Below are 112,758 nucleotides of genomic sequence, written 5' to 3' on the forward strand. Positions count from 1 at the left end.
GACGAGGGGTGCGCGCATCGGACATCGTGTAGCCATGCATCGCAGTGGGATCCTCGTAGTACTTCGCAGGCGCGCGGCCTGACGAAGCACTCGGTCCTGCGCGCGCCCCAGATCCGCCTTGGCGGTCGGGGCATTTTTTATGCCAGCAGACAGACAGCTCAGCCACAAGGAACGAGCCGATGACCGAACAGATGACAGGTGCTCAGGCCCTCGTGCGGGCGCTGGAGCACCTCGGGGTCGACACGGTGTTCGGGATCCCGGGCGGCACCATTCTCCCCGCCTACGATCCCCTCTACGACTCTGCCAAGGTCCGGCACGTGCTTGTACGGCACGAGCAGGGCGCCGGCCACGCGGCCGAGGGGTACGCGCAGGCCACCGGCAAGGTCGGGGTCTGCATGGCGACCAGCGGTCCGGGCGCGACCAACCTGGTGACCGCGATCGCCGACGCGTACATGGACTCGGTGCCGATCGTGGCGATCACCGGCCAGGTCGCGACGCCGCTGATCGGCACGGACGCCTTCCAGGAGGCGGACATCTCCGGCATCACGATGCCGATCACGAAGCACAACTTCCTGGTCACCGAGGCGGCCGACATTCCGAGGGCGCTCGCCGAGGCGTTCCACATCGCCTCGACCGGCCGTCCCGGGCCCGTCCTGGTCGACATCGCCAAGGACGCCCAGCAGAAGATGATGACGTTCTCGTGGCCCCCGGTGCTGCAACTCCCGGGGTACCGCCCGGTCACCCGTCCGCACTCCAAGCAGATCCGCGAGGCGGCCCGGCTGATCGTCGAGGCGAAGCGGCCCGTGCTGTACGTCGGCGGCGGCGTCCACAAGGCCAAGGCGTCTCCCGAGCTGCTGCGGCTGGCCGAGCTGACCGGCATCCCGGTCGTCACCACGCTGACGGCGCGCGGCACCTTCCCGGACAGCCACCGCCAGCACCTGGGCATGCCGGGCATGCACGGCAGCGTCTCGGCCGTCGGGGGGCTCCAGCGCAGCGACCTGCTGATCGCGCTGGGCACCCGCTTCGACGACCGGGTGACCGGTGAACTGTCCAGCTTCGCACCGAACGCCAAGGTGGTCCACGCCGACATCGACCCGGCGGAGATCTCCAAGAACCGGCACGCGGACGTCCCGATCGTGGGCGACTGCCGCGAGGTCATCACCGACCTGATCGCGGCCATCGAGCACGAGTACGCCGAGGGCCGCAAGGGCGACTACGACGAGTGGTGGACCCTGCTGGACGGCTACCGCACCACCTACCCGCTTGGGTACGAGGAGTTCGCCGACGGCTCGCTGGCCCCGCAGTACGTGATGGAGCGGCTGAGCGCGGTCGTCGGCCCGGACGCGATCTACACCGCGGGCGTCGGGCAGCACCAGATGTGGGCGGCGCAGTTCATCGGCTACGAGAAGCCGGGGACGTTCATCAACTCCGGCGGCGCGGGCACGATGGGCTTCGCGGTCCCCGCGGCGATGGGCGCCAAGATGGGCCGCCCCGACTCCACGGTGTGGGCGATCGACGGCGACGGCTGCTTCCAGATGACGAACCAGGAGCTGGCCACCTGCGCCATCGAAGGTGTGCCGATCAAGGTGGCCGTCATCAACAACGGTAACCTCGGCATGGTTCGCCAATGGCAGACCCTCTTCTACAACCAGCGGTACTCCAACACCAACCTGCAGACCGTCCGGCGGATCCCGGACTTCGTCAAGCTGGCCGAGGCGTACGGTTGTGTGGGTCTGCGCTGCGAGCGGCCGGAGGACGTCGACGCCACCATCCGCAAGGCCATGGAGATCAACGATGTTCCCGTCGTGGTCGACTTCGTCGTCCACCAGGACGCGATGGTCTGGCCGATGGTCGCCGCGGGCACCAGCAACGACGACATCAAGTACGCCCGAGACATGGCGCCGAAGTGGGAGATCGAGGACTGATGAGCAAGCACACGCTGTCGGTGCTGGTCGAGAACAAGCCCGGCGTGCTGGCCAGGGTCGCCAGTCTCTTCTCCCGGCGAGGCTTCAACATCGACTCGCTGGCCGTCGGGCCGACAGAGCACGACGACATCTCCCGGATGACCATCGTGGTCAGCGTGGAAGAACTCCCGCTGGAGCAGGTCACCAAGCAGCTCAACAAGCTGGTGAACGTCCTCAAGATCGTGGAGCTGGACACCGCGCAGTCGGTGCAGCGTGAGCTGATGCTGATCAAGGTGCGGACCGACGCGGACAGCCGGTCCCACGTCCTGGAACTGGTCAACCTGTTCCGCGCCCGCTGCGTCGACGTGGCGCCGGACGCGGTGACCATCGAGGTCACCGGCACGATGGACAAGCTGGAGGCCTTCGTGCGGGTCCTTGAGCCGTACGGCATCAAGGAGCTCGTGCAGTCCGGCATGGTGGCCATCGGCCGCGGTGCCCGTTCCATCACCGATCGCTCGCTCCGTGCGCTGGACCGCACCGCGTAGCCGAGAAAATTCACTGAAAGGCAATCAAGTGACTGAGATCTTCTACGATGACGACGCCGACCTGTCGATCATCCAGGGTCGGCACGTGGCCGTCCTCGGGTACGGCAGCCAGGGTCACGCGCACGCGCTGAGCCTGCGCGACTCCGGTGTGGACGTGCGCGTCGGCCTGCTCGAGGGCTCCAAGAGCCGGGAGAAGGCCGAGGCCGACGGTCTGCGCGTGCTCACGCCGTCGGAGGCCGTGGAAGAGGCCGACCTCACCATGATCCTGGCGCCGGACCACGTCCAGCGTGACCTTTACGCCCAGCACGTGAAGCCGAACCTGGTCGCGGGCGACGCGCTGTTCTTCGGTCACGGCTTCAACATCCGCTACGGCCTGATCGAGGCGCCCGAGGGCGTCGACGTGGCCATGGTCGCTCCGAAGGGCCCGGGCCACCTGGTCCGCCGCCAGTTCTCGGCCGGGCGCGGCGTGCCGTGCCTCGTCGCCGTCGAGAAGGACGCGACCGGCAACGCCTGGCCGCTCGTCCTGTCGTACGCCAAGGGCATCGGCGGCACCCGCGCCGGCGCGCTGAAGACGACCTTCACCGAGGAGACCGAGACCGACCTGTTCGGCGAGCAGGCCGTCCTGTGCGGTGGCGTCTCCGAGCTGATCAAGGCGGGCTTCGAGACCCTGATCGAGGCGGGCTACCAGCCCGAGGTCGCGTACTTCGAGTGCCTGCACGAGATGAAGCTGATCGTCGACCTCATGTACGAGGGCGGCATCTCGAAGATGTACTGGTCGGTCTCCGACAACGCCGAGTACGGCGGCTACACCCGCGGCCCGCGCGTGGTCAACCAGGAGACCAAGCAGGAGATGCGCCGCATCCTGGACGAGATCCAGAACGGCCAGTACGCCCGCGAGCTGGTCGAGGAGTTCGACTCCGGCCAGGCCAACTTCAACAAGTACCGCGAGGAGCTCTCCGGCCACCCGATCGAGGAGACCGGCGCCAAGCTCCGCCCGATGATGAGCTGGCTCAAGTCCCAGTAGTCCCGCGCACGCGAGTCGGCGCCGTCCCCGGTCAGCGGGGACGGCGCCGATGCGTTTCTCACCGGGTCACCGGGCTCGCGGTCGCCCTTGTGGAGCCGGTGAGGTCGGCGGGGTCAGCACTGGACGGGCTTGCGCCAGGAGCATTCGAGGCCGTCGTCGTCCTGGGCGGTCTCCGCGCGCAGCGTCGAGGCGGCCGCCGCGTCCACGGGGGCGGACCGGGTGAACTGGGCGAGCCTGACCGCGATCCGGTCCTCCAGGTCCCGCGGCGCCCCGGAGAGGTAGCCGTTCGTCATGATCGAGAAGACCAGCGGCTCGCCCTCCGCGCTCGTCACGTAGCCCGACAACGACGTCACGCTGGTCAGCGAGCCCGTCTTCGCGTGCACGTTGCCTTCGGCGGGCGTGCCGCGCATGCGGCTGCGCAGCGTCCCGCCGACCATCCGCTCCGCCGCCCCGGCCACCGGCAACGAGTCGTACCAGACGGGGAACCACGGCTTGCCCCTGACCGAGGCGAGCAGTGACGCGAGGCCCGACGGCGTGAGACCGTCCATCCGCGACAGGCCGGAGCCGTCCCGCAGACGCAGCGTCTCCACGCCGTTCGCCTTGGCGAACGCCTCCGTCACCGCGAGGCCGGCGGACCAGCTGCCCGCGTCGGAGGCCTTGCGGCCCATCGCCTTGGTCAGGATCTCGGCGTGCATGTTGTTGCTGAGCTTCATGAACGGCGTCAGCAACTGGCTGAGCGGCATGGACTCGCGCGCGGCCACGGCCTTGGCCCCCGCCGGGGTCGCCCCGCGTACGGTCTGGCCGATCACGCGCACGCCGTGGGCGGCCAGCCCCTTCCGGAAGAGGGAGGCGGCGTAGAGGGCCGGGTCCCACACCGCGACCCACTCGTCGTACTGCTCGGCCACGGTGCCGGTCACCACGACCGTGTTCCCGCCGTGCTCCCGCTCCACGAGGATGTCCGTCTCGGCCCCGGTCGTCGCCCTGTTGACGATCTTCACGTAGTCGGTCTCGGGGGTCGTCGTCACCTTGGCCGGCTTGCCGGGGCGGTCACCGGGGGCGACCGACACGACGACCGACCCCGCGTCGTAGTCCGTGTCGGGCGACGCCGTCAGCGCCGAGATCTGCGCCGCGTAGTAGTACGGCTCGTCGTCCCAGGCCCAGTCGGTGCCGAGCCGTACGTCGTCGAACCAGGTGTCGTCCACGACCAGGCGGCCCGTGACGACCTTGACGCCGGACGCGGCGACCTTGGCGGCCAGCGCGTCGTAGTCGGCGGCGAGCACGGTGGGGTCGCCGGTCCCCTTCAGGTAGAGGTCCCTGCCCTTGGACAGGACCTGCGTGCTGAACCGGTAGTCCGGGCCGAGCGTCTCCATCGCCGCGGCGGACGTGAGCAGCTTGGTGTTGGAGGCGGGGGCGAACAGCTTGCCCGAGTCGAGGGTGTACAGGTTCTCGCCGGTGGCGGCGCTCCGGACGACCACGCCGGCGCGGGCCATCGTGAGCCGGGAGTCGTTGAGGAGCTCGTCGATGTCGTGGACCAGGTCGGCGACGCCGGGGTCGGGGTCGAGCGCGTCGGCGGGGATTCCCGAGCCCGCGACACCGCCGACCAGGACCAGCGAGGCCAGCATGATCGAAGTTCGTCGTGATAAGCGCACGGTCACTCCAGACTGAGTGGGGCTTTCCGCGATCATGTGGAACGGCCGCAGCCGCATCAATACGGAAATGTGCGTATATGTGGGGACGGCCAGGAGAGACGGTCAGGCGGGGCTGGCGACCAGGAACACGCAGTCGCCGAACGCGACCTCGTCACCGGGACGCACCCGCGCCGGGCCGACCAGCCGCCAGCCGTTCAGCCGGGTGCCGTTGAGCGAGCCCAGATCCACCAGGAGCCACGCGTCGTCCTCGCGGCGCAGCTCGGCGTGTACGCGGGAGACCGTCACGTCGGACAGCACCAGGTCGCAGGCCGAGCCCCGGCCGACGAGGTAGCGGACCCGGCTGTCGGCGGGGAGGGCGAGCCGGGGCAACCGGGGGCGCCGCCAGGCCGCCTCGATCCTGGTGGTGAGGTCGGAAACCGAGGAGACCGCCTCGGTGATGCGCCGGCGCCAGCGGCCCCGCTGGGGCAGGTCGGAGATGAGATCGTCCAGCTCGCCCCTGTTGCGGGCCCGCAGCGCCATGTCGACGCGTCCGACGAAGGTCTCCATGGAGAGCCGCCCCTCGGCGGCGCGGTCGCGGAGCTCGTTGAGCGCGCGCTCACGGTCCCCGTCGGACGCGCGAACCGGAGGGTGCGACGAGCTCATGTCAGGAGTATCCGTCGGAGGATCACAGGGTGTCCAGCAGACCCCCACATTCCTCGCCTTTTGGGTCGCGCGTGCGATCGGCCGCGGGGGTGTGGGGGAGGCCGGGTCCGTCAACCGCGCGCGAAGTCCTGCGTCCAGTACGGTCCGCCCGCCGCCGCGTGGCCGACGCCGATGTGGGTGTAGGAGCAGTTCAGCATGTTCTTGCGGTGTCCCGGGCTGTCCATCCAGCCCTTCACCACGGCGGCGGCGGTCGAGTAGCCCTTGGCGATGTTCTCCGCCGCCGCGCTGAACGCGAAGCCGGACGCCTTGATGCGCTGCGCGAAGTCGCGGCCGTCCTGCGAGGTGTGGCTGAAGTACTCCTTGGCGGACATGTCGCCCGAGTGCCCGTAGGCGGCGGCGCGCAGCCGGGCGTCGTGGACCAGGGCGCCGCAACCGGCCTTGGCGCGCTCGGCGTTGGTCAGCCGTACGACCTCGTTCTCGATGTCGGTCCCGACGGCCGAGCCCGAACCGGTCCCAGTCCCTGTCCCCGTGCCGGTGCCCGAACCGCCGGGGCGGGCGGGGGAGCAGGTCAGGCGGGCCTTCGCGGACTTCGCGAGGTGCCCCCGGCCGTCCGTGACGACCGTGACGAAGGTGCCGGGGCTGCAGCGCAGGCTCACCGCGAGCCGCCCGTTGCGTACGACGGCGGAGCCGCTCTTCACCGTACGGTCGGGGCCGGGCAGCACCTTGACGATCCGGACGCGGACCCGTGCGCGGTCGGCGCAGCCGGTGCGCGCCACGGCGGCGCGGATCTGCCCGCTCGGCGTGGTCCGCGGCTTCGACGCGACGACGCGGCAGTCGGGCCGGGCGGCGGCCGCATTGGCGGGTACGGCGGGCAGGCCGATCGCCGCCACGCTGCCGAGACCCAGGATGGCCAGGGCGGTCTTTCGCACGGTTCCTCCAGTGTGCGGGGGTTTCGTACTGGATGGAATCAGCATTATGGACGCTCTTGAGGGTGCTATGACCGCTAAACCACTCTTTTCTTGGTATCTGACCTAGTGCGAAGCTAGTCGCTTTGGTCCGAATTTCTGCTGGTCAGCGGGGTATGGAGCGATCCCGGATCTGCGGGGAATCCGACTTGGCAAGAGCATACCGAGTATGCATACTCGGTATACATGACGATCCGGCATGGCCTGCTGGCGTTGCTCACCCAGGGCCCTCGGTACGGGTACCAGCTCCGCGCGGAGTTCGAAGCGTCCACAGGGGCGACCTGGCCGCTGAACATCGGCCAGGTCTACACGACGCTGTCGCGGATGGAACGGGATGGACTGGTCGCCCCCGGCGAGCAGGACGAGCAGGGCCGCGTGGTCTACGACATCACCGAGAAGGGCCGGGCCGAGCTGGACCTGTGGTTCGCCACACCGGTCCGCCAGGCCGACCGGCCACGTGACGAGCTGGTCATCAAGCTCGCCATGGCGATGACCGCTCCGGGGGTCGACGTCGCGCGGGTCGTGCAGGCCCAGCGCTCCGCCACCATGCGGACCCTGCAGGAGCTCACCCGGGCCAAGCGCGGCGCGGGCGTCGCGCAGCGGCTCGTCCTCGACTCAATGATCTTCCAGGCGGAGGCCGAGCAGCGCTGGCTCGCGCACTGCGAGGCCGTCCTCGCCGCATCCCCCAAGGAGGGCGCATGACATCACCCGATCCAGAGCCCGGCACGCCCGCGGCCGTCGTGGTGCGGCTCGCCGAGGTCGGCCGCAGGCACGGCGACGGGGCGGGAGCCGTACACGCGTTGAAGGGGGTGAGCCTCGACGTCGCGGCGGGAGAGCTGGTCGCGGTGATGGGACCGTCCGGATCCGGCAAGTCCACGCTGCTCAACCTCGCCGGCGGGCTCGACCGGCCGACGTCCGGCGACGTCGAGGTCGAGGGCGTCGCGCTGGCCGGGCTGCCGGCCGCCGACCTGGCCGCGCTACGCAGACGCAACGTCGGCTACGTGTTCCAGGACCTCAATCTCATCCCGTCGCTGACCGCCGCGGAGAACGTGATGCTTCCCCGCGAGCTGGACGGCGTCCGTACGGCGCGGGCCCGCGAGGAGGCGCGCGCCGCGCTGGAGGAGGTCGGGGCGGACGACCTGGCGGACCGTTTCCCGGAGGAGATGTCCGGCGGCCAGCGGCAGCGGGTGGCGATCGCCCGGGCGCTGGTGGGGGAGCGGCGGCTGCTCCTCGCCGACGAGCCGACCGGGGCGGTGGACACGCTCGTGGGCGACGAGATCCTGGGCATCCTCCGGGGCCGGGCGGAGGCGGGGGCCGCCGTCCTCGTCGTCACCCACGAGCCCAGGTATGCCGCCTGGGCCGACCGGGTGGTGTTCCTGAAAGACGGGCGGCTCGTCGACTCGGCCGCCGCGGGCCTGGTGAGCGCCCGATGAGCCGGCCGATCAGCCTCTTGCGGCGCGTGGCGCCCGATCACGCGCTTTCGACACGACCGGCCCGCGGGCCGCTGGGCCGGGAGGTGCCATGAGTTCCGTACGTGCCGCGTTACGGATCGCCCGACGCGACGCCTGGCGGGCGAAGGGCCGCAGCCTGCTCGTCATGATCATGATCGGCCTGCCGGTGCTCGCCTTCACCGTCGCCGCCACGTACACAGCGACGCGGGAGCTCGACCCGCGCGAGCGGATCGCCTGGGATCTGGGCTCCGCCGCCGCGATGGTCACGGACACCGAGATGATCGGCCCGATCCGGCAGAACGCCACGCGGGCGGAGCTGTTCATGACGGTCGGGAGCGACACCCGGCCTCCGCTCGCGGAGGCCGAGATCGCGGCGTTGTTCGGCCCGGACACCCGGGTGGTGCGGTCCGTCCAGGGGCACGGCGAGTACCAGGAGCGCGACGGCTACCAGGATGCGGTGGTCCGTGAGGTGGACGCCCGCGATCCCGTCACCCAGAGTGTGTTCCACCTGATCGCCGGGCGGTTTCCCCAGGCGGAGGACGAGGTCGCGGTGAGCGACGCCGTCGGGGTGCCGGTGGGGAGCGTCCTGCGCGTCACCAGGGCCGACCTCGCCAGGCGGGTGGTGGGCGTCGTGGCGGCCCCGCCCGTGTCCGGCTACGTCGTCCGGCAGATCATCACGCCGCCCGGCGCGCTGCTGGGCCGCGTGGAGGGGCTCCGCCCCGAAAGCCGCTGGCTCGTCGACGCGCGGGGGCCGATCACCTGGGAGCTGGTGCGGCAGGCGAACCTGAAGGGGCTCACCGTGTTGTCGCGGGCCGTCCTCGACGATCCGCCTCCGATCGGAGACGGTCCGGACGAGGCGCTGGGGGATCGTCCCTTCCTCTGGAACGACGCGCAGACGGTGGCGCTGGTCACCGCGATCCTCGTCATCGAGGTCGTGCTGCTCGCCGGACCGGCCTTCGCGGTGGGGCTCCGGCGGCGGCGCCGGGAGCTGGCGCTGATCGCCGCCCAGGGCGGCTCGGCCCGCCACCTGAAGATCATCGTGATCGCCGAGGGCCTCACCCTCGGCGCGGGTGCCTCCGTGCTCGGGGCCGTCCTGGGTGTGGGCGTCGCCCGTGTCGTGGTCGGCGTCGTCGGTCTGTGGCCCGCCGGTGAGCTGGGGCCGTTCGACGTGCCCGTCGGCCAGGTCGCCCTCGTCGTCGCGCTCGGCACGCTGAGCGGCCTGGTCGCCGCGATCGTGCCCGCCGTACAGGCGGCCCGCTGGGACGTGCCCGCGGCCCTCGCGGGGCGGCGCGACGCACGCCGGGACCGCGCCGGACGCCCCCTGCTGGGTGCGCTTCTCGTCGTGCTGGGCCTCGCGGCGCTCGCGTACGGCGTCTGGAGCGGGCGGAACGCCGTCCTCGGGGGGGTGTTGCTCGGCCAGCTCGGCCTCGTCCTGGTCATGCCGTGGCTGATCGGCCGGATTGGTGCGCTCGCGGGACGGCTTCCCCTGCCGCTCCGGCTGGCCGTCCGCGACGGCGCCCGCAACCGCGGTCGTACGGCGCCCGCTGTCGCGGCGGTCATGGCGGCGACCGCCGCGTTCAGCACGATCTCGATCGTGGTGGCGAGCGAGACGGCGCTCAGGACGCAGACGCCGCGCAGCCTCTTCGTGCCGGGCACGACCGCCGTCTACGGCACCGAGGTCACCGAGGAGTCGTGGCGCGAGATCCGGCCGATCGTGGAGAAGACGCTGCCGGGAGTGCCGCTGGTCGAGGGACTCGTGCCCGTGAACGGCAAGGGGCAGCCGCTGTCGATCCAGGTGCGCGACCACGGGTGCGCGGAATGCATGCGGCTGGGAGGCCCGCTGGGCGAGCTGCCCCTGGGCGGCCCCGACCTGCTGCGCTACGTCCTCGGCCGTACGGATCCCGGCGCCGAGGCCGCGCTGGCCGCGGGCCGCGCCGTCGTGTTCGACCCCGGCGCGGTCCGGAACGGCGAGCTGCGGCTGACGCTCTCCCCGTACCCCTTCCAGGACGAGCAGACGGCCGTGTCCCTGCCCACGACGCTCGTGCGGGTCGAGGGCCCCACGGTGGTCCTGGGTGTCGCTCCGGCGTCCGCGTTCACCTCGCGCGGATACGGGGTCAAGCTCGCGCACCTCCTCGTCGATCCCCAGGTCAGACGGGTGACGGTGGCCGAGGAAGCGCGACTGCAGGATCCCATCCAAGCGGTGACGTCCCGGGTGGCGGTCATGGTGGCGTGGGAGCGCGACGGGCAACGGGGGTCGCTGGTGTTCGCGATCGCGATGGCCGTGATCGTGCTGGGCGCCACCTTCACCGCGACGGCCCTCGCGGCGGCGGACACGCGCAAGGACCTGGACATCCTCTCCGCGACCGGCGCGCGGCCGCGGACCCGCCGGGCGGTGGTGGCCGGGCAGGCGGCCTTCATCGCCGGGATCGGCGTACCGGCCGGTGTGGTGGCGGGCCTGGCGCCCGGCGCCGCGCTCGCCGCGCGGGCCCTCGTCCAGGCGGAGGACTTCCCCGCGGCGGCGCTCAACAGTTATCGCTTCGCGTCGCCGGGATTCGTGTTCGCCGTGCCGTGGCCGCAGCTCGCCGCGATGGCGGTGGGCCTTCCCCTGCTGGCGGCCCTGGTGGCGGGGGTGTTCGCCCGTACGCGGGTAAGGCTTTCGCGCCGGGTGGCATAAGTCCCCGTCCGGCAGGGCCGGCCGCGCTCACGCCGCCGGAGTCGTGTTCACCCGGGCTGACCGTTTCCGGGCCCGCCGAGGTCAGCGGTCACCCGGGTGGACGTGGCCGTTCCGGCCGGGCAGGGTGATCCGGATCTTGGACTGCTTGGGCGGAAGCCGCTCCCAGTCCTCCATGAACGTCGCCACGAGGCCGTGCTTCGCGGCCAGATCCACCAGCGTCCCGGTGCGGTAGTAGAAGTCCTCGTGCAGCACCTGGTGCTCCTTGCCCTCGGTGCGGTCGAAGGTGAAGTCGAACCAGCCGTCCGCCTTGAGGACGCGCCCCACGTGCGCGAAGCACTCCTCGATCACGTGCAGCGGCGAGTGGGAGAACACGCTGTGCGCGTGGACCACGTCGAAGTGCCGGTCCGGGAGGAAGGCGAACGTCAGGTCCCTGACCGGCGTGAGGTGCGGCAACTTCTCCCGCAGGTCGTACTCCACGATCGTGTTCTGGGCGGCGATCAGGATGTCGGGGGAGATGTCGATCCCGAAATAGTGCCCCGTGTCCAGATAGTCGATGAGCAGCCGCCCGGCCCGCAGGTTCCCGCAGCCGATCTCCAGGACGCGGTGCCGCGGTCGCAACCCGTGCCTGATCAGGTAGTCGAACTGCGTCCGGCCCATCTTGATCCAGCGCTCGCGTGACTTGCTGCCCACCGCCGAGTACGGGCTGCGCGCGGTGTCCGACCTCATCACGGCTCGGTAGTAGCTGGTGTGGTCGGGACTGCGCAGGCGCAGCCAGGTGTCCCTCGCCAGGCGGCGGACGTGGCGCGGGACCCGGCCCGGGTGGCGGACGGCGTAGACGGCCTGGCGGACGAGACTCGAACGATCCTTGTTGTGCACGGCGGCTTCCGTTTGGCTCGGCGTGACGGCTGTCCTGTCGAGGATGCCAGTGAACGGCCCGTCACGCACGGTCACCGATCGGGACGGATCGGACCACCTGAGCGGCCTCCCCGCACGTCGCCGCGCGACCGGGGGTCAGGTGGCCGTGGGAGCTTGGGCGCGGGCCATGCGCTCGGCGGTCAGGTCGTACTTCAGGGTCATGAGCACGCCGGACAGGGCGATCACCGCCGGGACGACGGTCAGGCCGACGATCACCGCCGTGTGCGCGCTGCCCGGCTGGGTGACCGGGTTCGCCGGGTCGGAGGAGACGAAGCCGCCGACCGCCAACACCGCGCCGTAGATCGTCACCCCGAACGCCTGCACCGCGCTCTCCACGGCCGTCCACAGCCCGGTGAAGACGCCGCCGCGGCGCTTCCCGCTCACCGCTCCGTCGTACGCGATGACGTCGGCGAGCATCGAGAAGCCCAGGAGCTGCAACCCCGCGTACCCCACGCCGACCACCACCACGCACAGATGCGCGTACAGCGAGCCGAGCAGCGGGGTGGCGACGACCAGCAGGGCGCCGACGGCGAACAGCGCGCCGGAGAGGATCATCGCGCCCCGCTTGTCGAACCTGCGGGCGAGCCACACCCACAGCGGCATCGTGACCAGCATCGGGCCGACGAGCGCGGCGAACAGCGTGCTGGTCGCCCCCGTGTCACCCAGTGTGTACGCGGCGAAGTAGGGCGCGCCCGCGAGCATCACACCCGCCCCGAGGGTCTGCGCGCTGCACAGCCCGAGCAGCCACAGGAAGGGCTTCGACGTGCGGGCGGCGGCGAGCTGGGCGCGCAGCGTGCCCTCCGCCTCCTGCGGGCCCGTGAAGGGGGCGCGGGCGGTGCCGAAGAACGAGCCGAACATGGACACCAGCAGGACGGCCGCGAAGATCAGGCCCATCTGGCGGTAGCCCTCGATCGACTTCCCCGCGATGGCGGGCGCGAGGATCCCGCTCATGGCGATCCCGACCGCGACGAAGATCATCCGCCACTGCAGCAGCGACGTGCGCTCGTGGTAGTCGCCGGTCATCTCGGCCGGCATGGCCTTGTACGGCACCTCGTACAGGGCGTATCCGGTGGCGGCCACCAGGAACATCCCACCGACGAACAGCGCGGCCGGGAGGCCGGTCAGCGGCGGCCCGGCGAACATCAGCCCGAAGGACAGGGGCAGGACGACCGAACCGGCGAGCATCCACGGGCGGCGCGGCCCCCAGCGCGAGACGGTGCGGTCCGACCACTGGCCGACCAGGGTGTTGACGACCAGGTCCCACGCCTTGGGCAGGAAGACGATGAACCCCGCGAGCAGCGGGGGGACCGCCAGCACGTCGGTCATGTAGATGAGCAGGAGCAGGCCCGGGATCGCGGAGAAGTTCGCGGTGCAGAACGACCCGACGGCATAGCCGAGCCGAACGCCACGGGACACGGTCATGGGGGTGGGCGTCACCGCCGGGGAGACCATGGCGACATTCAAGCCGAGCAAGCGTCCGGCCGGAAGACATGAGCCCGAATCGGAATCGTGCCGGGCTCCGCGAGCACGCGGCGGTAAACCGTCCCGTCAACCACCGGAGGCGGTGAAGAACGCGCGATCGGGCTCGGCACGGGCGCGGACGCCGAGCTCCTCGTGCGGACCGCAGGGCGCGTCCGCGACACGCCCGGCGGCCGGGTCCCGGAAAGGCGGGACCCGGTTCGGCGCGGGTGGCGCCCCTCCCGGCGAGACCTCCGCCGGTCGGGGCGCTAGCCGCGGACGTCCGCGCAGACGACGTGCGCGCCGACCTCGATCATCCGGCGTTCCGTGTGGGCGTCGGCGACCCGGGCCATGAGCACCGGCGCTCCGCTGGCCGCGAGTTGGGGCAGCCGGGCGCGCGCGCCGCGGTGGATGTCCCGCACGATGTCCTCGGCCGCCGACGCGTGCACCTTGACGTGCAGCATCAGTCCGGTCGAGCCGGACACGGTCCGCGCCTCGGATATCCACACGTGGTGGACGAGCGGCAGGTCGCGCAGGATCTCCGCGAGCGCCACCCGCAGCGCGGGCAGGATCGGGTGGTTCGTCCGGCGATAGCCGGGGTCGACCACCTGCATCGCGCCGGACAGATGTTGACGCGGCGCGGGGATCCAGGCCGGCGAAAGCGGGCCGGGCGACGGGGCGGCCACCGGGGTGGGCGCCGGAGCGGGGGCCGGGGCGGGAGGCGCCTGGGTCACCTGCGCCCGGGCCACCGTCGCCATCGCGCCCGTGGCGTACGCGGTGGGCGTCGAGGTGGATCTCGAAGCGGACAGGGCGTGGGCGGCTCCGCTGCGCGCCGAGGCCAGGTAGCGCTGGAGATCCTCGATGGGCACGGCGGCGGCGTTGGGGCCGGCCGCGTCGATCACGATCTCGCGCACACCGGTGACGCGCTGGATGTCGAGGATGGTTTCGGCGTCGCAGGCCGAAAGGGAGTGGCCGCCCCGATGCCGGGCGTAGGTCGCGGGTGCGGTGTAACCGAGCAGCACACGCTCCCCGCTCTGCGTCGTGCCGAGCACGACGGAACGGTCAGGCCGGACGGCCACCAGGATTCCCCGTTCGGCAAGAGCCGCGAGCAGGCGTTGCGGGCTTCCGTGCTGCGCGAGCACGTCGCCGAGAGAAGGGTTCCCGATGCTCATAGGCTGAACGATAGGTAGCGAACCATGGCTTATCAGGCTAATCGTGAAGAATGCGTGCGATCAATACCAAGATAGAGCCTGTCTGGATGGGACCGGTCCATCTTGGGTAAAGCTCACAGTTAACGAACATGTGAGTGAATCTCACGATCTCCGATGAGTGCCGCGAGCTGCCCCGTCTCGTATGGCGGTCGCTCGTGAGAGCTTTCACAAGCCCGGATAGACTCACGCGTGTCCGTGCAGCCGCACTTTCCTAAGGATCGCCAGTGAACAAGCCCGTCGTCCTTGTCGCAGAGGAGCTGTCCGAAGCCGGTCTGGCCGTGCTCGGCGCGGACTTCGAGGTCCGTCACACCGACGGCGCCGACCGATCCCAGCTGCTGCCCGCGCTCGCCGACGTCGACGCGCTGATCATCCGCAGCGCCACCCAGGTGGACGCCGAGGCGATCGCGCACGCGTCCAAGCTGCGCGTCGTGGCCCGCGCCGGGGTCGGCCTGGACAACGTCGACGTCGAGGCCGCCACGAAGGCCGGCGTCATGGTCGTCAACGCTCCCACCTCCAACATCACCAGCGCCGCCGAGCACACCGTCGCGCTCATCCTGGCCAGCGCCCGCAACGTCGCCCAGGGGCACTCCGCTCTCAAGGGCGGCGAGTGGAAGCGTTCCAAGTACACCGGCGTCGAGCTCGACGAGAAGGTCGTCGGCATCCTCGGCCTCGGCAAGATCGGCCAGCTCGTCGCCCAGCGCCTGCAGCCGTTCGGCGTCGAGCTGATCGCCTACGACCCGTACCTGCAGCCGGCCCGCGCCGCCCAGATGGGCGTCAAGCTGCTGTCGCTGGAAGAGGTGCTCCAGCAGGCCGACTTCATCACCGTGCACCTGCCCAAGTCAAAGGAGACCCTCGGCCTCATCGGCGACCGCGAGCTGCACATGGTCAAGCCGTCGGTCCGCCTGATCAACGTCGCCCGCGGCGGCATCATCGACGAGAACGCGCTGTACTCCGCCCTCAAGGAGGGCCGCGTCGCCGGCGCCGGCATCGACGTCTTCGCCAAGGAGCCCTGCACGGACAGCCCGCTGTTCGAGTTCGACCAGGTCGTGGTCACTCCGCACCTCGGCGCGTCCACGCACGAGGCCCAGGAGAAGGCCGGCACCCAGGTCGCCCGCAGCGTCAAGCTGGCCCTGGCCGGCGAGTTCGTGCCGGACGCCGTCAACGTCCAGGGCGGCGCCGTCGCCGAGGACGTCAAGCCCGGCCTCCCGCTCACCGAGAAGCTCGGCCGCATCTTCACCGCCCTGGCCGGCGAGGTCGCCGCCAAGCTCGACGTCGAGGTACGCGGCGAGATCGCGGCGCAGGACGTGCGTGTCCTCGAACTGGCCGCCCTCAAGGGCGTCTTCACCGACGTCGTCGAGGACACGGTGACCTACGTCAACGCCCCGCTGCTCGCGAAGGACCGCGGCACCGTGGTCGAGCTGGTCACCAGCGGCGAGAGCCCCGACTGGCGCAACGTCATCACCGTGCGCGGCGTCCTCGCCGACGGCCGCACCGTCTCGGTCTCCGGCACGCTGTCCGGCCCCCGGCAGATCACCAAGATCGTCGAGGTCAACGGCTTCGCCATGGAGATCGAGCCCACCGACCACCTGGCGTTCTTCACCTACACCGACCGTCCCGGCATCGTCGGCATCGTCGGCCGGGTGCTCGGCGAGCACGGCGTCAACATCGCCTCCATGCAGGTCGCCCGCGGCGAGAAGGGCGGCAAGGCCCTGATCGCCCTCACCGTCGACTCGGCCATCCCGGGCGACGTCATCGACCAGATCGTGAACGAGGTCGGAGCCGACAGCGGCCGCACCGTCGACCTGGAGGACTGACCGCCCTCCCGCGACCACACCGCACAGACCCGCTCCGCCACCCCGGTGGAGCGGGTTTGTGTTTATTGGCGCTCGCTGTGTTTATGGCGCTCGCTTCGCTCGCGCGGGCTCGGGGCGCCTACAGTCGGTGTCTTCCCTCGTCACGTCCTCACTCCTTCGTCGCTCCGGGCGTTCCTCAGTCCAGACACCGCCGCGCCCCTCGCGTGATGTCTGGGCGCCGTAACGATCGATTGGCGCTCGCGCGGGCTCGGGGCGCCTACAGTCGGTGTCTTCCCTCGTCGCTCGGAGTCGCTCGTTCCTCGCTCCCCGCTCGCTTCTCAGTCCAGACACCGCCGCGCCCCTCGCGTGATGTCTGGGCGCCGTAATGATCATTGGGCGCTCGCGCGGGTTCGGGGGCTGGGAGAGTGTCTCGAATATTGAGATACTAGGTCGTCCTACGAGATTCTGGGGTAGTCTTGCCCACATGACGCGCCAGGTGTCCGTACTCATCACCTGCCGCGGCGGGGCCTGACCAAGGGCGGCCGGCCGACCCGCCGCGGTGTGCGGCGCCGTGCCGGCCACGACTTCCCATCTCCGTCCAGAGGCGTGTGATCCGCGCCCTCGGCGGCGCCCTGATTCCGGATCCGTGACCGGATCCCGCCCCATTCCTTTTCCACGCGTACGAATGAGATCGTCATGTACGACATGTATCCCTGGAACAGCCCTGAAGACGTCCGAGACGAGGCCGCCGACGCGCTGCAGACCGCGCTCGACCGCCGTGACAACGGGGGAGCGCCGGAGCGCTGACCCCGCCCGGCACCTCCGCGCGTACGATCGCGTCCGGTGTGTGATGTGACACCCTTGGACGGTGGTCAGCATCGGCGGAACCGCCAGCACGACGAGCCTGTTGCGCGTGATGAACGAGCGCGCCGTGCTGGCCGAGATCTACCGCAGGGGCAAGGCGTCCCGTCCTGAGCTCGCGCAGGCGACCGGCCTGTCCAAGCCGACCATCTCGGTCGCGCTGGCGGACCTGGAACGGGCGCGGCTGGTCCGGCCCGTGGGACTGCGCACCGGCAATGCCGGCCGGGCCGCCCTGCTGTACGAGGTGCGGCCGCAGGCCGGATGGGTGCTCGCCGTCGACGTGGGCCGCGCCTACGTACGGCTCGCGCTGGCCGACCTCGTGGGCGACATCGCCGTCCGCAAGGACGAGCCGTCGCGCGCGGGAAGTCACGCCGAGCTGGTCGTCCAGCTCACGGAGCTGGCGGCGGCGGTCGTCACCGAGGCGGGCCTGACCGCCGGAGACGTCACGCTCGCCGTGTTCGGCACCCCCGGCGTCCACGACAAGGAGACCGGGGCGCTGCGGCTGGCTCCCAACCTGCCCGGATGGGAGCTGCCCGGCGCGGTCGAGCGCCTCGCCGACGTCACCGGCTCCCCGTACATCCTGGAGAACGACGTGGACCTCGCCGCGGTGGGGGAGGGCGCGTACGGTCTGGGCGAGGGCGTGCCGCATTTCGTCTACGTTTCCGTGGGCACCGGCATCGGCATGGGCGTCGTGATCGACGGCCGGCTCTACCGGGGCGCCCGCGGAGCGGCCGGCGAGATCGCCTACCTGCCCGTCGGCGAGGGCGATCCGTCGGCCGACCTCCGGCGCGGCATGTTCGAGTCGGTGGCCTCGGCCGACGGTGTGACCGCGGCCGCCGCCCGCCTGGGCATGGTGGCGGAGACGGCCAAGGACGTCTTCGACGCGGCCAGGCAGGGCGATGCGACCGCGCTCAAGGTCGTCTCCGCGGAGGCCGACCACATCGCGCACGCGCTGGCCGGTGTCGTCGCCGTGCTCGATCCCGAGCTGGTGGTGCTGGGCGGAGGCATCGGCGCGCAGGCCGCGGACCTGCTCGTCGGGCCCGTGACGGAGCGCCTCGCCGACCTGGTGGCGTTGCGGCCGCCCCGCATCGAGCCGACCACGCTGGGCGCGGACGCCGTACTGCTCGGCGCGCTCGCGTTCGGGCTGGCGACGGCGCGCGACCTCGTGTTCGAGCGCGCGGTCGCCGTGTCGCCGCCCGGATAGTGAGACCCCGCGTTCGATCTACGAGACAGACCGGTAAGGTACAGACATGGATTCCAGCAACATCCGTCTGGCAGTTATCCCGGGAGACGGGATCGGCACCGAAGTCGTCGCCGAGGGGCTCAAGGTCCTCAACGCGGCGGGTGTCAAGGTCGAGACCACCGAGTACGACCTGGGAGCGAAGCGCTACCACGCGACCGGCGAGGTCCTTCCCGACGCCGTGCTGGACGAGTTGCGCGGCTACGACGCCATCGTGCTCGGCGCCGTCGGCGACCCCAGCGTCCCCCCGGGCATCCTGGAGCGTGATCTGCTGCTCAGGCTGCGTTTCGAGCTCGACCACTACGTGAACCTGCGCCCGGTCAAGCTCTTCCCCGGCGTGGAGACCCCGCTGGGCAAGGCCCGCCCCGAGGACATCGACATGGTCGTCATTCGTGAGGGCACCGAGGGGCTGTACGCGGGAGCCGGCGGCACGCTGCGCCGCGGCACGCCGCACGAGATCGCGACCCAGGAGTCGCTCAACACGGCGTACGGCGTCGAGCGGGTCGTCCGCTACGCGTTCGAGAAGGCGGCCCAGCGCCCGCGCAAGAAGCTCACCCTGGTCCACAAGACCAACGTCCTCACCTACGCCGGTGACCTGTGGGCCCGCACGGTCGCCCGGGTCAGCCTGGACTACCCCCAGGTCGAGACCGACTACTGCCACATCGACGCCGCCTCGATGTTCTTCATCACGCAGCCCGAGCGGTTCGACGTGATCGTCACCGACAACCTCTTCGGCGACATCATCACCGACATCGGCGCGGCGGTCGCCGGCGGCATCGGCCTGGCCGCCAGCGGCAACATCAACCCGGACCGGACCGCTCCGTCCATGTTCGAGCCGGTCCACGGCAGCGCCCCCGACATCGCGGGCCAGGGCAAGGCCGACCCGACGGCCACCATCCTGTCCATCGCCATGCTCCTCGACCACATCGGCCTCACCGACGCCGCGCAGAAGGTCGAGCAGGCGGTCGCCGACGACCTCGTCGAGCGCCAGGGCGGCGCGACCGCCCGGAAGACCCGTGAAATCGGCGACCACATCGCCTCCCGAGTAGCCGGCTGAGCCGGGCCGCTCACCCCGTCTTTGCGCATGGCGGCCCAGTCAGGGCCGCCATGCGCTTTTTCATACCCTCTTGCATGCCTTAGGTTTCCCGTAGGTCGCACAATGAATGTGACGACGTAGAGAGAAGGATCGCGGCAAATGACCAGCCAGCTCAGCTTCGACGTGCAGCTCAACCAGCAGGCCCGCACCCCGGCCGAGCGTGAGCGGGTACTGGTGAACCCCGGCTTCGGGCAGATCTTCACCGACCACATGATCTCCATCGACTACACCGAGGGCAGTGGCTGGCACGACGCGCGGCTGGAGCCGTACGGGCCGCTGGTCCTGGACCCGGCGACGGCCGTGTTCCACTACGCCCAGGAGCTGTTCGAAGGGCTCAAGGCGTACCGGCAGGCGAGCGGGTCCATCGTGGCGTTCCGGCCGGACGCGAACGCGGTCAGGTTCAACAAGTCCGCGCAGCGCATGGCGATGCCCGAGCTCCCCGAGGAGACGTTCGTCGAGGCGCTCGAACTGCTCGTCCAGACGGACAAGGAGTGGGTGCCGACGACGGAGGGGCACAGCCTCTACCTGCGGCCGTTCATCATCGCGACCCAGGTCGGCCTCGGGGTGAACTACCCGTCCAAGGCGTACCGCTTCATGGTGATCGCCTCGCCTGCGGGGTCGTACTTCTCCGGCGGGATCAAGCCGGTCTCGGTCTGGCTGTCCACGGAGTACACGCGGGCCGCTCCCGGAGGCACCGGCTTCGCCAAGTGCGGCGGCAACTACGCGGCGGCGTTCGTCGCCCAGCGTCAGGCCGTCGAGCAGGGCTGCGACCAGGTCGTCTGGCTCGACGCGCACGAGCACCGCTACGTCGAGGAGATGGGCGGGATGAACATGTTCTTCGTGTTCGGCGACCGGCTGGTCACACCCGCGCTCACCGGGACGCTCCTGCCCGGCATCACCCGCGACTCCATCCTCACATTCGCCGCCGACCTGGGCCTGAAGGCCGAGGAGGGTCGGATCTCGATCGAGGAGTGGCAGGCCGGGTGCGAGTCGGGCGAGCTGACCGAGGCGTTCGCCTGCGGCACCGCCGCCGTGGTCACCCCCATCGGCAGCGTCAAGGGCGCCGACCGCTCCTGGACGATCGGTGACGGCACCCCCGGCCCGGTCACGCAGAAGATCCGCGAGGAACTGATCGGCATCCAGTACGGCACCCGCCCCGACACCCACAGCTGGGTCCACAAGATCTGCTGATTTCCCATCAGGCGGCCCGGCCGGGGACGACGACCGGCCCCGCCCGACCGGCGCCCGCCCGGAGGCGGGCGCCCGCCAGTGGTTCTGGCCGGAACCGCGACGCCACGCCCGTCAGCGTTCCGGCCCGGACGTGACAGGAGCCCGGCGACCTCGCCCTCGCCGGGCTCCCGCTTCGTCAGCGCTACCGGTCCGTACGGCTCACGCCTCGACCAGAGTGGCGGTGTCGATCGCGAGATCCCACGGCTCGGGCAGCGGCCCTCCAGGTGGACGGCGCAACGTGATTGAAGCGACACGTAATGTAATCGCAAAGGTGGCCGTATAGCTGGAGTTCCGGAAGTCAGCGCTTGCGGATGAGAGTGAGGCCGTCGGCGACGGGGAGCAGGACGGAGGTCACCCGCCCGTCACTCGCGACGAGGTCGTTGAACTCCCGCATCACCGGCACGTTGCCACCCGCATCGGGGTCGGTGATCCTGCCGCTCTGCAGGGTGTTGTCCACGCAGATCAACCCGCCGGGGACGAGCCGCGCCAGGATCTCCTCGTAGTAGACGCGATATCCCGGCTTGTCCGCGTCGATGAACGCGAAGTCGACGCACTCCTCCCTCGGCATCGCGCGGAGCGTCTCCGCCGCCGGGCCGAGACGCAGCTCGATCTTGTGCGCGACCCCCGTCCTCTCCCAGTAGCGGCGCGCGACCGACGTCCAGTCCTCGCTCACGTCGCAGGCGATCAGCCGGCCGTCCTCGGGCAGTCCCCGCGCGATGCAGATCGACGAGTAGCCGGTGAACGTTCCGACCTCCACCGCGCGCCGGGCGCCGCTGATCTGGACGAGCATGGTGAGCAGGGTCCCCTGCTCGGGGCAGATCTGCATGCCGGCGGCGTCACCGGTCAGCCGCGCCGTCTCCTCGGCGAGGTCGAGCAGCGCCTCGTCGGGCGGGCTGGTGTGCGCGAGGGCGTACGCGGCGATCGACGCGTCGACGAAGTTCACGGCTTTCATGGCATCACCTTAGTTCCGCGTTCCCTCCGACGGCCGGGACTCCGGCAGCCTTCGCATCGACGCAGGCCACATAGGGTGGAAGCCGTACCACAAGATTGACGTCTCGGATCGTGAGACTGTGTACCGGGCGGGTCACGGTATGTGGCAGACTTCAGGACACCATGTTCTACGGTCTGCTCATTATCGGCAGGCGCGCTGGCTGACATCAGGACAACGCCAGCGCGCAGACCTCTCACGTCCGTGAGGGGTCTTTTGTGTTTTCCGGCACAGAAATCGAGCGGATGACCGCGCGCGGCGAGGAACACCCCGCTAAGGAGATAGCAAGAAATGGCCGATGACCGCTTCCATGTCTACGACACGACACTGCGTGACGGAGCCCAGCAGGAAGGCTTGAACCTCACGGTCGCCGACAAGCTGGCCATCGCCCGTCACCTGGACGGCCTCGGCGTCGGCTTCATCGAGGGCGGCTGGCCGGGCGCCAACCCCAAGGACACCGAATTCTTCCGGCGGGCTCGAACAGAGCTCGACCTGAAGCACGCGCAACTCGCCGCGTTCGGCGCGACCCGCCGGGCCGGGGTGAAGGCCGCCGACGACCCTCTGGTGGCCGCGCTGCGCGAATCCGGCGCGCCCGTCGTGACACTCGTCGCGAAGAGTCACGACAGGCACGTTGAGCTGGCCCTCCGCACCACGCTCAAGGAGAACCTCGCGATGATCCGCGACACCGTCTCCCACCTGCGTGCGGAGGGCCAGCGCGTCTTCCTCGACGCCGAGCACTTCTTCGACGGCTACGCGTCCAACCCGGACTACGCCCTCGAAGTCCTCCGTACGGCGGCCGAGGCGGGGGCGTCCGTCATCGCGCTCTGCGACACCAACGGCGGGATGCTCCCCGACGAGCTGGCCGACGTCGTCCACGCCGCCGTCTCCACGGGCGCGCGCGTCGGCATCCACTGCCACGACGACACCGGCTGCGCCGTCGCCAACACCCTCGCCGCAGTCAAGGCCGGCGCCACCCACGTGCAGGGCTGCGCCAACGGGTACGGCGAGCGCTCGGGCAACGCCAACCTGTTCACCGTCGTGGCGAACCTCCAGCTCAAGAAGGGGTTCGACCTGGTGCCCACGCAGTCGCTGCGGGAGATGACCCGCATCGCGCACGCGATCACCGAGGTCACCAACGTGACGCCCAACTCGCACCAGCCGTACGTCGGGACGTCCGCCTTCGCGCACAAGGCGGGGCTGCACGCGTCGGCCATCAAGATCGACCCGAACCTCTACCAGCACATCGACCCCGCCGACGTCGGCAACGACATGCGCATGCTCGTCTCGGACATGGCCGGCCGGGCCTCCGTCGAGCTCAAGGGCAGGGAACTGGGCTACGACCTGACCTCGGACCAGTCCCGCCAGCTCGTCGAGCGCGTCAAGGAGCTGGAGTCGCGCGGCCACACCTTCGAAGCCGCCGACGCGTCCTTCGAGCTGCTGCTGCGCGACACCGTCTCCGGAGAGCGGAGGCGCCACTTCTCCGTCGAGTCCTGGCGGGTCATCGTCGAGCGGCGCCCGTCCGGCGAGGTCGCGAGCGAGGCCACCGTCAAGCTGCACGCCAAGGGCGAGCGCATCATCGCCACCGGCGAGGGCAACGGCCCCGTCAACGCCCTCGACAAGGCCGTACGGCTCGCGCTGGAGAAGCTCTACCCCGAGCTCGCCGCCGTGGAGCTCATCGACTTCAAGGTCCGCATCCTGGAGGGCACGCACGGCACCGACGCCGTGACCCGCGTGCTCATCACCTCCAGCGACGCCACCGGCGACTGGTCCACCGTGGGCGTCGCCGAGAACATCGTCGAGGCGTCCTGGCAGGCCCTGGAGCAGGCCGTCACCTACGGACTCCTCCGCGCCGGCCACAGTGTTTAATGGCGCTCGCTTCGCTCGCGCGGGCTCGGGGCGCCCGAAGGCGATGTCTTCCCTCGTCGCTCGGAGTCGCTCGTTCCTCAGTCCAGACACCGCCGCGCCTCTCGCGGGCGCGGCGGTGAAGGCGGAGGTCAGACGAGGTCGGAGCCGGAGATCTTGAAGCTGGTCGGGCCGTCGGAGGTGTGCACGATCACCGTACGGCCCGAGCAGCTCACCTCGGGCTTCGCCGTACCGGGCACGACGATCGTGAGCAGCGACGAGGCCGCGGGTGAGACCACCGCCGGGGCGGCGACCTTCTTCATGTAGGCGGGGGAGATCCACCCCTGGTAGGGGTTGGTCCGGCCGCGCACGACCTTCTGGCCGCCGATCGGCTTGCACGAGGGCATGGAGAGCTGCACGAGCGTCGCCCGCCACGATCCCTCGCCGACGACGACCTGGCCCCCGGCGTTGGAGTAGACCTTCATCGACGGGTCGAAGTGCCACAGGTTGCGCACCTTGCCGCCGCGGGTCGCGTCGAGCACCGCCATGACGTCCTGGTCGTGGTTCACCAGCACCGCCCTCGTACGGCTGACGCCGTACGCCTTGTCGGTCAGCGTGAACGACTGGCGGTCCTTGCCGACGGAGCGGCGGACCAGTGAGGACGGCGTGCGACCGCGGAACTTCTTCCCGACGACCACGGGGACGTTGTGCGCCTCGGGCGTCATGGTCCAGCGCCGGTACGAGGTGTTCTCGTAGGAGTGGAAGCCCGCCTCGGTCAGCACGTTGCGCCCCTGGGCGTAGTAGGTCACGCCCAGGTGGTCCTCGTGGCCGTGGAACTTCATGCCCGGCCCGAACCTGATCGAGTAGTAGGCCGACTGCGGGTCGCCCCAGGCCGTCCGGCCGAAGACGTAACCGGCCTTGAACACCTGCACGGTCTCGGAGGAGTGCGCGAACCCGGCCGGCTGGATGTTCGGCGGGCCGTCGCCGAGCGGCACCATGTACCCGTTGGGCTGGGTGGCGGCGCTGATGTGCTTGGGCAGGCCGTCCCAGCGCTTGGCGAGGTCGTCGGGCACCTTGAGGCCGCAGTCCTTGATGGTGTCCGTCGCGACCCTGAGCCGGTCGTGCACGTAGATCGCGTACCGCGGAGCCTGCTCTCGCAGCGCTCCCTCGGAGTCGATGTCGAGCTTCATCGACTTGACCATGCGGTCGAGGGCGAGGTCCTTCCAGCCCTTCTGGTTGTATCGGCAGCCGATGCGCAGGAGGCCGATGTCCTGGTCGAGCCCGTGGTTGTGCCCGGCCTTATAGAAGCGCGGGTCGGCCAGCAGCTTCGCGTGCACGGCCAGGCTGTTCTTGAGCCAGGCGTCGGAGACGTACCGGCTCAGGCAGACCAGCGCCGGGGCGCGCAGCGCGGTCGGGTGGTCCTGCCAGGCGTACTTGTTCGTGGTCCGGCCGCCGTAGGGGTTCTTCTCGACCCAGTCCTTGGCGATCTCGGTCGCGCGGTTGAGGTACGCCTGCTTGCCGGTGGCCTCGTAGTCGGCGACCAGCCGTCCCATCCAGCGCAGCGACTGGAACACCATCTGCCAGGACCGGCTCTTGTACGGGTCGAGCGACCAGTCGACCTTCGTCCCGATCTTGACGGCGGGCCGGTCGAGGAACGACAGCTCGCCGTTCATGACGTCCTCGGAGGTCGGCGTCGCCGGGAGCCAGTCTCCCTGGCACTCGGGCGTACGCGCGGGCAGCCGGGCGGCGTCGGCGGGCGCGGCGAGCCCGGCGCCGGTGACGGTCAGCACGGCTATGAGGCCAAGAGCGTGAGTGCGGGGGCGCACGCCAGTTCCTTCCGACCATGAGCGAGGGGATTGATCATGCTGGCCGAATAGTAATGATCCGGTCAAGCGACAGGTGACATCGTTAGCAGGTTTTGACGTCCCGCGCTCGGGGTAACGGCCGCCACGCCTGTGCGGCCCGGATCGGCGGACGTGCCCGACGCCTCGGCCGTCCGCGCCGCAGGAACGCGAGCCGGACGGCGCGCCGGAGACGGCCAGGGCCGGGATGGCGGAGACGGTCAGGGAGGGGATGGCGGAGACGGTCAGGACCGGGATGGCAGGGCGAATTGCCGCGAACCCGCTCGGCGCTTGACCCGCTCGGGGGAATGACTGGAGGAAAGGAGGCAGCGATGATCAAAGGCGCGCATTGGCTCATGTACAGCCGCGATCCGGACGCCGACCGGGCCTTCCTCCGCGACGTGCTGGGCCTGCCGAACGTGGACGCGGGCAGCGGGTGGCTCGTCTTCCGGCTGCCGCCCGCCGAGCTGGGAGTCCATCCCACGGACGGGCGGCCGATGTTCGACCTCTACCTGATGTGCGACCGCATCGAGGAGACGGTCAAGGAGCTGGGCGCGAAGGGGGTGGCGTTCACCCGGGAGGTCGGCGACGAGGGCTACGGCCTGGTCACCGGGTTCCGCCTCCCGGGTGGCGCCGAGGTCGGCCTCTACCAGCCCCGCCATCCCACCGCCATCTGAGCCCCGGGGGACGCGGCGAGGCGACCGGCGAGCCGGGCGATCAGGCGCCGGGCTTGGGGGTGGCGCTCTGGACCACCTCGAACGACCACAGCTCGGCGCCGGCGGCGGCGGGCCCCTGGCCGTGCCCGTGTCCCTGCGGTGCCGCCTGCCCGTGCCCGTGCCCCTGGCCGGCCTCGGCGGCGGCCTGGGCGTGGCCCGCCTGGAAGGCGCGGCTCTCCTGCCAGCGCTGGAAGTCCTCCTCGCTGCGCCAGCGCGTGTAGACCATGTACCGGTCCGTGCCCTCGACCGGCCGGAGCAGTTCGAACCATTCGAACCCGTCGGCCGTCTCGACCATCCCCGCGCGGTTGGCGAAGCGCTTCTCCAGTTCCTCGCGCATCTCCGCGCTCACCGTCAACACGTTGATCTTCACGACCGACATCGCCGGCTCCTTCCGTGAACGATTTCCGACATGGCCACACTACGAGCCGCCTCGCCCGCTCCCCGGACGCGCCACGGCCTCGCTCCTCCGCCTTGCGATGCACCCCCCCGGACACCGGTCCGTCCGGGCGAACCTTGCCGGTCAGGGCACTAGCCTTGTGACCGTGCGTATCGCGAGGTTCTCCAAAGGCGACGGGGTCGCCTTCGGTGTGGTTGAAGAGGGCGGGCAGGTCGTCGCCAGGATCGACGGGCATCCCTTCGGCGGAGTCGAGCTCACCGGGGAGAGATATCCGGTCGCCGAGGTCAGGATCGTCGCGCCGATGTTGCCGAGCAAGATCGTGGCGATCGGCAAGAACTACTCCGACCACGCGCGCGAGATGGGCGGCGAGGCCCCCGAGGAGCCGCTGATCTTCCTCAAGCCGAGCACCTCGGTGATCGGGCCGGGGGAGGCGATCGCGTACCCGTCGAAGCTGTCGCAGCGGGTCGACTACGAGGGCGAGCTGGCCGTCGTCATCGGGCGGCTCTGCCGGGACGTGCCGGTCGAGCGCGCCCACGAGGTGATCTTCGGGTACACCTGCGCGAACGACGTGACCGCCCGCGACCTGCAGCAGCGGGACGGCCAGTGGAGCAGGGCCAAGGGCTTCGACACGTTCTGCCCGATCGGCCCGTGGATCGAGACCGACCTCGACCCGGGCGACCTCGCCCTTACGACCAGCGTGAACGGCGAGCTCAGGCAGAGCGCCCGCACGTCGCTCCTGCTGCACGACATCCCGGCGCTCATCGCGTACGTGAGCGCCGTCATGACGCTGCTCCCCGGCGACGTGATCCTCACCGGCACGCCCGCCGGCGTGGGACCCATGTCCGTCGGTGACGAGGTCAGCGTCGGCATCGAAGGAATCGGAACTCTCACCAACCGGGTGATCTCTCGTGACTGACCTGCGTGTCCGCTTCGCGCCCTCGCCGACCGGCATGTTCCATGTCGGCGGTGCCCGTTCCGCGCTCTACAACTGGGCGCTCGCCGAGCAGTCCGGCGGCACGTTCGTGCTCCGCATCGAGGACACCGACGCCGCCCGCAACCGGCCGGAGTGGACCGAGGGCATCATCTCGGCGCTCGCCTGGATCGGCATCAACGGCGACTCGCCGCACTTCGAGGGCCCCTACTTCCAGTCCGCGTACGAGGCGCAGCACCGCGAGGCGGCGGCGAAGCTGCTCAAGGACGGCAAGGCCTACCACTGCACCTGTACGCGTGACGACGTGAAGGCCAGGACGGGCTCCGAGCACCAGGGGTACGACGGCTTCTGCCGCGACCGCGGTCTCACGGAGGGCGCGGTGCGGTTCCGCACGCCGGACGAGGGCGTGACCGTGGTGGACGACCTGGTCCGGGGGCGGGTCGAGTTCCCGAACGCCGCCATGGAGGACTTCGTGATCGTGCGCGGCGACGGGTCGCCGCTGTTCATCCTCGCCAACGTGATCGACGACATCGAGATGCGGATCTCCCACGTCGTGCGCGCGGAGGAGCACCTGTCGAACACACCCAAGCAGCAGCTTCTGTGGGAGGCGCTGGGCGTCACGCCGCCGATCTGGGCGCACGTGCCGGTCATCGTGAACGAGAAGCGGCAGAAGTTGTCCAAGCGGCGCGACAAGGTGGCCCTGGAGTCCTACCGGGACGAGGGATACCTCGCCGAGGCGATGGTCAACTACCTCATGCTGCTCGGCTGGGGGCCCGGCGACGACCGCGAGATCATGCCGTGGTCGGAGATGATGCCGATGTTCCGGCTGGAGGACGTGAACCCCTCGCCGGCGTTCTTCGACGAGAAGAAGCTGCGCGCCTTCAACGGCGAGTACATCCGGGCGCTGCCCCTCGACGTCTTCGTCCAGCGGTGCGACCCCTGGCTCGACCCGAGCTGGGATCGGGCCACCTTCACCCGGGTGGCCGGGCTCGCGCAGACGCGTGTGGCCGTGCTGTCCGAGATCACCGCGAACGTGGACTTCCTCTTCCTGGAGGTCCCCGTCCACGACCAGGCGTCGTGGGACAAGGCGATGAAGCCGGGCGCCGCCGAGATCCTCGCCGGCTACGCCGAGCGGCTGCAGGACGTGAACTGGGATCCCGAGTCGCTCAAGACGGCGCTGGAGGAGGTCGGGGCCGCGCACGGGCTGAAGCTGGGCAAGGCTCAGGCGCCGGTCCGGGTCGCGATCACCGGCCGCACCGTCGGTCTCCCGCTGTTCGAGTCGATCGAGGTCCTGGGCCGCGAGCGCTCCCTCGAGAGGCTGCGTACGGCTCTCGCCAAGCTGGCCTGACGTCCGATGCCGCCTCGCCGGTCCCGTTCCGACGGCGACCGGCGAGGCGGTGTCTTCTGAGACGGCTTCGATCAGAGGAGGCCGCGGCGGGTGAGGAGGGGCTCGATCCGCGGGTCGCGGCCCCGGAAGTCGCGGAACGCCGTCAGCGCGTCCACGCTGCCGCCCTTGGACAGCAGCCGCTGCCGGAAGCGGTCGCCGTTCTCCCTGCGCAGGCCGCCGTTCTCCTTGAACCACTCGACCGTGTCGGCGTCGAGGACCTCGCTCCAGATGTAGGAGTAGTAGCCCGCGCTGTAGCCGCTCGACCAGATGTGCGCGAAGTACGTGCTCCGGTAACGCGGCGGCACCGCGGCCAGGTCCACGCCCGCGTTCCGCAGGGCCTCGGCCTCGAAGGTCTCCGCGTCGCCGCCCGTGTACGAGGTGTGCCAGGCCCAGTCCAGCAGCGTCGCGGCGAGGTACTCGACCGTCGCGAAACCCTGGTTGAACTTCTGCGACTCCAGCATCCGGTCCACGAGCTCCCGCGGCATGGGCTCGCCGGTCTCGTAGTGCTTGGCATAGTTCGCGAGGATCTCCGGGTCGGTCGCCCACATCTCGTTGACCTGCGAGGGGAACTCCACGAAGTCCCTGGGCACCGCCGTACCGGAGAACCGGGGGAAGCGGACGTCGGAGAACAGGCCGTGCAGGGCGTGGCCGAACTCGTGGAACATCGTGTTGACCTCGTCGAAGGTCAGCAGGGTCGGCTCGCCCTTGACGATGTTGAGGTTGTTGACCACGACCGGGAGGGTGCCGTCGAGGGCCGACTGCTTGACCAGTTCGTTCATCCAGGCCCCGCCGCGCTTGGAGGCGCGGGCGAAGAAGTCGCCGAGGAACAGGCCGAGCGGCGAGCCGTCCTCGTTGAACACCTCGAAGACCCGGACGTCCGGGTGGTACCCGTTCAGGTCCGCGCGCTCGCGGAAGGTGATGCCGTACAGCCGCTGGGCCGCGTAGAAGACGCCGCGCTCCAGCACGCTGTTCAGCTCGAAGTACGGCCGCATCACGGCGCTGTCGATGTCGTACCGGGCCTTGCGCACCTTCTCGGCGTAGAACGCCCAGTCCCACGGCTGGATCGGGTGCCCGGCGATCTCCTCCAGGTCCGACTGCTCCTTGCGGGCGTTGGCCACTGCGGGCGGCACGAGCCGGCCCAGCATCTCGGTGACCGCCTGCGTGGACCCGGCCGTCTGGTCCGCGACGACGTACTCGGCGTGGTCGGCGTACCCGAGCAGCCTGGCCCGCTCCTCGCGCAGCCGCGCGATCCGGGTGATCAGCTCCGCGTTGTCCGCGCCGCGCCCGACGGACGCCCGGTGGATCCGCTCGCGCAGCCCGCGGTGGGTGAGCTCGGACAGCGCGGGCTGCCCGGTGGGCAGCACGAGGGTGACGAGGTATCCGGCGTCCAGACCACGCTCCTTGGCGGTCTCCTGGAGGCCCTGTACGGCGTCGGGGGAGAGCCCGTCGAGCTCGGCGACGTCCTCGACCGCGACCGCGCGCGCGTTGGTGTCGGCCAGCAGGTTCTGCTGGAAGGTGGTCGCCAGCGTGGACAGTTCCTCGTTGAGCTCCCGGAGGCGCGCCTGCTCCTCCTCGCCCAGCATGGCTCCCGCGCGGGTGAAGTCGGTGAGATAGCGGTCGAGGAGCCACTGCTGCTCCTCGTCCGCCGCCTTCACGGCTCGGATCCGGGCGAACAGCCGCGCGTTCAGGTGGATGGCGTCGCCGTGCTTGGACAGCTTGGGCGTGACGTCCTTCTGGATCTCCTGCACGCCCGGGGTGGCGTCCGAGGACACCTGGTTGAAGAAGACCGTGGAGACCCGGTCGAGCAGCCGGCCGGACCGCTCCAGGGCCTCGATGGTGTTCTCGAAGGTCGGCGGCGCGGGATCGCCGGCGATCGCCGCGATCTCGGCGAGCTGCTCGGCCATGCCCTGCTCGAACGCCGGAGCGTAGTGCTCCTCCCTGATCTCGTGGAACGGAGGCAGTTGGTACGGCAGGGAGCTGGGGCTCAGAAACGGGTTCGCCGCCTGGGACATAGGGGGCTGCTCCTAACTGCGGTTTCGGGTGCTTGTCGGCTCTTCTCAGCCTCGCACAGCCGTGGCGCTGAGCACGGATGAGGAGCCACGCCGCAATCGTTTTGGCGGTGGGCCCCAAGCTGGGCTATTCTTTCGGAGTCGCCAGCGAGCCCTGAGGGGCGAGCGAAACGATGGGGTATAGTGCAATTGGCAGCACGACTGATTCTGGTTCAGTTAGTCTAGGTTCGAGTCCTGGTACCCCAGCTGCATCCCTCCTTCGGGAGATGCTACGGATTCGGGTTCCCCCCGACTCCGATCACAGTGTGTACGGTCCCGTCGTCTAGTGGCCCAGGACGCCGCCCTCTCAAGGCGGTAGCGGCGGTTCGAATCCGCTCGGGACTACCACACGCTGCGAGGTCCCGTCGTCTAGTGGCCTAGGACGCCGCCCTCTCAAGGCGGTAACGGCGGTTCGAATCCGCTCGGGACTACTTTCTTCTCCACCCTCGGAACGTTCGTTCCGGGGGTTTTTCGTTTTCGTGGCGCCGCCTCCGGCTCTCGTCGCCGTTAACTGGACAGTGTCGCTATCCAATAATTGGAGAGCTGGACTATCTAAACGGAGGAGTGCGGATGTTCACACTGCTGGCGGACGGCCGCGAGGAGGTCGTTCCGGGTCTGACCGTTCCGGCCGGAGAGAAGGTCCTCGGTTGGGAGCGCAAGCCGCACGGCTGGTGCCAGGGTGACGCGTGCATACCGGCCTTCCGGGCGGCGGCCGCCGAGACGGCCGTCGGCACCGACCTGGTGGCGTGGCCCGGCTGCATGCGCGCCTCGCCGCCTGGCTGTTCCGCCGCGGCCGCGCGGACGCCGCCCGCCGGCACGCCCGCCGGGCGGCCGAGCTGGCGCCGCACGACGTCGCCATCCGCCGCGGGCTGATGCCGCTCGACGGAGTGGATCCGTTCGGGGACGAGTACTTCCGGCTTCGCGCCGAGCTCGAGTCCAACGGGACGCCGATCTACCGGCCGCTGCCCGACTGGGCGGGGGAGCGGTGACATGACGAGGGATGTCCGGGTTGCGCCGCACGGCACCTGAGTTCCAAAATCATACTCATGACTGCCACCACACTGCGCTCGCGCACGCACAGCTGGGCCCCGTCGACGCTGCCCGCCGAGGTCGCGGAGCTGAGCGGCCTCGAGTTCCTCCAGGCCATGCTCGACGGCGTGATCGCCGCTCCGCCGATCGCCGGCACGCTGGGCTTCACGCTGCTGAAGGTCGAGCCCGGAGTGGCGATCTTCGAGGGCGAGACGGGTGAGCACCAGTACAACCCGATGGGCTCCGTGCACGGCGGCTACTTCGCCACACTGCTCGACTCGGCTCTCGGCTGCGCCGTCATGACCATGCTCCCGGCCGGCACGGCCTACACGACCACCCAGCTGAACGTGCACATGGTCCGCCCGGCCTTCGCGCACACCGGGGCCCTCCGATGCGAGGCGAAAGCCGTACACGTGGGGCGGACGGTCGCGACCGCCGAGGCGCGGCTGGTCGGCTCGGACGACGGCAAGCTGTACGCGCACGGCACGACGACGTGCGCCGTGTTCTCGATGCGTTAGCGGTGCGTCCGCCCCGCCCGGCCGCCGTACGGGCCGGAGGGGCGGCGAGGAGAGGCCGGACATGGAACAGGGGACACGCCGTCGGGTCGTGTCCCCTGTCGGGTTTCCGAGCCTCGGCCCGGCCGTGGAGCGGTGACTAGCGGCGTGACCGGGCCTTGAAGAGCGCCCGCTTGGCGGCCTTGCCCACCTGCTTGTCCGGGTGGGCGTCGCCGACGGCTTCGAGCAGCTCCTCCAGGTGCGGGTGGGGCACCTTCCAGATCACGTCGAGCAGGCCGATGATCTGCTGGGCGGGGCCGATGTCGTGCAGGCTGCTGATGAACTCCGCCCGGCCGAGCCCCGCGGAGATCGTCCACATGTCGAGGATGAGCCAGTGCGTGTCGGTCTGGGTGGGCTCCGGCGCGTCCTCGACGTCGAGCTGGGTGAGGTGCGTCGCGGCGTACGGGCGGAGCGAGGGCTCCTTGAGCGCCTCGGTCCAGGCGGGAACGGCCACCTCGCCGAGGGAGCCGACCAGGCTGGCGGCCTGGACCCGGACCAGGGCGTCCGCCTCGTCCTCCGCGGCGGCTTCGAGCAGCTCCGCGGCGGCCCGGGCGGGGTCGCGCAGGCCGAGCCACGCGGCGAACTCCGCGTCCGCCTCCTCCTCGGGCAGGTCGGCGCTCAGCGACAGCAGGTCGAGCGCGGTCATCCCGTCGATCGCGGGCCGGGCGTCGATGTCGATGTCGGCGTCGTCCACCAGGTGGACCACACCCTCGACGCCGAGAGGCGTGAGGCGGACCTCGTCGCCCTCGACGACGACCATGCCGTAGCCGGTCAGCCAGGCGAGCACCGGCGCGAGCGGGTCGCCGGCGGCGGCCCAGGCGTCGGGGCCGAGGTCGTCGTACTCGGCGACCGCCTCGGCCAGCTCGCCGCGCAGCTCGCCGACGGAGCGCGAGCCGCCGTTCACCAGCACGCGGACCAGCAGCGCACGGGTGAGCCCCGACAGGGCCAGGGTCAGGTCGTCGTCGTCCAGCTCGGGGTCGCCGTAGTCGATCGAGTGGAGGCCGAGCAGCCAGGCTTCCAGCGCGTCCTCGTCGTCCTCGAACGGCCAGGCGGCGGTGTCGGCGTCGACGCTGACCGTGTCGTCGCCGTCGGGGGCGAGGAACTCCAGGTCGATGGCGAGGTTCCACAGGTTCCACAGCGCCTGGGCGTCGCTAAGGCCGACGCTGCGCACCGCTTCCTTGACCTCTTCCTCGGTGAGCAGGGTCTCCTCGCCGACCTTGCGGCCGGAGCCGACCCACAGCGCGAGATCGCGGGCCTGGGCGATGAGCGTGACCTCGCGAGCGGCCGCCGCCAGCTCGGAGTCGGGGCGCAGCCGGATCGTGGGCAGCTCGGCGATCTCGTCGGCGAAGGGGTCGAAGTCGCCGAGGCTCTCGTCCTCGTCGTCCTCGAACTCGTCCTCCTCCTCGTCCCAGTCGCGCTCGGCGAGCACGTCCTCCATCGCCTCGACGAAGTCGTCCTCGATCTCGTCGAGCTCCGCGAGAAGGGTGTCGAGCGAGGCCGATCCCTTCGCCAGGCGTCCCGTCTCGGACAGGAACGTCAGATAGGACCGCAGAGCGGGGATCATGCCGTCGGCGGCCTCGTCGGGGTCCTCGACGACCTGCGGCATGCGCTCGAGGAGGACGGCGCGCGGGTCGCCCGCCTTCCACAGCCCCGCGTCGTCGCGGGCATCCAGGCGATGCCAGAGAACGGCCGGTCCGACCAGGTCGGTATCGGTGCCCGGAGCGTTGGCGGGAGTCCAGAGGATGAACTCCTGCAGCAGTGGACGCAGTTCAGCGGCGGCTGCCTCAATGCGGTCTGTCACCCCGCCAGCCTAGGGCTAACCGGGCATGCTCTCTAATCAGTTAGCGCGCCGCATCGCCTCGGTGATCCGTTCCGCGGCCGCCACGACGGGGGCGGCGTGCATGCGTCCCGGCGTGCGGGTGAGCCGCTCGATCGGTCCGGACACGGACACCGCCGCGATCACCTTGCCGCCCGCGCCCCGGATGGGAGCCGACACGCTCGCCACGCCCTGCTCCCGCTCGCCGACGCTGTGCGCCCAGCCCCTTCTGCGTACGCTCGCGAGCGTCGCGGCGGTGAACTTCGCGCCGCGCAGACCGCGGTGCAGCCGGTCGGGCTCCTCCCAGGCGAGCAGGATCTGCGCGGCCGAGCCCGCGATCATCGGCAACGCCGAGCCGACGGGCACGGTGTCACGCAGACCGCTGGCGCGCTCGGCGGCGGCCACGCACACGCGCTCGTCCCCCTGCCGACGGTAAAGCTGGGCGCTCTCCCCGGTCAGGTCGCGCAGATGGGTGAGAACGGGCCCGGCGACGGCGAGCAGCCGGTCCTCGCCGGCGGCCGTGGACAACTCCGAGAGCCGGGGGCCCAGGACGAAACGCCCCTGCGTGTCACGGGAGACGATGCGGTGGTGCTCAAGCGCGACGGCGAGTCGGTGCGCCGTCGGCCGGGCCAGGCCGGTGGCCTGGACGAGCTGCGCCAGGGAAGCAGGCCCCGCTTCCAGGGCGTTGAGAACGAGAACGGCCTTGTCGAGAACTCCGACTCCGCTAGAGTTGTCCATACCCCGATACTGCCGTCTCGCGATCCGAGACGCAAACACAATGGTCCGGATTACCCGATAGGCTTGTCCATATCCCGATATTTCCGTCTCATGATGAGAGACGTCGGGAGGTCGAACGCAAGGAGGCGTCACAACCATGGGTCGCACACTGGCCGAGAAAGTCTGGGAGCAGCACGTCGTACGGCGTGCCGAAGGCGAGCCGGACCTGCTGTACATCGATCTCCACCTCATCCACGAGGTGACCAGCCCGCAGGCGTTCGACGGCCTGCGCATGGCCGGTCGGACGGTGCGGCGGCCCGATCTCACCATCGCCACCGAGGACCACAACGTCCCGACCGTGCTCGGCCCGATCTCCGACCCGGTGTCGCGCACCCAGGTCGAGACGCTGCGCAAGAACGCCGCCGAGTTCGGCATCCGGCTGCACCCCATGGGTGACGCCGGCCAGGGCGTGGTCCACATCATCGGCCCGCAGTTCGGCCTGACCCAGCCCGGCATGACCATCGTCTGCGGCGACTCGCACACGTCCACGCACGGCGCATTCGGCGGCATCGCCTTCGGCATCGGCACCTCCGAGGTGGAGCACGTGCTGGCCACCCAGACGCTGCCCGCGTACCGGCCGAAGACCATGGCCATCGAGGTCAAGGGCGAGCTGCCCGTCGGCGTCACCGCCAAGGACCTGATCCTCGCCATCATCGCCAAGATCGGCACCGGCGGCGGCCAGGGCTACATCGTCGAGTACCGCGGCGAGGCCATCCGCAAGCTCTCCATGGAGGGCCGGATGACCGTGTGCAACATGTCGATCGAGGCGGGCGCCCGGGCCGGCATGATCGCTCCGGACGAGACCACGTTCGCCTATCTCAAGGGGCGGCCGCACGCGCCGTCCGGCGACGCCTGGGACCAGGCCGTCGAGTACTGGAAGAGCCTGCGCACCGACGACGACGCGGTCTTCGACAAGGTCGTGGAGATCGACGCCTCCACGCTGACGCCGTTCGTGACCTGGGGCACGAACCCGGGCCAGGGCGCTCCGCTGGGCGCGGCCGTCCCGTCGCCCGAGGAGTTCGGCGACCCGATCGAGCGGGCGGCCGCCGAGCGCGCCCTGGAGTACATGGGCCTGACCGCCGGGACGCCGCTGCGCGAGATCGAGGTCGACACCGTCTTCGTCGGCTCCTGCACCAACGGCCGGCTGGAGGACCTGCGCGCCGCCGCCGACATCCTGCGCGGCCGCGCCGTCGTCACCCGTACGCTGATCGTGCCCGGGTCGATGCAGGTCAAGAAGGCCGCCGAGGAGGAGGGCCTGGACCAGGTGTTCAAGGACGCCGGAGCCGAGTGGCGCGAGGCCGGCTGCTCGATGTGTCTCGGCATGAACCCCGACACGCTGAAGCCGGGTGAGCGCAGCGCCTCCACCTCCAACCGCAACTTCGAGGGCCGTCAGGGCAAGGGTGGCCGTACCCACCTGGTGTCCCCGCAGGTCGCCGCCGCGACCGCCGTCACCGGCAAGCTGACCGCTCCCGCAGACCTGGCCCAGGGCCGTTAAGGAAGACCACCGATGGAAGCCTTCACCACGCACACCGGCAGGGCCGTGCCCCTGCGCCGCAGCAACGTCGACACCGACCAGATCATCCCGGCCGTCTGGCTCAAGCAGGTCAGCCGCACCGGCTTCGAGAACGGGCTGTTCGCCGCCTGGCGCGAGGACCCGTCGTTCGTCCTCAACAACCCGGTCTACCAGGGCGCCTCGATCCTGCTCTCCGGCCCGGACTTCGGCACCGGCTCCTCCCGTGAGCACGCCGTATGGGCCCTGCAGCAGTACGGCTTCCGCGTCGTGATCGCGGCCCGTTTCGGCGACATCTTCCGCAACAACTCGACGAAGATGGGCCTGCTCCCGGTCGTCCTGCCGTCGGACGTCGTCGAGAAGCTGCAGGAGGCCGCCGAGGCCGACCCCGCCGTCGAGATCACCGTGGACCTGGCCGAGCGCGAGGTCAGGCTCGGCTCGGAGTCGTGGTCGTTCGAGATCGACGACTACACGCGCTGGCGCCTGATGGAGGGCCTGGACGACATCGGCCTGACCCTGCGTCACGCCGACGACGTCGCCGTGTACGAGAATGGACGGCAGCCATGGCTGCCGACGACTGTCTGAACGAGTTTCAGCTAGAGGACGACTACCTGGCGCGGGGGCTGCGCGATGCGCACCGCCGCGTCCGGGCGTTGGATGTTCCCCTGGAAGAGCGGACCCGGCTGACGCATAGGTTGCTTGCTATCTGTAACGTGGCAAAGCAGGACATAGAGCATGCAATCGCCCGGCTTGATGCCTTCATCGCCTATCTGGACGGCGCGTGCGACACGCCGAGTGGGCGAAACGCGTCGCACGGTGATTGAGTCCCATGCACGCGTCCCCTAATTTCAAGCGCGTAAGGGGGAGGAACCAATGAACAAGAAGGAACTCGTCGACGCGATCACGGACCGCGTCGGTGACAAGAAGACGGCCACCGAGGCGGTCAACGCGATTCTCGACGCCATCCAGAACGCCGTCGCCAACGGGGACAAGGTCTCCATCACCGGGTTCGGCGCGTTTGAGATGGTCCACAAGCCTGCCCGCACGGCTCGGAACCCTTCGACCGGCGCGCCCATCAAGGTCGAGGAGAGCTGGGGGCCCAAGTTCCGCCCCGGAAACGACTTCAAGGAGCTCGTCAACGCGGGCGGAAAGAAGTCGGCCAAGAAGTAGCGGTGGCTTCGGCCGAGGACGGCGTCCGGATCATCCGGACGCCGTTCTTCTTTTCCCCCGGCTTCCCTCCCCGCCCCGAGCCATCAATGATCACTGCGCCCGGCCGGCCCGCCGAGCGCCTTCGATCATTACGGTGGCCGGCCATCACGCTCGGGGCGCGGCGGTGTCTGGACTGTGGAACGAGCGGGCGAGGAACGTGAGGGGCGCGGCGGTGTCTGGACTGAGGAACGCCCGGAGCGACGAAGGAGTGAGGACGTGACGAGGGAAGACATCGCCTGAAGGCGCCCCGAGCCCGCCGAGCGAAGCGAGGCAAATCAACAGGGCAGCGGGAACGTGGAGAGGGTCACGTAGGTGATGCGGCCGGCGTCGAGGAGGATGTTCACCCGCTGACCGGTACGCAGTAGCCGTAGTGGTCCCGCGTCGAAGGCGGCGGTGTCGAACGGCAGCTCCGTGCCGTCGTCCAGGAACACCGATCCGGACCGGGTCGCGTCGTCGAAGGTCTTCACCGTGGCCTGCACCTGATCAGCGTACTCGTCGCCTCGGCGGACGCCGATGACGTGTCGCCGCGGGCCGCCACGGGTCAGCTCTCGCCGGCTGCGGGCCCGGTATCCGGTCCGGTCGGGGGACGGGTGTCGAGCCCGGTGGGCGGTGGGGTGGGCTCGGCGTACGACGCGAGGCCGCGTACGAGGATGTCGAGTCCGAGCTCGAAGCGGTAGTCGTTGGACTCGTCCACCATCAGGTTCGCTATCGCGAGCATGTTGGGGAACCGGTCGGGCGGGAGCGAGGCGAAATAGTCCCGGATATCGTCTCGGATCTCCGTCCATGACTTGGTGTCCGCGCCCTGGTACCGGCTCTGCCAGATGGACTCCTCCGCGACGAAGCCGTCGATGTACGTCGAGAGCAGATCTCCGGCGATGGCCGTGACGCGGTCGGGGAGCCCGCCGGCGCGCAACAGCGCGAGCAGCTTCTCGACGTGCGGCAGGAGCTCGGGGCTGAACGGCATCTGCCCCATGGAGATCCGCGCCATGTCGCGGTGGCTGAGGAGCCGGACGCGGCTTTGGCGGGCGTACTCCTTGAGCTGGTCCTGCCACCGCTCGGGGTCGGGCTCCGGCAGGTGGAGGCCGTCGAAGAACCGCCGGTACATCAGCTCGAGCAGCTCGTCCTTGTTGTCGACGTGCGCGTACAGGGCCGAGACCGCGACGTCGAGTTCGGCGGCGACCCGGCGCATGCTGAGCCCGTCGAGCCCTTCGCGGTCGAGTACGGCGAAGGCGGCGTCGACGATGCGCTCCCGCGTCAGGGGGACGCGTGCGGGGGCGGGACGCCTGCGCGCTCGCTCCCAGGGCGGTGTGGGCATGTCCGGCTCTGTCATGGGGCCTCCCGCGCTCATCGTAGTGAACGTCGCTCGCCACGAACGAACAGCGATCAGCGACGAGATATATCTTGTGAACTTCTAAGAGGCGATATATCTTGAGAACACCGCACGTTCTATGCGAACGCCGTTCGATGATAGAACAGCGATCTGCATTGGTGAACGCTGTTCTACGACACGCCCTTTGGAGGAGCACATGTCCGCAACCCACGAGGCGGTGGCATCCGCGCCGCCGGCCGGCGAGCCCGCGCCGTACAGGTGGCGCTGGGCCGCACTCTTCGTGATCCTCGCCGCGGAGGTCATGGACCTCCTCGACGCGATGGTCACCAACATCGCCGGACCGACGATCAAAGCCGAGATCGGCGGCAGCGAGAGCACGCTCCAGTGGCTCGGCGCGGCGTACACGCTGGCCATGACGACCGGCCTGCTCACCGGCGGCCGGCTGGGCGACATCTTCGGGCGCAAGAAGATGTTCGTCATCGGCGCCGGGGGGTTCGTCCTCGGGTCGCTGCTGTGCGCCGTCGCCCAGTCGCCCGAGACGCTCATCGCGGCGCGCGTGGTCCAGGGTCTGTTCGGCGCCGTCATGTTGCCGCAGGGGCTCGGCATGATCAAGGAGATGTTCCCGCCGAAGGAGATGCAGTCGGCGTTCATGCTGTTCGGCCCGGTCATGGGCCTGGCCTCGGTCGGCGGCCCCATCCTCGCCGGCTGGCTGGTGGACGCGGACTTCTTCGGCACCGGCTGGCGCATGATCTTCATCATCAACCTGCCGTTCGGCCTGGCCGCGCTCATCGGCGCGCTCCGGTTCCTGCCCGAGTCGCGCTCGCCGCACCCGCCGAAGCTGGACATCCCCGGCGTCGTCATCGCGTCGCTGGCGGCGATCCTGATAGTCTTCCCGCTGGTCCAGGGCCGGGAGAACGACTGGCCCGCCTGGTCGTTCGTCATGATCGGCGCGTCCGTCGTGGTCTTCGCGATCTTCGGATGGTTCGAGGCGCGCAAGAGCCGGGGCGGGGGCGACCCGCTGGTCGTGCCGAGCCTGTTCCGCAAGCGCGCCTTCACCGGCGGCCTGCTGACCGGCATCGTCTTCTTCTCCGGCATGGCCGGGTTCATGCTGGTCTTCAACCTGTACACGCAGATCGGGCTGGGCTACTCCCCGATCAAGGCCGGTCTCGCCGGGGTGCCCTGGTCGGTCGGCATGATCCTCGGAATGGGCATCATGCAGGCGGTCAAGCGGTTCGGCCGCAAGGTCCTGCACGGCGGAGCGCTTGTCATGGCGCTCGGCGCCGCCGGTGTCTACCTGACCATCGACCTGGCCGGGATCGGCGTCACGCCGTGGCAGCTCGCGCCCGCCCTGATCGTGACCGGGATCGGCATGGGCCTGCTGATGGGCCCGTTCTTCGACATCGTGCTCGCCGGGGTCGAGCAGCACGAGACCGGATCGGCCTCCGGCACGCTGACCGCCGTGCAGCAGCTCGGCAACGCGTTCGGCGTGGCCCTGCTCGGGACGATCTTCTTCGACCTGCTCGGCCCGGTCCCCACCGGCACGAGCTTCGACCACGCGATGAAGATCACGCTGTGGGTCGTGGTGGGCATGCTGCTGCTGACGTTCGTCGTCGCCTTCCTCCTGCCCAAGTACGCCCGCGAGGAGGACGCCCTCGAAGGTGAGGCACCGAAGGAGGCCGTGAACGCCTGATCCGAGATGCCCGTCCCATCGCGTCCCGACCTGTTCGTCCCGCCTGGCCGCGCCGTCGCCTCTCCGACCGCGCGGCCAGGCCCGTCTCCCGCCTCCGCGGAACCGGTGTGGAACGCCTCGCGTACGGCCCGGGGAACCGCGGTCAGCCCATGAGGCCGGGGGCGATCGGGGGCCGGATGCGCGTGATCACGTCCAGAGTGGTGGCGGGCAGCCCCAGGGCGAGCGCCTCCCGCAGGTCCTCCACCGTGTCGACGTCCCTGCGGACGGAGGCGATGCCGTCCAGGGTGATCTCCTTCGCCCCGCCCGACAGGTGCTTGGCCTTGGACTCGCCCCCGAATCTCGGCCGGAACGACACGCCCGGCCGCACGCCGTAGAAGGTGGTCCCGACGTCCGCCGCGTCGGGGACGAACGCCTGGTCGAACTCCTCGGCGGCCGCGAGCACCCGATCCAGCTCCGCCGGGCGCAACGCGGGCAGATCCGCCTGGAGCGCGCCGACCGCGTCGCCGGGCGCGAGCCGTACGGCCTCGGCGGCCCCGAAGCGCAGCGCGGTGTTGAGCCCCTGGTCGGGGTCGGTCACGACGTGGGCGCCCAGCGCGGCCAGCCGCTCCGCCGGCACCGGGTCGGCGGTGACCACGATCACACGGCCGACACGGGGACAGCTCAGCGCCGCGGACACCGTGTCGCACGCCAGCGCGACCGCCAGGTCGGCGCGGTACGGCCCCGCCGCGCCCGCGAGACGGGTCTTCGCCCTGATGATGGTCTTCACCGGCACCACGAGGGTCCATCGCGTGAGCTGCATAACGTTAAGCATCCCGCCTCGACAGTCCCCGGAGCCAACCGGGAGACTTGTGGGCACCCGTCGCCGGGGGCGGCGGATCAGCACGTGGAGGAGCGAGTGAGCGGACGACGAGGCGCGATGACGCGCGCCCGGATGGCCGCCGGGACGGGCACGCTGAGCCGGCGCGGCGCGTCATGGTTCCCCGTCCGGCCGGCACACGAGGAGTCGAAATGAAACGGCGCAGCCGTCCCACCCGGTTCTGGGAGTCCCTGGCCGTCCTGATCGTGAAGCCGCTGTCGCTTCTGCTGATCAAGCACATCTGGCGTGGAGGGGACTTCGTGCCCCGCGCGGGCGGTGTGATCATCGCGGCCAACCACATGTCGTGGACGGACCCGGTCCTGCTGTCCCACTACCTCTACAACAACGGGCGCTGGCCGGTGATCCTCGCCAAGTCGGGAATCTTCAAGGTGCCGGTGCTCGGGCACATCGTCGCCCAGTTGCTGGCCATCCCGGTGCACCGGGGCAGCACGGAGGCCACCCAGTCCCTGAAGACCGCCGAGCAGCGCCTCAGGGACGGCGGGTGCGTCATCTTCTACCCCGAGGGCACGATCACCCGCGATCCCGATCTATGGCCGATGGTAGGCAAGACCGGTGTCGCGCGGCTCGCCCTCTCGACCGGCGCGCCCGTGATCCCGGTCGCCCACTGGGGCGCCCACGAGCTCCTGCCGTACGGGGAGAAGAAGCCGCGGATGTTCCCCCGCAAGACCTTCCGGGTGCTGGCCGGCCCGCCCGTCGATCTGTCGAAGTACCAGGGACAGCCGATGCGCGCCACGGTCCTGCGTGAGGCGACCGCCGACATCATGGCCGCCATCACCGCCCAGCTCGCGGAGATCCGCAAGGAGGAAGCCCCCGGGTCGCCATATGACCCGAAAAACACGGCTCAGTCGGAATGACCGCGTACGGTGAGAGGGACGACGCGCGGGGAACGGGCGCGACCGGCGAGCGAGCAGCGGGGCCGGCGCGGCGGACGGAACGGCCGGCCGGGAGGCGAAGCCGTCCCGCCGGATGACGAGGAGTGGTGAGCGACCGGTGAGCAGGGCTGTCGTTTTCGGAACTGGCTCGTGGGGGACCACGTTCGCGATGATCCTCTCGGAGGCGGGCACCAGGACGACGCTGTGGGGGAGACGGGCCTCGGTCGTCGACGCGATCAACGAGAGGCATGAGAACCCCGAGTACCTGCCGGGGCTGCGCCTGCCCGAGAGCCTGCGCGCGACCACGGATCCCGCCGAGGCGATGCGGGACGCCGACTTCGTGGTCCTCGCCGTGCCGGCCCAGACGCTCCGCGACAACCTCGCCGCCTGGAAGCCGCACATCCCCCCGGACGCCGTGCTGGTCAGCCTGATGAAAGGCGTCGAGCGGGGCACCCGCAAACGGATGAGCGAGGTCATCTGCGAGGTCGCGGGCGTCCCTCTGGACCGGGTCGCGGTGGTCTCCGGGCCGAACCTGGTCCCCGAGCTGGCCCGGCGGCAGCCCGCCGCCGCCGTGGTGGCCTGCTCTGACGAGGAGGTCGCGCGGCGGCTCCAGGACGCCTGCCACCTGCCGTGGTTCCGCACCTACACCAACCCGGACGTCGTCGGCGTCGAGCTCGGCGGCGCGGTGAAGAACGTCATCGCCCTGGCGGTGGGCGTCGCCGTCGGCATGGGGCTGGGCGACAACGTGGCCGCCACGCTCATGACCCGCGGCCTCGCCGAGATCGCCCGGCTGGGCGCGGCGCTCGGAGCCGACCAGCACACGTTCGCCGGTCTCGCCGGGATGGGCGATCTGGTGGCGACCTGCAGCTCCCCGTTGTCCCGAAACCGTACCTTCGGTGAGAATCTGGGACGTGGGATGACCTTGGCCGAGGTCGTCGCCGTGACGAAGCAGACCGCCGAGGGAGTCAAATCGTGCGAGTCGGTTCTCGAGCTGGCGAGGAAACACGACGTGGAGATGCCGATCACCGAGGTCGTGGTCGGTGTGGTCCACGACGGGATGGCCCCGGACGAGGCGGCGATGCTCCTGATGTCGCGCACCCCGAAGCCGGAGCGTTACGGCGTGTAGCCCCATGAGGCGCGGGCGCAGGAGGCTCGGGGAGAACTCCCGTGCCGTCCATCTGCCGCCGCCTCCGCTGCCGCGCGAGGCCCCGACGGGCCTGCCCGTGTGGCGGACCTCCGGCTGGAGCCCGGCCCCGCCGGGCTTCTCCTGGCCCGCCGGCCCGGCGCCCGGCCGCTCGTCCGGGCTCATGGAGAACCGGGCCGACAACCCGACCGTCGCCGCCTTCGCGGCGGCGATGGCCGCGATGGAGGGCGCGGCGGCCCCCGAGGACGTCGCCGGCCAGGCGTTCTCCTCAGGGACGGCCGCCACCACCGCCGTCTTCCTGACCCTCCTGCGCGCCGGGGCGCACGTCCTCGCGCCCGCGACCGCCCGCGGCGGCGCCCGCTCCCTGCTCGCGAACGTGTTGTCCCGGTTCGGCGTCGCGGCCGACTTCGTGGACTATTCGGACCTGCGCCGGGTCCAGGCCGCGATCCGCTCCACAACGAAGATCATCTACGCCGAGACGCTGGCCGACCCCACCATGGCCGTGGCCGACATCCGGGGGCTGTACCGCATCGCCAAGGACGCCGGAGCGCTGCTGGTGGTCGACTCGACGCTCGCCACGCCCGTCGTGTGCCGCCCGCTGGAGCACGGCGCCGACCTGGTCGTCCACTCGGCCACGGGGTACGTCGGCGGCCACGACGACTGCGCCGGCGGCGTGGTGGTCGGGCGGCCCGACCTGATCAACCTGATCCGGGAGGTCCGGATCGACACCGGCGGCTCGTTGTCCCCCGACGAGGCGTTCCTGCTGCGCCGCGGCATGGAGACGATGACCCTGCGGGTCCGCCGGATCTGCTCGACCGCGATGGTGTTCGCCGCCTCGCTGGCCAAACATCCGGTCGTACGCCGGGTGGACTATCCCGGCCTGCCCGGCCATCCCGGCCACCGGCTCGCCCGGCACCTGTTCGACTCCGGGCCCGAGGGCACCCGGTTCGGCGGTTGCGTCACGGTGACCGTCCACGGCGGGTACGACGCGGGGGCGGAGCTGGCCGACGCCCTCCGGCTCGCCAGGGTCGCGAACTCGTACGGCGGGACGAGGACCACGGCCGTGCATCTCGCCGCGGCGGCCCGCCCCGACGAGGCGCTCTCCGGCGTGGACGCGGGAGCCGTACGGTTCTCGATCGGCCTGGAGGACGCGGAAGACCTGATCATGGATGTGACGCAGGCGCTCGACGCCATGCGACCGAACGGCCACACGCGGGCCTGACAAGCGGGTTCCACGTCCGGAAGCGGTACATTCGAGCATCATGAACGAGCAGCGCGAGGTGCCTTCCCGGCCGATTCGAGTCGCCGTCGTCTTCGGCGGTCGCAATTCCGAGCACGCGGTGTCGCTGATGGGCGCGGGCAGCGTGCTCAGCGCGATCGACCGGTCGAAGTACGAGGTCATCCCTGTCGGCATCGCTCCCGACGGGCGCTGGGTGCTGGTGGCCGACGGGCAGAGCTACGCGATCGAGGACGGCGAGCTGCCGGTCGTCGGCGACACCGGCACGGCGCTCGCCCTGCCGTCCGACTCCGGGTCGCTGGTGGCGCTCGATCCGGGGCGGATCCCGCGCTCCCTCGGTGACGTGGACGTCGTCTTCCCGATGCTGCACGGGCCCTTCGGCGAGGACGGCACCATCCAGGGCCTCCTGGAGATGGCCGGGGTGCGCTACGTGGGCTCCGGCGTGCTGGCGAGCGCGGTCGGCATGGACAAGGCGTACATGAAGCTCGTGCTCAAGGCGGCGGGGCTCCCGGTCGGGCCGTTCGTCGTCGTCCGCGACCGCGACTGGTGCACCGACCGCGCCAGGGTGCTCAAGGAGGTCGAGGAGCTCGGCTGGCCGGTGTTCGTCAAGCCGGCCCGCGCCGGGTCGTCGCAGGGCATCTCGAAGGCGCACGACCCCGAGTCGCTGGAGGCCGCGATCGAGCTCGCCCGCGCCCACGACCCCAAGGTGCTGGTCGAGGCGGCGATCGTCGGCCGCGAGATCGAGTGCGCTGTGCTGGAGTCCCTCGGCGACGCGCCCCCGGAGGCGAGCGTCCCCGGCGAGGTGCTCGTGCGCGGTGAGCGCGAGTTCTTCGACTTCGAGGCGAAGTACTACCCCGACCAGATGGCGCTCGACGCGCCCGCCGACATCCCGGCGGAGACCGCCGAGGCTGTGCGCTCGATGGCCGTCCAGGCGTTCGAGGCGCTGTCGTGCGAGGGGCTGTCCCGGGTGGACTTCTTCTACACGACCTCGGGCGAGCTCATCATCAACGAGATCAACACGATGCCCGGTTTCACGTCGCTCTCGGTCGCGCCGCAGCTCTGGGCCGCGACCGGACTGTCGTACGCCGAGCTCGTCGACCACCTGATCCGGCTCGCGCTCGACCGTCCGGCCGGGCTGCGCTGAGCCCGCGCGTCACCCGGGGACGGACGACTTGATCGGGCCCGCCAGATCCACCATCACCTCTCCGGGGACGTGCTTTCCGGAGATCGTCACCTCGACGTACGCCTCGCGGTTGATCGCGGTGAACAGCGTCGGGAGCTTCGGATCCTGGTACCAGGTGACGCCGTCGAGGTCGGTCGCCTGGTCCGTGGCGTTCATCGAGGCGGGCCGGTCGACGCCGCACCGCAGGGCGATCTCGCCCGCTCCCCACACGGCGACGTACGGCGAGGGCGGGTCGCTCTCCACCCGTTCCGCGCCGTCGAGCCGGGCGGGCAGCGCGGTGGCGAGCTTCTGGCACGCCGCCGCCGCGGCCCCCTCCGGCTTCGGCGGCTCCACCCGCACGGCGCCGGAGCACGCGGACACGGTCAGTACGGCGAGCAGCCCGGCCGCGGCCGGGGTGACCAGTCTTCGCATCTCATCCCAGGTCAGATGTGCACGATCGGACATGTAAGAGTACGCGTGATGCCCTCGACCGCCTGAATCTGGGCCACCACCAGCTTGCCCAGCTCGTCCACGTTGCGGGCCTCGGCCCGGACGATCACATCGTAGGGACCGGTGACATCCTCCGCCTGGGTGACGCCGGTGATCCCGGCGATCTGGCCGGCCACATTGGCCGCCTTGCCGACCTCGGTCTGGATAAGGATGTAGGCCTGCACCATAACGCCCTCCGGATAGAGATCAGTGCCGGAGCGTACCGTACCTCGAATGCACTAGGGGTGTGCCATCACAGTCGGAGATCTTGGCGAATTCGGTGTAATTGGACGTATCGCTGGGCGATTGCCGCAGGGTGCGGCTGTACTGCTCGGACCTGGGGACGACGCCGCCGTTCTGAGCGCGCCGGACGGGCGGGTCGTCGTGAGTACGGATCTCCTAATCGAGGGTAGGCACTTCCGCCGCAATTGGTCCAGTGGGTATGACATCGGCCGTAAAGCGGCAGCTCAGAATCTTTCCGATATAGCGGCAATGGGGGCCGACCCGACGGCCATCTTCGTCGGCCTCGGGCTGCCCCCCGACGTGACCACGGACTGGCTGGACGCCCTGACCGACGGTTTCCGGGACGAGTGCGCGCTCGTCGGCGCGAGTGTGGCGGGCGGGGACATCTCGCGTTCCGACACCGTCGTACTGGGCGTGACCGCGCTCGGCGACCTCGGCGGGCGCGGGCCGGTGACCAGGGCGGGCGCGCGTCCCGGGCAGGTCGTCGCGATCGCGGGCCGTCTCGGTCACGCCGCTGCGGGGCTCGCGCTGCTCCAGGCCGGCCGGGCCGCGCCTGTCGCGGGGCCGATCCCCGGGGAGCGGAACGGGCGGAGCGGCGGGCCGCTGGACGAGCTGGTGGACGCCCACCGCCGGCCCCGCCCGCTGTACGCCTGCGGACCCGCGGCGGCCCGGCTCGGCGCCACGGCCATGCTCGACGTGAGCGACGGCCTCCTGCAGGACCTCGGCCACATCGCGGAGGCGAGCGGCGTCCGCGTCGAGCTGGACCCGGCCGCCTTCCCGGTCGGCCCGGCGCTCGCCGCCGCCGCGCGCGAGCTGGGAGCCGACCCGCTGGAGTGGATCCTGACAGGAGGGGACGACCACGCCTTCGCCGCCGTCTTCCCCCCGAATGTGGAGCTTCCAGACCCGTGGCTGGTGGTGGGCCGGGTCACCGAGGGGGAGGGAGTCCACGTCACCGGACGCGCCGACGCCTCGGGCGGCTGGGACCACTTCCGGGACTCGCGCGTCTGACCGAGTGGAGCGGGCCGCCCGGCGGCGCACGACTGACGACCAGGAGACCGGCGACAAGGGCCCCGGCGCACCGTACGGCGAGGTCGGCGACATGGCCTGGTTTGATAGGGCCATGACTGCCACACCTCCACGCGTGCTCACCATCGCCGGCTCGGACTCGGGCGGCGGCGCCGGGATCCAGGCCGATCTCAAGACGATGCTGGCCCTCGGGGTGCACGGCATGAGCGTCATCGCCGCCGTGACCGCGCAGAACTCGCTCGGCGTCCAGGGCTACTGGGAGCTGCCGGAGGAGGCGGTCCGGGCGCAGCTCGACTCCGTGCTCGGCGACATCGGCGTCCAGGCCGTCAAAACGGGGATGCTGGCCTCCCCGGTGCTGGTGGAGACGGTCGCCCGAGCGCTCGCCGGCGTGGCGGCCCCCGTCGTGGTCGACCCGGTCGGCGTCTCCAAGCACGGGGACTCGCTGCTCGCGCCCGAGGCGGTCGCGACCGTCAAGGAACTGCTGCTGCCGGTCGCCACCGTGGTCACGCCGAACCTCTGGGAGGTCGAGCAGCTCACCTCGGTCAAGGTCGAGGACGAGGACGACCTGCCGCGCGCGGCGGAGGCGGTGCTCGCCCTGGGGCCGCGCTGGGCGCTCATCAAGGGCGGCCACCTTCCCGGCGAGCCGGTGGACCTGCTCACCGACGGCGACCGGCGATATCGCTTCGCCGCCGAGCGCCACGACAACCGCCACACCCACGGCACCGGGTGCACGCTCGCCTCGGCCATCGCCTCCCGCCTCGCACTCGGCGACGACCTGCCGGAGGCCGTACGGCAGGCCAAGGAGTACGTCACCGGCGCGATCGCGCACGGCTTCCCGCTCGGAGCGGGCATCGGCCCCGTCGACCACGGCTGGCGCTGGCGAACCGCCTGACCCGGTCCCTTCAGGCCGTACGGCGCGGTCCCCGACGTGGGGACCGCGCCCGGGCGGGTGCGGCGGCGCCCGGGAACGCGGAAGAAGGCGTGGAAACGCGAAAGCCCGCCACCGAGTCGGTGGCGGGCTCCGGAGAAGATCGGGTCAGCGGGTGACCTTGCCTGCCTTGATGCAGGAGGTGCACACGTTCATCCGCTTCGGCGTCCCGTTGACCGTCGCACGCACGGTCTGGATGTTCGGGTTCCAGCGGCGGCGGGTGCGGCGGTGCGAGTGGGAGACGTTGTTGCCGAAAATCGGCTTCTTAGCGCAGACGTCGCAGACGGAAGCCACGGTCATCGCTCCTTCAGATCAGTCGAATCGGCCCGGTCCGCCAAGAGCGGCTCATCCGAGCGTGCCGGGGCAACCGGCTGGCCACACGAGGATATCCGATGTCAGCCGTTGCACGCCAAACGGGAACCCGGCGAACGGGGATAATCTCGTAGCGCCCAACGGTAGCGCATCGGGGCGGCGCCACGCGTGCGGGCCACTCGATCGAAGGGGCGACGTTCATGCTCGAGGTGCTCGACCCGCCCGCCGTACGCCGCTGGTCGCGCCTGTGCGCCGACGCGCTCGGCCGGGCCAGGGCGGAGATCGACGCGCTCAACGTGTTCCCCGTGCCCGATGGCGACACCGGGACGAACCTGCACCTCACCGTGCTCTCCGCGGCGGAGGCCGTGGCCGGGCTGCCCGGCGACGCGGGCCGCGACCGCACCTGGCAGACGCTCGCCCAGGGCGCCCTGCTCGGCGCCCGCGGAAACTCGGGTGTGATCGTCAGCCAGGCGATACGAGGGCTGGCCGAGGTGCTCGGCCGGGCGGACGGGCGGGGAGCCGACCTGCGCCGGGCGCTCGCCCGGGCCGCCGAGATGGCCAGGGACGCCGTGGTGCGTCCGGTCGAGGGCACCGTCCTCACCGTCCTGGCCGCGGCCGCGGAGGCCGTACGGCACGCCTCCGACGACCTGGGCGAGGTGGCGCGGATCGCGGCGGAGGAGGCGCGGGGCGCGTTGCGGCGCACCACCGGGCAACTCGACGTGCTGGCCAGGAACCACGTGGTCGACGCGGGCGGAGCGGGTCTGGTGATCATCCTGGAGACGCTGGCCGAGGTCGTCTCCGGGGCGTTCAGCGAACGGCACGAGGTCCCCGCCCCGGCCGTGCGGGCGACGGCCGAGGCGGCGCGCGGGCAGGCCCGCGAGGCGGCTCCGGGATACGAGGTGATGTACCTCCTGGACGCGCCCGAGGAGGCGGTCGGCCGGCTCAGGGCCGAGCTGGACGCGCTCGGGGACTCCCTCGTGATCGTGGGAGGCGACGGCCTCTGGAACGTCCACGTCCATGTGGATGACGCGGGCGCCGCGATCGAGGCGGCGCTCGCGGCCGGCCGCCCCCACCGCATCAGGGTGACCCACCTCGGCGGACGGGTCCACGAGCCCGCCCCCGTACGCGGCGTGGTCGCGGTCGCGGCGGGCGACGGCCTCGCCGCGCTCTTCCGCCAGGCCGGAGCCGTCGTCGTACGGCGCGAACCCGGCGCGACGCCGCCGCTCGCCGCCGTGCTCGCCGCCGTCAGGGAGGCCGGGAGCGAGGTGGCCGTGCTGCCGAACGACAACGCGGCGCAGGCGGTGGCCGCGGCCGCCGCCGAGATCGCCAGAGAAGAGGGGCTGACCGTCAGCGTGCTGCCGACGAGGGCCTCGGTCCAGGGGCTCGCCGCGCTCGCCGTGCACGATCCGCTGCGCCGCTTCGACGACGACGTGGTGGCCATGACCGACGCGGCCGGCCACACCCGGCACGGACACGTCTGGGTGGCCGACCGCGAGGCCGTGACCAGCGCGGGCCTGTGCCGTCCGGGCGACGTGCTCGGCGTGGTCGACGGCGACGTCGCCCTCATCGGCACGGCGCTCGCCGACGTGGCGGTGCGCGTCGTCGACCGCATGATGTCGTCGAGCAGCGAGATGGTGACGCTGGTGACCGGTGCCGAGCCCTCCGCCGAGCTGGCGGGAGCCGTACAGGACCGTCTGGCGCGGGTCAGGCCGGACGTCGAGGTGGTCGTCTACGAGGGGGGACAGGGCGGCTACCCCCTCCTCATCGGCGTGGAGTGATCGGCTGGAGTGACTTCCCCATCGGGGCGCGATCCGATGGAGGGACGGGTACCCACGGCCGTCGGCGTGGGGCCGTGTCTCACGGAAGGGGAGGCTCCACCCGCGGACGCCATGGGTCTCGGCGGCGGGGAAGGTCCCTACGGTGTCGAGCGGCGGGGGATCTCGGCGGCCGGGTTCCCGACGGCGTAGAGCGACAGGGGATCTCGGCGGCTGGGTTCCCGGCGGGCGTAGAGCGACAGGGGATCTCGGCGGCGCTCGGGTGATTTCTGTCGGCGACCAGCGGTAGAACTTATCTCCGTGACCGCGCGATTTCCGGTCGCCGCGCCTCGACGCCGAGGGAGCGGGGCGTCGCCGGCGCCGTGCGCGGTCGGGGACAGGAGCACGATCCCGTCACGTGAGGGGGGCGCATGACGAGGTTCGACGAGCCGCTGAAGCGGGCGCTGGGCCGCACGGCCGGGCCGCTGGAGCGCGCGCTCGGCATCGCCACCGTGGGGGAGCTGCTCCGTCACTACCCCCGGCGGTACGCGGAGCGCGGCGAGCTGACTCCGATCTCCTCGCTGCAGCACGACGAGCACGTGACGGTCGTGGCCAGGGTGGCGGCGCTGCAGAGGCGGCCGATGAAGAACCGGCAGGGCACCTGGCTGGACGTCGAGGTGACCGACGGCCGGGAGCGGCTGCACCTCGCCTTCTTCGGCAAGGGCGCCTTCGTGGCGGAGCAGCGGCTGCCCCCCGGCACCGAGGCCATGTTCTCCGGCAAGGTCAACGTCTTCCCGCTCCAGGGCGGCCGGCGCAGGGTGTCCCTCACCCATCCCGAGTACGAGACGGAGATCGAGGACGCCGCCGAGTTCGCCGCGGCCCCGGTGCCGATCTACCCCTCCGCCCAGGGGCTGGCCACCTGGACGATCCGCCGCGCGGTGCGCACCGTGCTCGACGTGCTGACGCTGGACGACCCGCTCCCGGCCGACATCCGGCATCGGCACGGGCTTCCCGAGCTGGAGGTGGCGCTGCGCCACGTCCACCGGCCCGCGAGCCAGGCCGACATCTCGCTGGCGCACAGACGGCTCAAGTTCGACGAGGCGTTCCTGCTCCAGTCCGTGCTCGCCAGACGCCGCCAGGCGGCCTCCGCCTGGCCGGCCCGCCCCAGACCGGGGCGTCCCGACGGCCTGCTGCGCGACTTCGAGGCGCGGCTGCCGTTCGAGCTCACCGAGGGCCAGCGACAGGTCGGCGAGGAGATCGCCGCGGATCTGGCCCGCGAGCACCCGATGCACCGGCTGCTGCAGGGCGAGGTGGGCGCGGGCAAGACCGTGGTCGCGCTGCGGGCCATGCTCCAGGTGGTCGACTCGGGCGGGCAGGCCGTGCTCCTCGCCCCGACCGAGGTGCTGGCCCAGCAACACCACAGGTCGATCACCGCGATGCTGGGCGACCTCGCGGCCGGCGGCATGTTCGGCGGCACCGGCGTGGCGCTGCTGACCGGTTCCATGGGAGCGGCCGCACGGCGGAGCGCGCTGCTCGACGCCGCCTCGGGGGCCGCCGGGATCGTGGTCGGCACCCACGCGGTGCTCCAGGAGCACGTCCAGTTCGCCGACCTCGGCCTCGTCGTGGTCGACGAGCAGCACCGCTTCGGCGTGGAGCAGCGCGACGCGCTCCGCGAGAAGGGCGGCGGCGGCCGGCCCCACGTGCTCGTCATGACCGCGACCCCCATCCCGAGGACGGTCGCGATGACCGTGTTCGGCGACCTGGAGGTCTCCACGCTGTCCCAGTTGCCGTCCGGGCGGGCGCCGATCACCACGCACGTGGTGCCGGCCGCGGAGAAGCCGCGCTTCCTCGATCGCACGTGGGAACGGGTCCGCGAGGAGGTCGGGCTGGGCCGCCAGGCGTACATCGTCTGTCCCCGCATCGGCGACCAGGAGGGCGACGAGGGCGACCTCGGCAAGGAGGACGACGAGCGCAGGCCGCCGCTCGCGGTGCTCGACGTGGCGGAGATGCTCACCGAGGGCCCTTTGCACGGCATGCGGGTGGGCGTCCTGCACGGCAAGCTGCCCCCGGAGGAGAAGGACGCCGTGATGCGCTCCTTCACCAGGGGAGAGACCGACGTCCTCGTGGCCACCACGGTCATCGAGGTCGGCGTCGACGTGCGGAACGCCTCGGTCATGGTCATCATGGACGCGGACCGGTTCGGCGTCTCCCAGTTGCACCAGCTACGCGGCCGGGTCGGGCGCGGTGGCCTGCCCGGGCTGTGCCTGCTGGTGAGCGAGGCTCCCGCCGGCACCCCGGCGCGTACGCGCCTCGACGCCGTGGCCGCGACCCTGGACGGCTTCGAGCTGTCCCGGGTGGACCTGGAGCAGCGTCGCGAGGGTGACGTCCTCGGCGCCGCCCAGTCGGGCCGCAAGTCGTCGTTGAAGATGTTGCAGCTCCTCCGCGACGAGGACGTCATCCAGGCCGCGAGGGAGGAGGCGAGCGAGCTGGTGGCGGCCGACCCGGAGCTGGCGGCCCACCCCGCCCTGCGGGCGGAGCTGGACGCCCTCCTCGTGGACGAGCGCGCCGAGTTCCTGGAGAAGACCTGATCCACCCCGGCCTCGGTCCGGACATGGCGGGGGTGCGCGACCGAGGTGGGAGACCGGTTCGGGGCGCGGCTTCGGTGGGCGGGCGATGAGACCGAGGCGCAGACCTGCCGGGGTCCTCACAACAGGCGGGGCGCGGAGTTGAAGCGGGCGCCGCCGCGATGGCGGCGGCGCCCATGAGAATGACCCAGGGCCCAGCCTTGGGACGGCCTCCCCCCGAATGCCGTCCCCGGCTGGGCCCACCCTCGGGTCAGGTGCCGAGGGCGCCGGCGTGCGGAAGGGCTCACGATCACGCCGGCCGGCCTCCCCCTGGGTCACCTTGAAGGCCGCAGAAACATCATGCGGAACGCGGCGGCCCAGCGATACCGCTCTTACCCATTCGTCGCCGCCGCTTGCCGACTCTTGACCGCCCCGGATCCGCCCGCGTTCGGGGCGTACCGGCGCACCGCCGTCCCGGACCGGAGCGCGGGAGCGGGACAATGAACGGATGACGCGGGTCATCGCAGGCAGCGCCGGAGGACGCAGGCTGGCAGTGCCACCGGGCAGGGGCACCAGGCCGACGAGTGATCGGGCCAGGGAGGGGTTGTTCTCGACCGTGGGCTCGCTTTTGGGCTCACTTGACGGGGCCAGGGTCCTGGACCTGTACGCCGGCTCGGGAGCGGTCGGCCTGGAGGCGCTGAGCAGGGGCGCGGCCCACGCGCTCCTCGTCGAGTCCGACGCCAAGGCGATACGGACGATCAGGCAGAACATCGCCGCTCTCGGCCTGCCCGGCGCCGTGCTCCGGCCGGAGAAGGTCGAGCGGGTGCTGGCCCAGGGGTGCGCCGAGCCGTACGACTTCGTGTTCGCGGACCCGCCGTACTCGGTGGGCGACGAGGCGGTCACCAGAGTGCTGGAGGCGCTCCGCTCCGAGGGGTGGGTCGCCGAGTGTGCGCTGGTCGCGGTCGAGCGGGAGTCCAGGGGGAAGGACCTGGTCTGGCCGCCGGGTTTCGAAGAGGAGAGGGTCCGCCGTTACGGGGAAGCGGCCGTTTGGTACGGTCACGCAGCCGGGAACCCGTAAACCTGGGGGTGCGCCTTGCGTCGCGTCGTATGCCCGGGGTCCTTCGACCCCGTGACCAACGGACATCTGGACATCATCGGCCGGACCTCCCGGCTGTACGACGAGGTCGTCGTGGCCGTGTTGATCAACATGGAGAAGACCGGCCTGTTCACCGTGGACGAGCGGATCGAGATGCTCGAGGCGGTGACCAAGGAGTACGGGAACGTCCGGGTGGAGAAGTTCCACGGGCTGCTGGTCGACTTCTGCCGGCAGAACGACATACCGGCGATCGTGAAAGGTCTGCGGGCGGTCAGCGACTTCGACTACGAGCTCCAGATGGCGCAGCTCAACTACCGCATGTCCGGGGTGGAGACCCTGTTCATGTCCACCAACCCGGAGTACTCCTTCCTCTCGTCGAGCAGGCTGAAGGAGATCGCGCGGTATGGTGGGGACGTATCCGGCCTGGTCCCTGACCTCGTCCAGCGGCTGCTCACCGAGCGGCTCAGAGGCTGACCACCGGCTGGTATCCTTTCTATTCGGCCTTGCACGACGGCGGTGATTCGTCATGCCTAACGAGAGCAGGATGACTCTGCACAGCCTCGACCCCCGAGCCCCATGGGTGATCTCCACTCACGATCTGGGACGGCGACCGGGGTCGATGCGCAGGATCAGCCCGGTTCTTCCGGCACCGGCGGACCTCGCGGTCGGAATGATCGGCGTCCCCAAGGACGCCGACGTCGAGCTGGACATCCGGCTCGAGGCGGTGATGGAAGGCGTGCTCGTCACGGGCACGGCGCGGACTCCTCTCAGCGGAGAGTGCTCGCGCTGCCTGGACCCGCTGACCTCGGAGATCGAGGTCGGTTTCCAGGAGCTCTTCTTCTACTCGGCGGAGGACGCCGGAGAGGACGACTTGCTCCTCGACGGCGAACTGCTCGATCTCGAGCCGATATTCCGTGACGCGGTGGTGCTCGCACTGCCGCTGAGTCCGGTGTGCAGCGAGGACTGCCCCGGCCTCTGTTCGGAATGCGGGGTCAAGCTGGCGGAAGCCGGCTCGGACCACCGGCACGAGCGGATCGACGCGCGCTGGGCGTCGCTGCAGGGTTTGGTTGTGGACAAGAAAGACGATCAGGAGGGTTGACGTGGCCGTCCCCAAGCGGAAGATGTCGCGGAGCAACACCCGCGCCCGCAGGTCCCAGTGGAAGGCCGCCGCGGTCGCGCTCGTGAGCTGCCCCCAGTGCCGCTCGCCGAAGCGCCCGCACGTGGCGTGCCCCACATGTGGCACCTACAACCGCCGTCAGGTCATCGCGCCGTCGGCCTGATCGCGCGACAAGCGGAGAGTAACGCCGACCGGGTCGTCAAGACGACCCGGTCGGCGTTACCGTGCTTTCAGCGCATACGGTGGTGAGCCGACGCATGAGCGACAGGCGGACGTGCCCGCGGCCGTGGTGGACGCCGGGAGGCCCCGATCAGCGGGGAACCGGCGCCCACCACGTCTTCGGGCTTCTCACCTGACCTGTCACCGTGCGGCCTCGCCATGCACAGGTGAACAGGAGGAACGGTGGGCGCAGCGATCAAGCCGGTGGCAGTCGAGATCGCCAGGGACGAGCTGGCACGCGAGATCGGCGTGGAGCTCAGCACGGGCATCCTGGAGCGGGCGCTGACGCACCGGTCCTACGCGTACGAGAACGGCGGCCTGCCCACGAACGAGCGCCTGGAGTTCCTGGGCGACTCGGTGCTCGGGCTGGTGGTCACCGACACGCTGTTCCGGGGGCACCCGGACCTTCCGGAGGGGCAGCTCGCCAAGCTGCGCGCCGCGGTGGTCAACATGCGGGCGCTCGCGGACGTGGCGCGCGGCCTGAACCTCGGGAAGTACCTCCGGCTCGGCCGGGGCGAGGAGGGCACCGGCGGGCGGGACAAGTCCTCGATCCTCGCCGACACCCTGGAGGCGCTGATCGGCACCGTGTACGTCGACCGGGGCCTCGACGAGGCGTTCCGGGTCGTGCACCAGCTCTTCGACCCGCTGATCACGCGGTCGGCCTCGCTGGGCGCGGGCCTCGACTGGAAGACCTCGCTGCAGGAGCTGACCGCCGCCGAGATGCTCGGCGTCCCGGAGTACCACGTCGCGGAGAGCGGCCCCGACCACGCGAAGTCGTTCGTGGCCACCGTCCGTGTCGGCGGCGCCGAGTACGGCACGGGCTCGGGACGGAGCAAGAAAGAGGCGGAACAGCAGGCCGCCGAGGCGGCGTGGACGGCGATCCGCGCCATCCGCGAGGCCCGGGAGGCCAAGGAGGCCAAGGAAGGCGCCGGGCTCGGCCAGAGCTGAGCCGCGCTTTCGGCGGAAGCGAGTGAGGGGGCGGGATGCCTGAGCTGCCCGAGGTCGAGGTCGTCCGGCGCGGCCTCGAAAGCTGGGTTTCCGGCCGGACGATCGCGTCGGCCGAGGTGCTCCATCCGCGTGCGGTCCGCAGGAACGCGGGCGAGCTGTCCGACCAGCTCAAGGGGCGGGTGATCCGCTCCGCCGAGCGGCGGGGCAAATACCTGTGGCTTCCCCTCGGCGACGAGGGCCGGCCCGAGGGTGAGCGCTATCCGGAGGGCACGAACGGGACGTCCAGCGGAGACCGGCGTGAGCCGGGGGACGCGGGCCGGCGTTCCGCCGGGCCGGTCGCGGCCGGAGGCCCGGACGAGGGGGAGCGCGAGCCCGGGGAGGCCGAGCCGGGGGAGGCCCTGCTCGCCCATCTCGGCATGAGCGGCCAGCTCCTGGTGATCGAGCCGGACGCCCCGCTGGAGAAGCACCTGCGGGTCCGGATCGGTTTCGCCGACGGCGGGCCCGACCTGCGTTTCGTGGACCAGCGCACGTTCGGCCACGTCCTCGTCGCGCCGCTGACCGTGCCCGTACGGCCTCGGCGGCATGGGGCGTCGACGGCGGGCTCGTCGGCGGGGCCGTACCGGCCGGTGCCCGAGCCGGTGGCGCACATCGCGCCCGACCCGTTCGAGGACGCGTTCGACGACGCGGAGTTCGCCGAACGGCTGCGCCGCCGGCGTACCGGGATCAAGCGGGCGCTGCTCGACCAGTCGCTGATCAGCGGGGTGGGCAACATCTACGCCGACGAGGCGCTGTGGCGGGCGCGGCTGCACTGGGCCCGGCCCACCGAGTCGCTGTCGACGAAGAAGATCGCCGAGCTGGTCGACGCGGCCCGCGCCGTGATGACCGAGGCGCTCGACGAGGGCGGCACGTCCTTCGACAGCCTGTACGTGAACGTCAACGGCGAGAGCGGCTACTTCGACCGGTCGCTCGCCGTGTACGGCAGGCGGGACGAGCCGTGCCGCCGCTGCGGCACGCCGATCAGGCGGGAGGCGTTCATGAACAGGTCCTCCTACAGCTGCCCCCGGTGCCAGCCGCGGCCCCGGGACGCCCGCCCCTGAGCCGGCGTCCCGGCGGCCTCCGGGATACTGAGAGCCATGATCCGGTTGACGGCGTGGGTGCGCGGACGGGTGCAGGGCGTGGGGTTCCGCTGGTGGACCCGGGCCAGGGCGCTGGAGCTCGGGCTGGTCGGCTGGGCGGCGAACCTTTCGGACGGCAGGGTTGAGATCGTGGCCGAAGGGCCACGGGAATCATGCGAGTCGCTTCTCGGGCTGCTCAGAAGTGGTGACACGCCCGGTCGAGTGGATGTCGTTACGCAGCGTTGGAGTGACGCAAAGGGCGGTTTGGTGGGTTTTGTCGAGCGATAGCCCTTCCTTCAGACCCGACAAATGCGGTATATTTACATGCCGGGAGTGCCCATCGGTGCGTCTGTGTGAAGCGTTCAACTTGACCGCCTCCAATACCGGTGCGACTCTTGAGAGGAACCACGCGCACCCCTCCCGCGGCATGAAGTGCGCGAACCAGTCTGGTCACTCAGCGTGGAGGACCCTTTACTATGGCGAAGGCTCTACTCGGCCACGTCGGCGGTCCTGACCCTCGGATGGTCTCCGAAATGCGCCGCCTCCAGCAGCGCATCCGGGACCTGGAGGCAGAACTCACCCGGCTCCAGGCACAGAACGACGCGCTGGCGGCGCAGTCTCGGGATGAGGCCCTGGTCCGGCTGCAGGATCGCGAGCCGGCCCTCACCTGAGGCCGGAGGAATCACCGTCAGGGACGCCTGCCAAAGGCGTCCCTTGTCATTTGTGCACCTCAATCCATATTCGTGGCCGATTCAAGCGCTTTTGTTCTGGTACGTCTTCCCGGTCCCGGTTCGATAATCTCGGCGACACACAAAGTTGTCGTCACAGGCATTCCATATCGGGTCCGGCCTGCGGGCCTGCGCACCGGTTCGGGTGATATCCGCTGCCTCCCCCCTCACAGGACCGGTAGTCTTCCGGCAAAGCTGGGCAGGGAGGGGGCCGGTCGTTGTACCTGAAGACCTTGACCCTGCGCGGCTTCAAGTCCTTCGCCTCCGCGACCACCCTGCGCTTCGAGCCCGGCATCACCTGCGTGGTCGGCCCCAACGGCTCCGGCAAGTCCAACGTCGTCGACGCGCTCGCCTGGGTGATGGGCGAGCACAGCGCCAAGTCGCTGCGCGGCGGCAAGATGGAGGACGTCATCTTCGCCGGCACCTCCAGCCGGCCGCCCCTCGGACGGGCCGAGGTCACGCTCACGATCGACAACTCCGACGGGGCGCTGCCGATCGACTACACCGAGGTGACGATCAGCCGCCTCATGTTCCGCTCCGGGCAGAGCGAGTACGCCATCAACGGCGACACCTGCCGCCTCCTCGACATCCAGGAGCTCCTCTCCGACTCCGGCATCGGCCGTGAGATGCACGTCATCGTGGGCCAGGGCCAGCTCGACCAGGTGCTGCACGCCGGCCCCGAGGACCGCAGGGCGTTCATCGAAGAGGCCGCGGGCGTGCTCAAACACCGCAAGCGCAAGGAGAAGGCGCTGCGGAAGCTCGACGCGATGCAGGCCAATCTCAACCGCGTACAGGACCTCGCGACCGAGCTGCGCCGCCAGCTCAAGCCGCTGGGCCGCCAGGCGGAGATCGCGCGCAAGGCCGCGGTCATCCAGGCCGACCTCCGCGACGCCCGTCTCCGGCTGCTCGCCGACGACGTCGTCACCCTGCGCGAGACCCTCGAACGCGAGGCGGCCGACGAGGCGGCCGTACAGGCGCGGCGGGCCCAGGTCGAGGCCGACCTCGGGCGCGACCAGCGGCGCGAGGCCGAGCTGGAGGCCGCGGCGGCCGAGGCCCAGCCGCGGCTCACCGCCGCGCAGGAGACGTTCTACCGGCTCTCCGCCCTCCGGGAGCGGCTGCGCGGCGTCGAGGGCCTCGCCGTCGAACGCGAACGGCACGCCGCCGACGCGGCGTCGATCGAGCGGCGCGGCCGCGACCCCGAGGAGTTCGAACGGGAGGCCGCGGAGGTCCGCGAGCGGGAACGCGTCCTGTCCGAGGAGCTCGACGAGGCGCGCGAACGGCTGTCGGCCGCGGTGGAGATCCGCGCCGAGGCCGAGGAGGCGCTGAGCCTGGAGGAGCGCAGGCTCGCCGTCGCGGCCCGGGCCGCCGCCGACCGGCGGGAGAGCCTGGCCCGGCTGCGCGGCCAGGTCGAGTCGGCCAGGAGCCGGGCCAGGGCGGCGGGGGACGAGATCGGCCGGCTCTCCCGCGCCCTTGAGGAGGCGCGCCTGCGGGCGGAGCGCGCCCAGGCCGACTGCGACGCCCACGAGCTCGACGAGCCCGCCGCCGACCCGGCCCTGACCGCCGAGCTGGACGGCGCCGAGGAGGGCGTGGAGCTCGCCCGCGCCGCCGTGGAGTCGGCCGGAGCCGTCATGGACGAGGCCAAGGACGCGGTCGACCGGGCCAGGGCGGCCGTCGCCGCCCCGAGGTCGGCGCTCGCCGCCGCCGCGTCCGCGGTCACCGCAGCCCGCTCCGCCGACCAGGAGTCCCAGCGCGCCGTCGCCGCCCTGGAGGCCCGCCGCGAGGCGCTGGAGATGAGCCTCGCCCAAGGGGCGGACGGCGCCGCCGCGCTGGTCGGATCCGGCGTCCCCGGCGTGCTCGGCCCGATCGCGACCATGCTCGCGGTACGTCCCGGGGCCGAGGCGGCCGTCGCGGCGGTGCTCGCGGCGGACGCGGTCGCCGTGGCCTCGCTGGGCGCCGCCGTCGAGGCGCTCGAACACCTGCGCGACGGTGACGGCGGCCGGGCCGCACTGCTGGTCGCGTCGACGGAGCACGATCGCGGTGGGAGACGACCTCCCGTGCCCATCGACGGCGCGGTGTGGGCGGCCGACCTCGTCACCGCGCCCGGGGAGCTGCGCGCCGCCGTGGACGCCGTCCTGTCGGGCGTCCTCGTCGTCGACGACCTCGCCGCCGCGCGCAAGGTCGTGGAGAGTCACCCCGGCGTCCGGGCCGTCACCCGGTCGGGCGACCTGCTCGGCGCGTACGAGGCGAGGGGCGGCTCCGGTGACGGCGGCTCCGCCCTGCAGATGCGGGCGGCGCTCGACGCGGCCACCACCGACCTGGAGGCCGCCCGCGCGGCCGAGGAGGAGAACGCCGACCTCCTCGACCAGGCCCTCGCCGCCGAGGCCGAGGCGCAGCTCGCGCTGGACGCCGCCCAGGCGCGGGTGAACGAGGCCCAGGCCGGCGTCAGCGCCGCCCAGAACGCCGTCAACACGGCCCAGAGCGGCCTCAACGCGGCGCAGGGCGTGCTCGACCGGGTCAGGGCCAAACAGCGGGACGCCGATCGCAGAGCGGCGGACGCGGCCAAGCAGCTCGCCCGGCTGGAGGCCGCGGTCAAGGCCGCCCACGACGAGGGCGCCCGGCTGGCGAAAGCCGTACAGGACGCCGAGGAGGCCAGGGAGTCGGCCGCGGCGGACGCGGCCGAGATGGAGGAGCGGCTGGCCGAGGCCGAGTACGCCCAGGAGCTCGAGGCCGAACCCACCACCGACACCCGCGACGAGCTGGCCGCCGCCTGCGCCGTGAGCAGGCAGTCGGAGATGGAGGCGCGGCTCGCCGTACGCACCGCCGAGGAGCGGGTGAGAGGCATCGCCGGGCGCGCCGAGGGACTGCTGCGCGCCGCCCAGCGCGAGCGCGAGGACCGGGCCAGGGCGGCCGCACAGCGCGAACGACGGCGCAGGCAGGCTCAGGTCGCCGCCGCCGTCGCACGGGCCGCCCAGGCCGCCCTCACGACCCTGGCGGGCTCCGTCGACCAGGCGTCGGCCGCCCGCGACGAGGCCGAGCGGGCCCGCGGCGAGATCGAGACGGAACTCAAGACGGTACGGCTCCACGTCCGCGAGCTCGGCGGCGAGCTGGACCGGCTCGTCAACCGGGTCCACGGCAGCGAGATGGCGCGCACCGAGCAGCGGCTGCGGCTCGAACAACTGGTGCAGCGGGCCTTCGACGAGTACGGCGTCGAGCCGGAGGCCCTGGTCGCCGAGTACGGCCCCGCGGTCCCGGTGCCGGGCGAACCGCCGATCCCCTTCGTCCGCGAGGAGCAGGAGAAGCGGGCCAAGGCGGCGGAGCGCCAGATGGCCCAGCTCGGCAAGGTCAACCCGCTCGCACTGGAGGAGTTCGCCGCCCTTGAGGAGCGCCACGCGTTCCTGACATCCCAGCTCGAAGACCTCAAGAAGACCCGCCGCGACCTCCTGCTCGTCGTCAAGGAGGTCGACGACCGGGTCGAGCAGGTGTTCTCCGCGGCGTACGAGGACGTGGCCCGCGAGTTCTCCGAGATCTTCGGGCGGGTCTTCCCCGGCGGCGAGGGCCGGCTGCTGCTCACCGACCCCGAGGACATGCTGGCCACCGGCGTCGAGGTCGAGGCCCGGCCGCCCGGCAAGAAAGTGAAGCGCCTCTCACTGCTGTCCGGCGGCGAACGGTCGTTGACGGCGGTCGCCTTCCTGGTCGCCATCTTCAAGGCCCGCCCCTCGCCGTTCTACGTGATGGACGAGGTCGAGGCCGCCCTGGACGACACCAACACCCAGCGGCTGCTGACCCTCTTCGAGGAACTGCGGCAGAACTCCCAGCTCATCGTCATCACCCATCAGAAGCGGACCATGGAGATCGCCGACGCGCTGTACGGAGTCTCCATGCGCGGCGACGGCGTCACCCAGGTCGTCAGCCAGCGCCTCCGCGAAGCTCTGTAGTTATGGCGCTGTGTTTGATTGCCTCGCTTCGCTCGGCGGGCTCGGGGCGCCCTCAGGCGCTGTCTTCCCTCGTCGCTCGGGACTGCGTTTGATTGCCTCGCTTCGCTCGGCGGTTCGGGGCGACCGAAGTCGGCTCGTGCCCTCCTCGCTCGGAGTCGCTCGTCCCTCGCTCCCCGCTCGCTCGTCGGTTACTTCACCGCCGCGCCCCTCACGTTCCTCGCTTCCCGCTCGCTCGTGTTCTCGGGATTGCCTTCGTCACGCTCCTCGCTCCTTCGTCGCTGCGGGCGTTCCTCAGTCCAGACACCGCCGAGCCCCTCGCGTGATGGCCGGCCGCCGTATTGATCGATGGCGCTCGGTGGTTAGTTGGCCGCCGCGCCCCTCGCTGTGCTGGAGCATCTGGGGGCGTCTGGAAAACTTGAGCGCGTGGAAGGTTACCTCGGCATCATCGTGATGGTCGTCGTCATCGCCGTGCTGGCGGTGGGCGGCCTGTTCCTGTTCCGGCCCAGAGCCAAGGACCTCCCTCCGGTGGAGGCGCCGCCGGAGCCGCAGATCCCGGACCTGAAGGTCCCTCCGCAGGAGGGGCCGGTCGACCGGGAGGGTGGCACCATCACCACCCTGCCTCCTCCTGAGGAGGAGTTGCTCAAGGCGCCCGAGATCGAGGTCCCGCCGCCGTCCGCCGGTCGCATGGTGCGGCTGCGCACCCGCCTTGCCCGCTCGCAGAACGTGCTGGGCAGGGGCCTCCTCGAACTGCTCTCCCGCGACCGTCTCGACGACGACGTCTGGGACGAGATCGAGGAGACGCTGATCACCGCCGACGTCGGGGTCGCGCCGACCCGGGCCATGGTGGAGGAGCTGCGCACCAGGGTGAAGGTCCTCGGCACGCGCAGTCCGGAAGAGGTCCGCAGCCTGCTCAAGGAGGAGCTGCTCAAGCAGATCTCGCCCGATCTCGACCGCACCCTGCGCACCAAGTCGCAGGCCGGTCGCCCCGCCGTGCTCCTCGTCGTCGGCGTGAACGGCACCGGCAAGACGACCACGACCGGAAAGCTCGCCCGCGCCCTCGTGGGCGACGGCAACACGGTCGTCCTCGGTGCGGCCGACACGTTCCGCGCCGCCGCGACCGACCAGTTGCAGACCTGGGGTGACCGCGTGGGCGCCACGGTCGTACGCGGTCCGGAGGGCGGCGACCCGGCGTCCGTCGCGTTCGACGCGGTGGCCAAGGGCATCGAGGACAGCGCCGACACGGTCATCATCGACACCGCCGGACGGCTGCACACCAAGACCGGCCTCATGGACGAGCTGGGCAAGGTCAAGCGCGTGATCGAGAAGAAGGCCGTGGTGGACGAGGTGCTGCTCGTCCTCGACGCCACGACCGGGCAGAACGGCATGCGCCAGGCCCAGGTGTTCGCCGAGGCGGTGAACATCACCGGCATCGCCCTGACCAAGCTCGACGGCACCGCCAAGGGCGGCATCGTCATCTCGGTCCAGCGTGAGCTGGGCGTCCCGGTCAAGCTGGTCGGTTTGGGAGAGGGGCCCGACGACCTGGCCCCCTTCGACCCCGAGGTGTTCGTGGACGCCCTGCTGGGCGACTGAGTCTTCGCCAGGATGGACGGGGACCGGGCCGATGCGGCCCGGTCCCCGTCCGTTTCTCGCCGTCCCACGCCCGGCTCCGGCCCGTTGAGTTGGAACGTTCCTCGGGCCGTCCGAGCCGGATCGACAGAACACTCAAATCCCGGTGTTGTCATGATTTATCGGGAAATGACCATTACCGGCCAGGGTCTTGAGACCTGACGTGGTCCGTGCTGACATGAGCGGGTCGTTTCTGAGACCCGATCGGAGAAGTCCTGATGAAGAAGGTCGTTGTTCACAAGCCCGGCACGGTCCAGCTTTCCGGCCAGGCCAGCGCCAAGCACCACGCGTGAGCGACCGGCGAGACCGGCCGCCGTACGGCATGGTCTCGCCATTCCGGGGCGACGAGGGGAGCGTGCGTGCGTCATCTGTGGGTCCGGGGTCAGCGCTGGAACGGGGAAGGTGACATTCCCCCGCTCATGGTGCCCCCGGTCGTCGTGGCCGGCCCGGCGGTCGATCAGGCGGATGGCGGAACGCACCCCGACCGGGCGGCCCCGTACACGGTCGCGAGCGCACTGCTCCACGCGGTGGTGCCCCGGGCGCGAAAGGACCTCGTCGACGCCCATGACATCGAGATCCGTGCGGCGGCTCCCCGGCTGAGGGACGTGGTCCCGGCAGTGCGGGGGTCGCTCGCGGCGCACCTGCCCAAGGCGGAGCGGATCCTCGTCCCCGCGCCGCGCCGTACGCTCCGGCTCGCGAACGGGCTCGTGGAGTTCCTCCACGACCACCTCAAGGAGGTGGGGCCAGGCGCGGTCGTCGTCGAGGGGGCCGACCTCGCCGACGAGACGGACCAGGAGTTCCTCGCGGTCCTGCTCCGCAGGATCGACCCCGAACTGCTCACCGTGGTCGTCTGCGCCGAGACCCCGGACGCCGTTCTCGCCGCCGCGCTCAAACGGCACGCGTACCCCGTCGCTCCCGCGACCGGCGTGTACGGCACCGCCGGCGAGACGCCGGGCGTCTCGTACCCGAACGGCGGCGGGGGCGGTGAGGAGCCCAGCCCGCGAAGCGTCAAGAATGGGCCCGGCGAGGAGCACGCTCCCCGAAGTGGCCCGAACGGCGGCGGGGTGGGCGAGGAGCACGGCGGGGACCTCGTGGAGCGGTACTTCACCGAGGGCTTCCACCACGCGGCGGCGCGGCACGGGGTGCGGGCCCTGCGCGACGCCGACCCGAAGGCCGACCACGACGGCTGGTGGTCGCTCGTCCACCGCACGGCGGGCGCGCTCGCCGCGATCGAACGCGAGGACGAGGCCCGGGCGATCCTCGACCGGGCCCGGCGGGAGAGCACCGATCCCAAGAACCGCGCCACCGCCGCGTACGCGACCGCGATGCTGCTGATGCGGCACCACGACCACGCCGCGCGCGACGTGGGTGAGGCGCTGTCGTGGATCAACGAGGCGGTCGCGCTCACCTCGCTGCTGCCCGACCGAAGGGAGCGCGCCTTCCACCTGAGCTTCGACCTGAACGGCAAGGCGCTGGTGGAGATGCGCGCGGGGCGGCCGGACACGGCGCTGCGGCTGGTGGAGCAGGCGATCGAGCTCGCCGAGCGCGATCTCGACCCCGGAGAGCACCCCATCCACCGGCTGGTGCTGCGGGCGAACCGCGCGCAGCTGACCGCGATGCTCGGTGACCCGAAGGGCGCGCTCGCCGACCTGGACGCGGCCATCGCCGCCGATCCGGGATATCCCGACTACTACATCACGCGGGGCAACCTGCTGCACCGGCTCGGCCGTCCGGAGGATGCCGTCGCCGACTACGAGACGGCCATGCGGGTGGGGCCGCCGTTCCCCGAGGCGTACTACAACCGGGCGGAGGTCAGGTTCGAGGCGGGGGACCACACGGGCGCGTTGGCCGACCTGGACTACGCCCTCGACCTCGACCCGGAGTTCGCGGACGCCTACGCCAACCGGGCCGGGCTGTTCGTCGAGTTCGGTGAGTACGGCAGGGCACGGGCGGACGCGCTCCAGGGCCTCGCCCTCGACCCGCGCAACGCGTACCTGCTGTGTGTGCTGGGGCAGGTGGAGGCGGCCGAGGGCAGGCACGCGGAGGCGCGGAAGGCGTTCGACGCGGGGCTGGGCCACGATCCGGCGCTGGCCGCGCTGTGGGCCAGCCGGGGCATGCTGGCGTTCGAGACGGGTGCGCCCGAGGAGGCCGTGGCGGATCTGACCCGGGCGCTCGAATGCGGGGACGATCCGGCCATCCGGTTCAACCGGGCGGTGGCGCTCCGGGCGCTCGGCCGCGACGAGGAGGCGCGGGAGGACCTCCGGCGGGCGGCCGAGCTCGCCCCGGAGGACGAGGACGTCCGGCAGGCGCTGGCCCTCGACCCCGATCCGCTCAACGCCGGTCAGTCCAGCACCGATCAACCCACCACCGGTCAGCCCACCACCGGTTAGCCCAACGCCGGTCAGCCCAACGCCGGTCAGCCCAACGCCGGTCAGCCCAACGCCGGTCAGCCCAACGCCGGTCGCGTGAGAACCGCCCTCCGCGTCAGCGTCCGCCGGCGTAGCGGCCGACGAGTTCGGCGCCGATGCGGGCGAGTTCGTCCTGGACGGAGCGCGGCTCGACGACCTCGATCATCGTGCCCCAGCCGGCGAGGTGGCGGGCGATGTCCAGAGGGGTCGGGGCGGCGAGGCGGACCCTGGCCCGTCCGCCGTCGGGTTCGCCGTCGATGTGGCAGTGCCGTCCGAACTGGTCCCGCAGGATCGGCACGAACCGCTCCTCGACCAGCACGGTCGCCCAGGTGCGGGAGCGCCGCCGCTCGATCTCCGCGACGACCTCCTGCCAGGCGGTGGCGAGGGCGAAGTCGTCGGGGCGTTCGGCGGGCTCGTCGGTCGGTTCGGCCCGGACGATCCGGTCGACGCGGAAGGTCCGCCGTCCTTGGTCGGTGCCGGCGAGGAGGTACCAGACGTCGTCCTTGTCGATCAGGCCCCACGGGTCGACCAGCCGTTCGGTCCGTTCCCGGGCGCGGCCGGCGTAGGTCAGGCGGACCTTGCGGCGGCGGATCACGGCGGTCTGCAGCAGATCCACCGTCGCCGGGCGAGGGCGCTCCCGCTCGCCCCAGCCGGTGGGGTCGACCACCGTCGCGTCGGCGGCGGCCTCGGCGTCGGCCCGGAACGTCCGGGGGAGGGCGCGTACGAGCTTGCGGAGCGCCGCCCTGGCCTCCGCCGACACGGCCGCGACCGGGCCCACGAGCAGGAAGAGCGCCTGCGCCTCGGTCGCCGTCAGGCCGGTGAGGTCGGTGCGGGCGCCGCCGACGAGCGACCAGCCGCCACCGCGTCCGGGCTGCGGATAGACCGGGACGCCCGCCGCCGACAGCGCCTCGAGGTCCCGGCGGGCGGTGGCGATGGACACCTCGAGCTCGGCGGCCAGCTCGGCCGCGGTGACCCGGCCACGGGACTGCATCAGCAACAGGACGGCAACGAGACGGTCAGCGCGCACGACCCCAGACTCTCCCACAAAGTGCTCAAGAGGTGAGCACTTCAGGTCGGAGCATGGATGGTGTCACCGGACGAGGAAGGAACCACCGATGTTGCGAGGCCTCGCCACCGTCGGCCTCTTCGCCGACGACGTCACCGCCGCCGCCCGCCGGCCTGGGCGGGCGGTCAGCCGGCCCGCCCGTTCGCGGTGCCGATCGGCACCACCAGGGGAGTGCCCGCCACCGGGTCGGTGATGATCTTGGCGTTCAGGCCGAAGACCTCGGCCAGGAGTCCCTCGGTCAGCACGTCGCCGGGCGGGCCCGCCGCGATCACGCGGCCGTCGCGCATCGCGACGAGCCGGTCGGCGTACCGCGCCGCGAGGTTGAGGTCGTGCAGCACCATGACGACCGTCTTGCCGGCCTTCGCGTGGAGCTGGTCGACCAGTTCGAGGACCTCGATCTGGTGCGCCAGGTCCAGGAAGGTGGTCGGCTCGTCGAGCAGCAGCAGCCCCGTGCCCTGGGCGAGCGCCATCGAGATCCACGCCCGCTGCCGCTGGCCGCCGGACAGCTCGTCCAGCGGCCGGTCGGCGAGGTCGAGGAGGCCCGTACGCTCCAGCGCCTCGGTCACCGCGGTCTCGTCGCCCGACGACCACTGGCGGTACCACGTCTGGTGCGGATGCCGTCCGCGGGCGACCAGGTCGGCGACCGTCAGCCCCTCGGGCGCGGCGGGCGCCTGCGGGAGGACGCCGAGGAGCCGGGCCACCTCCCGCGACGGCATCCGGTCGATCCGCTTCCCGTCGAGCAGCACGTGGCCGTTCAGGGGCTTGATCAGCCGCCCCAGGGCGCGCAGGAGGGTGGACTTGCCGCAGCCGTTCGGCCCGATGATCGTCGTGATGGTCCCGCTCTCGATGCCGAGGTCGAGACCGTCCACGATCACCCGGTCGCCGTAGCCCAGGCGGATGTCGACGGCTTCCAGCCGAGTGTTCACGAGCGGCCCTCCCGGCGTGCGCGGATGAGGAGATAGATCAGATAGGGGGCGCCGAGCACGGCGGTGACCACGCCGACGGGGAGCTCCACGGGGGCGAAGAGGCCGCGCGCGACGAGATCGGACGCGGACGTCAGGACGGCCCCGGTGACGGCGGACACGACCAGCGGAGGCTGGGCCACTCCGGCCAGGCGCAGCGCGATCTGCGGCGCCGCCAGCGCGACGAACGTGATCGGCCCGGCGGCCGCGGTGGCGACCGCGGCGAGCAGCACCGCCGCGAGCAGCAGCAGCGCCCGCGCCGTGTTCAGCCGCACGCCGAGCCCGGTCGCGGTCTCGTCGCCGAACCTGAGCGCCGACAGGACGCGGCTCCCGGCCAGGCAGAGCGGCACCAGCACGACCAGCGCGTACGCCACGGGAGCGACGTGCTCCCAGCCGCGCCCGTTGAGCGAGCCGCTGATCCACACCATCGCCCGGGTGCTGTCGTTGACGTCGCCGGTCGTCATCAGCCAGTACTTGACGTTGGTGAACACGGCGGCGACGCCCACGCCGACCAGGACGAGGCGGTATCCGTCCAGCCCGCGCCGCCAGGCGAGCGAGTAGACGATCAGCGCGCCGACCAGGCCGCCGGCCAGCGCGGCGACGGGGACGCCGACCCCGGCGAGGGACCCGCTGGCCCCGCCGTACACCGTGCCGCTGGCGACGATCAGCGCCACCACGGTCACGCTCGCGCCGGAGGTCACGCCGAGGATGTCGGGGCTGGCCAGCGCGTTGCGCGCGATCGACTGGGTGATCGCGCCGGAGAGCCCGAGCGCGGCGCCGACCAGCACGCCGGTCAGCGCGCGGGGGAGGCGCAGCTCGACGACCACGAAGTGGTTGCCTCCCGTGCCGGTCAGCGACTCGACGATCTCGCCCAGGGAGAGGGGGAAGTCGCCGATCCGCAGGCTGAGCGCGATCAGGACCGCGATCAGCGCGAGCCCGGTCAGCCCCGCCGCGACGCCGCGCGGCCGGACCACCCAGGAGACCTTCCCCGCCCGGTACGGCCGCGCGTGCGGGAGCCGTACGCCGGTCACAGCCGCACCGGCTTCCGGCGCCGCACCAGCGCGACGAAGAACGGGGCGCCGAGCAGGGCGAGCACGACTCCGGCCTCCAGTTCGCCCGGCCGGGCGACCACCCGGCCGGTCACGTCGGCGAGCAGCAGCGCGGTCGCGCCGAGCAGCCCCGAGTACGGCAGCAGCCACCGGTGGTCGGGGCCGGAGAGCGCCCGGGCCAGGTGGGGGACGATGAGGCCCACGAACGCGAGCGCGCCGCACGCGGCCACGGCACCCGCGGTGAGCAGGGTCACGGCGGCGATGCCGAGCGCGCGGGTGGCGGTGACGTCGCGGCCGAGGGAGCGGGCGACGTCCTCGCCGAGGGAGAGCGCGTTGAGGCCCGGCGCGTTCGCCATCGCGAGCACCAGCCCCGCCGCGATGAACGGCAGGACCTGCCAGGCCACGCCCGCGCCCCGCCCGGCGATCGACCCCGCCTGCCAGAAGCGGAAGACGTCCATCGCCTGCTCGTCCAGGAGGACGAGCCCGGAGGTCAACGCGTACAGGAAGGCGCTGACGGCGGTGCCGGCGAGCGCCAGCGTGAGCGGGCTCGGGCCGCCGCGGCCGCCGACGGAGCCGATCGCGAAGACGCCGACGCTCGCGACGAGGGCGCCGGCGAGGCCGAACCAGATGTATCCGTACAGGTTCGAGACGTCGAACGCGATGATGGCGAGCACCATCGCGAAGGCGGCGCCCTGGGTGACGCCGAGCAGTCCGGGGTCGGCGAGCGGGTTGCGGGTGTGCCCCTGCATGAGGGCGCCGGCGACGCCGAGCGCGAGCCCGGCCAGCAGGCCGATTGCCGTGCGGGGGACGCGCAGCGATCGGACGATGATGTCGCTCTCCGTCCCTCCCGGGGACCAGAGGGCGTGCCACACGTCGGCGAGCGGAACCGTCTTGGCGCCGATCGTGACGCTCAGCACGGCGCCGGCGAGCACCGCCGCGAGGAGCGCCGCCAGCACGCCCGCCCGCCGCCTTCGCGGGCGCAGGGCACTCATGGGTACGTGATCCCTCTCTCTGTCGCTTGACCGAGACGAGTATGTCAGGCTTAGGTGAGCCTTAGCTAATTTAGGCAGCCCTTACCAAGGAAAGGCCGAATTTTGATGAAAGCGCTTCGCGCCCTGGGCGCCGGGATCGTCCTGGCCATGGCGGTCGCCGCGTGCGGCTCGTCCACCACCGCGACCGAGCCGGAGGGTGCGAGCGGGACCGCCGCGGGGGCGACGCCGGCGGCCCAGACGACGTTCCCCCGCGTGATCGAGCACGCCATGGGCACGACCGAGGTGAAGGCGCAGCCCAAGCGCGTCGTCGCGCTCGACCAGAGTTTCGTGGACGCCGTCCTGACGCTGGACACCGAGGTCGTGGGCTACACGCAGTACCGGTCGATCGAGGACAAACTGCCCGACTATCTGAACCCGGTGATGGCCAACGCGGCGAACGCGGTGCCGGTGGGCACGCTGGAGGCCCCGAGCCTGGAGAAGATCGCCGCGCTCAAGCCGGACCTGATCGTGTCGGCCAAGGTCCGCCACGAGGCCCTGTACGACAAGCTCTCGGCCATCGCGCCGACCGTCTTCAGCGAGACCACCGGCGCCATCTGGAAGGAGAACCTCCGCCTGATGGGCAAGGCCCTGGGCAAGGAGGACCTGGCCGAGCAGCGGATCACCGCATACCAGGAGCGTGCCGCCAAGATCGGCGAGGAGATCAAGGAGAAGAACGGCGGGAAGCTGCCGACCGTCTCCATCGTCCGGTTCGCCGGTGAGCCGACGGCCCGGCTCTACGTGGAGAACTCCTACTCCGGCGTCGTGCTCAAGGACGTCGGGTTCCCCCGGCCCGAGGGGCAGCCGACCGTCACCGACACGATCATGGTGGAGATCAGCGAGGAGCGCATCGCCGACCTCGACGCCGACCACATCTTCGTGAGCTCGTACGAGGACCCGTCGGTGGCGGAGAGCAAGAAGAAGTTCGTCACCAACCCGCTGTGGGACAAGCTCAAGGGCGAGAAGCACGACGTCTCCGACCAGACCTGGATGTCGGCGGTCGGGATGCAGGGCGCGCACGTCATCCTCGACGATCTCGCCACGACCTTCGGAGTGGACCCGGCCAAGCAGGCCTGAGGCCCTCCGGAGACGTACGGCGCCGGCCGGGCGAGGGGAGCGATCTCGCCTTCGGCCGGCGTTCTCGTGCCGGACGCCGGGCCGGTTCGCGGCCCCTCGCCTGGTCAGGGGCCGGGCGGACGTGGGAGCCCGCCCGGCGCCCGGCCCGCTTTCCGCCGCGTCCTCGGGCGGGGTCACGCGGGTGTGAGGAAGCCGCGGAGCTCCTCGAGATGCGGGGCGATGTCGAGCCCCTGCCGGGCCAGCCAGCCGTCGTCGCCGTAGGTGTCCCGGTACCGCTCGCCGCCGTCGCAGATCAGCGTCACCACGCTGCCCCGCTCGCCCGCCGCCCGCATCTCCTTGATGATCTGCACGGCCGCCGCCATGTTGGTCCCGGTGGAGCCGCCCACGTCGAGCCGGGTGACCTCCTTGACCCACCGCATGGCGGCGATCGACAACGCGTCGGGCACCTGGGTCATCCGGTCGATCACCGCGGGCATGAACGACGGCTCGACCCGGGGCCGGCCGATGCCCTCGATCCGGGAGCCCGCCCCGGTCAGCTCCTCGCGCTCGACCCAGGACGGGTAGAACGCGGAGCCCTCCGGATCGGCCACGCAGAGCCGGGTCTGGTGACGGCGATACCGGATATATCGCCCGATGGTGGCGGATGTGCCGCCGGTTCCGGCGCTCACCACGACCCACGCGGGCTCCGGATGCCGTTCGAGGGCCATCTGGTTGAAGATGCTCTCCGCGATGTTGTTGTTGCCCCGCCAGTCCGTGGCCCGCTCGGCGTAGGTGAACTGGTCCATGTAGTGGCCGCCGGTCTCCTCGGCCAGCCGCCGGGACTCGGCGTAGATCGCGCCGGGGTCGGCCACGAGGTGGCACTTGCCGCCGTGGAACTCGATGATCTCCCGCTTCTCCGGCGACGTGCTGGCCGGGATCACCGCGATGAACGGCAGGCCGAGCAGCCGGGCGAAGTACGCCTCGCTGACCGCGGTGGAGCCGCTCGACGACTCGATGATCGTGGTCGTGGGGCCGATCCAGCCGTTGGCCAGGCCGTACAGGAACAGGGAGCGGGCGAGCCGGTGCTTGAGTGAACCGGTCGGGTGGACGGACTCGTCTTTGAGGTAGAGATCCACGCCCCAGTGCGGAGGGAGCGGGAAGACGTGCAGGTGGGTGTCGCAACTGCGGTTGGCGTCGGCCTCCACGGCCTGGATGGCCTCCGCCGCCCATCGACGGGTGTCCGGGTCATGCCGGTCCACGTATTTCATGCCATAACCCTAGCTAGTGAGCTTTGCCACAATTTCTACAGGATCGAGTAATGAGTGTTATTGTAATGAGACTTAGACGGGCCGCACGTGACTTCGCCGTGCCGGTCCTCGTCCGTGGTGACCCTTCTGACCAGGCAAGACCCTTAACGCTTCGCTTACGAGTCCCCTGCAACGATGTCGTGCGACGCAATGGGTCCCGGGCGCCCGCATGGGTCCACGCCGGAGGGGTAGCGGGGGAGCAGTTTCGCGTAGGGGGATGGACATGATCACGATGACCGATGAGCAGCGCCAGGCATGGTTCGAACGCGACGTCGTCCCGGTGACCGGTCAGCTTTACGCCTCCGCCATGCGTCTCACACGTAACCAGGCAGACGCCGAGGACCTGGTTCAGGAGACGGTGGCCAAGGCCTACACCTCCTACCACCAGTTCCGTGAGGGCACGAACCTGAAGGCGTGGCTGCACCGGATCCTGACGAACAACTTCATCAACGACTACCGCAAGAAGCAGCGTTCGCCCAAGTTGTCGGCCGCCGAGGAGATCGAGGACTGGCAGCTCGCCGCGGCGGAGTCGCACATGTCCACCGGTTTGAAGTCCGCCGAGACCGAGGCGCTCGAGCAGCTTCCCGACAGCGCCGTGATGAACGCCCTGCGCGCCCTGCCCGAGGACTTCCGCGTCGCGGTCTACCTCGCCGACGTGGAGGGGTTCGCGTACAAGGAGATCGCCGACCGGATGGGCACCCCGATCGGCACGGTCATGTCCCGGCTGCACCGCGGCCGCCGCCAGCTCCGCGGGATGCTCGCGGACTACGCCCGCGAGGAGGGCGTCGTCCGGGTGCCCGTCGCCGCCTGACGCCCCCGACCCCCCACCTGAGGCCGCGCGTCACGTGTGCGGCAGCGCGATCAGCGCCACCGCCCCGAGCGCGAACCCCACCCCCGCGATCTGCACCCGGTTGAGCCGTTCGTCCAGCACGTACCGCGCGAGCAGCAGCGTGCTCGCGGGATAGAGCGACACCAGCACGGCCACCAGGCTGAGCATGCCGCCCCTGGCCGCCAGCAGGTAGAGGACGTTGGCGGCCATGTCGAGCACCCCGGCCGCGATCGTCACCGGGAGCGCTCCGGGGATCGGTCGCAGCGTCCTGCGCGAGACGAGGGCCAGCAGCACGACCAGCGAGATCGACGCGATGCGCGCCCCCGCGAGCGGCCACAGGCCCGAGCCCGCCGGGGCCAGCTTGAGCAGCACGAAGAACCCGCCGAACCCCGCCCCCGACGCGAGCGCGCTCACGAGCGGGCCGAGGCGCGCCGCGGACCGTCCCGCCCCGGACTCACGGCTCACCAGGAGCACGGCGAGCAGGCCGAGCGCGATCCCGGTCATCGCGGTGGCGGACGGGCGCTCGCCCTGGACCAGCCCGAACAGCACCGGCACGGCCATCGACGTGGTCGCCGTCGTCGGCGCGACCACGGACATCATCCCCGACGCCAGGCTCCGGTAGAACAGGACGATGCCGGCCGCGCCGGCCACGCCCGAGGCCATGCCCCACAGCAGCGCCGCCGGGCTCGCCGTGCCGGGCAGTACGGGCATGAGGGCGCACACCAGCGCCAGCCCGCCGAGCTGGGAGATGACGACGACCGCGAGCACGCGGGATCGTCGTGTGGCCAGCCCGCCGAAGAAGTCGGCCGTACCGAAGATCACCGCACACGCCGTAGCGAGCGCCACTGCCGTCACCGCACACCTCACTGTTCACTGAATTGCACTGTTAATACAACCTGTTGGGTGCAACAAAGTGCAAATCAGATTCACTACGCTGTACACATGCCGGATCTTGAGACGATCAGCGCGGCCATCGCCACCAACGTCCGGGGGCAGCGCGCCCACAGGGGGATGACCCTCGACGAGCTGGCGACGCGGTCGGGGGTGAGCCGCGGCATGCTGATCCAGATCGAGCAGGGCCGGACCAACCCGAGCATCAACACGCTGAGCAGGATCGCCGAGGCTCTCGGGGTCACCGTCGGCAGGCTCGTCGAGGTGTCCGAGACGCCCGTCGTCCGGGTGGTCCACGCCTCCGACGTGGTTACCTTCCGCCACGGGGGCGGCGGCGAGGCGCGGCTGCTCGTCGGCGCCGACGCCCCGGCCATCCTCGAACTGTGGGACTGGCGGCTCGGCCCCGGCGAGCACCACGACGGTGACCCCCATCCGGCCGGCACCCGCGAGATGCTCACCGTGCTTGAGGGCGAGCTGACCCTCAGCGTGTACGGCAAGAGCCACACGGTGGCGGCCGACGAGGCCGTGGTCTTCAGCGGCGACCGGCCGCACCGCTACGCCAACGAGGGGGGCGTCCCGCTCCGCTTCGTGATGGTCGTCATCGAGCCCCGCGAGCAGGTCGACTGACGCCCCTCATCGCGGGCGTACGGTTCAGGGGCTTTGTCATGGCGTGATGAAGATGAAAGCTTGTGGGCGTTTGGCGGCCCTGTGTCCCCGGGAAGGCATCCAGCGTGCGACTCACGGGTGTCTTGGCCGAGATGCCCGGCGCAACGGTCAGGCCAATATTCCTGCGCGGTGACGGGCTGGAGCCCCATGATTACTCCATGAGTTCTCCCGTCCCCGCGCAAATACTGTTGGACCGTCCTTTCCGTGCCGTTCAACGGTCACGGAGTGTGAGCGATGGCTGAGTCCGCGGACGCGATAGCGAAGCTGCAGGCAGAGCTCGCCGCCCTCGGCGTTTCCGACGCGTACGAGCTCGGGGACGGTGTCACCCTGCCGGTCTGGATCGGTCTCGTGGTGAGCTACCGCGACGGGTTTTACCGGTGGCAGGAGGCCTCCGTGAAACGCCGCCACGTGGGTAATGACCCTTCCGGATGCGCCATCCGGGTGGCCCGTAGATATGCCGAGCTCCGAGCGAACGTGCCGCCCTGGTGGGAGGACCTGGCCAGGGTCATACGGGGGGACAAGGCCAGGGGATATCCCTGATCCCCGCCTTGCTCGGGGGGAACACATGCGGGTCGGCCTCGCCTGTCTGGCACTACTACTGGTGGCCGGATGCGGTGTCGCGTCGACCCCTCCGGCGGAGCCTCCCGCCGGGACTCCCGCGGCGGCGCCCGGCTCGGGGGACGGCGGCTACGCGCACTCCCCGCCGCCCCACCAGGAGAGCAGGCCGGAGGCGGGGCCCCGCGACATCCGCTGCGCGCGGATCAGGTGCGTGGCGCTGACCTTCGACGACGGGCCGGGGAGCTACACCCCCCGCGTCCTCGACCTGCTCGCCCGGCACCGGGCCAGGGCGACGTTCTTCCTGGTCGGGGAGATGATCGACAAGACCGATTGGCCCGTGCTGCGCCGCATGGCCGCCGAGGGCCACGAGCTCGGCAACCACACGTGGGACCACCACGACCTCACCTCGCTCGGCGACGCGGCGCTCCGGCGCGAGATCGTCAGGACCCAGCGGCTCGTCCGTGAGGTGACCGGCGTCCGCATGCGCGGGATGCGCCCGCCGTACGGCGCGACCGACGGCAGGGTGGCCAGGGAGGCGCGGCGGCTCGGGCTCGGTCAGGTCCTCTGGGCGATCGACACCCTCGACTGGCGCGACCGTGTGCCCAAGCTCGTCGTACGGCGCAGCACGGCGGCGAAGCCGGGGGAGATCGTCCTGATGCACGACATCCACAAGACCACCGTGGACGCGCTGCCGCGCCTGCTCGACGTGTTCGACAAGAAGGGGTTCACCTACGTGACCGTGTCCGAGCTGTTCGGCGATCTCAAGCCGGGGAAGCGGTACTCCGAGCGGAAACCGCGCACCGAGGGGAAGCGGGACTCCAGGCGATGAAGGGCTACGACTTCGAGGGGCCCGCGCTGGAGCTGGGCGCCCTGGTGACGGACGGGCGGGCCGATCCCGCACAGAAGATCAGGATCCCGCTCGGGATGATGAACCGGCACGGCCTGGTCGCGGGCGCCACCGGCACGGGCAAGACCAAGACGCTGCAGATGATGGCCGAGCAACTCGCGGCCCAGGGTGTTCCGGTGTTCCTGGCCGACATGAAGGGCGACCTGTCCGGCATCGCCTCGCCCGGCGTCGCCTCCGACCGGGTGACCGCGCGGACGGCCGAGATCGGCCAGTCCTGGTCCGGAACGGCGTGTGCCGCCGAGTTCTTCTCGCTGGGAGGCCTCGGCGAGGGCATCCCGCTGCGGGCGACGATGACCGCGTTCGGGCCCACGCTGCTGTCCAAGGTGCTCGGGCTCAACGAGACCCAGGAGTCCTCGCTCGGGCTGATCTTCTACTTCGCCGACCGGCACGGCCTGCCCCTGCTGGACCTCAAGGACCTGGTCGCCGTCATCCAGTACCTCACGGACAACCCGGAGGCGCTGAAGGGCATCGGCGGGCTGTCCCCGCAGACCGCGGGCGTGATCCTGCGCTCGCTGATCAATTTCCAGGCGCAGGGGGCGGACGCGTTCTTCGGGGAGCCCGAGTTCGACGTCGGCGACCTGCTCCGCACGACGCCCGACGGCAGGGGCGTGATCTCGGTCCTGGAACTGCCCGCCGTACAGGACCGGCCGAAGCTCTTCTCGACGTTCCTGATGTGGCTGCTCGCGGACCTGTTCGAGGGGCTGCCCGAGATCGGCGACCCGGACCGGCCGAAGCTCGTGTTCTTCTTCGACGAGGCGCACCTGCTGTTCGACGAGGCGTCCAAGGCGTTCCTGCAGTCGATCACCCAGACGGTGCGGCTGATCCGCTCGAAGGGCGTCGGCGTCTTCTTCGTCACCCAGACGCCCAAGGACGTGCCCGCCGACGTGCTCGCCCAGCTCGGCTCGCGCGTGCAGCACGCGCTGCGGGCCTTCACCCCCCAGGACGCCAAGGCGCTGAAGGCGACCGTGTCCACCTTTCCCACGTCGTCGTACGACCTGGAGGAGCTGCTGACCCAGCTCGGCATCGGCGAGGCGGTGGTGACCGTGTTGTCGGAGACGGGCGCGCCCACGCCGGTCGCCTGGACCCGGCTGCGCGCGCCGGAGAGCCTGATGGCCCCCTCCGACCCCGCCGTGGTCCGGCAGGCGGTCGCCGCGTCCCCCCTCCTCCCCAAGTACGGCACAGCGGTGGACAGGGAGTCGGCGTACGAGATGCTGAGCGCCCGGCTCACCCCGCCCGCGCCCGCCCCCGCGGCGCCCGCCGAGACGCCCGAACCACCGAGGGAGCGGCGTGAGGAGGCGCGGGAGCGGCGGCCGGCGGAGAGGTCGCCCCTGGAGGGGGTGCTGCGCTCGCCCGCGTTCCGGTCGCTGGCGCGTTCCGCGGCGTCGGCGCTCGGCAAGGAGATCACGCGGTCGATCTTCGGCACCGCGCGCCGCCGCCGCTGAGTCCGGCGCCGCGCGTGGTGTCCCCCGGAACGGGTACGGCCCGCGCGCGCTCGCGCGTGAGCCGTACCGGGTGCGGTGGGCGGGCCGCCCGGGTTCAGCGGGCGAAGAGCAGCACCACCGCTCCGATGAGCAGCCAGGCGCCGGCCTGCGCGGAGCACAGCATCACATTGGTGATCTTCATGATGGATTTCCCCTCTCGTGGAGGCGCCGGGCCCCCGTGGCGCTCTCCTTCGCCCATGGTGGCCCGGGCCTCTTGCGCTCCGCTTGGGGGCGGCTTGGGGTCAGCGCACGACGCCGCAGGCGATGCGGTTGCCGGTGTCCCCGGCCTTCAGCGTGGTCGCGTCGGCCCCCGTGGTCCCCGTCGCGTCCGCCGGGTGGGTGTAGCGGGAGGGGATGTTCCCGTAGTTGTCCGGCAGCGCGTGCACGACGACCGCGCTCCCGTCCGAGTCGGCGAGCTGCGTGACCCGGAACCGGTCGGTGACGAAGGAGGTGCGCCCCGTGCCGTCGCGGCCCACGTACAGGGCGGGCAGATCGCCGGCGTGGTCGCCGTGGTGGGCGGACCCGGCGGGGTCCAGGTGCGTGCCCGCGGTGGTGAACGGGCTCCCGGTCGCCGGATCCACCGCCCTGGCGTCGCACCTTCCGGTGGTATGGACGTGGAAGCCGTGGTATCCGGCGGGCAGGCCCCAGACGCTCACGGTGATCCGGGTCGCCTGCGGTCCCTCGTCCTCGATCCGCAGCACGCCGACCCGCTTGCCGGCCGCGTCGCGCAGCGTCGCGTCGAGCGGCCGGGCGGTGTGGCCGGGGGCCGCCTCTGCGGCCGACGATCCGACGCCGGCCGCGCCGAGCGCGAGCATCACGGCGAGCGCGAGATGTGTCCTTCCAGGCATGGGCTCTCCCTGCTCTGTGCGGTGGGTCTCCGTTCGATTACCTTGCGTTACGCAGGAAACCACGCCGGACCCCGACGGGAGCGGGAAAGCGGGAAAGCGGAAGCGGGCCCGGGAACACGAACGCCCGTCCCGGATGGTCCGGGACGGGCGTTCTCGCCGGGATCGCTGAGGCGTCGCGGTCAGTTGGAGCGCTTGGCCCGCGCGGCCGCCCGGCCGCGGATGGCGCCGTCGAGGACCACCTTGCGGAGGCGGACGCTCTCGGGGGTGATCTCCACGCACTCGTCGTCGCGGATGAACTCCAGGGCCTGCTCCAGCGACAGGACGCGCGGCGGGATGACCTTCTCGGTCTCCTCCGACGTCGAGGAGCGCATGTTGGTGAGCTTCTTCTCCTTGGTGATGTTCACGTCCATGTCGTCGGAGCGCGAGTTCTCACCGATGATCATGCCTTCGTACACCTCGGTGCCCGGGGAGACGAAGAGCGTGCCGCGCTCCTGCAGGTTCAGCATGGCGAACGCGGTGACCGGGCCGGTGCGGTCGGCGACCAGGGAGCCGTTGTTGCGGGTGCGCAGGTCGCCGAACCACGGCTCGTACGAGTCGAAGACGTGGTGGACCAGGCCGGTGCCGCGCGTCTCGGTCAGGAACTCGGTGCGGAAGCCGATCAGGCCGCGGGCCGGGACCACGAACTCCATCCGGATCCAGCCGGTGCCGTGGTTGGTCATGTGCTCCATGCGGCCCTTGCGTACGGCGAGGAGCTGCGTGACCGCGCCGAGGTACTCCTCGGGGCAGTCGACGGTGAGCCGCTCGACCGGCTCGTGCACCTTGCCGTCGACGATCTTGGTGACGACCTGCGGCTTGCCGACGGTCAGCTCGTAGCCCTCGCGGCGCATCTGCTCGACCAGGATGGCCAGGGCGAGCTCGCCGCGGCCCTGCACCTCCCAGGCGTCGGGCCGGTCGGTCGGGAGCACCCGCAGCGACACGTTGCCGACCAGCTCCTTGTCGAGCCGGTCCTTGACCATGCGGGCGGTGACCTTGGCGCCCTTGACCTTGCCGACCAGCGGGCTGGTGTTCGTGCCGATCGTCATGGAGATCGCGGGCTCGTCCACCGTGATCAGAGGCAGCGGGCGCGGGTCGTCCGGGTCGGCCAGCGTCTCACCGATCATGATGTCGGGGATGCCGGCGATGGCGATGATGTCGCCCGGCCCCGCCTCCTCGGCGGGCTTGCGCTCCAGCGCCTCGGTCATGAGCAGCTCGGAGATCTTCACCTTCTGCACGGTGCCGTCGGTGCGGCACCAGGAGACCTGCTGGCCCTTCTTGATCGTGCCCTGGTGGACCCGGCAGAGCGCGATCCGGCCGAGGTAGCTGGACGCGTCCAGGTTGGTGACGTGCGCCTGCAGCGGGGCGGTCGGGTCGTACACCGGGGCCGGGATCGTCGAGGTGATCGTCTCGAACAGCGGCTCCAGGTTCTCGGAGTCGGGCATCTCGCCGTCCTGGGGACGGTTCAGGGATGCGCGGCCCGCCTTGCCGGACGCGTAGACGATCGGGAAGTCGATCTGGTCCTCGGTCGCGTCGAGGTCCATGAAGAGCTCGTAGACCTCGTCGACGACCTCGGCGATCCGGGCGTCGGGCCGGTCCACCTTGTTGATGCACAGGATGACCGGCATCTTGGCCGACAGCGCCTTGCGCAGCACGAACCGGGTCTGCGGCAGCGGGCCCTCGGAGGCGTCGACGAGCAGCACGACGCCGTCCACCATGGACAGGCCCCGCTCCACCTCGCCGCCGAAGTCGGCGTGGCCGGGGGTGTCGATGATGTTGAGGGTCATGCCGCCGTGCTTGACCGCGGTGTTCTTGGCGAGAATGGTGATGCCCTTCTCGCGCTCCAGGTCGTTGGAGTCCATGACCCGCTCGTCGACATCCTGGTTGGCCCGGAACGCCCCGGACTGCCACAGCATGGCGTCCACCAGCGTGGTCTTGCCGTGGTCGACGTGCGCGATGATCGCGATGTTCCTCAGGTCGTCGCGGCTGTTCAATGGCATAGTGGAGTCTCGCTCTGGTTCGTTGGGCTGTCCGTCCGCGTCCCGGGAACCGGCTCGTGTCCCGCCGCGAGACGCTCTGGCCGCGAGTGCGACCTTCAGATTTTAGTTGATAGCCGTCACCTCCGCGCGCCATGGTCGCGCGATCCGGCACACCCCACGCCTGTCGCCGGTGGTTTCATCGCTGAGAGTTTCACGGGCGATGGTTTCATCCGGTGCACAGGAGGGTGATGCGCGGGTTCGAACCGACAAAGATCACTAAACCACCTTGCGATGTGATTAGCGTCATATTTCCGGACAAAACGGAATCGTGGGGAATGTGTGCCGCGTTCGTCCAGCCGTTGAATCCCCCTGGAAAAGGACAAAACGGTGGCTTTACCCGCGGCGACGCTGCGTTCCCTCCGGCATCGCAACTACCGGCTCTGGGCGGCCGCGGACCTGGTCTCCGTGACCGGGACCTGGATGCAGGTGCTCGGCGTCAACTGGCTGATCCTCTCGGCCACCGGCTCGGCCACCAGCGTGGGAGTCAGCCTCGTCCTCCAGGCACTGCCGACGCTCGTGCTCGGCATGTGGGGCGGCTCCCTGGCCGACCGGCTCCCCTCCCGTCCCGTCGTACTCGCCGCGCAGATCGCCCAGGGCGCGCTCGCCCTGGTCCTCGCGCTGATCGCGATGGGCGAGCCCCGCTCGATGTTGCCCGTCTACGCCGTGATGCTGGTCTCCGGCGTGGTCAGCGCGCTCGGCGGCCCCGCCCTCGGCCGGTTCGGCGCCGAGGTCGTGCCGCCCGAGGACCTGCCCAACGCGATGGCGCTCGGCTCCGTGATCAGCTCCGGCGCGCGCATCCTCGGCATGAGCGCGGCCGGCATCCTGCTCCCGATCACCGGCATCGGCACGCTGTTCCTCATCAACGCGGCCAGCTTCCTCGCGGTGATCGGAGCGGTCGTCGCGATGCGCCGCGACGAGATGCACGTCCTGGCCCGCGCCTCCTCCACCGCCGATCTCGGCGTCGGCCAGGGCGTCCGGTACGTGCTGCGGACCCCCTGGCTCCTCGTGCTGCTCGGCCTCGCCCTCGTCCTGGGCAGCCTCGGGCGCAACTACCAGGTCACCATGGCCGCGATGAGCGCCGGACCGCTCGCCGCCGGATCCGCGGGGTACGGCGTGCTCTCGACGGTCTTCGCGGTCGGCACCGTGATCGGCGGCGTGGTCGCGGCCGGCCGGGCCCGGCTCACCGTACGGCTGCTGCTCGGCGCCGCCCTGCTGGCGAGCGCGGTCCAGCTCCTGAGCGGTCTCGCTCCCGGCTTCCTGTCGTTCGCCGCCCTGATGCTGCCGGTCGCCGCGAGCGCCGTGGTGCTCGACACCGCCGTCGCGGCCCGCGCCCAGCTCGACAGCCCCGACCACATGCGCGGCCGCGTCATCGCGGTGCTGGGCGTGGTGTCCGCGGCGTCCGGCGCGGTGGGCGGGCCGCTGCTCGGCTGGCTGAGCGACAACTTCGGCCCCCGTTTGGCGCTCCAGCTCGGCGGCTCGGTGACGGTGGTCGCCACGGTGCTCGCCGCCGTCCTGTTCGCCCGCATCGCGGGCGTACGGTTCGGCGACGCGGTGCGCGAGCCGTTCCGCCGGGCCTCGCTGCGCCGCGCGGACGTCGTCCCGGAACAGGTGTGACCTCCCTTGAGCCGGGGGCTCCAAGGCGCTCGGCGGGGGGACATCCTCCTGAAAACGTTGTCGGGAGCCGCCGTTACAGTTGGCTGATATGACCTTCGCTCCGGCCTTCGCGGCGATGCTGCGCACGTCGGACGGCGTGCGGATCGACGCTTCGCACACGCCCAACGGCTCGCTCGACCTCGGCATCGTGCTCGCCCACGGGTTCACCGGATCCTGGCGGACCCGCTGCACCCGTCGCATCACGCACGTCCTGTCCAGGTTCGGCGGGGTGCTCTCCTTCGACTTCCGCGGACACGGGCGCTCCACCGGCGAGTCGACCGTCGGCGACCTGGAGGTGCTCGACCTCGACGCGGCCGTGAAGCACGCCAGGTCGATCGGCTACCGGCGGGTCGTCACCCTCGGCTTCTCCATGGGCGCCGCCGTGGCCGTACGGCACGCGGCGCTGCACCGCGGCGTGGACGCGATCGTCGCGGTGAGCGGGCCCGCCTGGTGGTACTACCGGGGCACCAAGCCGATGCGTCAGGTGCACTGGGCGATCGAGCGTCCCGAGGGACGGCTCGCGGCGCGGTGGATCAAGCGGACCAGGATCGCGTCCGGTCAGTGGAACCCGGTGCCGCTTCCGCCGTACGAGGCGGCCGGGCTGATCGCCCCGACGCCGCTGCTGATCGTCCACGGCGACGCGGACCCGTTCTTCCCGCTGGATCACCCGCACGAGCTCTTCGGCAACGCGCGCGATCCCAAGGAGATGTGGATCGTCCCCGGGTACGGCCACGCGGAGGCCGCGGCCACTCCGGACCTCGTCCAGAAAATCGGTTCGTGGATCGTGCGAACCAAACCCGTATAACGGTCGTCTACCTCAGTTGTGCGGATCAAACCCCACGGGAGTGATCCAATCCACCGATTAGGGGTGATCGGTGCGCACCATTGGTAGTCATGGTGTGGCCCAGCGTCGCGGGGGCGCGCTGGGCGGGCCTCCCGGTCCCGTACGGCCGCCGCGGCGGCGGGGAAACCCGCGCGTCGCGCCGCCGCACGGGACCGGGACGTCGTCCCGGTCCCGTGAAGCCGGTCAGCCGAGACGGGCGATCGACTTGTACTCCAGGTAGGCCGACAGCCCCTCGGGGCCGAGCTCCCTGCCGAGGCCGCTGGCCTTGTACCCGCCGAACGGCGAGGACGGCTCCAGCGTGTTCATCATGTTGACGCCGTAGGTGCCGGTGCGGACGCGGCGCGCGACGTCCATGCCGTGCTCGGTGTCCGCCGTCCAGACCGAGCCGGACAGGCCGTAGTCGCTGTCGTTGGCGATGCGGACCGCGTCCGCCTCGTCGTCGTACGGGATCACCGCCAGGACCGGGCCGAAGATCTCCTCGCGGGCGATCCGCATGTCGTTGGTGGCGCCGGCGAACACCGTCGGAGCGACGTACCACCCCCGGTCGAACGGCCGCTCCAGGCCGCCGACGACGGCCTTGGCGCCCTCGTCCAGGCCGATCCTGATGTATCCCTCGACCCGCTCCTGCTGCCTCCTGGCCACCAGCGGGCCGATGCCGGTGGCGGGGTCGGCCGGGTCGCCGACCTGCTGGCCCGTCACCATGTCGGCCACCGCCTGCACGACCTCGTCGTACCGGTTCCTGGAGGCGAGGATGCGGGTCTGCGCGACGCACGCCTGGCCGTTGTTCATCAGCGAGGCGATCGACAGGAAGCCCATCGCGGACGGCAGGTCGCAGTCGTCGAGGATGATGGCGGCGGACTTGCCGCCCAGTTCGAGGCTGCACCGCTTGAGCTGCTCGCCGCAGATCCCGGCGATGCGGCGGCCGGCGGCGGTCGAGCCGGTGAACGCGACCTTGTCGACGCCGGGGTGGGAGACGAGGTGCTCGCCCGCCTCGCGCCCGGCGGCCACGATGTTGACGACGCCGTCCGGGATCCCGGCCTCCTTGACCATCTCGGCGAGGAGGTAGGAGTCGAGCGGCGTCTCGGGGGCGGGCTTGACGACGATCGTGCAGCCCGCGACGAGCGCGGGGGCGAGCTTGGTCATGATGACGAACTGGGGCACGTTCCAGGGGACGACGGCGGCGACGACGCCGACCGGCTCGCGGCGCACCGTGATGGGGCCGAACATGCCGGGCCGCTCGTCCTCGACGGCGTAGGAGGCGCCCAGCTCGGCGAAGTACTGGAGCATCCCGAGCGGCTGCGGGGCCTGGGCGAGCTGGGAGAAGGTGATCGGCGCCCCCATCTCCAGCGTGATCACGTCGGCGATCTCGTTCTGGCGCGCGGCGTAGATCTCGGCCAGCCGCGCGACGACCGCCGCGCGCTCGGCCATGCTCATGCGCGGCCACGGCCCGTTGTCGAACGCCTCGCGCGCCGCGGCCACCGCGCGGTCCATGTCCGCGGCGGTGCCGTCGGGGACCCGCCCGACCACTTCCTCGGTGTGCGGCGACACCACGTCGATGGTCCCGGTGCCCGCGGGGGCCACCCAGTCGCCCCCGATGAAGAGTCTGTCGTGCTGAATCATGCTGGTCCGCCTCCTGGTCGGGCGCGCCTGATTTGAGCGAATGCTTGTTTGGTAGACAGTCTGTGCGCCGCGGCGGCGCGGGACAAGCACCCGGCCGCCATTGGGACCGAATCATGTTCTGGGTGACCCTGGCAAGCCACGCCAAATCCGGTCAAGTCCGGCAAATGCCTAGAAATCGGGACGGGTTCCCCCGTTCGGGTGGCAACGTTCGTGATCACCTCCTATAGTTTCGGACCGTCTGCAGGGGAGGATCACGTGCAACCGGGGCGCTGGGTCGGCCTGGCGGTGGTGTTCACCGCGCTCCTCGGCGCGCTCACCGCCCCCGGCGCACAGGCGGCGCCGGACGAGCAGGAGAAGATCAAGAAACTCACCCAGGAGGCGGCCGACCTCACCAAGGCGTACCGCGGGGAGATCGTCAGCCTGGAGGACGCGCAGAAGCTCGTCGAGAACTCCTCCACCCGCCTGAAGCGGCTCAAGCGCTCCCTGGCCGCCGCCGAGCGGCGGCTCACGATGTTCGCCCAGACCGCGTACATGGGCGGCGGGTTCGACGGCTCCGAGCTGCTGGTGCCGTCGAGCGACCTCGGCGCGTACTCGATCGTCTCGTACCTCTCCAGCGAGAAGACCCAGCGGGTCAACTCGATCAAGACGTTGATTGCGGAGCAGAGGAAGGCGGCGAAGGACGCCGACGCGAAGATCGCGAAACTGGAGCAGCACATCAAGGACCTGAAGGCCAAGCAGCGCGAGGTCGAGGCGAAGCTGGCCAAGTTCGGCTTCCAGACCCCCGGCTCCTCGTCCGGCCTCACCCAGCGCCTGATCGACCTGCGCGGGGCGGTGATGCAGTCCTTCCCGATGCCGTTCGGCGTGGGCTGCCTGCGCGTCGGCGACCCCGGAGAGCACGGCAAGGGCCGGGCCTGCGACTTCATGATGAGCAACGGCCGGATGCCCGACCCGGTGGCGAAGGCGCGCGGCGACGCCCTGGCCCAGTGGTGCATCGAGAACGCCGACAAGTACGGGATCATGTACATCATCTGGCAGCAGCGCTTCTACGACATGCGCACGGGCGCGGGTTGGCGGATGATGTCCGACCGCGGGGGCATCACCGCGAACCACTACGACCACGTCCACATCTCCGTGCTCTGATCCCTCCGCCTCGGCGACGCCGCGGGCGGAGCGCGGGGTGACGGCGTCCCGCGCCCGCGCCGGTCATTCCCCGCTCACTCCGAGATCAGCCGCTTCAGCCAGTGGTAGCTCGCCTTCGGGGTGCGCCGCTGGGTCTCGAAGTCGACGTGGACCAGGCCGAACCGCTGGTGGTAGCCCTCGGCCCACTCGAAGTTGTCCAGCAGCGACCAGACGAAGTAGCCGCGCACGTCCACACCCTCGGCCTGGGCCTGCCCGACCGCCTTGATGTGGCCGTCGAGGTACTCGATCCGCTCCTGGTCGTCGATCCCCTCGTACGAGCAGCCGTTCTCGGTGATGTAGACGGGCGGGAGGGCCGTGCCGTACCGGGTCTTGAGGGTGACGAGCAGCTCGCGCAGGCCGTCGGGGACGACCGGCCAGCCGAACGCGGTGGTCGGATAGCCGGTGACGCCGGCGTCGTCGAACGGCAGCTCGTCCGTGGTCGGCGCGGCGATCCTGGTGGGGTTGTAGTAGTTGATCCCCAGCCCGTCGAGGGGCTGCGCGATGGTCTCCAGGTCCCCGTCCTGGATGAAGTCCAGCTTCTCCACCCCGAAAGCCGAGAGATCGGGATACTCGGCGACGAAGAGCGGGTCGTTGAACAGCCGGTTGTGCAGGGCGTCGTACGCCGCGGCGGCGGCGAGATCCTCGGGGGAGTCCGAGGCCGGCCAGACCGGCGTGCAGTTGTTCGTGATGAGCACCTGGCGCGCGCCGTTCGCGCGCAGCGCCGTCGTGGCGAGGCCGTGCCCGAGGAGCTGGTGGTGCGCGACGGGGAGGGCGTCGAGGAACAGCGTCCGGCCCGGCGCGTGGGTGCCCAGGGCGTACCCGAAGGTCATGTGCACGAACGGCTCGTTGAGGGTGATCCACATCGGGACCCGGTCGGACAGCCGCTCGGCCACGATGGCCGCGTAATCAGCGAAATATCGGGGTGTGTCGCGATTGAGCCAGCCGCCCTCGTCCTCCAGTGCCTGGGGGAGGTCCCAGTGGAACAGCGTCAGCGCGGGAGTGATGCCCTTCTCGCACAGGCCGTCCACCAGCCGGTCGTAGAAGTCGAGTCCGGCCTGGTTGACCGCGCCCCTCCCGGCGGGCTGGATCCGCGGCCACGCGACCGAGAAGCGGTACGCGTTGAGACCCGCGTCGGCCATCAGCGCGACGTCCTCCGGCCAGCGATGGTAGTGATCGCAGGCCACGTCGCCGGTGTGCCCGTCCCGGACCCGGCCGGGCTCGTGGGAGAACGTGTCCCAGATCGAGACGCCGCGTCCGTCCTCGGAGACCGCGCCCTCGATCTGGTAGGAGGCGGTAGCCGTACCCCAGAGGAACATGTGTCACCCTTTCGGATATGAGTGACGCTCATGTTAACGCGGAGCCCGGCCATCCGGTAGAGAATGGGCGAATGACGAACGCCGCGGGTGGAACGCTGCGCCGCCGCCCCTCCCAGCGCCGCAGCCTCGAACGGGTCGAGCGGATGCTGGACGAGTGCGCCCTGCTGCTCGACGAGGTCGGCTACGAGCAGCTCACGACCAAGGAGGTCGCCCGCCGGGCCGAGGTGCCCATCGGGACCTTCTACCAGTTCTTCCCCGACAAACAGGGGCTGGTCCGGGCGCTCGCCCTGCGCAACCTCGACGCGTTCCTGGACCGGATGGCCGCCCGGGTGGCCGGGGCCGACCTGCGGGACTGGACCGACGCCGTCGACCTGGTCATCGACGAGTTCGTCGAGATGAAGCGGACGATGCCCGGCTTCGGGGTCGTCGACTTCGGCGAGATACTGACCACGCCCGGCGGCCCCGCGCTGCCCGAGAGTCGGCGCATGCTCGACCACGCCCTGGACAACAACGTCATCGTGGCCGATCGGCTTCGCTCGCTCATCGTCGAACTGCTGGGCGCGCCCAGGAACGAGGGCCTCGGCCGCGCGTTCATCGTCGCGGTGGAGGCGGCCGACGCCGTGCTCAAGCTCGCCTTCCGCGCCCATCCGGAGGGCGACCCCGACCTCATCGCCGAGTGCAAGCGGCTGGTCCGGCGCTACCTCTCCGAGTACATCTCCGAGCCTCCCGTGGAGCCCGGGCCCGGGACGCCCGGCGAGCGCGAGCCCGCGGGCGACGCCGGGACGGACGGCGACTGACCCGGCGCCGCCGGCCACGCCCCGCCCGTCCCGGCCCGGGGGCGGTCAGGCGGGCTCGTCCAGCCGGGCGAGCAGCACGGGGTCCAGCTCCACCTCGGCCAGCGACTCGTCGAGCTGGGCCACCGAGCCGGCGCCCACGATCGGAAGGGTGCCCTGGGCCCGCAACCACGCCAGGACGACCTGGTTGCGGGTCGCGCCCAGCTCGCGGGCCACGCCGTCCAGTGCCGCGAGCCGCCGGGCCGTCCCGGGATGGTCGTAGTGCTCCGGCAGCGGCTTGGCCGAGTACGCGCCGGAGAGCAGCGACGAGTAGACCCAGAGCGTCAGGTCCGGCTCCGAACGCGTGTAGTCCAGTGTCTCCTCGGTGACCTGGACGTGGCCGCCTTCCGGCAGCCGCACGCCCGGGCGCGGGCGCAGGTAGGAGTGCCGCAACTGCAGATGCGTGTACGGCGCCCGCCCGAGTTCGGCGGCGAGCCGCCGGGCCCGTTCGACCCGCCAGGCGGGGTGGTTGCTCGCCCCCAGCGCGCCGACCTTCCCCGAGGCGACCAGCCCGCCGAGGGCGTCCACGGTCTCCTCCAGCGGGACGGAGCGGTCCTCGATGTGCGCCCAGTAGACGTCGATCCGGTCGACGCCGAGCCGGCGCAGGCTGCCCTCGGCCGCCGCGCGTACGGTGTCCGCGGACAATCCCTCGGCAGAGGCGAGCGTGGTGTCGCCGGGCCTCCGGATCCGGCGGCCGATGAGAGGCCGGGCGCCGGCGCCGTGGTCCCGCCGCGCGCGGGACTCCCGGCCGGGCGGAGGAGGGCGCGGTCCGGTCGGCTTGACCTGGAGCCCGCTCCAGGTGCCACGATCGGGGGCGTGACCGCCTACACACCCGGACAGGCCGCGGAGGAGACCGGATTCAGTCTGGACACGCTCCGCTATTACGAGCGCATCGGGCTGCTGGAACCGATCGAACGCAACGCCGCGGGGCAGCGCCGCTTCAGCGAGGACGACCTCCACTGGCTCGGCATGGTCCGCTGCCTGCGCGACACCGGCATGTCGATCGCCGAGATGCTGCGCTTCGCCGAGCTCACCCGCGAGGGCGAGCACACGATCCGCGACCGGATCGCCCTGCTCGCGGCGCACGACCGCGCCGTCGAGAGCCAGATCGCCGAACTGCGGCAGAAGCAGGAGGTCATCCAGGGCAAGATCCAGTACTACAGGGACGTGCTGGCCATCCCCGACGGCCTCTACGACTGCCAGGAGAAGCACGCCGCCCCCGAGGAGCGCCGCGACCTCCAGCACGCCGACGGCTAACCGAGGGGCCCGTCCGGGCCTCGGCGTCGCCGCCGTAGACGGCGTGCCCGGATCCGGGTCGCCCAGAGGAAGAGGAGGGCGACCGCGACCGCCGCCGGGCCCGCGACCGCGAGGTGGGTGGTGAACCGCCGGACGAGCTCGGGCGCGACGCGGTCGCTGAGGATGACCAGCGTCGCCGCCCAGGCGCAGGCCGTGGGCAGGCTCGCGCTGACGAAGGTCGGGTACGGCATGCCGGCCCAGGCCGCGAGCCTGGGGGTGAGCGTGCGCGCGCTGCCGAACCACTGGCCGGCGACCACCGCCCAGCGGCCGTGCCTGCCGAGCAGCTCCCGGGGCCGGTCCCAGCGCCCGGGAGCGAACCGGTGGAACGTCGGGGCGCCCTCGCGCCGCCGTCCCCACAGGTAGGAGATCTGGGCCCCGGTCACCGCCGCGGAGGCGGCCACCCCGACCGCCCCGCCCAAGGGCACCACGCCGAGATGGGCGAAGTAGCCGAGCGCGACGAGCACGCTCGTCCCGGGCAGGGCGACGCCGATCAGCAGCCCGGCCTCGGCCACGAGCAGCACCCAGGCGGCGGCCAGCAGCAGCGGCGGGGAGAGCTGACCGAGCAGATCAGACACGGGCGACCGGCCTCCGGCAGACGTACGTCATCCCCGGCGGCAGGTTCCGCCAGACCGGCCCGGTCGTCAGCACCTCGTCGAAGGCGGACCGCAGCCGCCGCCGCAGCGCCCTCGCACCGGCGAGCGGCACGGCGTGCAGGTACGTCACGGTCGTGAACGCCCCGGCCGGAGCGAGCGCCCGGCCGATCTCGCCGATGATCCGCTCCTGGCGCTCGCCGGGGAACAGCGACCACGGCAGCGTGCTGACCAGCGCGTCCACCCGCTCCACACCGGCGCGGGTCAGGAGCGCGCCGAGGTCGGCGGCGTCGCCCCGGATGGTCTCCATCCAGGGTTTGGTGCGGCGTAGGTGCTCGGCCAGGTGCGGCTCGATCTCGACGGCGAGGTGCCGCGAACCGGGGGCGAGCCGCCGCCGGATGGCCTCGCTGATCGAGCCGGTCCCCGGACCGAGCTCGACCACCACCGGCGTGCCGGTGGTCGGCACCACCGCGGTGAGCGCCCTCGCCAGCGCGGGGGAGCTGGGGGCGATCGCCCCCACCACCCCCTGCTTGCGCAGCGCGACCGACATGAATGCCCGCAGGTCCGGAACCGACGCCGTCTTCATGACCTCCATGAGATCGTCGCGGGGGCGCCGCCCGCAGGACGCCGGAACCTAGTCTTCCGGGTATGCCTGGCCATACCCGAGGGGTGGATCCAGCCCGCTGGGACGCGCGCGGGCGCCGGCCGTACCGTCATGGGATGCAGGCATCGGCGGCCTGGCGCGCCCTCACCCGGTGGGACCTGTTGCGGACCCCCTGGCCGTGGCGCTCGCTGGCCTATCTGGTCACCGGCGTGCTCCTCGGCGAGGTCGTCCTGGTGGCGTTCCTCTTCGCGCTCTTCGTGAGCACGATCCTGGCGCTGCTGGTGGTGGGCATCCCGCTGCTGCTCGCACTGGGGTTCAGCGGGATACCGGTGGCCGCGCTGGAGCGCCGCCGGTTGCGGATCATCGACCCGGAGCCGGCCGGCACCCCGCACCGGCGGCCGGACCGGCCGGGGCTGCGCGGATGGGTGGCCCTGCGCGTCCAGGAGCAGGCGACCTGGCGGGAGCTGGCCTACGTGGTCCTGCTGGTCACCGTGCTCTGGCCGATCGAGTTGCTGGCGGTGGTGCTCGGCCTCGGTGGGCCGGCGTCGATGATCCTGACGCCGGTCCTGCGCGCCCAGATGGGTGAGGTGAGGGTGCTGAAGTTCTGGACGGTCGACACGGAGCTGGAGGCCTTCGCGGCACTGGCGGTCGGCGTGATCTGGCTCGCCCTGGCCCTTTACCCGCTGACGCTGCTCGCCACGGCCCACGGGGCGCTGGCCAGGCTGCTCCTCGTGTCCCGGGAGACCGACACGGGGCGGCGGCTGGAGGAGCTCACCCGGTCCAGGACACGGCTGGTGGAGGCGTTCGAGGTCGAACGGCGGCGGATCGAGCGGGACCTGCACGACGGCGCCCAGCAGCGGCTGGTCGCGCTCACCATGACGCTCGGCCTGGCCAAGCTGTCGGAGGGCGCGGAGGCGGCCGACCTGGTCGCGAGAGCGCACGAACAGGCGAAGCTCGCGCTGGCGGAGGTCCGCGACCTGATCAGGGGGATCCATCCGCAGATCCTCACCGACCGGGGACTGCCCGCGGCCGCCGCCGACGTGGCCGACCGCTCCCCGGTGCCCGTGGAGGTCTCCGTGGTGCTTCCCGGACGCCTGCCCGAGGTGGTGGAGTCCGCCGCCTACTTCGTGATCTCCGAGGCGCTCACGAACGTGGCCAAGCACAGCGGCGCCCGCAGGGCCTCCGTCATCGGGCGGCTGGACGGCGGACGGCTGGTCGTGGAGATCCGCGACGACGGCGTGGGCGGCGCGGACGCGTCGGAGGGCACCGGCCTCGCCGGGCTGGCCGACCGCGTCTCGGTGGTGAACGGCAGACTGATGCTCTCCAGCCCGCCCGGCGGGCCGACCCTGCTACGAGTGGAGATCCCTTGCGCGTCGATCGTCCCCTCTCGATAGTCCTCGCCGAGGACGGCGTGCTGCTCCGCGAGGGCCTGGCCGGGTTGCTCAACCGCTTCGGTCACCGTGTGGTGGCCGCGGTGGGCGACGCCGGAGGGCTCGTCGAGGCGGTGCGCGCGCACGCCCCGGACATCGTGGTCACCGACGTGCGGATGCCGCCCGGGTTCACGGACGAGGGCCTGCGGGCCGCCGTGGCGCTCCGTTCGGCGGACCCGCGGCTGCCGGTCCTCGTGCTGAGCCAGTACGTCGAGCAGACCTACGCGAGCGAGCTGCTGGACTCCGGCGACGGCACCGGGGTGGGCTACCTGCTCAAGGACCGGGTGGGCGACGTGGAGGAGTTCGTCGACGCGCTGCACAGCGTCGCCGCCGGCGGGACGGTCGTGGACCCCGAGGTGGTCAGGCAGTTGCTGCGCCGCCGTCGCGACCCGCTGCAACGGCTCTCCCCGCGCGAGCGGGAGGTCCTGGCGCTGATGGCCGAGGGCCGGTCCAACGCCGCCATCGCCAGGACCCTGGTGGTGTCCGAGGCCGCCGTGGGCAAGCACATCGGCAACATCCTCACCAAGCTCGACCTGCCCCCGGCCGAGGAGGACCACCGCCGGGTCCTCGCCGTCGTGACCTACCTGCGGGGTTAGGTCGCCGCGTGGTACGCCTCGGCCTGGAGGGTGTACAGCTCGGCGTAGATGCCGGAGATCGCCATGAGCTCGTCGTGCGTGCCCTGCTCGGCGACCTTCCCGTGGTCGAGGACGTAGATCCGGTCGGCGTAGCGGACGCTGGCCAGCCGGTGGGTGATGAGCAGCACGGTGCGGCCGTCGGCGTGCCGCCTGACCCGCTCGAAGAGCGCGTGCTCGGCCCGCGCGTCGAGCGCCGCCGTGGGCTCGTCGCAGATCAGCAGGGGCGCGTCCCGGTAGAAACCGCGCGCGACGGCGATGCGCTGCCACTGCCCGCCCGACAGCTCGTGGCCGTCCTTGAACCGCTTGTCGAGCAGCGTGTGATAGCCGTGCGGCAGCTCGGCGATGACCTCGTCGGCCCCGGCGACCTCGGCCGCGCGGCGCAGCGCCTCCTCTCCCTTCTCGGCGCCCATCGTGATGTTGTGCCGCGCGTTCAACGGCCAGTGGCTGTGGTCCTGCGCGATCACCGCGATCCTGTCGCGCAGCAGGTGCGGGTCGACCCCGCTCAGGTCGGTCGAGTCCCACAGGACCCGGCCGCCGTCCGGGGCGTACAGGCCGGCCAGGATCCGGGAGAGAGTGGTCTTGCCCGAGCCGTTCTCGCCGACGAGCGCGACCACCTCGCCCCGTTCGAGCCGGATCGACACGCCGCGCAGGGCGGGCGTCTCCGCCCCGGGATAGCTGAACGTGACGTCGTCCACGGTGATCCGCTCGAACGTCTCGGGCGGCGCGTCCCGCCGCTCCTGCGTCCGCTCGCTCCGCGCCGCGTCGCAGAAGTCGACGAAGTCGGTGAAGTAGAGCCCGTTCTCGTACAGCCGGTTCACCGCGTACAGCAGGCTGGCCAGTGAGGACTGGCCCGAGCGGATCGCCAGGACGGCGGTGCCGGCCACGGCGAGCGGCACCGCGCCGAACGCGAGGAGCAGCCCGAGCGCGACGTAGACCAGGGCGGTGCCGAGGCCGCCCAGCGCCTCGCCGAGGAGCCGGGCGAACGTCTGCCGCCGGGCCAGCGCGATGAGGACCGCCTGCTCGGTGCGGGCCACCCGGTCGTAGACCCGGAGCAGGAAGCCCCGCATGGTGAAGGAGCGGACCTCCGCCGCGGTGGGCCGCTCGGCGAGCAGCTCGCTGACGATCCATTTGCGGCGGTACGTGGGCACGAGCGACAACATGGTGGTGTAGCGCATCCGCGCGGAGCGCACCGCCGACCAGGCGTCGGGCAGGACGGCGACGACGAGCAGCGGCAGCAGCACCGGATGGAGGACGCCGAGGACGCCGGCGGCCGCGCCGAGGCCGATCGCCGCGGTAAGCACGTCGATCGCCGACCCGACCACGGCGTCGGCGGAGTCGACGCCGCGGGCGCGTGCCCGCTGCAGGCTGTCGTGGAAGTCGGAGTCGTCGAAACGGACCAGCGCGACATCACTGGTCACGCCGTAGAGCCGCTTCTCGGCGATGCGGCTGACCTGCGGTTCGAGCCGGCTCTGCGCCCAGTTGGCGCCCGCCTGGAGGCTGGTGCGCACGGTCGCCGCGGCGGCGACGGCCAGCAGCGCGGGCAGCGCCGCGCGCACCCGCTCGGGCGTCGGCCCGGCGGCGAGGAGGGCCTGGAGCACGCCGGTGGTGGCCAGCAGCCCGAACGCGGTGAAGACGCCGGCGAGGAGGTTGAGCCCGATGGTGGCGACCGTGTCGCGGCGGCTCGCCTCCCAGGCCATGCGCGTGGCCTGGACGACCAGCGCGGGCAGCCTGCGCGCGATGGTGAGGAAGCCGATGTTCCGCATCGTGTCGTCGTGGGCGTGCCACCTGTGGGTGGTGAGATCGGAGAAGTCCGGCAGCTCGTCCGCTCCGTCCAGTCCGTCAGCTGCGTCCGCTCCGTCCGGCCCGGCCGACCCTGTCTCGGAGCCCGGCGCTCTCTCGTCCGGCGCCGTCCCGCCCGAACCCTCGCCGGTCGGAGCATGGCCCACGCCGGACGCCGTCCCGCCCGGCTCCGTGTCCGCCGGCCCGTCCGGCCCGGGGTCGGAGGATGATTTCGGTCCTGCTGTGGGGCCTGTCTCCGGGCTCGCCCCTGCGCCCGCCCCCCGCGACGTGACAGTCATGGCAGCAGTGTGACGAGGGTCACTGACATTTCCCATCGGCGCCGGGTCGCCAGGAACACGACCCGGGAGACAGGCGAATCCCTCCGGAACGCTGGTATGCGGAGACGTTATCCGCGCGTAGCCGCGCATCCCTTGACGCCCGGCGGTGCGAGATGGGTTGATAAAGGTTCTGCTGACAACGTTGTCAGCTCTCGGGGGTAAGGATTTCTACGACCACACCCCGAAGGGATGTGCGATGAGGCGACGGTGGTTGGCGGCCGTGGCGGTCTCGGTGGCCGGGCTGCTCACCCTCACGGCCTGCGGCGGAAACGACGACAAGGCGGCGGGCGGCGGACAGTCCGGGCAGAAGAAGGTCGAGGTCTTCTCGTGGTGGACCGGCCCCGGCGAGGCCGACGGGCTGAAGGCCATGCGGGAGATCTTCGAGAAGGGCAATCCCGGCTTCACGTTCTATGACGCGGCCGTCGCGGGCGGTTCCGGAGACCAGGCCCGCGCGCTGCTGGCCAGCAAGCTCCAGGCCAACCAGCCCCCGGACACCTTCCAGGGGCACGCCGGCGCCGAGCTGCAGGGATACATCAAGGCGGGCAAGCTCGAGCCGTTGAACTCCCTCTACGACGAGCTCAAGTTGAAGGACGTCCTGCCTCAGGAGCTGATCGACCAGATCTCGGTCCAGGGCCAGGTCTACTCGGTGCCGGTGAACATCCACCGGTCCAACGTCCTCTGGTTCAACCCGTCGGTCCTCAAGGAAGCGGGCATCTCCGCGGCCCCCACGACGATCGAGGAGTTCGTCGCCGATCTCGACAAGGTGAAGAAGACCGGCAAGATCCCGCTCTCCATCGGCTCGCAGTGGACCGCCGTCCACCTGCTGGAGAGCGTCCTGCTTGGCTCGCTCGGCACCGACGCGTACAACCAGTTGTGGACGGCGAACGCGGACTGGTCCGGCGCGAACGTGACGAAGGCCCTGGAGAACTTCAAGGCGATCCTGTCGTACGCGGGGACGCCGCAGGAGGACTGGCAGCCGGCGGCCAAGCAGGTCGCCGACGGCGAGGCCGCGTTCAACATCATGGGCGACTGGGCCTACGGCTACTTCCACAACCCGGCCCCCGGCGGTCTGGGCAAGACGTCCAAGACCGACTTCGACTGGGCGGCGTCTCCCGGCACCGACGGCACCTTCATGTGGCTGTCGGACAGCTTCACCCTGCCCAAGGGCGCTCCCAACCGCGACGGCGCGCTGGCGTGGCTGAAGGTCGCCGCCAGCAAGGAGGGCCAGGACGCCTTCAACCCCAAGAAGGGGTCCATCCCGGCGCGCAAGGACGCCGACAAGTCCCTCTACCAGGACTATCTCGCCTGGGACCTGGAGCAGTGGGCGAGCGACAAGCTGGCCGGCTCCATCCAGCACGGCGTCGTCGCGAACGACGCCTGGCGCACCGCGATCAACGACGCCGTCGGCCTCTTCCAGCAGGACAAGGACGTCGCCAAGTTCCAGCAGGCGCTGACCGACGCCGCCAAGAACAGCGGGCAGTGACCTGACCTTCGTACGGCGCGCGCCGGGGCGGACCACCGGACCCGGCGCGCGTCCGCGGTCTCGTCCCCTCGCTGAGCACATCCGGACGTGCCCGAGCCCGGCGCGGGCACGTCCTCGACGTTGAGAGGTGCAATTGAGACGGGTGCGCAGGTGGCTGCCCGGTCTGCTCCTGGTGTCGCCGTCGATCGTCGCCATCGCGGTCTTCGTGTACGGCCTGCTCGGGTGGAACTTCAAGGTCGCGATGAGCGACCAGCACGACGAGATCTCCCAGGGGAGCTTCGTCAGGCTGGAGAACTTCATCGGCATCTGGGAACAGGAGCGCTGGGGCATCTCGGTCCGGCACGCGATCGTCTTCACGGTCGTCTTCGTCGGCGGGGCGCTCGTCCTCGGCTGGTTCCTGGCCTTCCTGATGGAGAAGGGGATCCGCGGGGAGGGCGGGTTCCGGGCGGTCTACCTGTTCCCCATGGCCGTCTCGTTCATCGCCACCGGCGTGGTCTGGCGGTGGCTGATGAACAGCGGCACGGGGGAGCGCGCGGTCGGGTTGAACAGCCTGCTCCACTATCTGGGGCTGGACTTCCTGCAGTGGCAGTGGTTCCGGGATCCCGACTGGGGGATGGCCGCGATGGCGATCCCCGCGATCTGGCAGATGTCCGGATATGTCATGGCCTTGTTCCTGGCGGGCTTCCGCGGGGTGCCCGAAGAACTGCGCGAGTCCGCCCGGGTGGACGGGTGCGGCGAGTGGCAGGTCTACCGGTACATCGTGCTGCCGATGCTGCGCCCGGTGACCCTTTCGGCCCTGATCATCCTCGGGCACATCTCGCTCAAGGTCTTCGACCTGATCGTGGCGGTGTCCGGCAAGCAGATCATCACCGACGTGCCGGCCATCTTCATGTGGACGGCCGTCTTCGACTCGCACGACCCGGCCAAGGGAGCCACGATCGCGGCGTACATCGTGCTCTCCGTCGCCGTCTTCGTCATCCCGTATCTGGTGTGGAACGCGCGCAAGGGGAAGCGGTCATGAGCGTCGCGCAGGAGACCGTACGGCGGACGGCCCCGGTGGAGCGGACCCGGGGGGCGGCGGTCGCCCGATGGGTTCGGCCGGCACTGCTGCTGATCTTCGTCGTGGTGTTCCTGATCCCCGTCTACGTGCTGCTCGTGACCAGCTTCAAGCCGCTGTCCGAGGCCGACCCGGGCCAGGCGTGGAACCTGCCGAAGGTCTGGACGACCGAGGCGTGGAGCGTGGCCTGGGAGAAGCTCGAACCGGGCATCGTCAACAGTGTCCTGCTCGCCGTGCCGGGGTCGCTGATCTCCGCCGTGCTCGGCTCCATGAACGGGTACGTGTTGTCGAAGTGGCGGTTCCCCGGCGCGGACGTGGTGTTCACGCTGTTCCTGTTCGGGATGTTCATCCCGTACCAGGGCGTGATGATCCCGCTGGTCCAGCTCATGGTGAACCTCGGCGAGACGCTCGGCGTCGACCTCTACGGCGGCATCCCCGGCCTGACGCTGGCCCACGTCGTCTACGGCATCCCGATCTGCACGCTGATCTTCCGGAATTACTACGTGACGATCCCGGACGAGCTGGTCGAGGCGTCCAGGGTGGACGGCGCGGGGATGCTCCGGACGTTCTGGTCGATCATCCTGCCGGTCTCCGGCCCGGCGTTCGCCGTCGTGATCATCTGGCAGTTCACGTCGATGTGGAACGACTTCCTGTTCGCCGTGTTCCTCACCGCGCCCAGCTCGTGGCCGACCACGGTCATGCTGAACAACATCGCGGGAGCCCAGACCGTGCCGTACAGCCAGCAGATGGCCGCCGCGATCCTGGCGTCGATCCCCACCATGGTCGTGTACGTGCTCCTGGGCCGGTTCTTCATGCGCGGTCTGATGGCGGGCGCGCTGAAGGGCTGAGATCCCGGCCCGGCCGGTTGGCACTGAGGAGCCGACTCCCCGGCCGGGGCGGACCGGGGGGCCGAGCTCAGGGAAGGGGCCGCCGCTCGCCCGATCCGCGTACGACGAGACGGGTGGGCAGCTCCAGCCGCTGCGGCGGGCCGCTCTCGCCGGACAGGCGGCGGAAGAGCAGCTCCGCCGCCGCCCGGCCCATGCCGACCGGGTCCTGCTCGATCACCGTGATGCCGAGCAGGTCGGCCGGCTCGAAGTCGTCGAAGCCGACGATGGCGACCGGCCCGGCCGACGGCGGCGCCTGGCGGGTGGGCACGGGCCCCGCGGTCCCGGCGAGGGCGCGCAGGGTGGCGACCGTGATCTGGCCGTTGCCGGTGAACAGCGCGGTCGGAGGGTCGGCGAGCCGGAGCAGGCGCCGCAGGTCGGCCAGCACCCGCGCCTGGTCGGGCCGGCCCATCGCGACCAGCCCCTCGTCGTACGGCAGGCCGGCCGCGGCGAGGGCCTCCCGGTAGCCGCGCAGCCGCTCGGCCGCCGTGAAGATCGACGGCGCGTCCGCGAGGAACGCGATACGACGGTGCCCGTGGGCGAGCAGGTGCTCGGTGCCGGTGCGGGCGCCGCCCGCGTTGTCGCAGACGACCGTGTCCGCGTCCGGACCCGCGCCGGGCGGCCGGTCGGCGAACACCGCCGCGATGCCGGCCTCGACCTCGGGGGTGAGGTAGTCGTGGTCGGTGCCCGCGGGCACGATGATCAGCCCGTCCACGCGCCGGGCGCAGAAGGCGAGCACCAGCTCGCGCTCGCGTGCCGGGTCCTCCCCGGACGAACCGGTGAAGACCAGGCAGCCCTCGGCGAGCGCGATGTCCTCGACCGCCCTGCTCAGGCCGGAGTAGAACGGGTCGGCGACGTCCTCGATCACCAGGCCGATGCTCGCGGTGCGGCCGCGGCGCAGCGTCCTGGCACCGTCGTTGCGCCGGTAGCCGAGGCTCTCGATGGCGGCGTGGACCCGCTCCGCGGTGGAGGCGTTCACGCCGGGCTCGTTGTTGACGACCCTCGACACGGTCTTGAGCGCCACCCCCGCGGCGGCGGCGACATCGTTCATGGTCGGGCGACCGCGTCTCGTCTCTGACACATCCCGGATCATCCCGCATTTCAGAGATGGTGACAACGTTGTCAAGATTCGGTCTGACGCCGCCTTCCGGCGGCCGTGTCGGCGGGAGGGCGAACGGGGTCGCCGCCTTATTGACGCGAAGATCGCCCCCGGCGTAGCGTCCATCCAGGACATTCCGCGTAGAGAACTGTTGTTCGCCTGGCGAACAACCCGGCCGACACGCCTGCGCACGAGCCCGCGAACGACTCAGACCGGGTGAACGGCCGGGCATCCGGGGCGGGCCCGGTCCGGTGCCGCCCAACGGGGGCGGCGGGTGATCGCGCCGTCACCGTCGCCTACGGTGGTGGTCGGGGCCGGGTCGCGCGGCCGTGTCCGTGCACGGATCCGGCGCGCGAGAGGTGGAATGACGTGACGGTCACGACGGTCAGGGACGCGGCGTTCGACGTGCTCCGCCGTACGGGCATGACGACGATCTTCAGCAACCCGGGGTCCACCGAGGTTCCGCTGCTGGCCGGGCTGCCGGAGGACCTGGAGTTCGTGCTCGCCCTGCACGAGGGATCCGTCGTCGGCATGGCGACCGGCTGGGCGCTCGCGCGGGACCGGCCGGCGCTCGCGCTGCTCCACACGACCGCCGGGCTCGGCAACGCGGTCGGCGCGATCGCGACGGCCCGGGTGAACCGCGCGCCGGTCGTGGTCGTCGTGGGCCAGCAGGACCGCAGGCACCTCGCTCTCGAACCCTTCCTCGCCGGGCGGCTCCACGGCCTGGCCGGCGACTATCCGGTCTGGGTGGACCAGCCGGCCCGGGCCCAGGACGTGCCGGGCGCGATCGCCCGCGCGGGGCACGAGGCGGTCACCGGACGCGGTCCCGCACTGGTCGTCGTCCCGATGGACGACTGGTCGGCGGAGTGGGACGGCACGGTCGCGGCGGCCCCGCGGGTCGTGGCGCGGCCGGTGGCGGTGGACGACGCCGATCTCGCGCCGCTCGTCGCCCTGCTCGGCGGCGCCTCCTCGCCGGTCGTCGTCTCCGGATCCGGCGCCGACTCGGCGCGAGCCTGGGAGGGGCTGGTCGCGCTCGCCGAACGGCTCGGCTGCCCGGTGTGGCAGGAGTCGTTCGGGGCCAGGGCGGGCTTCCCGCAGGACCATCCGCTGTTCGCCGGGATCCTGCCCGCCGACCGGTCCGGGCTGCGCGGCGCGCTCCGGAGGCACGACGTGGTCCTGGCGGTCGGCGCCCCGGTGTTCCGGCAGTACCCGTACGAGCCGGGGCCCATGGTCGAGCCCGGCACCCGCGTGGCGGTCGTCAGCGACGACCCGGCGGAGGTCCACCGCAGCCCCGCCGAGCTGGCCTTCCTGGCCGATCCCGGCGTCGTCGCCGGGCGGCTCGCGGCGCTGCTCCCCGCCCGCGGCCACGCGCCCGGAGCACCGGCGGCCCCCGAGGGCGCCCCGTCGTACGGCGCCGCCGGGGACCAGAGGAGCGGAGGCGCGGGACGGGTGGTCGCGGCGCCCTCCCCTCCGGGGCCGGGCGAGCCGCTCCGGGCGGCCCACGTCATGCACGAGCTCGCGCTGCGGCTCGCGCCGGAGGCGGTCGTGGTGGAGGAGACCCCGTCGTCCCGGCCCGACCTGCACCGGTTGATGCCCGCGAGACGGCCGCTCGGGTTCCTCTCGGCGGCGATGGGCGGGCTGGGCTTCGCCCTCCCGGCGGCGGTCGGTCTGCGCATGGCCGCGCCGTACCGGCCGGTCGTGGCGGTCACGGGGGACGGCTCGGCGATCTACGGGATCCAGGCGCTGTGGAGCGCCGCGCACTACGGGGTCGGCGCCCTCTTCGTCGTGCTGGCGAACGGCCGGTACGCGGTGATGGACCGGCTGGCGGAGAAGAACGGCGCCGGAAAGGCGCCCTGGCCGGCGTTCACGGAGGTCAGCCTGTCGGCGATGGCCCGGTCGTTCGGCTGCCCGGCGACGCGGGTGGACTCGTACGACGACCTCGTGGCGGCCCTCGACGAGATCGTCCCGGACCTCGGCTCCCGTACGGAACCGATGCTTCTGGAAATAACAGTGGTCCCTGACTCCGAATTCCGTCCTTAGGGGGATTCCTCATGGCACTCATGGACGCGTCGATCTGGACCGGATCGGTGTTCAGCGACGGCTGGACCGCCTCGCGCGCGGGAAACGCGCCGGTCATCGAACCGGCCACCGGCAGCGAGATCGGCAGGGTGGGCGTCGCCGGGCCCGAGGACGTGGCCGCGGCCGCCGCGTCGGCGAGCAAGGCCCAGCGCGACTGGGCCGCGGCGAGCTTCGAGGAGCGCGCCGGTGTGCTGCGGCGCGCGGGACGGCTCTTCGAGGAGCACGCCGAGGAGATCCAGGGCTGGCTCATCCGCGAGTCCGGGTCGATCCCCGGCAAGGCGGGGTTCGAGACCCACGTGGCGGCAGGGGAGTGCTACGAGGCGGCCGCCCTGGCGTCCCAGCCGCCAGGAGAGATCCTGCCGTCGGCGAAGAAGCGCCTCAGCCTCGCCCGCCACATCCCCGTCGGCGTGGTCGGCGTCATCGCGCCGTTCAACGCGCCGCTGATCCTCGGCATCCGCTCGGTCGCGCCCGCCCTCGCCCTCGGCAACGCCGTCGTCTTCAAGCCGGACCCGCGCACGGCGGTCTGCGGCGGGGTCTCGATCGCGCGCGTCTTCGAGGAGGCCGGGCTGCCCTCCGGCGTCCTGCACGTGCTGCCGGGCGGCCCGGAGGCGGGGGAGGCGCTCGTCGCCGACCCCAACATCCCGGTCATCTCGTTCACCGGCTCCACCGCCGCCGGACGCAAGATCGGAGAGGTGTGCGGGCGGCTGCTCAAGCGGGTGCACCTGGAGCTGGGCGGCAACTCCGCCCTCGTCGTCCTCGACGACGCCGACCTGGACCGGGCCGTCTCGGCGGGCGCGTGGGGGTCGTTCTTCCACCAGGGGCAGATCTGCATGACGACCGGACGGCACCTGGTCCACGCCTCGATCAAGGACGAGTACGTGGAGCGGCTCGCCGCCAAGGCCGCCGCGATGCGGGTCGGCGACCCGGCCGTCGAGGAGGTCGCCCTCGGGCCGCTGATCGACGCCCACCAGCGGGACAAGGTCCACGCGCTGGTCACCGACAGCGTCGAGAGCGGAGCCAGGCTCGCGACCGGCGGCACGTACGAGGGCCTGTTCTACCGGCCCACGGTGCTCACCGACGTCACGCCCCGGATCCCGGCGTACGCGCAGGAGGTCTTCGGGCCGGTCGCGCCGGTCATGCCGTTCTCGACGCTGGAGGAGGCCGCCGCGCTCGCCCGCGACAGCGAGTACGGCCTCTCGCTCGGCATCCTCACCCGGGACGCGATGAAGGGGCTGGCGCTGGCCGACCTGATCCCGACCGGCATCGTCCACATCAACGACCAGACCGTGGACGACGAGGCGGTCGCGCCCTTCGGCGGGCTCGGAGCGTCCGGCACGGGGTCCCGTTTCGGCGGGGGCCGGGCCAACATGGAGGCGTTCACGCACACCCAGTGGGTCACGATGCAGGGGGACATCGCCGGATACCCGTTCTGACGTTCGCGCCGTGAAACGGCCAGGATCGGGCGAGACGAGCCGGATATTGCTGATCGCGGGGTTCGTCCTCGCGGCGCTGAACCTCCGGCCCGCGCTCGCGGGAGTGTCGCCGCTGCTCGGCGACATCATGGGCGAGCTCGGGCTCACCCCGGCGGCGGGCGGCGCGATCACCACGGTAATGGTGGCCTGCCTCGGCCTGCTCGCGCCGCTGGCCCCCGCGCTCGCCGGGCGGATCGGCCTGGACCGCACGCTGCTCGCCGGCCTGCTCATCCTCGCCGCCGGTGTCGCCCTGCGCAGCATGGACGGCGTCGCCGCCCTTTACGCCGGGGCCGCGATCGCCGGCACGGCCATCGCCATCATGAACGTGGCCATGCCGGCGATCGTCAAGCAGCACTTCCCGTCGCGGGTCGGGCTCTACACCGCTGTCTACGTCTCGTTCCTGGTGGCCGGGGCCGCGGGGTCCTCGGCCGCGATGGTCCCGCTGGCCCGCGAGTACGGCTGGCGCGCGGCGGCCGGGTCGGCGGCCGCGCTCGCGGTCGTCGCCGCCGTCCTCTGGGCGCCGCAGGCGCTGCGCCGCCCACCGGTGCGCGCCGCGACGGCGGCGCCCCGGCCGTACCTGACGCTGCTGGGCAGCCGCATGACCTGGTTCGTGATGGCGTTCATGGGCCTGCAGTCGCTGACGTTCTACGTCATGCTGGCGTGGCTGCCCACGATCTTCCGGGACGCGGGCCTCTCCGCGGAGGACGCCGGCTATCTGCTCAGCCTGACCAACCTGGCCCAGATCGCGGCGACGCTGACCGTGCCCGTACACGCGGGCAACTCCCGCTCGCAGGTGCCGCACGTCGTGGTGGCCGCGCTTCTCACGGTCGTCGGGTACGCCGGGGTGCTGGTGGCTCCCGCGACGCTCTCATGGGTGTGGATGGTCGTCCTCGGCGTCGGCCAGGGCGCCTCCATCGCGCTCGCCCTGCTCATCATCGCGCTGCGGGCGCCCGACCCCGCCTCGGTGACCGCGCTCTCCGCCGTCGCCCAGTCCAGCGGGTACGTCCTCGCGGCGGTCGGCCCGGTCCTCTTCGGCCTGCTGCACCAGCTCTCCGGGAACTGGACGCTGCCGCTGCTCGCGGGTCTCGGCGCGTGCGCCGTCCAGCTCGTGTTCGGCTGCCTGGCCGGTCGCCCGGCGAGCCGGTGACTCACGCCTGGTCGAGCGGGCGCAGCTCGTCCGCGTAGCTGACCGACAGCCGCCGCATCATCCCGTCGTCGCCGATGGAGTACTGCCCCAGCCGCCACAGCGGCGGCGAGTAGGCGTGGATCGACACGCTGCCGTGCTCGACCCCCGTCAGCCGGTGGATGTGGTCCGGGCCGAAGGAGAACGACTGGCCCGCGGTGACGGTCGTCTCCAGATGCCGTCCGCCGATCCTGGGGTTGCTCTCCTTGAGGGCGCCGTCGACCACGCGCACCGCTCCGGAGGAGACGTCGTGGTCGTGCCAGCCCGTGTCGTCCTCGGGCCGCCAGCACAGCAGCCACACGTCCACGTACGCGTCGCGATGGAGCGAGGCGTAGTGCCGGCCGCCGTCCTCGCTCCCCTCGAAGTTGAGGTGCTCCTTCCACAGCTCGGGCCGGGCTGCGAGGTCGTCGACGAGCGCCGCCAGCTCCCTGCGGTCCAGGGCGCGGGCCGGCAGCCGCTCGTATGGGGTGTCGCTCCCCGTCACCTCGACTGTGGGCGTGCTCATGACTGCGGTTCCCTTCGTGACGGCGGTTCCGGGCGTGGCCGCTCGTTGTCCTTCCGGTCGTGCTCTTGGTCCTGCTCGGGGTTCTGCTCTCGGTTGTGCTTCCGGCCGTGCTCTCGGTTCTGCTCGCGGTCGTGCTCGCGGTCGTGATCTCCGCGCAGGGGCCGCGGCGTCCCGAGCAGCCGCAGCGCGTTCGCGTGGCCGATCGCGTGCCGCGCGGCCTCGCCGAAGTCCGGCGACGGGGCCCGCGCGTACGGCTCGTCGGATCCGGTGACGACGACGTCGACGCCGAGCTCCCGGATCACCGCGTCGATGGCGCGCGGGCCGTACGAGGACGTCTCGACGAACGCGTCCGGGTCCACCCGCCCGCGCCCGGGCGCCCCCCGGTTGAGCGCGCGCTCCGAGTGGAGCGGCGCCAGCCCGGCGAGCAGGGCGAAGCAGACCCGCAGGCCGGGGTGCCGCGGCCGCCCCACGGCCTGGAAGGCGTACCAGGCCGCGTGCATCTGCTGTGCGTACGGCACGACCGGGGCCCACCAGGCCGGGCTCCCGTGCGGGACGGCGGCCGGTCCCGGATGGACGAACAACGGGAGGCCGCGCTCGGCGAGCACGTCGAGCAGCGGGGCCGCCGCCGCGAACCCCTCGGCGTCCAGCAGCCCGGTGGCCGGGAGCTGGAGCCCGGCGAATCCCCGGTCGAGGGCGCGCGACAGCCGTACGGGATCGGGGTCGGTCAGCGGGGCGGCGGCCCAGGCCCGGAAGGGGGCGGGCAGCCGGGTGGCTCCCGCATGGTAGGCGTCGATCAGCGGCCACGCGTCGTCCGGCGGCAGGTGCTCGATGCCGAGCGGGCAGGACAGGGAGACCAGGGCGAGGTCGAGCCCGGCCGCCCGCGCCGTCCGCAGGTCGAGGTCGTGGTCGTCCGGGTTCACCTCGTACGGCGGCTCGCCGTCCAGGAGGAGGGTCCAGCCGTCGAGGCGGGGCGGCACGGACCGTCGGCGCAGGGCGTCGAGGAACGACGGCGTCCAGAGATGCTGGTGGACGTCGATGCTCATCCTCACCCCCACGGTTCTCGTTATTTCCTACTCATAATATGGGTTAGCCGCGTGAGGGTGAAACGGTCGCGCCGCCCGGCGGCCGGAGGGCCGGCCGGGGCGGCGCGTGCGACGTGGGGATCGGGGACGGGGCGGGGCGTGCTGTCAGTCGTTGACGCGGAGGATCAGCTCCAGGACCCAGCTGATCACGCCGATCAGGAGCGCGCCCCAGAAGGCGGCCATGAACCCGTCGACGTGGAAGGGCAGGCTGAGCTGCTCGGACGCCCAGCCGGTGAGCAGGAGCAGGGCGGCGTTGACCACCAGCGCGAAGAGGCCGAACGTGAGCACGTAGAACGCGCAGCCCACGAACTTGATGACCGGCTTGATGACCGCGTTCACCAGGCCGAAGATCAGCGCGACCGCGAGCAGCGTGCCGATCTGTTTGGAGGTGGTGTCTGCGGTGAGCACGATGCCGTCCACCAGCTTGGTGGACGCCCACAGCGCCGCCGCGACGATCAGAATCTTGATGATGACCTTCACGTGATGGAGTCTTCCACGCCAGGGCACGCCGTGGGCATCGTCGATTCCCGGTAAAACCGGCCGCGGCCGCCCGGGGGACACGGGTGGGGGATGAGTGAGGAATCGTCCGTTTCTCATCGGACATCTTGCATTAATCGCCCCAAGTCTGGGGAAATCACCTCGATGGGGGTGGGAAGGATGGACGTGGAAGACCTTGAGCGGCTCTCCGCCAGGGAGCTGCACGACCGCGCCGTCCGTTATGCCGTGCGGCACGGTGACCTCGGGTTCCTCTGGCGCCTGCTGAAAGCGATTCCGGCGGCGGAGGCCGCCAGCGGGGACCGCGAGGAGAGCGCCAATGACCTCAGCAGGGTGTCCGCGCTGCTCAGCGACGCGATGGCGTCGGGTGAGGGCCGTCTGGGCGAGGCGTTGCGCCCCGTCTACATCGAGTACCTCGCCAAGCACCCCGACGCCTGACCACGCGGGTTATCGCGCGATGTTCCCGGAGTTCACGACTATTTCCGCTTTTCGGGTCATCATGGCACCGTGACCGGAACACGCGTCCTCGTCGTGGACGACGAGCCGGGGGTGCGTAACGCGGTGTCCCGCGCCCTCCGGCTGGAGGGGTACCAGGTCGCCGGAGCGGCCGACGGAGTGACCGCGCTGGCCTCGATCAGCGCGGTCGCGCCCGATCTGGTCGTCCTCGACGTGATGATGCCGCTGATGGACGGTCTGGAGGTCTGCCGCAGGCTCCGCGAGAGCGGCGACCGGACGCCCGTGCTCATGCTGACCGCCCTCGGAGGGGTCGGCGACCGCGTGACCGGCCTGGATGCGGGGGCCGACGACTACCTGATCAAGCCGTTCGCGCTGGAGGAGCTGTTCGCGCGGGTGCGCGCCCTGCTGCGCCGTACGGCCCCGGCCCGGTCGGTGACCCGCTTCGCGGACCTGGTGCTGCTTCCGGACAGCAGGCAGGCACGGCGGGGCCCGCGCACCATCGACCTGACGAGAACCGAGTTCGCGCTGCTCGACCTGCTCATGGCGAACGGAGGTCAGGTGCTCACCCGCGAGATCATCCTCGAACGCATCTGGGGATACGCGTTCACCCCCGGCTCCAACTCGCTGGAGGTCTACATCCGCTATCTGCGCAGGAAGACCGAGGCGGGCGGGGAGCCGCGACTGATCCAGACCGTGCACGGCCTCGGCTACACCCTCAGGGAGCAGCCGTGAAGCTCCGCTGGAGGCTCGCCCTCGCCTCGGCGCTGGCCGCCGCGATCAGCGTGATCGTCGCGATCGTCGCCGCGTACCTGATCACCTGCCGCAGGGTCGAGAGCGCGCTCGGGCACTACGAGGTGTGGCCGGACCGGCCTCCGGCCGGCGTGCTCGCCAGCCTGGGAGACGTCGACGATCTGAGCTGGCCGTTCTTCCTCGCCGCCCTCGGCGGGCTCTGCGTGGCGGGCGCCCTGGGCTGGCTCGCCGCGCACACCGGCCTGCGCCCCGTGGGCACGCTGAAGGACGCGGCCGAGCGGGTCGCCACGACGCGTGACCTCACCACCCGCATCGAGGTCGCGAAGGATGACGAACTGGGCAGCCTCGCCCGTAGTTTCAACGTGATGCTCGACGCGCTGGAACGTTCCGCACGCGCGCAGAAACGCCTGGTGGCGGACGCCTCCCACGAGCTGCGCACTCCGCTCACCGCGCTGCGGACGAACGTCGAGATGTTGATCAGGGGCGGGCTCGGACAGGAGGACCGCGACGAGGTCAGCAAGGCGGTGATGGCCGGGCTGGAGGAGCTGACCGTGCTGATCTCCGACGTGGTCGAGCTGGCCAGGGACGAGGAACCCGCCGCCATGGTCGAGGACGTACGCATCGACGAGGTCGTCAGGCGGGAGGTGTCGCGGGCCTCCGCCCACTGGCCGGCCGCGACGTACCGGGTGTCGGTGCAGCCGGCGGTGGTGCGGGGCGTGTCCGACCGGTTGTCCCGCGCGGTGGCCAACCTGCTGGACAACGCGGGCAAGTACAGCCCGCCCGGAGGGGCCGTCGAGGTGTGCCAGGCCGGAGGCGTGGTGACCGTGCGCGACCACGGGCGGGGGATCGCGCCCGAGGATCTGCCGCATGTCTTCGACCGGTTCTATCGTGCGCCGGGCGCCCGGTCGATGCCCGGTTCGGGGCTGGGACTCGCCATCGTGCGCCAGGTCGTGGACAGCCACGGAGGAAGCGTCGCGGCGAGCGCGGCACCCGGCGGAGGGACGCTCGTCCGGCTCGACCTGCCCCTGCACGGCCACCCCTCGACCTGACCCGGTGGGGGCTTCGGGAGCGCCCGGGCGTGCTTTCCGGCTCTCGACGGTTGGTCTTGCCCGGCGTGGTCCAAGGCCCGGGACCGAGGCGGAAACCCCACCCTGACATGACCCGTTCGTGGTGTGGCCCTCGCTAATGTGGAAGCAGGTCAAGGGGGCTGTGGCTCCACAAGTGAAGCTTTGCCGATAAGGACGCGGAGGGGGAACCGCGTCCGGACAGCGGGAACCGCCGGTGCCTTTGGGGAGGGTATCCCGGGCGGACCGCTTGAAGTCGGGGCCGGGCAGTTGGGGGACTGTCCGGCCCCGGCGCATGTCCGGGGAAAGTCGCGCGGATCCGCCGCGGTCGGCGTCCCGACGAGACCGCCACCGAGACGCCGCCGAGGACACGTCGAGGGCCTTGTCGAGGATGCGCCCGAGGACGTCGCCAAGGCGCCGCCGCTCCCGCCGCCCCCGGGGTTCTGTCCGGGAGTTCTCCCGGTTCCCTGTGGGGCCTTTCGACGGTTCGATTCGTCTTTCACATGAGCACCGTCTGTCCCTTCTTTCGATTCGGTCGCTCTTCTTTCGGCGACGGTTCCGATCAATCGAGGTCCGCGAATGCGCGGGCCTTTTCTCATGCCTGGGATCACTCCGTCCGGGCGGGCCGGAACGTTCATGCCCGAACGCCTCCCGGCCTTTCCCCCGCCCAGCCGCCGGGATGATCCGGGTGCCTTCCCGTCGTGTTCACAGCATGTGGATCATGCCTTGGGCGTCGCTGTGACCTGCGCCGCCGTGCGGTGCCGCCTGCCGCTCCCCGTGGTGGTTGCCGTCCGCTGTACAGGCGTGGCACGGCCTGGGGCCGCCCATGCCCCTGGTTTGCCTGCCGCGGCCTCCATTCAGAGATCGGCCCTTTGCCTTACCGGAAGCGCCCTTTGCCATGCCGTACACGGAAATGCCGCTGTATACGCGGCTTTCGGCATCCGCAGGTGACTCGCACCAGATCATCTATAGCCGATCCGGTAGATCTTTTGGGGTCTTTGCGTGATTTCGTTTGCTTTGTCATGTCTTGGTGTGTAGTGTCCATATTGCTGCCGACCGGTGGCTGGACTTTTCAGGAGAGGAGACCTTGCGGGAGACCCCCGCCTGACTCTGGCTCCGGGTCCTACGGCCCGTACGTCCGATACGACCATCGGCCCCCAGCCGATTCGTACAGCGCACTGAATGTGCATCTCAGTGGCGATCGACATCTCTCGACCCGCTCCGCGCCCCGTGCCCGGCCCGCCCTTGACCTCGCAGGCCTGATACACGACGCACGCGGCCGTCCCCTGTCGTCTCACGAAAGATCTCAATTCTTCATGAACACGCTGTTTGGCCTGCGCAACAACCGGAAGCTGACCGCTCTGACCGCCGTCGCCGGCGCCGCCTTCGTGGGCGTCACCGCGTTCGGCGCGACCGCGGCCAGCGCGGCCCCCGCCACGGTGGCCCCGGTGAACGCCGCTCACACCTCCCACACCGCCAAGGTCGCACAGGCTCCCGAGCAGAAGGAGCAGGCGCTCCTCCGGGGCAGCACCACCGGCTCGTACTTCTGGGACGACGCGTCGGGACGCCAGGGTGACACCGGCATGCCCGCCATCGGCAAGCCCATGCAGAAGGGGCTGTTCTCCAGCCCCAGCTGGCCTCTCGGCACCGAGGGCTACATCGTCTACAAGGGCAAGAAGGCGAAGTTCTTCATCGGCGACCGCGGTCCGGGCATCCCGTCCGACAACGGCGTCATGCTGGACATCGACGGCAAGACCTTCGCCGAGCTCACCGGCGGCACGTGGAACACCAACACGCTGACGGTCGAGAACAACGGCGGCGACGGTCACATCAAGATCGACTACGTCATCACCAAGTGGGGCAACGGCCCCGGCACCAAGGGTGCTCCCCAGCCCTTCTCCTCCGGTGCGTGGAGGGCGTGACCGAGTCCGGTCCGCCGGTCATTCCCTGAAGCTCGACGCTCCCTGGGCCGCGGCCCAGGGAGACGGCGACGAATGTGCGTGACGCCGTGGAGACTGCTAAGGTTACGAGCGTTCGCAGGCGCCGCTAGCTCAGTTGGTTAGAGCAGCTGACTCTTAATCAGCGGGTCCGGGGTTCGAGTCCCTGGCGGCGCACAGAACGAGAGCCCAGGTCGGCATAGCCGGTCTGGGCTTTCCGCATTCGATGGTCGCCATTTGCTGATCACCGCAGTGGCGTGACGCGCCCCGCCTTGATCGCGACGGTCGCTCGGCCGACCTGCGGTCTCCTCCTCGGACGGCATGTACGTTTCATCGGGCGCCGCGTCGCGGAGCTTCTCCAGTTGCTGGACGAGGTTCGCACGCCGGCCGAAATCCTGGTCGTCACATGATCGTCACGCCGTTCGCGGTGCGTGACCGGCAGCGAGGGGAGGTCTCGTCGGCGCGGATCGCCGCCGGCGCCCGGTTGCGCCTTCGGTCGGCACGTCCCTGACCTGAGTTTCGACCGTGTGCGGGGCACGGTCGGCGTCAGGGGATGTCCGGACCTATCCCGAAAAATCAGGACCGCACTAGCATGAGCGCCATGCATCCGCCGGTGCCACCCACCCCATGGATCCAGCCGCCCCCGCCCGTTCCTCCGGGGGCGCAGGCGCATCTCGTCCTCGACGTGAAGCGGCACTGGCTGAGCTTCATGCTGGCCATGATCACGCCGAAGATCGTCCTCAACGGCCATCAGATGCTGGGCCGGTGGGGACGCAACACGATCCCGCTTCCTCCCGGCCAGTACCATCTCCACGTCCACCTGCCCTATCTCCTCCCCGCGCAGATCGGTCCGGCGGATCTGACGATCTGGCTCCAGCCCGGGATGGCGCTCGAACTCGAGTACCGCGCCCCCATGTGGACCTACTCCAGAGGCGCCCTCGGCCCCGCGCCACAGCCGTGGAACGGGAAGGGTTGCGCGATCACGTCCCTGGCGTTCGCGGGCGGCCTGTTGGCGCTCCTGCTGGTGCTGATCGTCGTCGCGGTGCTCTCGGTCGGCTGACGCCGGGGAGGGGCTCATCACGGAGAGCCGTGCGCGGAGGCCCCCGGTCGTGCGCGGAACCCCGCACTTCCCGTCCTGGCAGCGTGCCGACGGGGCCGTCGCCGACCTCCGCCACCCTCATCGGTCACCGAGTATGCGCGAGTGACACCGGCAGGGAGTGACACAGGAAACCGCTGACGCTTAATCAGCGGGTCCGAGAACTTTCGCATCATCTGTCACATGAGTACCGGGTTCGCGGAAATTGTCAGTCCACAGGGTCAGAGTGAACGGCGACTCCCCAGCTTCCCCGGAGGCCACCGATGGCGCGACGACGTACCCCGGCCCGGCGACGATCACGGCGACGCCGGACAGACGCCGACTGGTTCTTATGGCTGGTCGCGGCGATCATCCTGGTCGTCGTGGCCAAATGGCTCATCGAGCTCGTCACCGCGAACTGGCCGCTGGTCATCGGAATCACCGTCGTTTCGGTGGCCGGCGTCATCGGAGCGATGGTGCTGCGATCCCGGATGCTCGAAACCCGGCGGCAGGAGTGGCTGAGGGACAACGCCCGCCTCGAGAAGGCCGACCGAATGACCGGCGATCAGTTCGAAGCCCTCGTCGAGGCCCTGCTCCGGCGCGAGGGCTTCCACAAGGTGCACCGGGTCGGCGGCAGCGGCGACGGCGGTGTCGACGTCGTCGGAGTCGCGGCTACGGGGAGCCGGTTCGTCGTCCAGTGCAAGAGGTGGACCAAGTCGGTGGGCTCACCCGAGATACGCGACCTTCTCGGCGCGCTTCACGCCTACCCCGGCCACC

At 71.1% G+C, this 112,758-nt stretch carries 100 protein-coding genes, 4 tRNA genes and 3 pseudogenes (1 of these 107 cut by a window edge); 70 read left to right on the forward strand and 37 right to left on the reverse strand.

Annotated elements, in window-relative coordinates; all coding sequences use genetic code 11:
- Positions 1-161 precede the first annotated feature (161 nt).
- From AWQ70_RS02225 to ilvC, 3 genes and pseudogenes are all read left to right on the forward strand, one after another.
- Positions 162-1,925 (forward strand): annotated as a pseudogene (locus AWQ70_RS02225) (acetolactate synthase large subunit); the annotation flags it as partial.
- The gene (ilvN, locus tag AWQ70_RS02230) at positions 1,925-2,449 is read left to right on the forward strand and encodes an acetolactate synthase small subunit (RefSeq protein WP_067169417.1); all 525 of its coding nucleotides are present in this window, start codon (positions 1,925-1,927) and stop codon (positions 2,447-2,449) included. The pseudogene AWQ70_RS02225 and the gene ilvN, both read left to right, overlap by 1 nt.
- 37 nt (positions 2,450-2,486) lie before the next feature.
- Positions 2,487-3,473, forward strand: coding sequence for a ketol-acid reductoisomerase (gene ilvC, locus AWQ70_RS02235; protein WP_067169722.1), 987 nt, complete (start codon positions 2,487-2,489; stop codon positions 3,471-3,473).
- Between the two features lie 113 nt (positions 3,474-3,586).
- Here ilvC and dacB read toward each other — a convergent pair whose 3' ends face one another.
- The 3 genes from dacB to AWQ70_RS40385 form a co-directional block, all read right to left on the reverse strand.
- On the reverse strand, positions 3,587-5,095 hold the full coding sequence (dacB, locus tag AWQ70_RS02240) for a D-alanyl-D-alanine carboxypeptidase/D-alanyl-D-alanine endopeptidase (RefSeq protein WP_084516437.1): 1,509 nt from the start codon (positions 5,093-5,095) through the stop codon (positions 3,587-3,589).
- A 129-nt stretch (positions 5,096-5,224) separates the two neighbouring features.
- Positions 5,225-5,764, reverse strand: a complete 540-nt coding sequence (locus tag AWQ70_RS02245; protein WP_067169422.1) for an FHA domain-containing protein — start codon at positions 5,762-5,764, stop codon at positions 5,225-5,227.
- Positions 5,765-5,874: 110 nt separating this feature from the next.
- Positions 5,875-6,693 carry a CAP domain-containing protein gene (locus tag AWQ70_RS40385; protein WP_067169425.1) on the reverse strand — a complete coding sequence of 273 codons (819 nt, stop codon included), beginning with the start codon at positions 6,691-6,693 and terminating at the stop codon, positions 5,875-5,877.
- A 222-nt stretch (positions 6,694-6,915) separates the two neighbouring features.
- On the opposite strand from AWQ70_RS40385, the gene AWQ70_RS02255 reads away from it, so the two are divergent.
- From AWQ70_RS02255 to AWQ70_RS02265, 3 genes are all read left to right on the forward strand, one after another.
- A complete protein-coding gene (locus tag AWQ70_RS02255; protein WP_067169428.1) occupies positions 6,916-7,431 on the forward strand; it encodes a PadR family transcriptional regulator in 516 nt (171 codons plus the stop codon).
- Positions 7,428-8,162, forward strand: coding sequence for an ABC transporter ATP-binding protein (locus tag AWQ70_RS02260; protein WP_067169431.1), 735 nt, complete (start codon positions 7,428-7,430; stop codon positions 8,160-8,162). The genes AWQ70_RS02255 and AWQ70_RS02260 overlap by 4 nt, the downstream gene beginning before the upstream one ends.
- 88 nt (positions 8,163-8,250) lie before the next feature.
- On the forward strand, positions 8,251-10,854 hold the full coding sequence (locus AWQ70_RS02265; RefSeq protein ID WP_067169433.1) for an FtsX-like permease family protein: 2,604 nt from the start codon (positions 8,251-8,253) through the stop codon (positions 10,852-10,854).
- An 81-nt stretch (positions 10,855-10,935) separates the two neighbouring features.
- Here AWQ70_RS02265 and AWQ70_RS02270 read toward each other — a convergent pair whose 3' ends face one another.
- From AWQ70_RS02270 to AWQ70_RS02280, 3 genes are all read right to left on the reverse strand, one after another.
- Positions 10,936-11,730, reverse strand: a complete 795-nt coding sequence (locus tag AWQ70_RS02270; RefSeq protein ID WP_067169436.1) for a class I SAM-dependent DNA methyltransferase — start codon at positions 11,728-11,730, stop codon at positions 10,936-10,938.
- Between the two features lie 135 nt (positions 11,731-11,865).
- Entirely contained in the window at positions 11,866-13,221 is a 1,356-nt protein-coding gene (locus AWQ70_RS02275) for an MFS transporter (RefSeq protein WP_067169439.1), read from the reverse strand.
- Positions 13,222-13,496: 275 nt separating this feature from the next.
- A complete protein-coding gene (locus AWQ70_RS02280) occupies positions 13,497-14,399 on the reverse strand; it encodes a hypothetical protein (RefSeq protein WP_067169441.1) in 903 nt (300 codons plus the stop codon).
- A gap of 263 nt (positions 14,400-14,662) precedes the next feature.
- Between AWQ70_RS02280 and serA the strand changes: the two genes are divergently transcribed.
- From serA to AWQ70_RS02300, 5 genes and pseudogenes are all read left to right on the forward strand, one after another.
- Entirely contained in the window at positions 14,663-16,252 is a 1,590-nt protein-coding gene (gene serA, locus AWQ70_RS02285; RefSeq protein WP_067169444.1) for a phosphoglycerate dehydrogenase, read from the forward strand.
- An 895-nt stretch (positions 16,253-17,147) separates the two neighbouring features.
- A pseudogene (locus AWQ70_RS42340) lies at positions 17,148-17,276 on the forward strand (MarR family transcriptional regulator); the annotation flags it as partial.
- A gap of 96 nt (positions 17,277-17,372) precedes the next feature.
- Positions 17,373-18,296 carry an ROK family protein gene (locus AWQ70_RS02290; RefSeq protein WP_373282298.1) on the forward strand — a complete coding sequence of 308 codons (924 nt, stop codon included), beginning with the start codon at positions 17,373-17,375 and terminating at the stop codon, positions 18,294-18,296.
- Between the two features lie 46 nt (positions 18,297-18,342).
- Entirely contained in the window at positions 18,343-19,389 is a 1,047-nt protein-coding gene (locus AWQ70_RS02295) for a 3-isopropylmalate dehydrogenase (RefSeq protein ID WP_067169447.1), read from the forward strand.
- 138 nt (positions 19,390-19,527) lie between these two features.
- Positions 19,528-20,619, forward strand: a complete 1,092-nt coding sequence (locus AWQ70_RS02300) for a branched-chain amino acid aminotransferase (protein ID WP_067169449.1) — start codon at positions 19,528-19,530, stop codon at positions 20,617-20,619.
- A 337-nt stretch (positions 20,620-20,956) separates the two neighbouring features.
- On the opposite strand, the gene AWQ70_RS02305 is transcribed toward AWQ70_RS02300, so the two are convergent.
- Positions 20,957-21,610 carry an O-methyltransferase gene (locus tag AWQ70_RS02305; RefSeq protein WP_067169452.1) on the reverse strand — a complete coding sequence of 218 codons (654 nt, stop codon included), beginning with the start codon at positions 21,608-21,610 and terminating at the stop codon, positions 20,957-20,959.
- Between the two features lie 327 nt (positions 21,611-21,937).
- Between AWQ70_RS02305 and cimA the strand changes: the two genes are divergently transcribed.
- On the forward strand, positions 21,938-23,512 hold the full coding sequence (gene cimA, locus AWQ70_RS02310; RefSeq protein WP_067169454.1) for a citramalate synthase: 1,575 nt from the start codon (positions 21,938-21,940) through the stop codon (positions 23,510-23,512).
- Positions 23,513-23,640: 128 nt separating this feature from the next.
- Here cimA and AWQ70_RS02315 read toward each other — a convergent pair whose 3' ends face one another.
- Positions 23,641-25,314 carry a heparinase II/III domain-containing protein gene (locus AWQ70_RS02315; RefSeq protein WP_067169457.1) on the reverse strand — a complete coding sequence of 558 codons (1,674 nt, stop codon included), beginning with the start codon at positions 25,312-25,314 and terminating at the stop codon, positions 23,641-23,643.
- Positions 25,315-25,661: 347 nt separating this feature from the next.
- On the opposite strand from AWQ70_RS02315, the gene AWQ70_RS02320 reads away from it, so the two are divergent.
- Positions 25,662-26,006 carry a VOC family protein gene (locus tag AWQ70_RS02320; RefSeq protein ID WP_067169461.1) on the forward strand — a complete coding sequence of 115 codons (345 nt, stop codon included), beginning with the start codon at positions 25,662-25,664 and terminating at the stop codon, positions 26,004-26,006.
- 40 nt (positions 26,007-26,046) lie between these two features.
- Here AWQ70_RS02320 and AWQ70_RS02325 read toward each other — a convergent pair whose 3' ends face one another.
- Positions 26,047-26,424 (reverse strand): antibiotic biosynthesis monooxygenase family protein, encoded by a 378-nt coding sequence (locus AWQ70_RS02325; RefSeq protein WP_067169463.1) that lies wholly within the window; start codon positions 26,422-26,424, stop codon positions 26,047-26,049.
- 163 nt (positions 26,425-26,587) lie between these two features.
- Here AWQ70_RS02325 and AWQ70_RS02330 point away from each other — a divergent pair, with 163 nt between their 5' ends.
- Both AWQ70_RS02330 and gltX read left to right on the forward strand, forming a co-directional pair.
- Positions 26,588-27,358: a fumarylacetoacetate hydrolase family protein gene (locus AWQ70_RS02330; RefSeq protein WP_067169729.1), complete on the forward strand. Its 771-nt coding sequence runs from the start codon at positions 26,588-26,590 to the stop codon at positions 27,356-27,358.
- Positions 27,351-28,721 carry a glutamate--tRNA ligase gene (gltX, locus tag AWQ70_RS02335; protein ID WP_084516438.1) on the forward strand — a complete coding sequence of 457 codons (1,371 nt, stop codon included), beginning with the start codon at positions 27,351-27,353 and terminating at the stop codon, positions 28,719-28,721. The genes AWQ70_RS02330 and gltX overlap by 8 nt, the downstream gene beginning before the upstream one ends.
- A 71-nt stretch (positions 28,722-28,792) precedes the next feature.
- Here the strand turns inward: gltX and AWQ70_RS02340 are convergent, their stop codons facing one another.
- The gene (locus AWQ70_RS02340; RefSeq protein ID WP_067169466.1) at positions 28,793-30,772 is read right to left on the reverse strand and encodes a M3 family metallopeptidase; all 1,980 of its coding nucleotides are present in this window, start codon (positions 30,770-30,772) and stop codon (positions 28,793-28,795) included.
- A gap of 171 nt (positions 30,773-30,943) precedes the next feature.
- Here AWQ70_RS02340 and AWQ70_RS02345 point away from each other — a divergent pair.
- The 5 genes and pseudogenes from AWQ70_RS02345 (at position 30,944) to AWQ70_RS02365 (ending at position 32,355) form a co-directional block, all read left to right on the forward strand.
- Positions 30,944-31,015 (forward strand) — tRNA-Gln (locus tag AWQ70_RS02345).
- A 65-nt stretch (positions 31,016-31,080) separates the two neighbouring features.
- Positions 31,081-31,156 (forward strand) — tRNA-Glu (locus AWQ70_RS02350).
- Between the two features lie 10 nt (positions 31,157-31,166).
- Positions 31,167-31,239 (forward strand) — tRNA-Glu (locus tag AWQ70_RS02355).
- A gap of 261 nt (positions 31,240-31,500) precedes the next feature.
- Positions 31,501-31,797: pseudogene (locus tag AWQ70_RS02360) on the forward strand (TlpA family (seleno)protein); the annotation flags it as partial.
- Positions 31,798-31,854: 57 nt separating this feature from the next.
- Positions 31,855-32,355 (forward strand): PaaI family thioesterase, encoded by a 501-nt coding sequence (locus AWQ70_RS02365; RefSeq protein WP_067169472.1) that lies wholly within the window; start codon positions 31,855-31,857, stop codon positions 32,353-32,355.
- Positions 32,356-32,491: 136 nt separating this feature from the next.
- Here AWQ70_RS02365 and AWQ70_RS02370 read toward each other — a convergent pair whose 3' ends face one another.
- A complete protein-coding gene (locus tag AWQ70_RS02370; protein ID WP_067169475.1) occupies positions 32,492-34,192 on the reverse strand; it encodes a hypothetical protein in 1,701 nt (566 codons plus the stop codon).
- A 36-nt stretch (positions 34,193-34,228) separates the two neighbouring features.
- Positions 34,229-34,945: an IclR family transcriptional regulator gene (locus tag AWQ70_RS02375; RefSeq protein ID WP_061255050.1), complete on the reverse strand. Its 717-nt coding sequence runs from the start codon at positions 34,943-34,945 to the stop codon at positions 34,229-34,231.
- Between the two features lie 136 nt (positions 34,946-35,081).
- Between AWQ70_RS02375 and leuC the strand changes: the two genes are divergently transcribed.
- Genes leuC through AWQ70_RS02395 form a run of 4 tightly spaced genes read left to right on the forward strand, consistent with a single transcriptional unit; the run spans position 35,082 to position 37,664 of the window.
- The gene (gene leuC / locus AWQ70_RS02380) at positions 35,082-36,479 is read left to right on the forward strand and encodes a 3-isopropylmalate dehydratase large subunit (RefSeq protein WP_067169479.1); all 1,398 of its coding nucleotides are present in this window, start codon (positions 35,082-35,084) and stop codon (positions 36,477-36,479) included.
- A 12-nt stretch (positions 36,480-36,491) separates the two neighbouring features.
- The gene (gene leuD / locus AWQ70_RS02385) at positions 36,492-37,079 is read left to right on the forward strand and encodes a 3-isopropylmalate dehydratase small subunit (RefSeq protein WP_067169482.1); all 588 of its coding nucleotides are present in this window, start codon (positions 36,492-36,494) and stop codon (positions 37,077-37,079) included.
- Positions 37,058-37,318: an SCO5555 family protein gene (locus AWQ70_RS02390; RefSeq protein ID WP_067169485.1), complete on the forward strand. Its 261-nt coding sequence runs from the start codon at positions 37,058-37,060 to the stop codon at positions 37,316-37,318. The genes leuD and AWQ70_RS02390 overlap by 22 nt, the downstream gene beginning before the upstream one ends.
- Positions 37,319-37,367: 49 nt before the next feature.
- A complete protein-coding gene (locus tag AWQ70_RS02395) occupies positions 37,368-37,664 on the forward strand; it encodes an HU family DNA-binding protein (protein ID WP_067169488.1) in 297 nt (98 codons plus the stop codon).
- 314 nt (positions 37,665-37,978) lie between these two features.
- Here the strand turns inward: AWQ70_RS02395 and AWQ70_RS02400 are convergent, their stop codons facing one another.
- Entirely contained in the window at positions 37,979-38,182 is a 204-nt protein-coding gene (locus AWQ70_RS02400) for a hypothetical protein (protein WP_067169491.1), read from the reverse strand.
- 62 nt (positions 38,183-38,244) lie between these two features.
- Positions 38,245-39,033: a TetR/AcrR family transcriptional regulator gene (locus AWQ70_RS02405; RefSeq protein ID WP_084516439.1), complete on the reverse strand. Its 789-nt coding sequence runs from the start codon at positions 39,031-39,033 to the stop codon at positions 38,245-38,247.
- Between the two features lie 196 nt (positions 39,034-39,229).
- Here AWQ70_RS02405 and AWQ70_RS02410 point away from each other — a divergent pair, with 196 nt between their 5' ends.
- Complete coding sequence (locus tag AWQ70_RS02410) at positions 39,230-40,723, forward strand: MFS transporter (protein WP_067169496.1); 1,494 nt, start codon at positions 39,230-39,232, stop codon at positions 40,721-40,723.
- Positions 40,724-40,865: 142 nt separating this feature from the next.
- Here AWQ70_RS02410 and cofC read toward each other — a convergent pair whose 3' ends face one another.
- Positions 40,866-41,522, reverse strand: a complete 657-nt coding sequence (gene cofC / locus AWQ70_RS02415) for a 2-phospho-L-lactate guanylyltransferase (RefSeq protein ID WP_157529850.1) — start codon at positions 41,520-41,522, stop codon at positions 40,866-40,868.
- A 209-nt stretch (positions 41,523-41,731) separates the two neighbouring features.
- On the opposite strand from cofC, the gene AWQ70_RS02420 reads away from it, so the two are divergent.
- From AWQ70_RS02420 to AWQ70_RS02435, 4 genes are all read left to right on the forward strand, one after another.
- Positions 41,732-42,454: a lysophospholipid acyltransferase family protein gene (locus AWQ70_RS02420; protein WP_067169502.1), complete on the forward strand. Its 723-nt coding sequence runs from the start codon at positions 41,732-41,734 to the stop codon at positions 42,452-42,454.
- A 136-nt stretch (positions 42,455-42,590) separates the two neighbouring features.
- Entirely contained in the window at positions 42,591-43,598 is a 1,008-nt protein-coding gene (locus tag AWQ70_RS02425) for an NAD(P)H-dependent glycerol-3-phosphate dehydrogenase (protein WP_067169505.1), read from the forward strand.
- Positions 43,599-43,602: 4 nt separating this feature from the next.
- Positions 43,603-44,838 (forward strand): trans-sulfuration enzyme family protein, encoded by a 1,236-nt coding sequence (locus tag AWQ70_RS02430; RefSeq protein ID WP_067169508.1) that lies wholly within the window; start codon positions 43,603-43,605, stop codon positions 44,836-44,838.
- Between the two features lie 40 nt (positions 44,839-44,878).
- Entirely contained in the window at positions 44,879-45,997 is a 1,119-nt protein-coding gene (locus AWQ70_RS02435; RefSeq protein WP_067169511.1) for a D-alanine--D-alanine ligase family protein, read from the forward strand.
- A gap of 9 nt (positions 45,998-46,006) precedes the next feature.
- On the opposite strand, the gene AWQ70_RS02440 is transcribed toward AWQ70_RS02435, so the two are convergent.
- Positions 46,007-46,447, reverse strand: coding sequence for a DUF3515 domain-containing protein (locus AWQ70_RS02440; RefSeq protein WP_067169514.1), 441 nt, complete (start codon positions 46,445-46,447; stop codon positions 46,007-46,009).
- Positions 46,448-46,458: 11 nt separating this feature from the next.
- Complete coding sequence (locus AWQ70_RS02445; RefSeq protein WP_066942771.1) at positions 46,459-46,692, reverse strand: Lrp/AsnC family transcriptional regulator; 234 nt, start codon at positions 46,690-46,692, stop codon at positions 46,459-46,461.
- A gap of 64 nt (positions 46,693-46,756) precedes the next feature.
- On the opposite strand from AWQ70_RS02445, the gene AWQ70_RS02450 reads away from it, so the two are divergent.
- Entirely contained in the window at positions 46,757-47,755 is a 999-nt protein-coding gene (locus AWQ70_RS02450; protein ID WP_084516440.1) for a thiamine-phosphate kinase, read from the forward strand.
- Between the two features lie 112 nt (positions 47,756-47,867).
- Positions 47,868-48,665 (forward strand): bifunctional hydroxymethylpyrimidine kinase/phosphomethylpyrimidine kinase, encoded by a 798-nt coding sequence (gene thiD, locus AWQ70_RS02455; protein ID WP_067169732.1) that lies wholly within the window; start codon positions 47,868-47,870, stop codon positions 48,663-48,665.
- Positions 48,666-48,809: 144 nt separating this feature from the next.
- On the opposite strand, the gene rpmB is transcribed toward thiD, so the two are convergent.
- Entirely contained in the window at positions 48,810-48,995 is a 186-nt protein-coding gene (gene rpmB / locus AWQ70_RS02460; RefSeq protein ID WP_067169733.1) for a 50S ribosomal protein L28, read from the reverse strand.
- Between the two features lie 218 nt (positions 48,996-49,213).
- On the opposite strand from rpmB, the gene fakA reads away from it, so the two are divergent.
- The 13 genes from fakA (at position 49,214) to AWQ70_RS41890 (ending at position 66,505) form a co-directional block, all read left to right on the forward strand.
- Positions 49,214-50,791, forward strand: coding sequence for a DAK2 domain-containing protein (fakA, locus tag AWQ70_RS02465; RefSeq protein ID WP_067169517.1), 1,578 nt, complete (start codon positions 49,214-49,216; stop codon positions 50,789-50,791).
- Positions 50,792-51,198: 407 nt separating this feature from the next.
- Positions 51,199-53,355, forward strand: coding sequence for an ATP-dependent DNA helicase RecG (gene recG, locus AWQ70_RS02470; protein WP_067169518.1), 2,157 nt, complete (start codon positions 51,199-51,201; stop codon positions 53,353-53,355).
- A 484-nt stretch (positions 53,356-53,839) separates the two neighbouring features.
- Complete coding sequence (gene rsmD, locus AWQ70_RS02475) at positions 53,840-54,409, forward strand: 16S rRNA (guanine(966)-N(2))-methyltransferase RsmD (protein ID WP_067169520.1); 570 nt, start codon at positions 53,840-53,842, stop codon at positions 54,407-54,409.
- Between the two features lie 15 nt (positions 54,410-54,424).
- Positions 54,425-54,901, forward strand: a complete 477-nt coding sequence (gene coaD, locus AWQ70_RS02480) for a pantetheine-phosphate adenylyltransferase (RefSeq protein WP_067169522.1) — start codon at positions 54,425-54,427, stop codon at positions 54,899-54,901.
- A 70-nt stretch (positions 54,902-54,971) separates the two neighbouring features.
- Positions 54,972-55,526 carry a YceD family protein gene (locus AWQ70_RS02485; protein WP_084516441.1) on the forward strand — a complete coding sequence of 185 codons (555 nt, stop codon included), beginning with the start codon at positions 54,972-54,974 and terminating at the stop codon, positions 55,524-55,526.
- Position 55,527: 1 nt separating this feature from the next.
- Positions 55,528-55,707, forward strand: coding sequence for a 50S ribosomal protein L32 (gene rpmF / locus AWQ70_RS02490; RefSeq protein ID WP_067169527.1), 180 nt, complete (start codon positions 55,528-55,530; stop codon positions 55,705-55,707).
- A 251-nt stretch (positions 55,708-55,958) separates the two neighbouring features.
- Positions 55,959-56,711 carry a ribonuclease III gene (rnc, locus tag AWQ70_RS02495; protein ID WP_245646673.1) on the forward strand — a complete coding sequence of 251 codons (753 nt, stop codon included), beginning with the start codon at positions 55,959-55,961 and terminating at the stop codon, positions 56,709-56,711.
- 35 nt (positions 56,712-56,746) lie between these two features.
- Positions 56,747-57,808: a bifunctional DNA-formamidopyrimidine glycosylase/DNA-(apurinic or apyrimidinic site) lyase gene (gene mutM / locus AWQ70_RS02500; RefSeq protein ID WP_084516442.1), complete on the forward strand. Its 1,062-nt coding sequence runs from the start codon at positions 56,747-56,749 to the stop codon at positions 57,806-57,808.
- A gap of 36 nt (positions 57,809-57,844) precedes the next feature.
- A complete protein-coding gene (locus AWQ70_RS02505; RefSeq protein WP_067169530.1) occupies positions 57,845-58,114 on the forward strand; it encodes an acylphosphatase in 270 nt (89 codons plus the stop codon).
- Between the two features lie 188 nt (positions 58,115-58,302).
- Entirely contained in the window at positions 58,303-58,497 is a 195-nt protein-coding gene (locus tag AWQ70_RS02510) for a hypothetical protein (protein ID WP_061255024.1), read from the forward strand.
- A gap of 275 nt (positions 58,498-58,772) precedes the next feature.
- On the forward strand, positions 58,773-62,489 hold the full coding sequence (smc, locus tag AWQ70_RS02515) for a chromosome segregation protein SMC (RefSeq protein WP_067169532.1): 3,717 nt from the start codon (positions 58,773-58,775) through the stop codon (positions 62,487-62,489).
- Between the two features lie 423 nt (positions 62,490-62,912).
- Positions 62,913-64,079, forward strand: coding sequence for a signal recognition particle-docking protein FtsY (gene ftsY / locus AWQ70_RS02520; protein WP_373282297.1), 1,167 nt, complete (start codon positions 62,913-62,915; stop codon positions 64,077-64,079).
- Positions 64,080-64,474: 395 nt separating this feature from the next.
- Positions 64,475-66,505: a tetratricopeptide repeat protein gene (locus AWQ70_RS41890; protein ID WP_281196821.1), complete on the forward strand. Its 2,031-nt coding sequence runs from the start codon at positions 64,475-64,477 to the stop codon at positions 66,503-66,505.
- A 94-nt stretch (positions 66,506-66,599) separates the two neighbouring features.
- On the opposite strand, the gene AWQ70_RS02530 is transcribed toward AWQ70_RS41890, so the two are convergent.
- The 4 genes from AWQ70_RS02530 to AWQ70_RS02545 form a co-directional block, all read right to left on the reverse strand.
- The gene (locus tag AWQ70_RS02530; protein ID WP_067169539.1) at positions 66,600-67,550 is read right to left on the reverse strand and encodes a helix-turn-helix transcriptional regulator; all 951 of its coding nucleotides are present in this window, start codon (positions 67,548-67,550) and stop codon (positions 66,600-66,602) included.
- A gap of 164 nt (positions 67,551-67,714) precedes the next feature.
- Complete coding sequence (locus tag AWQ70_RS02535) at positions 67,715-68,515, reverse strand: ABC transporter ATP-binding protein (protein WP_067169543.1); 801 nt, start codon at positions 68,513-68,515, stop codon at positions 67,715-67,717.
- Entirely contained in the window at positions 68,512-69,582 is a 1,071-nt protein-coding gene (locus tag AWQ70_RS02540) for a FecCD family ABC transporter permease (RefSeq protein WP_067169546.1), read from the reverse strand. Before AWQ70_RS02540 ends, AWQ70_RS02535 begins: the two co-directional genes overlap by 4 nt.
- The gene (locus tag AWQ70_RS02545) at positions 69,579-70,592 is read right to left on the reverse strand and encodes a FecCD family ABC transporter permease (protein ID WP_067169549.1); all 1,014 of its coding nucleotides are present in this window, start codon (positions 70,590-70,592) and stop codon (positions 69,579-69,581) included. Before AWQ70_RS02545 ends, AWQ70_RS02540 begins: the two co-directional genes overlap by 4 nt.
- Before the next feature lie 105 nt (positions 70,593-70,697).
- Here AWQ70_RS02545 and AWQ70_RS02550 point away from each other — a divergent pair, with 105 nt between their 5' ends.
- Entirely contained in the window at positions 70,698-71,705 is a 1,008-nt protein-coding gene (locus AWQ70_RS02550; RefSeq protein WP_067169551.1) for an ABC transporter substrate-binding protein, read from the forward strand.
- Between the two features lie 173 nt (positions 71,706-71,878).
- On the opposite strand, the gene AWQ70_RS02555 is transcribed toward AWQ70_RS02550, so the two are convergent.
- Positions 71,879-72,952 carry a PLP-dependent cysteine synthase family protein gene (locus AWQ70_RS02555; RefSeq protein WP_067169554.1) on the reverse strand — a complete coding sequence of 358 codons (1,074 nt, stop codon included), beginning with the start codon at positions 72,950-72,952 and terminating at the stop codon, positions 71,879-71,881.
- 262 nt (positions 72,953-73,214) lie between these two features.
- Here AWQ70_RS02555 and AWQ70_RS02560 point away from each other — a divergent pair, with 262 nt between their 5' ends.
- On the forward strand, positions 73,215-73,802 hold the full coding sequence (locus AWQ70_RS02560; protein ID WP_157529851.1) for a sigma-70 family RNA polymerase sigma factor: 588 nt from the start codon (positions 73,215-73,217) through the stop codon (positions 73,800-73,802).
- Between the two features lie 30 nt (positions 73,803-73,832).
- Here AWQ70_RS02560 and AWQ70_RS02565 read toward each other — a convergent pair whose 3' ends face one another.
- Entirely contained in the window at positions 73,833-74,675 is an 843-nt protein-coding gene (locus tag AWQ70_RS02565) for a DMT family transporter (protein WP_067169560.1), read from the reverse strand.
- 87 nt (positions 74,676-74,762) lie between these two features.
- Here AWQ70_RS02565 and AWQ70_RS02570 point away from each other — a divergent pair, with 87 nt between their 5' ends.
- The 4 genes from AWQ70_RS02570 (at position 74,763) to AWQ70_RS02585 (ending at position 78,284) form a co-directional block, all read left to right on the forward strand.
- The gene (locus AWQ70_RS02570) at positions 74,763-75,338 is read left to right on the forward strand and encodes a helix-turn-helix domain-containing protein (protein ID WP_067169563.1); all 576 of its coding nucleotides are present in this window, start codon (positions 74,763-74,765) and stop codon (positions 75,336-75,338) included.
- 273 nt (positions 75,339-75,611) lie between these two features.
- Complete coding sequence (locus AWQ70_RS02575; RefSeq protein WP_067169566.1) at positions 75,612-75,917, forward strand: hypothetical protein; 306 nt, start codon at positions 75,612-75,614, stop codon at positions 75,915-75,917.
- 25 nt (positions 75,918-75,942) lie between these two features.
- A complete protein-coding gene (locus AWQ70_RS02580) occupies positions 75,943-76,764 on the forward strand; it encodes a polysaccharide deacetylase family protein (protein ID WP_067169569.1) in 822 nt (273 codons plus the stop codon).
- Complete coding sequence (locus AWQ70_RS02585) at positions 76,761-78,284, forward strand: helicase HerA-like domain-containing protein (RefSeq protein WP_067169572.1); 1,524 nt, start codon at positions 76,761-76,763, stop codon at positions 78,282-78,284. Before AWQ70_RS02580 ends, AWQ70_RS02585 begins: the two co-directional genes overlap by 4 nt.
- 94 nt (positions 78,285-78,378) lie before the next feature.
- On the opposite strand, the gene AWQ70_RS38525 is transcribed toward AWQ70_RS02585, so the two are convergent.
- From AWQ70_RS38525 to typA, 3 genes are all read right to left on the reverse strand, one after another.
- Positions 78,379-78,522 carry a hypothetical protein gene (locus AWQ70_RS38525; RefSeq protein ID WP_157529852.1) on the reverse strand — a complete coding sequence of 48 codons (144 nt, stop codon included), beginning with the start codon at positions 78,520-78,522 and terminating at the stop codon, positions 78,379-78,381.
- Between the two features lie 43 nt (positions 78,523-78,565).
- Entirely contained in the window at positions 78,566-79,171 is a 606-nt protein-coding gene (locus AWQ70_RS02590; RefSeq protein WP_084516443.1) for a superoxide dismutase family protein, read from the reverse strand.
- A gap of 179 nt (positions 79,172-79,350) precedes the next feature.
- Positions 79,351-81,204, reverse strand: coding sequence for a translational GTPase TypA (typA, locus tag AWQ70_RS02595; RefSeq protein ID WP_067169577.1), 1,854 nt, complete (start codon positions 81,202-81,204; stop codon positions 79,351-79,353).
- Between the two features lie 366 nt (positions 81,205-81,570).
- Between typA and AWQ70_RS02600 the strand changes: the two genes are divergently transcribed.
- The gene (locus AWQ70_RS02600) at positions 81,571-82,857 is read left to right on the forward strand and encodes an MFS transporter (protein ID WP_218004382.1); all 1,287 of its coding nucleotides are present in this window, start codon (positions 81,571-81,573) and stop codon (positions 82,855-82,857) included.
- Positions 82,858-82,945: 88 nt separating this feature from the next.
- Positions 82,946-83,701, forward strand: coding sequence for an alpha/beta hydrolase (locus tag AWQ70_RS02605; protein WP_245646659.1), 756 nt, complete (start codon positions 82,946-82,948; stop codon positions 83,699-83,701).
- 222 nt (positions 83,702-83,923) lie between these two features.
- Here the strand turns inward: AWQ70_RS02605 and AWQ70_RS02610 are convergent, their stop codons facing one another.
- Complete coding sequence (locus tag AWQ70_RS02610; RefSeq protein WP_067169580.1) at positions 83,924-85,360, reverse strand: aldehyde dehydrogenase; 1,437 nt, start codon at positions 85,358-85,360, stop codon at positions 83,924-83,926.
- A 255-nt stretch (positions 85,361-85,615) separates the two neighbouring features.
- Here AWQ70_RS02610 and AWQ70_RS02615 point away from each other — a divergent pair, with 255 nt between their 5' ends.
- Positions 85,616-86,500 (forward strand): coiled-coil domain-containing protein, encoded by an 885-nt coding sequence (locus AWQ70_RS02615; RefSeq protein WP_245646661.1) that lies wholly within the window; start codon positions 85,616-85,618, stop codon positions 86,498-86,500.
- 74 nt (positions 86,501-86,574) lie between these two features.
- Here AWQ70_RS02615 and AWQ70_RS02620 read toward each other — a convergent pair whose 3' ends face one another.
- Positions 86,575-87,855 carry a GH1 family beta-glucosidase gene (locus AWQ70_RS02620; RefSeq protein ID WP_067169583.1) on the reverse strand — a complete coding sequence of 427 codons (1,281 nt, stop codon included), beginning with the start codon at positions 87,853-87,855 and terminating at the stop codon, positions 86,575-86,577.
- A 71-nt stretch (positions 87,856-87,926) separates the two neighbouring features.
- Between AWQ70_RS02620 and AWQ70_RS02625 the strand changes: the two genes are divergently transcribed.
- On the forward strand, positions 87,927-88,652 hold the full coding sequence (locus AWQ70_RS02625) for a TetR/AcrR family transcriptional regulator (RefSeq protein ID WP_084516444.1): 726 nt from the start codon (positions 87,927-87,929) through the stop codon (positions 88,650-88,652).
- Positions 88,653-88,697: 45 nt separating this feature from the next.
- On the opposite strand, the gene AWQ70_RS02630 is transcribed toward AWQ70_RS02625, so the two are convergent.
- Positions 88,698-89,333, reverse strand: a complete 636-nt coding sequence (locus AWQ70_RS02630) for an aldo/keto reductase (RefSeq protein ID WP_245646662.1) — start codon at positions 89,331-89,333, stop codon at positions 88,698-88,700.
- Positions 89,334-89,504: 171 nt separating this feature from the next.
- On the opposite strand from AWQ70_RS02630, the gene AWQ70_RS02635 reads away from it, so the two are divergent.
- Entirely contained in the window at positions 89,505-89,945 is a 441-nt protein-coding gene (locus AWQ70_RS02635) for a MerR family transcriptional regulator (RefSeq protein ID WP_067169751.1), read from the forward strand.
- Here AWQ70_RS02635 and AWQ70_RS02640 read toward each other — a convergent pair.
- Positions 89,942-90,559: a DedA family protein gene (locus AWQ70_RS02640; RefSeq protein WP_067169586.1), complete on the reverse strand. Its 618-nt coding sequence runs from the start codon at positions 90,557-90,559 to the stop codon at positions 89,942-89,944. The two genes, AWQ70_RS02635 and AWQ70_RS02640, sit on opposite strands and share 4 nt — an antisense overlap.
- On the reverse strand, positions 90,552-91,160 hold the full coding sequence (locus AWQ70_RS02645; protein WP_067169754.1) for a class I SAM-dependent methyltransferase: 609 nt from the start codon (positions 91,158-91,160) through the stop codon (positions 90,552-90,554). The genes AWQ70_RS02640 and AWQ70_RS02645 overlap by 8 nt, the downstream gene beginning before the upstream one ends.
- A 134-nt stretch (positions 91,161-91,294) precedes the next feature.
- Between AWQ70_RS02645 and AWQ70_RS02650 the strand changes: the two genes are divergently transcribed.
- Positions 91,295-92,572 carry a sensor histidine kinase gene (locus AWQ70_RS02650; RefSeq protein ID WP_067169588.1) on the forward strand — a complete coding sequence of 426 codons (1,278 nt, stop codon included), beginning with the start codon at positions 91,295-91,297 and terminating at the stop codon, positions 92,570-92,572.
- A complete protein-coding gene (locus tag AWQ70_RS02655) occupies positions 92,545-93,204 on the forward strand; it encodes a response regulator transcription factor (protein WP_067169591.1) in 660 nt (219 codons plus the stop codon). Before AWQ70_RS02650 ends, AWQ70_RS02655 begins: the two co-directional genes overlap by 28 nt.
- On the opposite strand, the gene AWQ70_RS02660 is transcribed toward AWQ70_RS02655, so the two are convergent.
- Positions 93,201-95,006 carry an ABC transporter ATP-binding protein gene (locus AWQ70_RS02660; protein WP_157529858.1) on the reverse strand — a complete coding sequence of 602 codons (1,806 nt, stop codon included), beginning with the start codon at positions 95,004-95,006 and terminating at the stop codon, positions 93,201-93,203. The genes AWQ70_RS02655 and AWQ70_RS02660 overlap by 4 nt on opposite strands.
- A 550-nt stretch (positions 95,007-95,556) precedes the next feature.
- On the opposite strand from AWQ70_RS02660, the gene AWQ70_RS02665 reads away from it, so the two are divergent.
- From AWQ70_RS02665 to AWQ70_RS02675, 3 genes are all read left to right on the forward strand, one after another.
- Positions 95,557-96,843: an ABC transporter substrate-binding protein gene (locus AWQ70_RS02665; RefSeq protein WP_067169593.1), complete on the forward strand. Its 1,287-nt coding sequence runs from the start codon at positions 95,557-95,559 to the stop codon at positions 96,841-96,843.
- A gap of 142 nt (positions 96,844-96,985) precedes the next feature.
- Positions 96,986-97,864 carry a carbohydrate ABC transporter permease gene (locus tag AWQ70_RS02670; protein WP_245646664.1) on the forward strand — a complete coding sequence of 293 codons (879 nt, stop codon included), beginning with the start codon at positions 96,986-96,988 and terminating at the stop codon, positions 97,862-97,864.
- On the forward strand, positions 97,861-98,748 hold the full coding sequence (locus tag AWQ70_RS02675) for a carbohydrate ABC transporter permease (protein ID WP_067169599.1): 888 nt from the start codon (positions 97,861-97,863) through the stop codon (positions 98,746-98,748). The genes AWQ70_RS02670 and AWQ70_RS02675 overlap by 4 nt, the downstream gene beginning before the upstream one ends.
- A 67-nt stretch (positions 98,749-98,815) precedes the next feature.
- On the opposite strand, the gene AWQ70_RS02680 is transcribed toward AWQ70_RS02675, so the two are convergent.
- Positions 98,816-99,835 (reverse strand): LacI family DNA-binding transcriptional regulator, encoded by a 1,020-nt coding sequence (locus AWQ70_RS02680; protein WP_084516446.1) that lies wholly within the window; start codon positions 99,833-99,835, stop codon positions 98,816-98,818.
- Between the two features lie 417 nt (positions 99,836-100,252).
- Between AWQ70_RS02680 and AWQ70_RS02685 the strand changes: the two genes are divergently transcribed.
- Genes AWQ70_RS02685 through AWQ70_RS02695 form a run of 3 tightly spaced genes read left to right on the forward strand, consistent with a single transcriptional unit; the run spans position 100,253 to position 104,581 of the window.
- Positions 100,253-101,923 (forward strand): thiamine pyrophosphate-dependent enzyme, encoded by a 1,671-nt coding sequence (locus tag AWQ70_RS02685; RefSeq protein WP_067169605.1) that lies wholly within the window; start codon positions 100,253-100,255, stop codon positions 101,921-101,923.
- A gap of 11 nt (positions 101,924-101,934) precedes the next feature.
- Positions 101,935-103,395 carry a benzaldehyde dehydrogenase gene (locus AWQ70_RS02690; protein ID WP_067169608.1) on the forward strand — a complete coding sequence of 487 codons (1,461 nt, stop codon included), beginning with the start codon at positions 101,935-101,937 and terminating at the stop codon, positions 103,393-103,395.
- 10 nt (positions 103,396-103,405) lie between these two features.
- Positions 103,406-104,581 carry an MFS transporter gene (locus AWQ70_RS02695; protein WP_245646666.1) on the forward strand — a complete coding sequence of 392 codons (1,176 nt, stop codon included), beginning with the start codon at positions 103,406-103,408 and terminating at the stop codon, positions 104,579-104,581.
- Between the two features lies 1 nt (position 104,582).
- Here the strand turns inward: AWQ70_RS02695 and AWQ70_RS02700 are convergent, their stop codons facing one another.
- The 3 genes from AWQ70_RS02700 to AWQ70_RS02710 form a co-directional block, all read right to left on the reverse strand.
- Entirely contained in the window at positions 104,583-105,122 is a 540-nt protein-coding gene (locus AWQ70_RS02700; protein WP_067169611.1) for a cysteine dioxygenase, read from the reverse strand.
- The gene (locus AWQ70_RS02705; RefSeq protein ID WP_176580228.1) at positions 105,119-106,165 is read right to left on the reverse strand and encodes an amidohydrolase family protein; all 1,047 of its coding nucleotides are present in this window, start codon (positions 106,163-106,165) and stop codon (positions 105,119-105,121) included. The genes AWQ70_RS02700 and AWQ70_RS02705 overlap by 4 nt, the downstream gene beginning before the upstream one ends.
- A 144-nt stretch (positions 106,166-106,309) precedes the next feature.
- Complete coding sequence (locus tag AWQ70_RS02710; RefSeq protein ID WP_067169614.1) at positions 106,310-106,684, reverse strand: phage holin family protein; 375 nt, start codon at positions 106,682-106,684, stop codon at positions 106,310-106,312.
- Between the two features lie 177 nt (positions 106,685-106,861).
- Between AWQ70_RS02710 and AWQ70_RS02715 the strand changes: the two genes are divergently transcribed.
- From AWQ70_RS02715 to AWQ70_RS02745, 7 genes are all read left to right on the forward strand, one after another.
- Positions 106,862-107,137, forward strand: a complete 276-nt coding sequence (locus AWQ70_RS02715; RefSeq protein ID WP_067169762.1) for a hypothetical protein — start codon at positions 106,862-106,864, stop codon at positions 107,135-107,137.
- 69 nt (positions 107,138-107,206) lie between these two features.
- The gene (locus AWQ70_RS02720; RefSeq protein WP_067169617.1) at positions 107,207-107,887 is read left to right on the forward strand and encodes a response regulator transcription factor; all 681 of its coding nucleotides are present in this window, start codon (positions 107,207-107,209) and stop codon (positions 107,885-107,887) included.
- The gene (locus AWQ70_RS02725; RefSeq protein WP_067169620.1) at positions 107,884-108,954 is read left to right on the forward strand and encodes a HAMP domain-containing sensor histidine kinase; all 1,071 of its coding nucleotides are present in this window, start codon (positions 107,884-107,886) and stop codon (positions 108,952-108,954) included. The genes AWQ70_RS02720 and AWQ70_RS02725 overlap by 4 nt, the downstream gene beginning before the upstream one ends.
- Before the next feature lie 1,331 nt (positions 108,955-110,285).
- Positions 110,286-110,891, forward strand: a complete 606-nt coding sequence (locus tag AWQ70_RS42235) for a hypothetical protein (RefSeq protein WP_306303389.1) — start codon at positions 110,286-110,288, stop codon at positions 110,889-110,891.
- Between the two features lie 118 nt (positions 110,892-111,009).
- Positions 111,010-111,083, forward strand: a tRNA-Lys gene (locus tag AWQ70_RS02735).
- A 424-nt stretch (positions 111,084-111,507) separates the two neighbouring features.
- Positions 111,508-111,966 carry a hypothetical protein gene (locus tag AWQ70_RS02740; RefSeq protein ID WP_084516447.1) on the forward strand — a complete coding sequence of 153 codons (459 nt, stop codon included), beginning with the start codon at positions 111,508-111,510 and terminating at the stop codon, positions 111,964-111,966.
- Positions 111,967-112,265: 299 nt separating this feature from the next.
- A protein-coding gene (locus AWQ70_RS02745) for a restriction endonuclease (RefSeq protein ID WP_084516448.1) crosses the window boundary here: on the forward strand, positions 112,266-112,758 show its 5' portion. Its footprint extends 221 nt past the window's final position; 493 of the gene's 714 nt are visible here — the first part of the coding sequence; its start codon is at positions 112,266-112,268; its stop codon lies beyond the right edge, outside the window.

The organism is Microtetraspora niveoalba (assembly GCF_001570405.1).
Lineage (GTDB): Bacteria > Actinomycetota > Actinomycetes > Streptosporangiales > Streptosporangiaceae > Microtetraspora > Microtetraspora niveoalba.

Excerpts from the sequence above, each read along its gene's own strand:
- AWQ70_RS02325 (WP_067169463.1), bottom strand. The coding sequence starts at position 26,424 with ATGTCGGTCGTGAAGATCAACGTGTTGACGGTGAGCGCGGAGATGCGC.
- mutM (WP_084516442.1), top strand. The coding sequence starts at position 56,747 with ATGCCTGAGCTGCCCGAGGTCGAGGTCGTCCGGCGCGGCCTCGAAAGC.
- AWQ70_RS02650 (WP_067169588.1), top strand. The coding sequence starts at position 91,295 with ATGCAGGCATCGGCGGCCTGGCGCGCCCTCACCCGGTGGGACCTGTTG.
- AWQ70_RS02420 (WP_067169502.1), top strand. The coding sequence starts at position 41,732 with ATGAAACGGCGCAGCCGTCCCACCCGGTTCTGGGAGTCCCTGGCCGTC.
- AWQ70_RS02610 (WP_067169580.1), bottom strand. The coding sequence starts at position 85,360 with ATGATTCAGCACGACAGACTCTTCATCGGGGGCGACTGGGTGGCCCCC.
- leuC (WP_067169479.1), top strand. The coding sequence starts at position 35,082 with ATGGGTCGCACACTGGCCGAGAAAGTCTGGGAGCAGCACGTCGTACGG.
- AWQ70_RS02715 (WP_067169762.1), top strand. The coding sequence starts at position 106,862 with ATGGACGTGGAAGACCTTGAGCGGCTCTCCGCCAGGGAGCTGCACGAC.
- AWQ70_RS02705 (WP_176580228.1), bottom strand. The coding sequence starts at position 106,165 with ATGAGCATCGACGTCCACCAGCATCTCTGGACGCCGTCGTTCCTCGAC.
- AWQ70_RS02275 (WP_067169439.1), bottom strand. The coding sequence starts at position 13,221 with ATGGTCTCCCCGGCGGTGACGCCCACCCCCATGACCGTGTCCCGTGGC.
- AWQ70_RS02560 (WP_157529851.1), top strand. The coding sequence starts at position 73,215 with ATGATCACGATGACCGATGAGCAGCGCCAGGCATGGTTCGAACGCGAC.
- AWQ70_RS02365 (WP_067169472.1), top strand. The coding sequence starts at position 31,855 with ATGACTGCCACCACACTGCGCTCGCGCACGCACAGCTGGGCCCCGTCG.
- AWQ70_RS02550 (WP_067169551.1), top strand. The coding sequence starts at position 70,698 with ATGAAAGCGCTTCGCGCCCTGGGCGCCGGGATCGTCCTGGCCATGGCG.
- AWQ70_RS02570 (WP_067169563.1), top strand. The coding sequence starts at position 74,763 with ATGCCGGATCTTGAGACGATCAGCGCGGCCATCGCCACCAACGTCCGG.
- AWQ70_RS02280 (WP_067169441.1), bottom strand. The coding sequence starts at position 14,399 with ATGAGCATCGGGAACCCTTCTCTCGGCGACGTGCTCGCGCAGCACGGA.
- AWQ70_RS02590 (WP_084516443.1), bottom strand. The coding sequence starts at position 79,171 with ATGCCTGGAAGGACACATCTCGCGCTCGCCGTGATGCTCGCGCTCGGC.
- AWQ70_RS02665 (WP_067169593.1), top strand. The coding sequence starts at position 95,557 with ATGAGGCGACGGTGGTTGGCGGCCGTGGCGGTCTCGGTGGCCGGGCTG.
- AWQ70_RS02300 (WP_067169449.1), top strand. The coding sequence starts at position 19,528 with ATGACCAGCCAGCTCAGCTTCGACGTGCAGCTCAACCAGCAGGCCCGC.
- AWQ70_RS02740 (WP_084516447.1), top strand. The coding sequence starts at position 111,508 with ATGCATCCGCCGGTGCCACCCACCCCATGGATCCAGCCGCCCCCGCCC.
- AWQ70_RS02430 (WP_067169508.1), top strand. The coding sequence starts at position 43,603 with ATGAGGCGCGGGCGCAGGAGGCTCGGGGAGAACTCCCGTGCCGTCCAT.
- AWQ70_RS02445 (WP_066942771.1), bottom strand. The coding sequence starts at position 46,692 with ATGGTGCAGGCCTACATCCTTATCCAGACCGAGGTCGGCAAGGCGGCC.
- AWQ70_RS02675 (WP_067169599.1), top strand. The coding sequence starts at position 97,861 with ATGAGCGTCGCGCAGGAGACCGTACGGCGGACGGCCCCGGTGGAGCGG.
- AWQ70_RS02435 (WP_067169511.1), top strand. The coding sequence starts at position 44,879 with ATGAACGAGCAGCGCGAGGTGCCTTCCCGGCCGATTCGAGTCGCCGTC.
- AWQ70_RS02305 (WP_067169452.1), bottom strand. The coding sequence starts at position 21,610 with ATGAAAGCCGTGAACTTCGTCGACGCGTCGATCGCCGCGTACGCCCTC.
- AWQ70_RS02620 (WP_067169583.1), bottom strand. The coding sequence starts at position 87,855 with ATGTTCCTCTGGGGTACGGCTACCGCCTCCTACCAGATCGAGGGCGCG.
- AWQ70_RS02645 (WP_067169754.1), bottom strand. The coding sequence starts at position 91,160 with ATGAAGACGGCGTCGGTTCCGGACCTGCGGGCATTCATGTCGGTCGCG.
- leuD (WP_067169482.1), top strand. The coding sequence starts at position 36,492 with ATGGAAGCCTTCACCACGCACACCGGCAGGGCCGTGCCCCTGCGCCGC.
- AWQ70_RS02245 (WP_067169422.1), bottom strand. The coding sequence starts at position 5,764 with ATGAGCTCGTCGCACCCTCCGGTTCGCGCGTCCGACGGGGACCGTGAG.
- rsmD (WP_067169520.1), top strand. The coding sequence starts at position 53,840 with ATGACGCGGGTCATCGCAGGCAGCGCCGGAGGACGCAGGCTGGCAGTG.
- AWQ70_RS02545 (WP_067169549.1), bottom strand. The coding sequence starts at position 70,592 with ATGAGTGCCCTGCGCCCGCGAAGGCGGCGGGCGGGCGTGCTGGCGGCG.
- AWQ70_RS02320 (WP_067169461.1), top strand. The coding sequence starts at position 25,662 with ATGATCAAAGGCGCGCATTGGCTCATGTACAGCCGCGATCCGGACGCC.
- ilvN (WP_067169417.1), top strand. The coding sequence starts at position 1,925 with ATGAGCAAGCACACGCTGTCGGTGCTGGTCGAGAACAAGCCCGGCGTG.
- AWQ70_RS02390 (WP_067169485.1), top strand. The coding sequence starts at position 37,058 with ATGGCTGCCGACGACTGTCTGAACGAGTTTCAGCTAGAGGACGACTAC.
- AWQ70_RS42235 (WP_306303389.1), top strand. The coding sequence starts at position 110,286 with ATGAACACGCTGTTTGGCCTGCGCAACAACCGGAAGCTGACCGCTCTG.
- AWQ70_RS38525 (WP_157529852.1), bottom strand. The coding sequence starts at position 78,522 with ATGGGCGAAGGAGAGCGCCACGGGGGCCCGGCGCCTCCACGAGAGGGG.
- AWQ70_RS02510 (WP_061255024.1), top strand. The coding sequence starts at position 58,303 with ATGGCGAAGGCTCTACTCGGCCACGTCGGCGGTCCTGACCCTCGGATG.
- AWQ70_RS02265 (WP_067169433.1), top strand. The coding sequence starts at position 8,251 with ATGAGTTCCGTACGTGCCGCGTTACGGATCGCCCGACGCGACGCCTGG.
- AWQ70_RS02580 (WP_067169569.1), top strand. The coding sequence starts at position 75,943 with ATGCGGGTCGGCCTCGCCTGTCTGGCACTACTACTGGTGGCCGGATGC.
- cofC (WP_157529850.1), bottom strand. The coding sequence starts at position 41,522 with ATGCAGCTCACGCGATGGACCCTCGTGGTGCCGGTGAAGACCATCATC.
- typA (WP_067169577.1), bottom strand. The coding sequence starts at position 81,204 with ATGCCATTGAACAGCCGCGACGACCTGAGGAACATCGCGATCATCGCG.
- AWQ70_RS02505 (WP_067169530.1), top strand. The coding sequence starts at position 57,845 with ATGATCCGGTTGACGGCGTGGGTGCGCGGACGGGTGCAGGGCGTGGGG.
- cimA (WP_067169454.1), top strand. The coding sequence starts at position 21,938 with ATGGCCGATGACCGCTTCCATGTCTACGACACGACACTGCGTGACGGA.
- AWQ70_RS02680 (WP_084516446.1), bottom strand. The coding sequence starts at position 99,835 with ATGAACGATGTCGCCGCCGCCGCGGGGGTGGCGCTCAAGACCGTGTCG.
- AWQ70_RS02395 (WP_067169488.1), top strand. The coding sequence starts at position 37,368 with ATGAACAAGAAGGAACTCGTCGACGCGATCACGGACCGCGTCGGTGAC.
- AWQ70_RS02585 (WP_067169572.1), top strand. The coding sequence starts at position 76,761 with ATGAAGGGCTACGACTTCGAGGGGCCCGCGCTGGAGCTGGGCGCCCTG.
- AWQ70_RS02485 (WP_084516441.1), top strand. The coding sequence starts at position 54,972 with ATGACTCTGCACAGCCTCGACCCCCGAGCCCCATGGGTGATCTCCACT.
- AWQ70_RS02375 (WP_061255050.1), bottom strand. The coding sequence starts at position 34,945 with ATGGACAACTCTAGCGGAGTCGGAGTTCTCGACAAGGCCGTTCTCGTT.
- AWQ70_RS02440 (WP_067169514.1), bottom strand. The coding sequence starts at position 46,447 with ATGCGAAGACTGGTCACCCCGGCCGCGGCCGGGCTGCTCGCCGTACTG.
- AWQ70_RS02260 (WP_067169431.1), top strand. The coding sequence starts at position 7,428 with ATGACATCACCCGATCCAGAGCCCGGCACGCCCGCGGCCGTCGTGGTG.
- recG (WP_067169518.1), top strand. The coding sequence starts at position 51,199 with ATGACGAGGTTCGACGAGCCGCTGAAGCGGGCGCTGGGCCGCACGGCC.
- AWQ70_RS02625 (WP_084516444.1), top strand. The coding sequence starts at position 87,927 with ATGACGAACGCCGCGGGTGGAACGCTGCGCCGCCGCCCCTCCCAGCGC.
- AWQ70_RS02660 (WP_157529858.1), bottom strand. The coding sequence starts at position 95,006 with ATGCGGAACATCGGCTTCCTCACCATCGCGCGCAGGCTGCCCGCGCTG.
- AWQ70_RS02295 (WP_067169447.1), top strand. The coding sequence starts at position 18,343 with ATGGATTCCAGCAACATCCGTCTGGCAGTTATCCCGGGAGACGGGATC.
- AWQ70_RS02555 (WP_067169554.1), bottom strand. The coding sequence starts at position 72,952 with ATGAAATACGTGGACCGGCATGACCCGGACACCCGTCGATGGGCGGCG.
- fakA (WP_067169517.1), top strand. The coding sequence starts at position 49,214 with ATGCTCGAGGTGCTCGACCCGCCCGCCGTACGCCGCTGGTCGCGCCTG.
- AWQ70_RS02690 (WP_067169608.1), top strand. The coding sequence starts at position 101,935 with ATGGCACTCATGGACGCGTCGATCTGGACCGGATCGGTGTTCAGCGAC.
- thiD (WP_067169732.1), top strand. The coding sequence starts at position 47,868 with ATGACTGCCACACCTCCACGCGTGCTCACCATCGCCGGCTCGGACTCG.
- AWQ70_RS02605 (WP_245646659.1), top strand. The coding sequence starts at position 82,946 with ATGACCTTCGCTCCGGCCTTCGCGGCGATGCTGCGCACGTCGGACGGC.
- AWQ70_RS02255 (WP_067169428.1), top strand. The coding sequence starts at position 6,916 with ATGACGATCCGGCATGGCCTGCTGGCGTTGCTCACCCAGGGCCCTCGG.
- AWQ70_RS02575 (WP_067169566.1), top strand. The coding sequence starts at position 75,612 with ATGGCTGAGTCCGCGGACGCGATAGCGAAGCTGCAGGCAGAGCTCGCC.
- AWQ70_RS02410 (WP_067169496.1), top strand. The coding sequence starts at position 39,230 with ATGTCCGCAACCCACGAGGCGGTGGCATCCGCGCCGCCGGCCGGCGAG.
- AWQ70_RS02700 (WP_067169611.1), bottom strand. The coding sequence starts at position 105,122 with ATGAGCACGCCCACAGTCGAGGTGACGGGGAGCGACACCCCATACGAG.
- AWQ70_RS02405 (WP_084516439.1), bottom strand. The coding sequence starts at position 39,033 with ATGACAGAGCCGGACATGCCCACACCGCCCTGGGAGCGAGCGCGCAGG.
- dacB (WP_084516437.1), bottom strand. The coding sequence starts at position 5,095 with ATGCTGGCCTCGCTGGTCCTGGTCGGCGGTGTCGCGGGCTCGGGAATC.
- AWQ70_RS02340 (WP_067169466.1), bottom strand. The coding sequence starts at position 30,772 with ATGTCCCAGGCGGCGAACCCGTTTCTGAGCCCCAGCTCCCTGCCGTAC.